Genomic DNA, 112,295 nt, shown 5'->3' on the forward strand with positions numbered 1-112,295 from the left:
TCCCGGTAGACGACCGGGTTGATAGGCCGGAGGTGGAAGCATGGTAACGTGTGGAGCTGACCGGTACTAATAGGCCGAGGACTTGACCACAAAGCAATCGCACACGCGTGGTTGGTGTGTGCTGCGCCCCTGAGAGTTTGGGGCTGCGCTGCGCTGATTGTGTGTGTTTTGCTCGCGTCCACTAGGCAATTCTGAGACAGCAAACCCTGTGTTTGTGTGTTTCGGAGGGTTACGGCGGTTATGGCGGGAAGGAAACACCCGGTTACATTCCGAACCCGGAAGTTAAGCTTCCCAGCGCCGATGGTACTGCACTCGGGAGGGTGTGGGAGAGTAGGTCACCGCCGGACAATTGTTAGGTGAGGGCGGGAAGAGGACCCCTGTTGGAGGGTTCTCTTCCCGCCCTTTCCGTTTTTGTGCGCTGAAGTCTTCTGATCTTGCGTGTTGCGTGAGATGGGTTGCTGCTGGTTCCGGTGCTGCTGGTTCCGGGTGTTGCTGGTTCTGGTGTTGAAGGGGTGCCGGTTCTTTCCGGTGGTCTTCTCTGGTTGTTCTTTCTGGTGGTGGAAGCCCTCTTGTCTTTGTGTGGTTTCCGCTTGCTGTAGGTGTTGATCTGGGGTTCGTCTTCTGCGGGTGTGGAGAGGGCGGGGCCCGCTTGCGGGGCCTCCCTTCTTTCGGCGGTCTGAAGGAGGCGAGCGCTCTTCCCGTCCTTCTTCTTTGTCATGGACCCTTCATGGCCCCTGGGTGCTCGGGGCAGGGGGTGATCCATATGCTGGCGGGCATGACGGCAGATGCGATGCGGGACCTGGCAGCCGAGTTCTGGCGTTGGCGGCTGGCCACTGTGCAGGATTCGTCCGATGACATCACGCGTGTGGAGCGGCCCGCCGGGTGGGTGGCGGACTGGTCGGGGGACGCGGTCGCCGCTCGGCGCGAGCAGGCGGCCGCGTTCGTGGCCGAGTATCGCAAGCTGGACCTGTCGGATGAGCCGGTCGAGGTTCAGGTGGACGGGCGGTTGCTCGGGTCGGCCCTGGCCCGGGTGCACTGGGAGCTCGACCTGTTGCGTTCGTGGCAGCGCAATCCCTGCTTCTACCTCGACCAAGCGCTGGTGCCGATCTACAACCTGCTGCTCGTCCCGCCGCCGATCGACGGGGAGCGGGCCGAGGCGGTCGTCCGGCATCTCGGGCGGGTTCCCGTGGTGCTGGAGCAGGGGCGGCTGAACCTCGACGGGCATGCTGCGGCGCCGTTCGCGCGGTCCGCGCTCACCCTGCTCGCGACGGCGGGCGACCGGCTGCGGGAGGCGATGACGGCGCTCCTGCCGTTCCTTCCGACGGACGATGGTGCGATAGGCAAGCTGGTCGATCCGGCGGCCGATGACGCGATGGGCCGGCTGGTCGATCAGGCGGCCGATGGTGCGATGGGTCGGCTGGTCGATCAGGCGGTCGCCGCGCTGGCCGGGTATCGGGCGTGGCTGGAGGAGGGGTTGCCGTCCTTCGGAGACGAGACGGCGGTCGGCGCCGAGGCGTTCGGCTTCTTCCTACATCGTGTGGCGCTGCTGCCCTATCCGGCGGCGCGGCTGCGGGACATGGGGCGTCAGGAGTGGGACAGGGCGATCGCGTCCGAGACGGTGCTGCGGCACCGCCATAGTGACGTCCCGCCGCCGTCTCTCCCGCCGGACAGGGAGCGGTGGATCGCCAAGGAGCGGGCCGCCGAGCTGGACGTCCGCCGGTTCTATGTCGAGCGGGGCCTGCTCAGCCAGCCTGAGACCCTGCGTCACTACCGGTTCGCGGCCATGCCGCCGTACCTGGCGCCGCTCACCTGGCTCGGTGTGGAGCACTACGCGGGGTCGCCGTCCAGGGTGGACGACGACGCGCTCCGGTACGTCCGCGAACCGCACGCCGACCTGCCGTACTTCCAGCTCGCCGAGGCGTACGACCCGCGTACCGGGATCGCGCACGAGGGGGTGCACGCCCAGCAACTGGCGCTGTCCTGGCGGCACCCGAACCCGCTGCGCCGCCACTACTACGACTCGGCGGCCAACGAGGGAATCGCCTTTTACCACGAGGAGATGGCGCTGCAGTCGGGGCTGTTCGACGACGTCCCGGTCAGTCAGGTGTTCGTCGCCAACGCGATGCGGTTGCGCGCGCTCCGGGTGGAGGTGGACGTGGCGCTGGCCCTGGGCGAGCTCACCCTGGACGAGGCGGCTGACCACCTGGCGCGGGCGGTGCCGATGGACCGGGAGACGGCGTGGGAGGAGGCGGTGTTCTTCTCGGGCAACCCCGGGCAGGGGCTCAGTTACCAGGTCGGGAAGCTGCAGATCCTCGACCTGCTCGCGGCCTGTTCCCGCCAGGACGGCTTCGACCTGATGGGCTTCCATGACCGGCTCTGGCTGGAGGGCAACGTCCCGATCGCGTTGCAGCGCTGGGAGGTGCTCGGCGCCCGCGATCATCTCGACCAGGCGGACCGGCTCGGTGACGCGCTGGAGGCGGACTCCACGGGCGGCGCCGCAGGGTGACCGGCCCGCGCCGGCGCTCGGCCGCGCGCCCTCTCCCGGTTCCTGGGACGCCCCAGCGCTCTTTGGCACCGCCTCAGCGATCCCTGGGGCCATCCCAAGCGGTCCTGGCATCGCCCCGGCGATCCTAGGGCCGTCCCGGCGATTCCTGGGTCCGTCCCAGTGGTCCTGGGGCCGTCCCGACCAGGGACGTGGGTGCCGGGCCTGAGCCCCCCTGCGGCACCCGCCGTCCCTGACGAAGTGACGGAGGTTACTTGGGCAGCACCACGAGGGCGTCGCCGACACCGCGCTCGACGCCGTCCGAGGGGCGGTTGACGAGCTTGTTGTTCACGACCATGGCGCTGGACCCGCCGCCGTCGAGGTTGATGGCCTGGGTGGCGCCGAGCCAGCGCATGAACTGGGCCGCCTCGGTGAAGTTGGCGCCGATGGTGACGCCGGGCTGGCGGCCGTCGATGGTGGCCAGGATGAGGCTGCCGTTCTTGGTGGTGCCCAGCAGGGTGCGGGGGTGGCGGCGGAGGATCATGTTGACCGAGTCCTGGCCGTCGCGCTTGGCGGTGATCGTGACGTGGCCGTTGCGGACGAGCCCGACGCTGCCGGCGATGATGCTCAGGTCGGGGGTGAGCTTGATGCTCTTGTGGGTGCGGAGGTCCTTGAGCTTGGTGTCGACCTGGACCGTCCCGCCCTCCTGGGCGTGCTCGCTGAGCCAGTCGGCAGCGGTGCCCGAGCCGTGCAGGACGCGGGTGCCCGCCGCGATCGCCGCGCCGGGCGCGCGCACGGCGGTGATCTTGCCCTTGGCGTCGAGCACGACGTCCGAGCCGCCGTCGGCAGGGGTCTTGGCGCCGTACTCCTCGGTGTAGAGGACCAGCTCGTCGGTGGCGGCGGCGCGGTTGACGCCGTTGACCACCAGCTTGCCGCCGTCCTGGGAGATCGCGGTGACGGTGGACGTGATCTCGGTGATGTGCGCGGTACGTCCCTTGAGGACGACGGCGGAGCGGCCGGGAACGGCGTCGCTGAGCAGCTTGCCTCCCACCACCGACAGGCCGACCGGCTCGCCGCGCAGGTTCTTGGCGGTGTGGATGTTGAAGAAGCCGCCGTTGACGGCCACGACCGCGTTCCTGTCCTTGGCCATGGCCGAGACGGTCTCGCGCTTGGCGACGCTGGTGCCGAGGGTGGCGGCGTACGAGCCGCGGAACGTCCTCGCGTCGATCATGACGACCTTGGCGTCCCAGGGGCCGCTGGTCTTCAGGCCGTCGTCGCCGAGGTAGTCGACCTTGGACTTGATGCCGGCGTCCTTGAGCTTCTTGACGGTCTCGGCGGCCTTGTCCTTCTCCTTCAGCGACCACGTGCCGACCCGCACCATGTAGACGACCTGCACCGGCGCGTCGGCGACGGCGGGACGCACGAACTCCTGCAACGTCGCCGTCTCTCCGGCGGCCTCGACCTCGGCGACCTTGGCCTCGGCGGTCGAACGCATGCCGTAGTCGCGTCCGCTCGGCATCAGGACGCTGACCGTGTAGCCGTCGGTGGCGCTTCCGGCCTTCACGTCGTACAAGTCGATGCCTTGCGTGACGCTGGTCTGCGTCTTGGTCGGGGCTTCACGCGCGCCGAGCGGGAATCTGCCCGACGGGAAATTCACCGAAAGCTGGTCGGCGCTGGCAGGCACGGCCGTGGCCGTTAGGGCTGCGGCCATGGACAGGCCGACAGCGAGGGTGCGTCGAGACATGACAACTCCAGAGGGCGGTAATGATCCGCTCCATCCTGGCTTGATCTTGTTCTCGGAGGCGGCGAAACACGCCAAAGGGTTGGGGTGGTTACGAGATTGACATCCGCGAAGGGTGAACTGCCTGCGCGAAGAGTCGCCACGGGGTTACGGTTCGAACAACCGCAAGCCGCACAGCATCTGGGTCCTGTGCGGCTTGCGGCTATTATGGGGACATGACACGCATCTGCATGTGGTGGCGGCCGACAGACGGCCGCTGATTCGCATGCACGGGCCGTCCTCAGGGCGGCCCCGGCGCGTGGCCCCCTCAGGACGTCCGCGATCTGAGGGAGGAACCCATGAAACCCATGGTGCTCACCGGAGACCGCCCGACCGGGCCGCTCCACCTGGGCCACTACTTCGGCACCCTGGCCAACCGCGTCCGGCTGCAGGACGTCCATCCGATGTACGTGCTGGTCGCCGACTACCAGGTGATCACCGACCGCGACCTTCCCGGTGAGATCCAGAGCAACATCACCCAGCTGCTCCTCGACTACCTGGCGGTCGGGCTCGACCCGGCGAAGGTGACGATCTTCCAGCACAGCGCGATCCCCGAGCTCAACCAGCTGCTGCTGCCGTTCCTGAGCCTGGTGTCGGTGGCGGAGCTGGGCCGCAACCCCACGGTCAAGGACGAGATCGCGCACAGCTCGCAGCAGGCGGTCAGCGGGCTGATGTTCACCTACCCGGTGCACCAGGCGGCCGACATCCTGTTCTGCAAGGGCACGCTGGTGCCGGTCGGCAAGGACCAGCTCCCGCACGTGGAGGTGACCCGGCTGGTCGCGCGGCGCTTCAACGAGCGCTACGCCGAGGTCTTTCCGCTGCCGGAGGCCATGATGGGCGAGCAGCCCCTGCTCAAGGGGCTCGACGGCGACAAGATGAGCAAGAGCCGCGGCAACGCGATCACGCTGTCGGCCACCGAGGACGAGACGGCCGCCCTGATCCGCAAGGCGCGCACCGACTCCGATCGGCTCATCACGTTCGACCCGGAGAACCGGCCGGAGGTGGCCAACCTGCTGACGCTGGCGGGGCTCTGCCTGAAGCGCTCACCGCAGGATGTCGCCGACGAGATCGGGGACGGCGGCGCCGCCTCGCTCAAGCGGCTGGTGACGGAGGCGGTCAACGAGTTCCTGCGGCCGATCAGGAAGCGCCGGCAGGAGCACACGGCCGACGACGTCCGGATGGTGCTGCGTGAGGGCAACGTGCGGGCCCGTGAGCGGGCGGTCCGCACACTGGACGAGGTGAGGGCGGCGATGGGGTTCTAGCGAGCGGCTATCGGGTGTCGCGGCGGAAGGACTCCAGGGCCAGCAGCGCCACGTGCAGGGACAGGCAGGACTCGACGTCGTCCAGGTCGGTGTCGAGGATGCGCTCCAGGCGGCGGAGCCGGTCGTAGAAGGCGGGGCGGGACAGGTGGGCTTTCTGCGCGGCGACCGCCTTGTTCCGCCCCGCGTCGAGATATATCCGCAGAATGCGGGTTAGGTCGCCGCCCCGTTGCGCGTCGTGCGCGAGCAACGCCCCAAGCTCGCGCTCGGCGAACGTCTGCAGCCTGGCGTCGTCGCGCAGCAGGTGCAGCAGGCCGCGCAGGCGCAGGTCGGGCAGCCGGTAGAAGGCCCGGCCGTCGGGCTGGCGCACCGCGACGTCGGCGACCTGCTCGGCTTCGAGGAAGCTGCGCCGTACGTCCTTGATGGACTCCACCACCGAGCCCGCCGCGAGCACGAACGCCGAGCCCGCCTTCCACAGCATGCGCAGCCGCTCGGCGAGCGCGGCCAGCGCGGGTTCCGCGCCGGTACGCGGCGGGAGCGGCAGCAGGACGCCGACCCGGTCCTGGTCGAGGGCGCCCACCAGGGCGGGCAGCCGGGCGTCGCGGCAGGCGGCGGCGGTCGCCTCGGCCAGCTCGCCGAGCTGCGCCTGCCCGTCGAGGGCCTGGTCGATCGGGTCGGTCGGGCGGATGACGACGCTGATCAGCTTGCGCCCGGTGAGCGGGACGCCCACCGCCCTGGCGCGGGCGGCGGCCTCGTCGGGGTCGGCGTAGGCGTGGGTGAGGATGCCGGTGATGATCGTGCCGTGCGCCTGCCGTTCCAGCGACTCCTGGTGGCGTTCGAGGAGGCGTCCCAGGGCGAGCGTGGTGGCGGCGCGCTCGGCCAGCACCAGGTCGCGCGGCGTCGGCGACACGTCGCAGATCAGGATCAGCCTGCCCCAGTCCTGGCCGCGGGCGCCGACCGTGGTGACCAGCCAGCCCGAGGCCGGGTCGTACGCGGTGCGTTCGGACGGCGCGACCGCCCGCGACCTGGTCTCCCACCCGGCCAGCAGCGCGCCCGTGTCGCGCCCGGCCGACTCGCACGCCAGCACCTGGTGAGCCAGGTTCTCCAGCAACACCGGACGGCTCGACAGCCGGGCCACCTGGGCGAGCACCTCGGCGGGCGAGGCGCCCTCGACGGACAACTCGGTGAACACCTCGTGCAACTGCTCGGAGGCCCGCAGCTCCTCCAGCTGGATGTCGATGATCCGGGCGCGCACCGACTCGGTGATCTGCACGAACGGGGTCTCGCGGGCCAGCACGATCACCGGCAGCCCGTGCTCCTCCGCCGACTTGACCACGGCGCGCGGCAGCTCGCGGACGAACCTGCGGCCGAGCTCGACGATCAGCCCCGAGGCGCCGACGGACGACAGCTCGGCGATGTAGTCGGCCAGCTTCTCCGGGTCCTCCGGCAGGGCCACGCCCGTGGTGAGCACCAGCTCGCCGCCGCGCAGCAGCTGGGCGATGTCGGCGATCTCGCCGACGTGCACCCACCGCACCCTGGAGTCGAGCCGGTCGGCGCCCGCGACCACGCGCGGGTTGCCCCGGCGCACGGTTTCCAGAGCGAGGACGTCGGCGATGGTGGGGAGCACGGGCAGAGCCTATCCAATCAGCCTGTAAGAGTGGCAATCCAAGCATTTACACATTGATGATGGAAAGTACTACCTGAGGCCCTCTTCGCGAAATTCGCGGACCGGAGCCTGCTCCCGGAGCTCCACCCGCCGGATCTTCCCGGAGATCGTCTTCGGCAGCTCGCCGAACTCCAGTCGCCGCACCCGCTTGTACGGCGCCAGCTCCCGCCGGGAGTGCTCGAAGATCGACCGGGCCGTGGTCTCGTCGGGCTCGAACCCGGGGGCGAGCGTCACGAACGCCTTCGGGACGGCCAGTCGCACCGGGTCGTCGGCGGGCACCACGGCCGCCTCGGCCACGGCCTCGTGCTCCAGGAGCACGCTCTCCAGCTCGAACGGCGAGATGCGGTAGTCGCTGGCCTTGAAGACGTCGTCGGTCCTGCCGACATAGGTGATGTAGCCGTCCTCGTCGCGGCTGGCGACGTCGCCGGTGTGGTAGTACCCATCCCTCATCGCTTCACTAGATCCACCGATATATCCGGACATGAGGCCCATGGGGCGGTTGTCCAGCGGCAGGCAGATCTCCCCGTCCTCGCCGGGCTCGCCGGTGACCGGATCGAGCAGGACGACGTCGTACCCGGGCAGCGGCCGTCCCATCGAGCCCGGCCTGACCGGCTGGCCGGGGACGTTGCCGACCTGGGCGGTGGTCTCGGTCTGGCCGTAGCCGTCGCGGATCGTCAGGCCCCACGCCTTGGCGACCTGGTCGATGATCTCCGGGTTGAGCGGCTCGCCCGCGGCGACGGCCGTCCGCAACGGCAGCTTCCACGCCGACAGGTCCTCCTGGATGAGCATCCGCCACACGGTCGGCGGTGCGCAGAACGTGCTGACCCGCTCGTCGCGGAGCACCTCCAGCAGCGCGGTGGCCGAGAAGCGCTGGTAGTCGTGGACCAGCACGGTCGCTCCCGCGTTCCACGGCGCGAACACGTTGCTCCACGCGTGCTTGGCCCAGCCGGGGGAGGACACGTTGAGGTGCACGTCGCCAGGCCGCAGACCGATCCAGTACATCGTCGACAGGTGCCCGATCGGGTAGGAGGCGTGGGTGTGCTCGACCAGCTTGGGCTGGGACGTCGTCCCCGAGGTGAAGTAGAGCAGCAGTGTGTCGCCGGCCCGTGTCGGGCCGTCGGGGGTGAAGCTCGCGCGGGCCTGACCGGAGTCGTGGTACGGCAGCCAGCCGAACGCGTCACCGACCGCGATCCTGGTGTACTCGCCCTCGCCGAACCTGCCCGCGTCGGCGGCGTTCGCGATCACGTGCGCGACCCCGCCCCGCTCGATCCGCTCGGCGATGTCCTTGGCCGTCAGCAGGGTCGTGGCCGGGATCACGACGGCGCCCAGCTTCATCGCCGCGAGCAGCGCCTCCCACAGCTCGGGCTGGTTGCCCAGCATGAGCAGGATCCGGTCGCCGCGCCGGACGCCCTGCTCGTGCAGCCAGTTCGCGACCTGGTTGGAGCGGGCGGACAGCTCGGCGAAGGTGTAGGAGACCCTTCCGACGATCTTCAGCGCGACGGCGTCGGGGGTCTCGGCGGCGAGCACCCCGTCGAACCAGTCGAGCGCCCAGTTGAACTCGGCGGGCTCGGGCCAGCGGAACTCCTCGCGGGCGGTGGCGTAGTCGGCTCGGAGCAGGAAGTCGCGGGCGGCGCGGAAATCACTCATGCCCAGGATCCTGCTACCTCACCAGCCGCGCCTCAAGACCGTCGAGCACCGAGACCAGCCCGAAGTCGAAGCACATCGCGCGTACGGCCTGCGGATCCTGGTACGCGCTCGCCGTGACGCGCTCCCTGAGGTCGGGGTAGTCGGCGACGAGCCGCTCAACGGACTCGCGCAGGGAGGACTCGTCGATCTGGCCCTGGGCGACCGAGTTGTTCCATGCGACCTCCGGGATCGTCATCCCGAACACGTACGCGGTGAGCGTGGCGTTGGCGTAGTCGATCTCGATCCCTTCGAACCCGGCCAGGCTGAAGCTCCGGCGCATCTGGTCGGTGACCCTGAGCGCGTTGGGCCCGAGGGCGGCGAGACGGCCGATGAGGTCGGCGGTCCACGGATGGCGCAGGATCACCTGGCGCATGCTGTAGGCCACGGCGGACGCGGCGTCGCGCCAGCCCACCGTCTCGGGGGCGGGGACGATCATCTCGCCGAAGACCTCGTCGTAGGCCAGTTCCAGCAGCTCATCCTTGTTGGCCACGTACCAGTAGAGGCTGGTGGCGCCCGCGTCGAGCTTGGCGCCGAGCTTGCGCATGCTCAGCCCGCTGAGGCCCTCGGAGTCGAGCAGCTCCAATGCGGCGCTGACGATCTCTTCGCGGCTGCGGCCAGGGCTGGTGGCCTTGCGGGGCTCGCGGAGCCAGACGGAGGAGAACTGCTTGCCGGTCACACCCCCAGGATAAATGCACTCGCACGCTGTACGAGTTTCGTCGTACAGTGTGCGAGTGGAATCGAACACTGTACGAGACCCCCGCCGTTGGTGGATTCTCGTCGTCCTCTGTCTCTCGCTTCTCGTGGTGGCCATCGACAACACGATCCTCAATCTGGCCATCCCGTCCCTGATCCGGAACCTGGGCGCGACGCCGTCCGACATCCAGTGGATCCTGGACGCCTACGTGCTCGTCTTCGCCGGGCTGCTGCTGACGGCGGGCAGCCTGTCCGACAGGTTCGGGCGCAAGCGGTTCCTGATCATCGGCCTGGCGTTCTTCGGCGGCGCGTCGCTGCTGGCCGTGCTGGCGTCCGAGCCATGGCAGGTGATCGGGGCGCGGGCGCTGATGGGCGTCGGCGGGTCGATTCTGATGCCCTCGACCCTGTCCATCCTGATGACCGTCTTCGACGAGGCCGAGCGGCGCAAGGCCATGGCGGTCTGGAGCGCGGTCGCCATGGTCGGCGTGATCGCGGGCCCCACGCTGGGCGGCTTCCTGCTCGACCACTACTGGTGGGGCTCGGTGTTCCTGCTGAACATCCCGATCGCGGCGATCGCGATCCTCGCCGCCGTGGTCCTGATGCCGGAGACCCGCGGTGGGAGCGAACGCAAGATCGACCCGGTCGGCGTGGTCCTGTCGATCGTGGGCCTGACCTCCGCCGTCTACGTCATCATCGAGCGCGAGTGGAACGTTGCCGGCATCGGCGTGGCCGTCGTCGCCCTGGCCGCGTTCGTGATCTGGGAGCGGCGCTCGGAGCATCCGATGCTCCCGCTCGAACTGTTCAGGAACCGCAACTTCAGCGGAGCGTCGTTCTCGATCCTGCTGATGTCGTTCGGCGCGGGCGCCGTGATGCTGATGCTGACGCAGTACCTGCAGTTCGTGCTGGGCTACGGGGCGATGCAGGCCGGCCTCGCGCTGCTGCCGTACGCGGTGGCGGCGGCCGTCTTCAACGGGCTCGGCGCCGCGCTCGGGCAGAAGGTGAGCAACCGCACCCTGGTCGGGGCGGGGCTGCTGGTGATGGCGGGCGGCTTCGTGGTGATGGCGACGACGACCGGATACCTGCCGCTGCTGATCTCCCTCGTCATCATGGGAGTGGGCGGCGGGCTGGCGGGGCCCTCGGCGTACGCCTCGCTGATGGGCGCGATCCCGATGGAGCACGCCGGCGTCGGCTCGGCCATGAACGACACCGTCCAGCAGGTCGGCATGGCGATGAGCATCGCCGTCCTGGGCAGCGTGCTGGCGGGGGTGTTCACCTCGTCCATGCCCGCCGGGGTGCCCGAGGCGGCCACAGGCTCGATCGGCGAGGCGATCAAGCTCGGCTTCGGCGCGCCCGCCCGTGAGGCGTTCACCCAGGCGATGCACGTCGGCTCGTGGCTGGGCGCCGGGTTCTGCGTGGCCGCCGCGCTGCTCGCGGTGCTGGTGCTGCGCCCGGCCGCTCCCGCCGTCGCCCCCGAGCCGGTCGAGGTGTAGTGCACGGGGCTAGCGGACGCGCGGCTCGCGCATGCTCCGCAGGCTGTCGAGCTTGTGCACCCGCTCGTCGTGGCCGATCTGCCTGAGCAGGTCGGCCACCGAGCGGTAGCGGCCGTACTCGGCGGCGTACGTGCCGGGGTCCGGGACGAACTCCAGGTCGGGGTTGTCGGCGACGAACGTCATGTACTCGTGCTCCGCGTGGTCCTCGAACTCGGCGTTGAGCCGGTAGCTCCAGTCGGGCCTGACCAGGAACAGCACCCAGGAGACGTGGTAGTAGAAGAACGCGATCAGCCACGGCGCGGCCCTGTGCAGCAGCCAGTTCTGCTTGAGCCCGTGGCGCTGGACGAGGTCCTGCATGATCAGCAGGTGCCACTGCTCGTTGTCCTGGTCGGCGCGGGCCTCCACGATGCGCTCGAAGACCCTGCGCGCCAGGGCCGACCGCCCGGCGTGGCGGTGCACGGCCCAGTAGCCCATCCGCTCCCACGCCTGGTACGGGACGCGGGCGATGATCTCCAGCATGGCGAACTTGGTGAAGGAGCCCTGCCGCCCGTAGAGCACGTCCACGGGCTTGAACATCATCCTGGACAGCAGGCTGTAGTTCATCCGCGGGGTGTCCAGCGTGTCCTGCTGGGCCCGGCGGAGCTGGTCGCGGTCGAGCTTGGGCGGGCCGCTGGGGGCCTCGGGGCGGTGGATGGTGCTGACGGTCATGTCCGGTCTCCTCAGGTCATCGGTGGCGATGTCCTGATAGTGCGGGACCGGCCCTGTCGCGGTCGTCGGCCGCGAGTGGGCATTCACCGTGCCTCCCGCGGCGTAGCGCCTGCCCGCCCCGTACGCCTCCAGGCGGACGGGGCATCCCCTAGGGGGCGCCGTGAGGCCCGGCTATTATCCTTATGTCACGACATAAGGTCATTCAGGGTTCTCCCGAATGCGGGAGAGTGACATTGTGTAAGGCGAATTTGTCGTATCACGACACCTTGCCGTTAGGAGCACCAGCTCAAAACCGGGATACTCAAGACATGTCGGAGCTTCTCGCGCGCCACCGGGCAGTGATCCCTAACTGGGTGGCACTCAACTACACCGAGCCCATCGAGATCGTCAGCGGTAAGGGCAACCGCGTCGTCGACGCGGACGGCAAGAGCTACCTGGACTTCTTCGCCGGGATCCTCACCAACATGATCGGGTACGACGTGCCCGAGGTGCGCGAGGCCGTCGAGCGCCAGCTCGCGACCGGCGTGGTGCACACCAGCACGGTCTACCTGCTGCGCGGCCAGATCGAGCTGGCCGAGAAGATCGCCAGGCTCTCCGGCATCCCCGACGCCAAAGTCTTCTTCACCAACTCCGGCACCGAGGCGAACGAGACCGCGCTCCTGCTCGCCACCTACGCCCGCCGCTCCGACCAGGTGCTCGCCATGCGGCAGAGCTACCACGGCCGCAGCTTCGGCGCGATCAGCGTCACGTCCAACCGGGCTTGGAAGAACAACTCGCTCTCGCCGCTCAACGTGCACTTCCTGCACGGCGCCGACCGCCACCTGACCCAGTTCCGCGGCCTGTCGGACGCCGACTACATCCAGGCCTGCGTCGACGACCTGCGCCACGTGCTCGCCACGGCCGTCTCCAACGACGTCGCCGCGTTGATCGCCGAGCCGGTCCAGGGCGTCGGCGGCTTCACCATGGCCCCCGACGGCCTGTTCGCCGCCTACAAGGAGGTCCTGGACGAGCAGGGCATCCTGTTCATCTCGGACGAGGTGCAGACCGGCTGGGGCCGCACCGGCAGCGCGTTCTTCGGCATCCAGAACCACGGCGTGACCCCCGACATGATGACCTTCGCCAAGGGCCTGGGCAACGGCTTCGCGGTCGGCGGCGTCGTCGCCAGGGGCGACCTGATGGACGCCCTGCCGGCCGTCGGCCTGGCCACCTTCGGCGGCAACCCCATCTCCATGGCCGCCGCCAACGCCACCCTCGACTACGTCCTCGACCACGACCTCCAGGCGAACGCGGCCAGGACCGGTAAGATCATCATCGACGGTCTGCGCGAGGCGGCCGGCCGCCTGCCGATCGTCAGGGACGTCCGCGGCAAGGGCCTGATGTTCGCCGTCGAGCTGGAGAGCCCTCAGCAGGCGGCCAGGTTCATGGAGGAGAGCAAGAAGGCCGGCCTGCTCGCGGGCAAGGGCGGCCTGTACGGCACGGCCATCCGCATGGCGCCGCCGCTCACGCTGACGGTGGACGAAGCCATCGAGGGCCTGGGCATCATCGTCAACGCACTCGAAGTCATCAACGCAGAGGCAGCGCAGTGAAGTCAGTCAAGCACTGGATCAACGGAGCCCTCGCCGACGGCGACAGCCGCACGGCCGAGCTCTACAACCCGGCGACGGGCGAGGTCAGCGGCCAGGTCGCGATGGCGTCGGTCGCCGACGTCGACGCGGCCGTGGCCTCCGCCGCGGCGGCGTTCCCCGCCTGGCGAGACTCCTCCCTCGTCAAGCGGGCGCAGGTGCTCTTCCGCTTCCGCGAGCTGATGTACGCCCACCGCGACGAGCTGGCCGCGCTGATCTCGTCCGAGCACGGCAAGGTGCACTCCGACGCGCTCGGCGAGGTGGCCCGCGGCCTGGAGGTCGTGGAGTTCGCCTGCGGGATCCCGCACCTGCTCAAGGGCGGCTTCTCCGAAGGCGTCTCGACGCGGGTCGACTCCTACTCGATCAGGCAGCCGCTGGGCGTCGTCGCGGGCATCACCCCGTTCAACTTCCCGGCCATGGTGCCGATGTGGATGTACCCGATCGCCATCGCCTGCGGCAACGCGTTCGTGCTCAAGCCCTCGGAGAAGGACCCGTCCGCGTCGCTGCTCATGGCGCGGCTCTGGCAGGAGGCGGGGCTGCCCGACGGCGTGTTCAACGTCGTGCAGGGCGACAAGGTGGCCGTCGACCGGCTGCTCGAGCACCCCGACGTGCGAGGCGTGTCGTTCGTCGGTTCCACCCCGATCGCGAAGTACGTGTACGAGACCGGCACCGCGCACGGCAAGCGGGTTCAGGCGCTCGGCGGGGCCAAGAACCACATGCTGGTGCTGCCCGACGCCGACCTCGACCTGGTGGCCGACTCGGCCGTCTCGGCGGGGTTCGGCTCGGCGGGCGAGCGGTGCATGGCGATCTCGGTCGTCCTGGCCGTCGACCCGGTGGGCGACGAACTGGTCCAGAAGATCGTCGAGCGGGTCGGCAAGCTGGTGATCGGGCCGGGCGACGACCCCGAGTCCCAGATGGGGCCGCTGGTCACCGGGGTGCACCGCGACAAGGTCGCCTCCTATCTCGACCTCGGCGTCGAGGAGGGCGCCAAGCTGGTCGTCGACGGGCGCGAGACGGCCGTCAAGGGAGGCGGCAAGGCGTCCGAGACGCCGGGCTTCTGGCTCGGGCCGACCGTCCTCGACCACGTGCCCGCCGGTTCCCGGGTGCACACCGAGGAGATCTTCGGCCCGGTCCTGTCGATCATCCGGATCTCCTCGTACGAGGAGGGGCTGAAGCTGATCAACGACGGCGAGTACGGCAACGGCACCGCGATCTTCACCAACGACGGCGGCGCCGCCAGGCGCTTCCAGAACGAGGTCGAGGTCGGCATGATCGGCATCAACGTGCCGATCCCGGTGCCGATGGCGTTCTACAGCTTCGGCGGCTGGAAGTCCTCGTTGTTCGGCGACACGCACGTGCACGGCACCGAGGGCGTCCACTTCTACACTCGCGGCAAGGTCGTCACCTCGCGGTGGCTCGACCCGTCGCACGGCGGGGTGAACCTCGGCTTCCCCACCAACGGCTGATGTCTCCTGGCAGGGAGGGCATGCGTCCCTCCCTGCCGCGTCCCCCGGTAAGCTCACGCACAGAGTGAGGGGGGCATCGTGAACAGCCGCATATCTGCCATGGCGCTCGTCGTGACAGCCGTGACCGCCAGTCTGGGGGCGGCAGGTCCCAGCCCCAAGGCCACCCCCGCGCCTACACCGACCCCCACGCAGAGCGACGGCACGCTGCAGATCCTCACCTACCGCGGCTACGCCGAGTACGGCGGCACCAGCTCCAAGGTCAACTGGGTGGGGGAGTTCGAGAAGGAGACCGGCTGCCGCATCGCGCGTCTCGACACCTTCCAGACCGCCGACGAGATGCGCGCTGCGGTCAACGCGCGCCCCTACGACGTGGTCTCGGCGGGTCCCGTCCTGGCAGCGGAGCTGATGCAGGCCAAGCAGGTGCAGCCGATCGACCCGGCCAAGGTGACCGGCTACGGTGACCTGGCCAAGCGCTTCCGCGACATGTCCACCCAGTCGGGCAAGGTGTACGGGGTGCCGTACCTGTGGGGGTACCACGAGTTCCTCTACGACGCGTCCAGAACCAAGGGCGGCGACCTGAAGGACGTCTTCGACTCCGAACGGGTGGCCCTCGAGGACAGCCCGCTGACGATCGCCGACGCCGCGCTCACCCTCGACGGCGTCACCGACCCGTACGGGCTGACCGCGCCCCAGCTCAGGCACGCGATCGACCTGCTCGGGCAGCACAAGGGCCGCACGTACTGGCAGGACCCGATCGACCTGGTCAAGGGGTTCGCCACCGGGTCGCTCGACTACGCCCAGGCCACTCCGTACTACCGCCAGCTCCTGCGGAAGGCCGGCAAGGAGGTCAAGGCGGTCAGTGCGAAGAAGACCACCGGCTGGGTCGACTCCTGGATGCTCGGCGCGAACGTCCCCAACGCCGACTGCGCCTACCGCTGGCTGAGCTGGATGACCGCGGCCGACACCCAGCGCGACGCCGCCGCCTGGGTCGGGCTGGCGCCCGCGAACCCCAAGGCGTGCAAGGGCAAGGCCACGGAGGTGTGCGACGCGTACGGGGCCGACAAGCCCGGCAAGCTCGACGGGGTCGCCTTCGCCGTACGGCCGCCCGGGAGCTGCCGTCCCGCTGACGGGGAATGCACTGACTATGCCGCCTGGACGAAACGGTGGAGCGGGCTTGTGGAGTGAGCCGGGGGCTCTCCTGATCTGACATGCCGCGGGCGCGCCCGTCCCCCGCTGGGGGACGCCTGCAGAGACGCCCCGGGCCTTCCCCTCCGCCCTGGGCGTCTCGTGGCGTTTTCCTTTCCCTGCCGTGCGTACCTCTCCCTCTGCTTTCGGCGGCAGAAGTTCGACTGAATGACCAGTCAGTCAGTATGTTTCTCCTCATGAGAATCCTTCTAGTCGGAGCGGGCGGCGTCGGATCAGCGGTGGTCCCCATCGCGGCCCGTCGAGATTTCTTCGAACACATCGTGGTGGCCGACTCCCAACAGAGCCGGGCGGCCCGCGCCGTCTCCGCCGTGGACGACCCGCGCTTCACCGCCATCACACTCGACGCCTCCGACCGCGCGCAGGTCGAGGCGGCGCTTCGGGAGCACGAGTGCGACGTTCTGTTCAACGCCGTCGACCCGCGGTTCACGATGCCGCTGTTCGAGGCCGCCCTGGCGGCCGGGGCCCACTACCTCGACATGGCCATGTCGCTGTCGAAGCCGCACCCGCTCGAGCCGTACAGGCGGCCGGGGCTGAAGCTCGGCGACGAGCAGTTCGCCCGCGACGGCGAGTGGCGCGCGGCGGGCAGGCTGGCGCTGGTCGGGATGGGCGTGGAGCCGGGGCTCGCCGACGTGTTCGCCCGCTACGCCGCCGACCACCTGTTCTCCAGCATCGACGAGATCGGCGTCAGGGACGGCTCCAACCTGGTCGTCGACGGCTACGACTTCGCCCCGACGTTCTCGATCTGGACCACGATCGAGGAGTGCCTGAACCCGCCCGTCGTCTGGGAGGACGGCCAGTGGCGCACCACGGAGCCGTTCAGCGAGCCCGAGGTGTTCGACTTCCCCGACGGCATCGGGCCCGTGGAGTGCGTCAACGTGGAGCACGAGGAGGTGCTGCTCGTCCCGCGGTGGATCCCGGCCAGGCGGGTGACGTTCAAGTACGGGCTCGGCGAGGAGTTCATCGGCGTGCTCAGGACCCTGCACAAGCTCGGCCTCGACAGCGCCGACAAGATCAGGGTGGGCGGCGCCGAGGTGGCCCCGCGCGACCTGGTGGCAGCGAGCCTGCCCGACCCCGCCACGCTCGGCGACAGGATGCGCGGCAAGACCTGCGCGGGGACGTGGGTGAAGGGCACGGGCAAGGACGGCGCGCCGCGCGAGGTCTATCTCTACCACGTGGTCGACAACGCCTGGTCGATGCGGGAGTACGGCTCGCAGGCCGTGGTCTGGCAGACCGCCGTCCACCCGGTGGTGGCGCTCGAACTGGTCGCGAACGGCGTCTGGAAGGGCGAGGGTGTGCTGGGGCCCGAGGCGTTCGACGCGGTGCCGTTCCTCGCTCTGCTGGAGGAGTACGGCTCGCCGTGGGCGATGCGTGAGGCCGCCGCCTAACGCGACGGGAACGCGACCACGGTCGCCATCGGAGCGGGAATCAGCGCCTCGGCGCAGTCGTGACAGGCCATGACGGCCGAGTCGTCAGGGAAGCGGCCGACGCGGACCCGCGGCCTGGGCCACTTCTTGTGGCAGACCACACAGGCGTCGCCGTCGCGCTGGGCGCAGCTCAGGCCTTCAGGGTCGAACGTCACCGTGCTCTGTGTCGTTCCTGTCGGACCCCAGTTCATCACGCTCCCCGCGACGATCATCCACCCGTATACCGGAACCGTTATAACCCCGGTGACGCCTGTGATCGTCTAGGCGAGCGTCAAGGCAGGGTGAATATTCGGCCTGGCCACGCGCGGTACCGCAACAAAAACGGGCATCCAGCGACAAGCTGGATGCCCGGTTTCTGATGGTTCTCACACCTCGGAGAGTGCCTTCTCCAGGATTCCCAGGCCCTCCTCGAGGAGGTGCTCGGGGATGACCAGCGGCGGCAGGAAGCGCAGCACGTTCCCGTACGTGCCCGCCGTCAGCACCAGCAGGCCCTCGGCGTGGCAGCGCTTGACGACCTCCTGGACGGCCGCCGGGTTCGGCTCCTTGGTTCCCGGCTTGACCAGCTCGATCGCGATCATCGCGCCGCGTCCGCGCACGTCACCGATGACGCCGAAGCGCTCCTGCATGGCCCTGAGCCGGGGCAGCATGATCTCGCCGATGCGGCGGGCCTTGGCGACCAGGTCCTCCTCGGCGATGGTGTCGAGGACGCCCAGCGCCGCCTCGCAGGCGAGCGGGTTGCCGCCGTAGGTGCCGCCGAGGCCGCCGGCGTGCACCTGGTCGAGGAGGTCGGCGTGGCCGGTGACCGCCGCCAGCGGCAGGCCGCCCGCGATGCCCTTGGCCGTGCAGATGATGTCGGGGACGACGCCCTCGTCCTCACAGGCGAACAGGTCGCCGGTGCGGGCGAAGCCGGTCTGCACCTCGTCGGCGACGAAGACGATGCCGTTCTCGCGGCAGAACGCGGCGATCCGCGGCAGGAAACCCTTGGCGGGCTCGATGAAGCCGCCCTCGCCCGCGATCGGCTCGATCACCACGGCGGCGACGTTCTCCGCGCCGACCTGCTTGTTGATCATGTCGATGGCCTGCGCCGCGGCCTCCTCGGCGCAGTTCTCGGGGCCGGTCGGCCAGCGGAACGGGTAGGCCAGCGGCACCCGGTAGACCTCGGGCGCGAACGGGCCGAAGCCCTGCTTGTACGGCATGTTCTTGGCGGTCAGCGTCATCGTGAGCAGGGTCCGGCCGTGGTAGCCGTGGTCGAACACGACGACCGCCTGCCTGCCGGTGGCGAGCCTGGCCACCTTGACCGCGTTCTCCACGGCCTCGGCGCCCGAGTTCACCAGGAACGTGCGCTTGTCGTGGTCGCCGGGGGTCAGCTCGTTGAGCTTCTCGCAGACCTGCACGTACGACTCGTACGGCGTGACCATGAAACAGGTGTGGGTGAACTCGGCGACCTGCTTCTGGACCCGCTCGACGACCTTGGGGGCGGCGTTGCCGACGTTGGTCACGGCGATGCCGGAGCCGAAGTCGATCAGGGAGTTCCCGTCGGCGTCCTCGACCACGCCGCCTCCGGCGCGTGTCACGAAGACCGGCAGCGTGGTGCCGATGCCCGGGGGGACTGCGGCCTGCTTGCGGGCCAGCAGCTCCTGCGACTTCGGGCCGGGGATGGCGGTGACGAGACGACGCTCCTGCGGAATGCTCATGGCCTCGACGGTACGGGCCGCCGCGAGCTGGGCCGATACGTCGATATGGCACACTGGAGGGGCTCGGACCTGCCGGAATGTACAACTGCCGGAACGGACAAACTCACTCGTATGGCGCCTTCGCTGCAGACCGTGGTGCGACGGATGGGGCTCCGCCCGCTCGCGGGAACGCTCGGCTCGGTCGTCCGCTGGGTGGCGGTGAGCGAGCTGGAGGATCCGACACCCTACCTGGAGGGCGACGAGCTGCTGCTCACGACCGGGATGCGGCTTCACCAGGACTTCCCCGACTACGTCGCCCGGCTGGTGGCGCGGGGCGTGGCGGGGCTCGGCTTCGCCGTCGGGCTCACCCACGAGGACGTCCCGCCCGCCCTGATCGAGGCCGCCCGCGACGCCGGGCTGCCGCTGCTCGAGGTGCCGCGCGAGACGCCGTTCATCGCGATCGGCAAGGCCGTCAGCGAGCTGCTCGCCGCCGAACAGTACGAGGAGATCACCCGCGCCTTCGCCGCCCAGGGCCGCCTCACCCGCGCCGCGCTGCGTCCCGAAGGCACGCACGCGGTCGTCGACCGGCTGGCCAAGGAGATCGGCGGCTGGGCCGCCCTGCTGGACGAGTCGGGGGAGGTGCTGCACGCCACGCGCGGCGCCCGCGCCGAGGCGGCCGTCGAGGCCCTCGCCCGGCTGCGCGGGAGGGCCACCCGCGAGGCGGCGAGCCCCTCCAGCCTGGCGCTCTCCGGGCCCGGTGAGCACATCGTCGTGCAGCCGCTCGGCGGCGGGCCCCGGCCGCGCGGGTTCTTCGCCGCGGGGGCCGGGCACGCCTTCTCCGCCGTCACGCACACCGTGATCAACGCCGCCGGGTCGCTGCTCACGCTCGCCGTGGAGCAGGGCGGGGCGCAGCGCGAGGCCGGGCGGCGCGTCCGCACCGCCGTCCTGCGCCTGCTGCTCGCGGGGGAGGAGGGGCAGGCGCGCGCGGTGCTCGGCCCGCTCGGGGGGCGGCTGCCGGACGAGCCGTTCGTCGTCCTCGCCGCCGCGGGTGACGCGCTCGACCTCCTCGAACCGCACGCCTTCGCGGCACGCCTCGGCGAGCCGCACGGCCCGGATCTCGTGGTCGCGCTGGTCGCCGAGGGGGCGGTCGAGCAGGCGGCCGGGCAGGTCGAGGGGCCCGTCGGGGCGAGCCTGGCCGGGACGTACCACGACCTGCGCGGCGCCGTCGATCAGGCACGGCGGGCGTTCGAGACCGGCCGGAGCGGGCTGACCCGGTTCGGTGAGCTGGCGGGGCAGGGGCTGCTCGCGCTGGTCGAGCCGGCCGCCGCCGAGGCGTTCGCCGGCGCGCTGCTCGCCCCCCTCACCGGCTACGGCTCGCGGGCCGATCTGGTCGAGTCGTTGCGCGCCTACCTCGACAGCAACGGCCACTGGGACGCCGCCGCGCAACGGCTCGGGATCCACCGCCACACGCTGCGCTACCGCATGCGACGCGTCACCGAACTGCTCGGACGCGACCTCGACGACCCGGGAGTCCGGGCCGAGCTGTGGATCGCGCTGACGGCTATTGCTTCGACACGAGGTAGCAGCAGATCGTCGCCGTCGTGACAGCCTCGTAGGTGCGGCCGTCGCGCAGGTGCCCGGCACGCTCCAGGCTGATCGCCCCCTGCGCCGCCGCCCACAGGGCGTCGGCGATCTTGCGGGGCTGGGTCGGGACGAGATACCCGGCGGAGATGCAGTCGGCGATCACCCGGTCGAGGATGTTCAGCGCCGCGCGGGCGAGCGTCCTGGCCCGCTCGCTGGGCTCGAAGCCGGGGATCGCCCGCTCGAACATCAGGCTGTAGTAGCCGGGCTCTGACAGGCACGCCTGCCGGTAGGCGGGGCCGAGGGCCGTCAGGTACTCGAACGGGTCGCGACGCTGCGGCACGTTCTCCAGGAAGCGCCGGAAGCGCTCGAACCCCTCCAGGTAGAGGGCCTCGGCCAGGCCCTCGCGGTTGCCGAACATCGTGTAGATGACGGTGGTGGTGTAGCCCGCCTCGGTGGCGATCCTGCGCATGGTCAGGCTCTCGGGGCCCTCGGAGACCAGCAGGTTCACCGCGACGTCGAGGAGCTTGGACCTGAGCTCGTCGTGAGTGGCCCGTTCGCCCAGCAGATAGGCGCCCTGGAGCCCGAGCGGGGCCGAGGTCACGAGGCCTCCTTCGTGCCCAAGGAATGGTGCTTCCTTGTGACCTCACGTCGTTCGGTCACGGGGCCCACGCCTTTCTGGTCGGGGGCCTGCCGCGCTGCAGACCCGCACACGATGACTTAGCCATGGCGGAGCACGTTCAAACCGCTCCGCATGGTAAACATCCCGAATTAGGTCTACTTCTGTTACATCGTGGGTATACACCAGGGCTTGTACTTATCGGTGAGCCCGCACGGAACTCTTGTGCACTGTGGTGTAAGTCCCCGCCCGTCCGGTTGGCATAACGTCGTGAGTATGGACGTGCGTACCTTCTGGCTCGCAGGCCGCCCCGCCACCGGCGACGCCGAGCTCACCGTGACCAATCCCCACGACGGTCGCGAAGTCGGCCGTTACTCCGTGCCGACCGACGCCCAGGTGGAGGAGGCCGTCGCGGCCGCCGCCGCGGTGGCCAAGGAGGCAGCCGCGCTGCCCGTGCACGTGCGCGCGGAGGCGCTGGCCCATGTCTCGCGCCGGCTGTCGGAGCGGGCCGACGAGATCGCCCAGCTGGTCACCGCCGAGAACGGCAAGCCGATCTTCTGGGCCCGTGGCGAGGTGAACCGCGCCATCTCCACCTTCCGCTTCGCCGCCGAGGAGGCCCGCCGCTGGTCGGGCGACGTGCAGCGGCTCGACACCGAGCCCGCCGCCGCCGGCCGCCTCGCCTACGTCTCCCGCGTGCCGCACGGGCCCGTGCTCGCGATCACGCCGTTCAACTTCCCGCTGAACCTGGTCGCGCACAAGGTCGCGCCGGCGATCGCGGTCGGCGCCCCCGTGGTCGTCAAACCCGCCCCCGCCACGCCGCTCTCCTCGCTCGTGCTCGGCGAGATCCTGGCCGAGACGGACCTGCCCGCCGGGATGTTCTCGGTGCTGCCGGTCGAGAACGAGCGCGCCTCCGCCCTGGTGCACGACCCGCGCCTGCCGGTGGTGTCGTTCACCGGCTCGGCCCCCGTCGGCTACTCGATCGCGGACGAGGTGCCGCGCAAGCACGTGACGCTGGAACTGGGCGGCAACGCGGCGGCGGTCGTCCTGGCCGACGCCGACCTCGACTGGGCGGCCCAGCGCGTCGCCCTGTTCTCCAATTACCAGGCGGGCCAGAGCTGCATCGCCGTGCAGCGGGTGATCGTGGAGCAGCCCGTCTACGACGCGTTCGTCGAGCGGCTGCTCCCGGCCGTCGCGGGCCTCGTCACCGGCGACCCGGCCGACGAGAAGACCCAGGTCGGCCCGCTCGTCTCGGTCGCCGCCGCGGAGCGGGTCGAGCAGTGGGTGACCGAGGCGGTCGCCGCGGGCGCCCGCGTGCTGGCGGGCGGCACCCGCGAGGGCGCCACGGTCGCGCCGACGGTCCTGGCGGACGTGCCGCACGACGCCAAGGTCGCCTGCGAGGAGGTCTTCGGGCCCGTCATGATCCTCCAGCCCGCGGCGTCGATCGACGAGGCGTACGCGATGGTCAACGACTCCAGGTACGGCCTGCAGGCCGGGGTCTTCACCCGCTCCCTGGACTCCGCCTTCCGGGCCAACAGGGAACTGGAGGTGGGCGGCGTGATCATCGGTGACGTGCCGTCCTACCGGGCGGACCAGATGCCGTACGGCGGGGTGAAGGACTCCGGCATCGGCCGCGAGGGCCTCCACTCGGCCATGGAGGACCTGACCTACGAGAAGGTCATGGTCCTGACGGGGCTGTCGCTCTAAGAATCCGGCCCACGGGACCGGCCCTCGGTGCCATGCCGGTAACACGCCTGACGAACCGGCCCCTAGCGGCCGGGAACGTCAGGCGTGTTCCGCTGTGGCGAAGAGGGTCTTGGCGGTGTCGCCGAAGACGGGGCCGTACATGGTGCCCTGGTCGTTGCTGTACTTGAAGCTGCTCAGCGAGACGATCTTGCCCTCGCCCCTGGCCGGGTCGAAACCGGTGAACCACGGGCCGCCGCTCGAACCCGCGGTCATGTCGCAGGCCAGCCCCTGGTCGTGGGTCTGGTTGTACGGGTCCTCGCGCGGGCGCCCGGCGCAGTAGATCAGCCTCTCGCCGTCGTACGGGGGGTCGGCCGGGTAGCCGAAGGCGTAGGTCTGGGTTCCGCGCTTGGCGTCGAAGGCGATCTCCTGGGCGCCGGCCACGTCCTCGACGTGCTTGCTCTGCCAGGTGGTGAGCGCGACCATGCCGACGTCGTGGCTGTCGTCGCCGCTGCGCGACCACTGGCCGGCGACGAACATGCGACGGGCGGCGTACTGCCCGTACGGACGGGTGCCGCCCTCGCGGTAGCCGGGGACGAACGTCCAGTTGTCAGCCCACTCGCCCGTTCCGTCCTTGACGCAGTGCCCCGCGGTGACCACGACGTCCCGGTTGGCGCTCTTGACCGTGCTCGCGGAGCAGACGAAGTCGACCCCGGCGAGCGTGAGGAAGACGCGGCCGGTGGTCCTGGCGACCGCGCCGCTGGTCGGCCAGTTCGCGCCCGAGGTGGAGGCGTGCGGCACGGCGCGCTGGTGGCGCCGGGCGGCCGGCTTCCCCGTCGCGCCCGACAGGCCGGGGGCGCTCGCGAGACCCGCCTTGCCGGCCAGCCCGCTCAGCAGGCCGCCGTCTCTGGTGGCGATGCCGAGCATGCTGATCGGCAGCGCGGACGCCATGCGCGCGGGCGTCCAGTAGTCGAGCACGCGCCGCTGCTCGGCGGAACCGCGGGCGGCCTCGTGCTCGACGACCTCGGGCCGCGCGGCCGTCCGCGCCGCGTGGACGGCGGGCGGACGGGCGGGCTGCTGGTGCTGGGGGTGCTGCTGCTCGGCTGCCGCGCCGACCAGAGCCGGGGTCATCAGGCCGACCACGAGCGGTGCGGCGGCGAGCAGGGGGGCGCTCAGAGGCATGGCCCCGAGTCTGCACTACGAGCTGTGATCTGGTGGCTACTTTTGGTGAATTGCTTTAGAGTGCGTTCGTGCTTTGGGCGGCCTGATAGACGGCTTGGGCTTCCGTCCCGAAATACGGGCCGAACATCACGTTCGGGGCGAAGTTGTATGTGAAGCTGTTGACGGAGTTCTGCGTTCCCAGACCGGTCGACTCGTTGAAATTCTGGAACCACGGACCGCCGCTCGAACCCCCTGTCATGCCGCAGGTCATGCCCTGGTCCCTGGTCATCACGCGGTCGTCGAACACGCGTCCGCTGCAGAAGATCAGCCTCGACCCGTCGAACGGCGCGGCGGCCGGGAAGCCGAACGCGTGCATCTGCTGCCGCCTCGCCTGGTTGAACGCCAGGCCTTGGCCGCCCACCACGTCGACCAGCGTCCGGCCTCCCAGGGGGGCCACCACGGCGGCGGCGACGTCGAAGTTGACGTCCTCGGAGGCGTTCCACTGCTGGGTGGTGAGCAGCCTGGTGGCCACCCAGGTGCCGAAGGGACGGTTGCCCGCGTTGTAGCCCGGTACGAACACCCAGTTGCTGTGGAAGGCGCCGTCGAGCTTGACGCAGTGCCCCGCGGTGATCACGACGCTCCTGTTCGCGCTGGTCACAGCGGAGCCCGAGCAGGACGCGGTGCGTCCCTGGTGGGTGAAGAAGACGCGGCCCGTGGTCCTGGCGACCGCGCCGCCGCCGGGCCACACGGAGCCGGCGGTGGCGGCGGCCTGGGTCAGGATGCCGGCGCCCTGCCTGGTGGCGGGCGGGGCGGCCCACGGCGTGCCCTGGGTGGGCTCGCCGGGCCCGTCGAGGGTCATCCTGATGTTCCTCCTGGGGGACGGGGTGTCCAGCGGTTGCGCGGCCTCCATCCGCTGCGGCGTCCAGTACTGCAGCACGGCCCGTTGCTCGGACGTGGTGTCGGCGGCCGTCCGCTGGGCGGGTCTGGGGGCCGCCTGGGCCTGCCCCGCGCTGAACAGGACGCTGCCCGCGCAGAGCATGACGACGGGGAGCAGAACGAGTCTGCGGTGCATTACGTACCTCCCGAAACCGGATCTGGGCTTGGAAGGTAGCGGCACCAATATCCAGATTTCTCAAGATTTGCACATACGGATATGGCGATATTCCGGCATAAATCGACTTTGCTCTCTGGCGTCACAGAGGTTACGGAATTTCGGGGCCACGCTTGGCGGGGTCCGTGCCCGCCCGCAACCCGCAGCGGGGACAATGGACGGGTGCATGCAGATTCCCTCCGCTCGGTCGTCCTGCTCGGCTCCACCGGCTCCGTCGGCACCCAGGCCCTCGACGTCATCGCCGCCGGCCCCGGGAGGTTCAGGGTCGCCGGGCTCGCCGCGGGAGGCGGCAAGGTCGAGCTGCTGGCCAGGCAGGCGGCCGACTTCGGCGTCCCGTGCGTCGCCGTGGCCGATCCGGCGGCCGTCCCCGCACTGAAGGAGGCGCTGGCGGCGCACGGCGCGAGCCCCGAGATCCTCGCGGGGCCCGAGGGCGTCGCGGAGGTGGCGGGGCGGCCGTGCGACATGGTGCTCAACGGCATCACCGGAGCGCTCGGCCTGACGTCCACGCTGGTCGCGCTGGAGGCGGGCCGCACGCTCGCGCTGGCCAACAAGGAGTCGCTGATCATCGGCGGGCCCCTGGTGAAGCGGCTGGCCAAGCCGGGGCAGATCCTGCCGGTCGACTCCGAGCACTCGGCGGTGCAGCAGTGCCTGTGGGCGTCCGGCCCTGGCGGTTACGACCCCGCGGCGGTCAGGCAGCTGGTCATCACGGCCAGTGGCGGGCCGTTCAGGGGCATGAAGCGCACCGAGATGGCCGACGTCACACCCGAGATGGCGCTGGCGCACCCCACCTGGTCGATGGGGCCGATGATCACGATCAACTCGGCCACGCTGGTCAACAAGGGGCTGGAGGTCATCGAGGCGCACCTGCTGTTCGACCTCGGCTTCGACCGCATCGAGGTCGTGGTGCACCCGCAGTCGATCATCCACTCCATGGTCGAGTACGTCGACGGCTCCACCATCGCCCAGGCCAGCCCGCCCGACATGCGGCTGCCGATCGCCCTGGCCCTCGGCTACCCCGAGCGCGTCGCCGGCGCCGCCCGTCCCATCGACTGGGCCCGCGCGCACACCTGGACCTTCGAACCGCTCGACGACGAGGCGTTCCCCTCGGTGGCGCTGGCCAGGCACGTCGGCTCGGCCGGCGGCACCGCGCCCGCCGTCTACAACGCGGCGAACGAGGCGTGCCTCGACGCCTTCATCCGCGGCGAGCTGCCGTTCCTCGGCATCGTCGACACCGTCGCCAAGGTCGTCGAGGAGCACGACGTCACCCCGGCCGGGTCGGTGGAGGAGGTGCTCGCCGCCGACGCCTGGGCCCGCGCCCGCGCGTCCGAACTCGCCGCCGGGCAGTCTCGCTAGCTACCTAAACTGGTTACCGTCGTCGAAATACAAGGGTTGACATGTCTTCTGTAGCACTCGGCATTCCCGCGGTCCGTCCCAAGCCACTCGCCGAACGCCGGCACTCCCGGCAGATCATGGTCGGCAGCGTGCCGGTGGGCGGCGACGCGCCCGTCTCCGTGCAGTCGATGACCACCACGGTCACGGCTGACGTCAACGCCACCTTGCAGCAGATCGCGGAGCTGACCGCATCCGGGTGCCAGATCGTCCGGGTGGCGGTGCCGTCGCAGGACGACGCCGACGCGCTGCCGATCATCGCCAAGAAGTCGCAGATCCCCGTCATCGCCGACATCCACTTCCAGCCGAAGTACGTCTTCGCGGCCATCGAGGCCGGATGCGCGGCCGTGCGGGTCAACCCCGGCAACATCAAGAAATTCGACGACAAGGTGGGCGAGATCGCCAAGGCCGCCGCCGAGCACGGCGTGCCCATCCGCATCGGGGTGAACGCCGGCTCGCTCGACCCCCGGCTGCTGCAGAAGTACGGCAAGGCCACTCCCGAGGCGCTGGTCGAGTCGGCGCTGTGGGAGTGCTCGCTGTTCGAGGAGCACGGCTTCCGCGACATCAAGATCTCGGTCAAGCACAACGACCCCGTCGTCATGATCAACGCCTACCGCCTGCTGGCGGCTCGCTGCGACTACCCGCTGCACCTGGGCGTGACGGAGGCGGGCCCTGCCTTCCAGGGCACGATCAAGTCGGCGGTCGCGTTCGGCGCGCTGCTGGCCGAGGGCATCGGCGACACGATTCGCGTCTCCCTGTCGGCCCCGCCGGTGGAGGAGGTCAAGGTCGGCACCCAGATCCTGGAGTCGCTCGGGCTCAGGGAGCGCGGCCTGGAGATCGTGTCCTGCCCGTCGTGCGGGCGCGCCCAGGTCGACGTCTACACGCTGGCGGAGCAGGTCCAGGCCGGGCTGGAGGGGCTCAAGGTGCCGCTGCGGGTCGCGGTGATGGGCTGCGTCGTGAACGGCCCGGGCGAGGCCCGCGAGGCCGACCTCGGCGTGGCCTCGGGCAACGGCAAGGGGCAGATCTTCGTCAAGGGCGAGGTCATCAAGACCGTCCCCGAGTCGCAGATCGTCGAGACCCTGATCGAGGAGGCACTGCGGATCGCCGAGGAGATGGGCGTGGACGTCGACCTCGAGGACGACGCCCCCGGCGTCGAGGTCACGGTGAGCTGACCCCGCTCCGGCCCGACGGCAGAGGTCACCTGCCCCCGCACAGGGGGCGGTGACCTTTTGTTATGACGGAGAGCAAACTTATGCTCACGAATCGGTAAGCATTTCGGAATGCATTACGTCACCACTCGATCACCCACGGCAGTATTACCCGAGCTGTGAATTGAGGAGGTCGGGTGAAGCGGGTCGTTGGGATCGTGACCGGCGTGGTGATGCTGGCCGTCGGAGCCGTGCAGGGCGAGGGTGTCGCCGCGGCGAAAAGTGCCACGGGCATCGGCCCGGAGGTCACCTGGCAGCCGTGTCCCACGAAGACGGGCTCCGGCAAGGCGTCAGGGGCCGCGACTCCGCCCGCCCCGGTGAACGTCGAATGCGGGTCCGTACGGGTGCCGCTCGACTACCGGGAGCCGATGGGGCAGTCGATCAAGATCGCGGTCAACCGGATCAAGGCGACGGTGCCGCACGACGGGACCTACCTCGGGCCCCTGCTGGTCAACCCGGGCGGCCCCGGCGCGTCAGGGCAGTCCCTGGCCGAGTACGTGGCCGAGATGCTCCCGGCCAAGCTCGCCGCGAGGTACGACATCATCGGGTTCGACCCGCGCGGGGTCGGCAAGAGCGAGCCGGCCTTGCACTGCGTGGACGCCGACCGCTTCTACGCCGCGCCCCGTTACGACGAGGTGCCGCGGACCCGGCGCGACGAGCGCGTGCTGCTCGACCGAGCCAAGCAGTACGCCGACAAGTGCGGCAACCTGTGGGCGTGGATGCTGCCCCACATGAGCACCGAGAACTCCGCCAGGGACATGGACTCCATCCGGCAGGCCCTCGGCGAGCCGCAGATCAGCTTCTTCGGCTACTCCTACGGCACCTACCTGGGAGCCGTGTACTCGACGCTCTTCCCGGACCGGATCAAGCGTCTGGTGATGGACAGCTCGGTCGATCCCAGCGGGGTCTGGTACAAGGCCAACCTGGCGCAGAACCTCGCCTTCGACCGCAGGCACCGCAACTTCCTCGCGTGGACGGCCAAGAACAACGCCGTCTACAAGCTCGGCGACACCGTCAAGGAGACCTCGTTCGCCTGGTACGCCATGCGCTCCCGGTTGCGCGACCGTCCGGCGGCCGGGGTCGTGGGCCCGAGCGAGCTCGACGACGCCTTCACCGTCGGCGGCTACACCGACGGGGCCTGGCCCGACCTGGCCGCCGCCTGGTCGACCTACGTGCGCAAGGGCGACGGGAAGGCCCTCCTGAACGTCTTCAACAAGTACGGCAAGCCCGACGCCCACGCCGAGAACGGCTACGCCGTCTACCTCGCCGTGCAGTGCCGCGACGCGCGCTGGCCGCGTGACTGGGCCAAGTGGCGCGAGGACATGTCCAGGGTCAACCGCAAGGCACCGTTCATGACCTGGCCGAACGCCTGGTACAACGCACCGTGCCTGTACTGGTCCGTGCCCGGTGGCTCACCGGTGCAGGTGAGCGGGGCGCAGAACCTCCCGCCGATCCTGATGATCCAGTCCAGGGGCGACGCCGCGACGCCGTACCAGGGAGCCCTGGAGATGCGCAAGCGGTTCCCCACCGCGCGCATGGTCGTCGAGGCGGGCGGCAACCACGGCGTGTCGCTGAGCGGCAACCGGTGCGTCGACAAGTATCTGGTCAACTACCTCAACGACGGCAGTGTGCCGGCCAAGGGGGCGAGCTGCGCGGCCAACGACCTGCCGCAGACGGCGACGCGTATGGCCTCGAAACAGACGCAGGATCACGAATGACGTACCGTGCGCCTCAGCAGATGAGCTAATCGGTGGTCGTTCGCGTAGTCTGACCATGTGATGCTGCGTACATCAGCGTCGCGCGTGCTCGACGACAGCGACCGGGACGAAGTGCTCGCCCTGCTCGACACCGATCCGGTCACCAACGTCTTCGTCGCCTCGCGGGTGCGGACCGTGGGTCTGAACCCTGCGAGGCTCGGCGGGCAGATGTGGGGGTTCGGGCCGCGCGGCGGTCTCGTCTCGCTCTGTTACGCCGGTGCGAACATGGTGCCGGTCAACGCCGGTCCTGAAGCCGTGCACGCCTTCGCCGACCGCGCCCGCAAGCAGGGCCGCCGTTGCTCGTCCATCGTCGGGCCCGCCGACGCGGTCTCGCTGCTGTGGGAGTGGCTGGAGCCGCACTGGGGCAGGGCCCGTGCGATCCGCTGGGCGCAGCCGCTGATGTCCACCGCGCAGCAGCCGCCGGTCGCCGCCGACCCGCTGGTGCGGCGGGTCAGGCCGGACGAGTTCGACATCCTGCTGCCGGCCTGCGTCGCGATGTTCACTGAGGAGGTGGGCATCTCGCCCAACCTCGGCGACGGCGGCGCCCTCTACCGCACCAGGGTCGCCGAGCTGATCCGCATCGGCAGGTCCTACGCCCGCATCGACGGCGGGCGCGTGGTGTTCAAGGCGGAGATCGGCGCCGTCACCCCGCAGGCGTGCCAGATCCAGGGCGTCTGGGTGGCCCCCGAACTGCGCGGGCAGGGGCACGCGGTGGCGGGCATGGCCGCGGTCGTGGAGGCCGCGCTCGCCGCGTTCGCGCCCGTGGTCTCGCTCTACGTCAACGACTTCAACCACTCGGCGCGGGCCGTCTACAGGAAGGTGGGCTTCCGCGAGGTCGACACCTTCATGTCCGTGCTGTTCTAGAGCCGTACCAGCTTGGCGAAGAGCCGGGCCAGCTCGCTGTCAGGGTCGGCGGTGAGGCCCGCGTGCACCGGGCCCGTCTGGACGATCGTGCTGCGGGGCGCCGTCAGCCAGCGGAACCTGCCGCCCAGCGACTCCCTGGCCAGCGGGCCCGCCTCCGCGCCGCAGGCCAGCTCGTAGGCGTCCAGCGCCCGGCGGACGCTGTCGATGTCCGCGTCGGGGTCCAGCGCGCGCAGCCGGACCGCGTCCAGCTCGACGCGGGCGCACAGGTAGTCGCGGGGCTGGCAGTACAGCAGGACGCCCGCGTTGATCAGTTCGCCGCGCTCGACCTTCGGCACCACGCGGATCACCGCGTACTCGTAGACGTCCCTGTTCACTGGGCGCCTCCCTTCCCGGGCCCGGAGCCGGTCGCCGGGGTGCGAGCCGGCACGCCGGTGAGCCACTCGCGCGGGCCGTGCGCGCGGCTCAGCAGGTGGTCGACGTAGGCGTCGCGGACAGCCTGCGGCGAGTCGAAGCCCGGCTCGCCGTCGAGCCACACGTCCGGCACCAGGGCGGTCACCGTCTGGAGCAGCTCCGGGGTGATCCGCGCCGCCAGCTCGTCGCCCGCCGCGCGGACGTCCGTGGCGAACGGCGCCAGGACGTGGTCGCCGACGTCGAACGGGCGTTGCGGGTCGGCCGTCTTCCAGTTGTAGTGGAACCAGAGGGACGCGCCGTGGTCGATCAGCCAGACGTCGCGGTGCCAGACCAGGAGGTTGGGGTTGCGCCAGCTCCGGTCGATGTTGTGGATCAGCCCGTCGAACCACACCACCTTGGACGCGAACCCCTCGTCGGGGGCCCAGGTGAGCGGCTCGAAGCCGAGCGCGCCGGGGAGGAAGTCGACGGCGAGGTTCAGGCCGACGCTCGCCTTGAGCAGGTCCTGGACCTCCTCGTCGGGCTCGCGGACGCTGAGCTGGGCGTCGAGTTCGATCAACTTCAGCTCGGGGGTGCGCAGGCCGAGCCGCCTGCCCAGCTCGCCCGCGATGATCTCGGCCACCAGGACGCGGCGGCCCTGCCCGGCCTCGCGGAACTTCACCACGTAGGTGCCCAGGTCGTCGGCCTCTACCACCCCTGGCAGCGACCCGCCCTCTCTCAGCGGCGTCACATACCGCGTCGCCGTAATCTCTCCCAGCACGCCAAGAGCGTATCCGGTCTGTGTTGTGTGAGTGATCTGCGACTGTGTTCGGCGTTTGTCGGCCTTGTTTCTTGTACGGCTTCGCATGGGTTGCCCGGCCCGCCGTCGTTGGTGGGCGTCTGTCCAGCGCTGGTCGTGAGGGCTCACGGGGTTCTCGCCGTTACAACGCGTTCTTGGCCGGAAATCCCTCCTGGCCGTCGTCGGCAATCGCCCTGGGAAGGCCGAGCAGCGGGGGCAGGCTGCTGTGCCTGGCCCCCGCCGCGGGGTCAGGTGCCCCAGCGCCTGACGTTGGACTGCTCGGCGTCCCGGATGATGCCGGTCGCGTCGTGCAGGGCGGGGCCGAAGCGCTGCATCGTGTCGCCCATCGTGGTCACGGCCTCGTTCCAGTTCCGCTTGGCCTCCAGGTAGACGCCCTTCGCGGCGCCGTCCCAGGTTTCCAGGACCTTCAGGTCCGCCTCCAGGTCGGTCAGCTCGCCGACCAGGTTGCCGTAGGCCCGTCCGAGTTCCGCCGCGATCTCCTCCATCTCGTCGAAATTGGCGAGAATGATCTCTCCGCCGCCGGTCATCGCGATCCCTTCCTCACATCGGTCGTGTTAGCGGACGCTGCCTAGCGGACACTGCCGCCGTTGAGCGCAGCCATGAGGTTCTGCGCGACCTCGCGCGCCCCCGTGGTGGCCTCCTCGTACTGGATCCCGGAGCCTCTGAGGTTCTCCGCGATCATGTGCAGCGCGTCGATGACCTTCTTGAACTGCGGGTTCCACTCGTTGAGCACCTGCGCGTAGACCGTGGCGGACTCGCCCTTCCACGACGCGCCGAGCTGCTCGGGGATCTGGACCAGCCTGTTGTGGATCTGTGTGATGTTCTCGTGCGCGGTGAGCGCACGTGCGGCCGCGTCGTGCTGACTTCCCTGCTGATAGGTAGTCGGCTGCGTCACGGTTCACCTCCTGAACAGTTGTTATTCGTAATATGGCCAACATAGGCGCCGACGGGATCCGGAAGTTTCGATTTCGGGTTTCCTGGAAATGTTCGCCGGCAATTCGGAGTGCGTAAGACAGGCCCGTGGCTGTTGTCGGCAGGGCCCCTGTTTCTTGCATTCAGCGAGCACCCTGAGCAGATGTTCGGCGTGGCCGGGGCCGGGTGTTCCATAAATGGAGGCCTGGCATTTGCCTGCCGGGCAGTACGCCCTCGCCTTGGCGTGCCCGGCGGACCCCTGGATTCGCCGGCCCGCCCGCCGCATCTGCAGCGCCGCCGCCTGCACCTCCTTGTTCGGCATCCCCTTGACGGGGCCCGAGCCCTTCTGCGCCATGGGCGAGGTCATCGCGACCGGCGGCCCCTTCGGCTCCTGCCGCAGGGCGTTCCTCGGCAGGCCCGCGAGCGCGGTCCGCGGCTCCGTCATCGCCCGCAGTCTGGTGGTGACGTCGGTGAGGGGTTCGGTGACGTGGCGGCGGAGTGCCGGGGGTGAGGGTGTGGTCGACGCTGTCGCTGTGGGTGGTGACGTTGCCCCGTCCTGCAGCGTCGCGGCGGGGTCCGCCGGCGACGACGCATCGACGGAAACTCGTTGCGCATGTCCGGCAGCTTAATCACCGCCGACCGGATTGAGCCCTCAGTTTGAACTTCCTTGAAGCGTCATGTCTTCGGCGATTGTCGTGCGTAGGCTCTGCCTTATTGATTGGGCATTCTCCGGTGCAGGAGAAAAAATGTCGGACTGGTCATCGCGTCAGGACATCGAGAATGTCGACCGCACCGTCGAGGAGCGGAAGCGGGGACGCGGAGAATCCAAGAGGCGCATGCACGGATGGCCGAGCTGACCGGCGAGGGGAGCAGCGACGACGCCCTCGTCGAGGCGGTCACCGACGCCGAGGGGCAGCTGAAGGAGATCACGGTGAACCCGCGGATCATGAGGCTGGGTAGTGAGGCCGTCGCCCGCGGCGTGATGGAGGCCGTCCAGCGGGCCCAGCAGGACGCCAAGGCGAAGGCGAAGAGCCTCCTCACGCGGGTGCAGCCCCTGGACTCCGCGATCGTGGACGAGCGGATCGCGGAGATCGCCGACGAGCTGGCCCGGCACGAGCGCGGCCTCGCCTGAGCGGCGGCGTCACCCAGGCGCGAGCCGATCGCCCGGACCGGGGAAGGCGTCACATCTTGGCGATGACCTCCTCGGCGAAGCGCTCCATGGTGGCGACCTTGAGTGCCAGGCTGCCCTCGCCGTACCGGGCCTTCTCCTCCGGCGTGGCCAGCCACCACGGGGCGGCCATCGTGCCGGTGACCCCCTTGGCGGCCAGGCGGCGATAGGTGCCGGCGTCCGGCATGGCGGCCAGCGGGGCGATGATCTCGAACTCTCCCGTCCTGCCGTGCTGGTCCAGCAGGTCGCGTAACGTGGCGAGCACCTCGTCCAGCTGCTCCTCCGTGTAGATGCGGTTGCCGATCCAGCCGTCGCCCAGCCGGGCGGCCCGCTTCAGCGCCGCCTCGCTGTCGCCGCCGACGAGCACGGGGATCGGCTTGGCGGGAGTCGGCGCGATGGACAGCTCGGGGAGGCCGTCGAGCGTGACCACGCGCCCCGACCACAGCTCGCGCAGCACCGGGATCATCGCGTTGAGCCGCCGCCCCCGGGTGTGGAAGTCCTGGCCGGTGGCCGTGAACTCCTCCTCGCACCAGCCGACGCCCACGCCGAACGTGACCCGGTCGCCGGAGAGCACCGCCGCCGTGGACACCTGCTTGGCCACGGTGAACAGGTCACGGGCGGGGGCGATGTAGACGTTCGGGGCGAAGCGCAGCGTGCTGGTCACCGAGGACATCGCGCCGATCGTCACCCACACGTCCGGCCAGTGCGTGGCGGCGTCCCAGCGGGGCTTGCCCGACTTCGAGTACGGGTACGGCGTCTGGAAGTCCGCGTAGAAGAGGTGATCGGACAGTGTGAGCGTGTCGAACCCGAACCGTTCGGCGGCCCTGGCGAGCTCCACGAACTGGTCGGTGTCGGCGAACGACGCGCCAAGCCAGAATCTCACTGGAACTCCGGGATGACCTTGGTGGCGAACAGTTCCAGGTTGCGCTTGACCGTGTCGAGCGGCAGGACTCCCTGCTGGCCCTGCATGTAGAGGCCGAACCATTCCAGGTGTGGCATCCGGTCGAGCATGCGCTGGATGCCGCGCTTGACGTCGTCGGGGGTGCCGAACAGGGCCATCTCGACGTCGTTCATCCGCTTGGCGTCGCCCTTCTCGGGGGAGATGGGCTGGTGCTTCTCGTCCTCCTTCTTGCGGAGCACCTCCAGGTAGCCGAAGGGGCCGAAGAAGGCGGCGAAGTCCTTGGGGATGCTCCGGCCGAAGGTGTTGATCGCCTCTTCGGTCGTGTCGGCGATGCCGACGATCTTCAGGATGCCGGTGTGCTCGCCGAGCTTGTAGTCGCGGCCCTGCCTGGCGGACTCCTCCTGGTAGAGCTTGGCCTTGGCGGCGTGGTCGTCGGGGTTGGGGGTGAACATCCAGGGCAGGATGTTCTCCTGCGCGGCCCTGATCACCGAGCGGTCGGAGATCGTGAACGGCTGCCAGAGCTCCGGGTGCGGGTTCTGGTACGGCCGGGGGCAGACGGAGACGGCCTGGATCTTCCCGTCCTCCGACACCTCGCCGGGCGCGCCGAACGTCCGCGTCCAGTCCAGCGCGGGCCAGCCCTCGATGCCGTCGTAGGGGTAGGGCACCTCGTAGTCGAGCACGTCGGACTTGTAGCGGATGGTCTCCTGCGTCCACGCCATCTTCATGATCTTCAGGACCTCGCCGAAGACGTCGAAGTTGCGCGTGTCGGTGGCGGAGCCGTCGGAGCGGGCGGCCGCCGCGTGCCATCGCTGGCCCAGGACGTTCATCCACCGGTTCTGGTAGCCCCTCGCCACGCCGAGCCGCAACCGTCCCTTGGAGAACTGGTCGAGCAGCGCCACGTCCTCGGCGGCCCTGATCGGGTCCCAGGCGGGCAGCACCATGCCGAGCGGCGCGAGCAGGATGCGCTCGGTCCTGGCGGCAAGGTCGGTGAGGAACATCAGCGGGTTGACCGAGAACTCCATCCCCTCGGAGTGGAAGTGGTGCTCGGTCATCATCAGCGCGTCGAACCCGATCTGGTCGGCGTGCACGGCGATCTCCCGGACCTCGTGCAGCAGCCGCTGGTACGACTCCGTGTCACGCCCGATGGGACGCCTGGCCCTGGCGTTCTCCTCGGCGGCGTATCCGGAGCCGGGGATCTGCGGATTCAGGAAAATGGAAAACTTCACCGGGAGACCTCTTTCCGCGGGGCGTTTCTCTGTCCGGCAAGCTACTCTAGAAATGTTAGCCGAGCAATCGCTTGGTTGACATGAGAGGGGGGTCGCATGCGGCTGGGCGTCACGATGTTCACCACGGACCTGAGCATGCCGGTCGCCGACCTGGCCAGAGCCGCCGAGGAACGCGGGTTCGCCTCGCTCTACGTCCCCGAGCACACGCACATCCCGGTCTCGCGCCGCACGCCGCCCCCCGGCGGGCAGGACGTCCTGCCCGAGGAGTACAAGCGCACGCTCGATCCGCTGGTGGCCCTGTCGTTCGCCGCCGCCGCGACCGAGCGGCTGACCGTCGGCACCGGCGTCCTACTCGCCGCCCAGCGCGACCCCATCGTGACCGCCAAGGCCATCGCCACCCTCGACCACCTGTCGGGCGGACGGGTGGTGGTCGGCGTCGGGTTCGGCTGGAACGTCGAGGAGATCGCCAACCACGGCGTCGCCTACCGGACGCGCCGGGACGTCACGCGGCGCAACGTGCTCGCCATGCGGGCGCTGTGGCGCGACGAGGTGGCCGAGTTCGACGGGTTCGAGCCGTCCTGGTCGTGGCCGAAGCCGGTCTCCGGGCCGCCCGTGTACCTCGGCGGCGCGGCAGGCCCGAAGCTGTTCGCGCACATCGCCGAGTACGCGGACGGCTGGATGCCGATCGGCGGCAGGGGCATCAGGGCCGCCCTGCCCGCTCTGGCGGAGGCGTGCGAGAAGGCCGGGCGGCCGATGGCCCGGGTCATCCCGTTCGGGACGCTGCCGACCAGGGAGAAGCTCGACTACTACGCCGGGCTCGGCATCGAGGAGGCGGTGGCCACGCTGCCCAGCGGCCCGCCCGACGCGGTGCTCTCGCTCCTGGACGAGTACGCCCGCCTCCTCTGATCCCTGCCATAATTGCGCCCTATGCCCGAGCTTCGCGCCGACGACCCACGCAGGCTCGGGCCGTACCGGCTGTCGGGTCGGCTCGGCCAGGGTGGGCAGGGCGTCGTCTACCTCGGCCACTCCCACAACGCGACGCCGGTGGCGATCAAGCTGCTGCACACCAGCATGTCCGCCGACCCCGCCGCGCGGCGCAGGTTCCTCGGCGAGGCGGAGGCGGTGCGTCGGGTGGCGCCGTTCTGCACGGCCCAGCTGCTCGACGCGCAACTCGAGGGCGACCGGCCGTACCTGGTCAGCGAGTACGTCGACGGGCCGTCGCTCAGGGAGCACGTGATCGCGAGCGGGCCGCGCACCGGGGGCTCGCTGGATCGCCTGGCGATCGGCACCGCGACCGCTCTCGGGGCCATCCACCGGGCGGGCGTCGTGCACCGCGACTTCAAGCCGGGCAACGTGCTGCTCGGCCTCGACGGGCCGCGCGTGATCGACTTCGGTGTGTCCCAGCTGATGGACACGACGGCCACCACCGGCCGGATCCTCGTCGGCAGCCCCGCCTACCTGTCGCCCGAACGCATCAAGGGCGAACCCGCCGGGCCGCCCGCCGACCTGTACGCCTGGGCGCTGACGGTCGCCTACACCGCCACCGGCAGGCACGCCTTCACGGCCGACACCTCCCAGGAGGTGCTGGCCAGGATCCTGTTCGGCAGGCCGGACCTCGGGCCGCTGCCCGGCCGGCTCCGCGAGATCGTCGACGCCTGCCTCGCGCCCGAGCCCGGCGACCGGCCGGACGCCGAGGAGGTGCTGCGGCTGCTGCTGGGCCAGCAGGCGGGGAGCGACGTGCTGTCCTCAGGCGCCAGGGCGGCCATCACCCGCCCCGACGGCACCGGCGCGGTCAGCGCCCGACCCGACGGCACCGGCGCGGTCACCGCCCGGACCGGCGGCACCGGCGCGGCCGGCACCCAGACGGACAGCATCGGGGCCGCCATCGCCGCGACCGGCCCGGGAGTTGAGACGGGGACGATCACCTCTCCCGGCGCGGACCCCCAGGCCACGAGAGGTGACTCCGCGGGCGTCCGGCCCCGGCGGCGGGTGCGCTGGTGGCAGGTGGTCGTCGCCGTGGCCGGAGTCGCCATGGGCGCGGCCGGGTTCGTCCTCTGGCTCAGGGGCGCGCAGAGCCCCGGCCTGGACGGGACGTGGACCGGATCGGCCGAACACCCCACCGCCGGGCGCGTCTTCCCCGTCGAGATCCACCTCGACCGCGGCGGCACGTCCAGCATGCGATGGGGGTCGGACCTGCACTGCTCGGGTCGGCTCGGCCCCACCAGCAGCGAGCTGGTGTTCACGCTCGGCCAGGTGAGCGGAGACCAGTGCTACCCGGGCACGCTCCGGATGCTCCCGTCGGCCGACTCGAACCAGGTGGTCATCAAGGTGACACGGCAAGGTGACGTGGACGTCACCTATTCGGGCAAGGTCTCACGCTCCTCCTGACCGCGAGTGTCACGGTCAGGTGGCGATTGGCCGCGAAAGCCCCCGCCACCGTTGACCTTTCGGCTTCCCTTGCTTTCAGTGGAAGGTGAAGATGGGGTGGCGGCGAGGGGAGGCGCCCCGTGCCAACGGCGCAGCCGCTCAGAACGGGGGACCCGCAGCGACTCGGAGCGTATGAGTTGCGCGGGCGGCTGGGTGAGGGCGGCCAGGGCGTGGTGTTCCTCGGCACGAGTGGCGAGGAGAGCTACGCGGTCAAACTGCTGCACGGGCCCGTGGGAGACGAACGGGCCGCGTTCCTGCGCGAGGTGGAGCTGGCCAAGCACGTCGCGCGGTTCTGCACGGCCCAGGTGATCGACGCCGGGTTCGACGAGGGCAGGGCGTACATCGTCAGCGAGTACGTCGACGGGCCCTCGTTGGCGCGGGAGGTCGCGCTGACCGGGCCGCGCCGGGCGGGCGCGCTGGAACGGCTGGCGGTCGGCACCGCGACGGCGCTGGCGGCGATCCACCGCGCCGGGATCGTCCACAGGGACTTCAAGCCGCAGAACGTGCTGCTCGGCGCCGACGGGCCGCGCGTGATCGACTTCGGGCTGGCCAGGGCGCTTGACGCGGCGGCGACCGTGAGCGGGCGCGGGGTGGGCACCCCCGCCTACATGGCGCCCGAGCAGATCACCGCGTCGGCGGTGACCGGGGCGGCGGACGTGTTCTCCTGGGGCGCCACGATGTGCTTCGCGGCCAACGCGTCCGCGCCGTTCGGGCAGGACTCGGTCGCGCCCGTGCTGCACCGCATCCTGACGGCGCCGCCCGCTCTGGGACGGCTCGACGGGCAACTGCGTGAGCTGGTGGAGTCGTGCCTGGACAAGGACGCCCGCAACCGGCCCACCAGCAGGGAGCTGCTGCTGGCGCTGCTGGGCGGCTCCGAGGGCGTGCCGGCGGAGGTGCTGCGCTCGCCTCCACCGCACATCCTGCGCGCGGACCCCTTCCCGCCGCCGCTGTCGATCCCGGCGCAGCGCGACCGGTGGTTCGGGAGCGAGTCCGAGGTCCGGCAGGACGAAGAGGGCGGCGCGGCTTCACCGTCCCAGGGGAACGGTCCTGAGGCGCCGTCCCGGTGGGATGGGCGGTTCGGGGCCGGTCCCGCGTCCAGTTCGGCGCCCGTCGCCCGGCCCGAGGCGACCGGCGCGGCCGCCGGCTACCACCTGGCCCTCTCACAGCCCGCCCCGGCGCAGTCGCAGGACCCGCCGTGGCCGCCGGCCCCCGGCGGCGGGGACGACGGAACAGGCGACGGCAGGGGCCGCGCCTGGAGGCGGGCGGGCCTCGCCGCCGGGGCGGCGGTGCTGGTCAGCGCGGCGGTGCTGGTCACCGTGGTGGCGCCGGCGCTCAGGCGGGACGTCGCGCGGCCGCAGGCGGCGGCGACCCCCACGGTGATCGCGACGGACTCGCCGACGCCCCAGGAGAGCACGACGGCCGCGCCCACACCCCGCACGAACACCTCAAGCCCCCCGGAGGAGCCGCCCGGCTCCCAGCACCCCAGAGGCTCGTCCGAGCCGCCGCCCGTGGCGCCCGCCTCGGTGAGCGTGCCCGCGCTCGCGGGGCTGGACCGTTCCGCGGCGATCAAGGCGATCAAGCGGTCCGGGCTGTCGGTGGGCACCGTGACCCAGGTGGACTCGGCGAAGCCGATCGGCCAGGTGCTGGTCAGCGAGCCCGCCCTGGGAGCCGCCGTGCCGAAGGGCTCCAGGGTGTCGTTGCAGGTGTCGGCGGGGCTGGTGGTGCCGGCGGTCACCGGGCAGCAGTCCAAGCCCGCGCAGGCGGCGCTGACCAGCGCCGGGCTGTCGGTGGGCGCGATCACCCGGTCGTGCTCCACGCTGCCGGACGGCCAGGTGATCGCCAGCAGGCCGGAGGCGGGCCGCAGGGTCTCGGGTGGCAGCCCGGTGGCCCTGGTCGTCGCCCGTCAGGGGGCGACGGTGCCGTCCGTCGTCGGCCGGTCGCGGGAGGACGCGAGCGCCGCCCTCCGCGACGCGGGCTTCGCGGTGCGGTCGAAGAGCCAGGTCGTGGACGATCCGGAGCGGGTCGACACCGTCCTGGCGCAGAGTGCCGGCGCGGGCTCCTGCGCCGAGGCGGGCAGCACGGTCGTCCTGACCGTCGGGGTCGCCGGGCAGAGCGACCCCGACCCGACGGAACCCTCGGAGCCGCCGCCCTCGCCGACCCCCACCGCGTCGGGTGAGCGGTAGCCGCCTACTTCAGCGCGCCCGCCGTCAGGCCCGTGACGATGCGGCGCTGGAAGAACAGGACGAGCAGCACCAGCGGGATCGTCACCAGGACGCCCGCCGCCATCTGCGTGCCGAACGGGGTGTCGAACTTGGCGGCGCCGGTGAACTGGGCGATGCGGACGGTCGCCGTCTGCCGCGACTGGTCGTTGACCATGGTGACCGCGATGATGAACTCGTTCCAGGTGGCGATGAAGGCCAGGATCGCGGTGGTGAAGATGCCCGGGGCCGCCAGGGGCAGCATCACGCGGCGGAAGGCGGTGAACGGGGTGCAGCCGTCGATCTGGGCGGCCTGTTCCAGCTCGTAGGGCATCTGGCGGAAGAAGGTGGTCAGGTTCCAGATGGTCAGCGGCAGGGCGAAGGACATCGAGGGGACGATCATCGCCTGGTAGGAGTTGATCCAGCCGATCGCGGTGAACAGCTTCAGCAGCGGGACGATCAGCAGCGCCCCGGGGAACATCGAGACCGCGATCACCAGGGCGAGGATCACGTTCTTGCCCCGGAACTGCAGCCTGGCCAGCGCGTACGCCGCCAGCGTGCCGATCACGAGGGTGACCGCGGTGGTGGTCGCCGCCACGATGAGGCTGTTGCCGAGCGACTGGCCGAAGCCCATGCCCTCGGCGAAGACCGCGTCGTAGCTCTCCAGCGACCACGGCGCAGGAAATGGTGATTTGTCGTAAATGTCGGAGGTGCGGCGGAAGCTCGACACCACCATCCAGTAGAACGGCACCAGGCAGTACAACGCGATGCCGATCATGCCCGCCCTACGCGTCATCGCCGGCCTCCTTCCTCCGCGCCCGCACATCGCTCAGCAGGTCGGCTCCGAGCAGCTTGACGAACACGAACGCGATCAGCGCGATGTAGACGAACAGCGCCGTGCCGTAGGCCGAGGCCGGCCCGTAGTGGACGCGGGTCGCCTCGTCCCAGATCAGCCCCGACAGCGTCTCGACCGACTCCTTGCGCGGCCCGATGAGCACGTACGGCAGGTCGAAGACGCGCAGCGCGTCCATCAGCCTGAACAGGACCGCGACCAGCAGCGCGGGCTTGACCAGCGGCAGCGTGATGCGCCAGAACTGCTGCCTGGGCGTGGCCCCGTCGACCCTGGCGGCCTCGTAGACCTCGCCGGGGATGATCTGCAGGCCCGCCAGCACGAGCAGCCCCACGAACGGCGCCGTCTTCCAGGTGTCGGCGACGACGACGGCCAGCTTGGCCCAGGCGCCGTCGGCGGTCCACAGGATGTCGGTGCCGAGCAGCGCGTTCGCCACCCCGTCGGCCTGGAAGATCCACTTCCACATCAGCCCCGACACGGCGGTCGGCACCGCCCACGGGACGAGGATGCTGGCCCGCAGCAGCGCCCGCCCGCGGAAGGCGCGCTGCATGACCAGCGCCATCGCGACCCCGAGCACGACCTCCAGCGCGACGGTCACCACGGTGAACAGCGTCGTGTTGAAGGCCGCGTTCAGGAACCGGGCGCCCACCACCCCGGCGTAGTTGGCCGCCCCGGCGAACTGCTCGCCCTCCACCACGAAACCGTCGGCGTCGAGGGTCTGCCCGCTGGCGTAGAACGACTCGCGCATGGCCGACACCAGCGGGTAGAAGACCACGAGCGCGAGCACGATCAACGTGGGCGAGAGCATGGCGGCGGCCAGCCACGACTGCCCGCGTGGGGCAGCGCGTCCGTGCCGGGAACGCCGCCGCGCGTCGGCGGGGCGGGTCGCGGTGAGCACCGGTTCTCTCCTCCTCGTACGGGCGAACTGCTGGGCGGCGGGCTACTTGAGCAGCGGGCCGAGCGCGGTCTGCAGCTCGGTCAGGGCCTGGTCGACGGGCTTGGCGCCCGAGACGATCGCGTACGCCGACTCCTGGATCGCGGCGGTGACGTCGCCGTACTTGACCGCCTTGGGACGCGGCTTGGCGGCGAGGATGCCCTCCTTGAGCGCGGGCAGGTACGGGTACTTCTTGATCAGCTCGGGGTCCTCGTAGATCGCGGTCCTCGGCACCGGCATCGAGCTGGTCTCGGCGAACGCCTTGAGCTGCTCGGCGCTGGTCATGAACGCGATGAAGTCCTTGGCGGTCTGCTTGTGCTTGGAGAACGCCGACACGGCCAGGTTGTTGCCGCCCAGCGTGCCCGCGCCGATGCCGGTGAGCCCGGGGATCGGGGCCACGTTCACCTTGCCCGCGACCTTGCTGGAGCCGTCGGTCTTCTGCGCCGCCTCGTAGCCGTAGGCCCAGTTGCGGTAGAAGAGCAGCTTGCCCTCCTGGAAGGCGACCCGGCCCTCTTCCTCCTTGTAGGTGACGGCCTCCTTGGGGATCATCCCGCTCTTGAAGCCGTCGGCCAGGAACTGCCCGGCCTTCTTCGCCGCGTCGCTGGTCAGCTGCGGCTGGCCGGAGGCGTCGAGGAACTCGCCGCCCGCGGAGTTGACCGCCTCGGAGAAGTTGACGGTCAGGCCCTCGTACTTGTCGAACTGGCCGCTGTAGCAGGCCATGCCCTTCTGCTTGGGCAGCACCTGGTCGCAGAGCTTCTTCATCTCGTCCCAGGTCTTCGGGGGCTCCTTGACCAGGTCCGTGCGGTAGTAGAGCAGCCCGGTGCCGGTGAACAGCGGCATCGCGTACAGCTTGTCGCGATATTTCGCTGTTTCGACAGTGGTGGGGAGGAAGCCGGACACGTCCAGCGGGAGCTCGTCCACCCAGCGGTTGGCGGCGAACTCGCTGGTCCACACCGCGTCGATGAGGATGACGTCACCGGCGTCCGACTTGGTCTGGGCGTTCTGGATGAGCTTGCGGCGCTGCTCGTCGGCGCTCTCCGGCAGCAGGACGACGCTGGCCTTCTCGTTCGGGTGCGCGGCGTTCCACGCGTCCACGATCTTCTGGACCGACTCGGCCTCGAACTTGCCGCTGATGAACGTGATCGGGCCGCGTCCGCCGTCGGACTGGGCGGCCGGCCGGCTCGCCGGGGTGGACGAGCCGCACGCCACCAGGCCGGCGCCGAGCGCCACCACTGCCGCTATGTGCCTTGCTCTCATTGGGGGGTTCCTTCCAGGGTGACGGTCTCGCCGTTGAGCCGCGACCTCTCGGCGGCCCAGGCGATCAGGTGGCTGTGCAGGCTCTCGCTCGGTGAGGAGAGGATAGGGGAGCGATCCCTGCTGGTCACGGCGGACAGGAACGCGTCCACGAGCGCCTCGTCGCCGCCACCGTGGCCGCCGGAGGCCGTCGCGTCGCCCGTCGCGCGGGTGTCGACGGTCTCGGACCGCCCGGTGACGAAGTCGTGGACGATGAGCCGCTCGCCGTCGCCGTCGATCGAGCCGCGGGTGCCGAAGACGCGGGTCTGCCGGTGGGCGGCGGGGGTGAAGGCCGTCATCGTGAAAGCGGCGGTCGCGCCGCCTTCGAACTCCATGTTCACGACCTGGTGGTCGACCGCGTCGTTGTCGCAGGCGTAGACGCACCTGCCGTACGGGCCGGTCCTGAGCGCGTCCAGGACGCCCTGCTCGGAGAGGTCGTCGGTGAGCACCGACAGCGGCCAGACGTCCTGGCCGGCCAGCGGCAGGTAGATGCGCTTGGCCGAGTACGGGCAGCCGGCCTCCACCGGGCAGTCGAGGCAGCGGTCGGTCGCGCCCTCCGGCCGGTTCTCGGCGCGGAAGTGCTTGAGCCCGCCGAACGAGGAGACCCTGGTGACCTGCTTGCCGGTGAGGTGCACCAGCCAGTCGAGATCGTGGCAGGACTTGGCGAGCAGCATGAACGTCGACTCGTCGGCCCTGCGCCAGTTGCCACGGACGTAGGAGTGCGCCTGGTGCCACCAGCCGACCGGCTCCAGATGCTGGATGCTGACGATCTCGCCGATCCGTCCCGCGTCGATCAGCGACTTCAGGGCCCGGGTGTACGGGGTGTAACGCAGCACGTGGCAGACCGCGAAGATCGCGCCGGACCGCTCGGCGGCGGCGACGATCTGGCGGCAGTCGTCCTCGGAGACCGCCATCGGCTTCTCCAGCAGGATGTCGTAGCCCAGGTCGGCGAAGCGGACCGCGGGTTCGACGTGCTCCCTGTCCTGGGTCGCGATGATCACGGCGTCCGCCTGCCGGGGGAGCGCGGCCAGTTCCCGCCAGTCGGCGTAGTGCGCCGCTTCGGGGTACCTGGCGCGGCGGCCGGCGGACGGGTCGGCCACCGCCACCACCAGCGCCTGGCCGGACTCGACCGCGTGGCGGGCATAGGAGGTTCCCCGAGAACCCGCGCCCACGACGGCGAGAGTCACCATTACGCCTCCACATATGTAACCAGTTAACGTATGTCGGCCGATGCTAGGATCCAGGCTGGTAACCGTCAATAGGGAAGTTATGAGAAGGGGTCTCATAAGTGACCGAGCTCCGGCCGGGTGACGCTTCGCTGCTGCGCAAGGTGAACACCCAGGTCACGCTCAGAGCCCTGCGACGGGAGGGGCTGGCCACGCTCACACAGCTCGGCCGGATCACCGGGCTGTCCAGGCAGACCGTCGAGGCGGTGCTCGACGAGCTGGGCGAGCGCGGCTGGGTCAGGGAGGCCCCGCCCGACGAGGGCGCGATGGGACGTCCCGCCCGCCGGTACGGCTTCCGCGCCGACGCCGGCTACGTGCTGGGTGTCGACGTGGGCGGCGACAGGATCGTGGTCTCCCTGGCCGACCTCAACGGCGAGGTGCTCGCCTGCGAGCGGACCGGCGTCGCCGACGGCGCCCCGGCCCCCGAACGGCTCGAGGCCGCCCGCAGCGCCTCGCTGGCCTGCGTCGACGGCGCCGGAGTCGCGCGGACCCGGATCTGGGCCGTCGCCGCCGGCACCTCCGGCATCGTGGACCGCTCAGGACGGGTCGCGCTGTCGATGTCGCTGCCCGGCTGGACGGGCGTGGACCTCGCCGGGCTGGCAGGCCGGTGGTTCGGCTGCACGGCGCTGGCCGCCAACGACGCGAACCTGGCCGCGCTCGCCGAACACTGGCGCGGCAGCGCCCAGCACGCGTCCGACGTCGTCTACATCCTCGTCGGGCACCGGCCGGGCGCCGGCATCCTCATCGGCGGGCGGCTGCACGCCGGGCGGTCCGGTGCGGCGGGGGAGATCGGCACGCTGCGCCAGGTCGGCTGGGAGGACGCCGCCATGGAGCTGGTCAAGGAGGGCAGCGCGGCCGAGGTCTTCGCCGCGGCCGACGCCGGCGACCAGGGCGCGCTGCGCCGCGTCGACCAGTACGCGGAGAATCTGGCGATCGGCGCGTCCGCGCTGGTGCTGGCCGTCGACCCCGACCTGTTGGTGATCGGCGGCGGCTACTCGCGGGCCGGCGACGTGCTGTTCGGCCCGCTCCGCCGCCACCTGGCGGACCTCTGCGTGAGCGCGCCCGAACTGGTCACGTCCACGTTCGGGGACGAGAGCGTGGCCCTGGGCGCGGTCCGGCTGGCACTCGACCACGTCGAGCGGGAGGTCCTCGGCCTCTAACGGCCGTGGCTCCGCTCCCGCCGCGGTGGCGGCAGAGAGCGGAGTCGCCCTTTGCTATCGGGGCCGGGAGCGTCTGCCGGCGCGCGCGGCGACCGCGAGATGGTGGGCCAGTTCCGCGTGGCCTTCGGCGGCGAGGCCGACGGTGACACGGATGTGCGGGCTCCGGCCGGGGCTGTCCTCGATCATGAATCCCGTGCCGGCTATCGCGCCGATGCCATGGCTGGCCAGGCTGATCAGGGCGGCCTGCTCATCGTGCACCGGCAGCCACAGGTTGATGCCGTCGCCTGGGCCGAGAGGGATGCCTTCGACGGCCAGGGCCTCGATAACCGCGTCGCGGCGTCTGCGGTATTCCTGTCTGGCGTGCCGTACCTGCGCGACGGAGTTCTCGTCCGTGAGCAGATTCAGCAGCAGGTGCTGCAGCAGGCGGCTGGTCCAGCCCTGGCCCAGCAGGCGCCGTTCGACGACTGGTCCGATCAGTGCCGCGGGTCCGCTCATCGCGGCCAGCCGCAGCTCGGGCCCGTACGCCTTGGAGAAGCTGTGGACGTGGACGGTGCGGTCGGGGAGCCAGGTGCCGAGGCTGACCGGCGCCGCCGCGGCGACGTCGCCGCCCGCGTCGTCCTCGACCACGACTGAGCCGGGGAAGTCGGTGAACACCGAAGCGAGTTCGGCGGCCCGCTGCGGGGTCCATGAAATGCCGGCCGGATTGTGGGCGCGGGGTTGCAGGAAGACCGCGGCGGGCCTGGTCTCGAGGGCGGCGCGCAGCCGGTCGGGCTGTGGCCCCTCGCCGTCCAGGGGAACGCCGATGACCTGCGTGCCCAGCACCTCGAGCAGGTCTATCAGGTGGGGGAAGGCCGGATCCTCCACCACCACGCGGTCGCCGATCCGCAGCAGCGAGGTGGCCAGCAGGTCCATGGCGTCCATCGCGCCGTCGACGACGGTCAGCTGGTCGACCGGGTACGGCCACCGTTCCCGCAGCAGCCCCTCGAGCGCGGGCAGCACCGAATCATCGAGGTACGCGCCCGGAGGCGTGGCGTGCAGCCGGCTCAGCGCGGGGACCAGGTCCGGGAGCAACGCCGGATCCGGCTCGCTCGTGGCCAGATCGAGCCCGAGGTCCGCCACTCGCCCGCCCGCCTGCCAGTAACGGCGCGGGCCGGTGGGACGAGGCTGGGCAACAGTGGTGCCGCGCCGGCCGTCGGCTTGCAGGACGCCGGAGCGGGCGAGCAGTTGCCAGGCGGCGTTGACCGTCGTCGGGGACAGGCCCAGGCCGTCGGCGACCTGCCTGACCGGCGGGAGTTTCGTGCCGGGTGTGAGCACTCCGTCCCTGATTGCCTCGTTGACCGCGCCTGCCAGACCTCGGGCGGTGTGTTCCGCCAGCCGTTCCTTGATCTCCACAATCACTTTTGTAACGTAACAAAAAGTGCTTTGTTTTGGCTAGTGCTGTCACGTAATCTGGCCGCCAGACGGCCAGTGATTTGTCTCTATGTCGTACTAAAACACCCCTTTTCTCACCTTTTGGGCGTGCCTCTGAAACGGAGAACCACATGAATGCTCGTGCGAGGCGGCGGACGCGCACCACGATCGCAGCGGTCGGCACGATCGCCGCGGTGGCGGCCCTTGCCGGCTGCGGTAGCAGCGGAAAAAGCTCCAGCGACATGACGGCGTCGATCACGGCCGACCCGGCGCTGACCGCGAAGGTACCGGCCGCCATCAGGTCGGCAGGCAAGATCGTGGTCGGCACGGACGCGACTTACGCGCCGAGCGAGTTCCTCGACACCGACGGCAAGACGGTGATCGGGTTCGACGTGGAGATCTTCGACGCGGTGGCGGCGAAGCTGGGCCTGAAGACCGAGTGGCAACCGGCGAAGTTCACGGACATCATCCCGGGCCTCAAGTCCACCAAGTACAACGTCGGTGTCTCGTCCTTCGCAGCGACCCAGGAGCGCATGAAGACGCTCAACATGGTCACCTACTTCTCCGCCGGCACTCGATGGGCACAGCGGCCAGGGGGCGCGATCGTCCCAGATGACACCTGTGGCAAGAAGATCGCGGTGCAGGTCGGCACCGTCTCACTGGACGACGCCACCGCCCGATCCAAGAAGTGCACCGCCTCCGGCAAGCCTGCCCTCGCCATCGACCAGTATCAGGCGCAGAGCGATGCGACCGCCGCGGTGGTCTCCGGCAAGGACGACGCGATGATCGCCGATGCGACGGTCACCGCGTACGCCGTCAAGCAGGCCGGCGGCAAGCTCGCCTTCGCCGGCGAAGAGTACGACGCCGCGCTCTACGCGTTCGTGCTGCCCAAGGACCAGACAGAGTTCGCAGGCGCGATCCAGGCCGCCGTGCGAGAGATCATCGCCGACGGCACCTACCGGAAGATCTTGGTGAAGTGGGGCGTCGAGGCCGGCTCGATCACCAAGCCAGCGGTGAACCCCTCCTCCTGAGCAGGAACGATGACACGACAAGCAAACTCCGACCGAGGGCGGCCTGAGCTGATCAAGGCCGTGCCCGTCCGGCACCCCTGGCGATGGGTCGCCGTCGCCGTGTTGATGGTGCTGGCCGCGATGTTCGTCAACGTGCTGGTGACGAACGAGAACTTCCAGTGGCGCTTCGTCTTCGAGGACGTCCTGTTCACCCCGCCGGTCCTGGAGGGCCTGCGCGGCACCGTCCTGCTGACCGTCTCCTCCATGCTGATCGGGGTGACGCTCGGCGTCCTGCTCGCGGTCATGCGCCTGTCCGCCAGCCCGGTCCTGCGGCTGATCTCCTGGGGGTACACCTGGTTCTTTCGGGCGGTCCCCCGGCTGGTCCTGGCGGTGCTCTTCGGCAACCTGGGAATCCTGTGGTCCAGGATCGGACTGGGCCTCCCCTTCGACCGCGAGCTCGGCGCGCTGTTCGGCATCCCCGACTTCCACGCCCAGTTCTGGAGCATCAACGCCACCGACCTGCTCACCGGATTCGTGGCGGGCATGCTCGCGCTGGGGCTCTCAGAGGCGGCCTACATGGCGGAGATCGTCCGGGCCGGCATCGAGGCGGTGGACTCGGGGCAATCAGAGGCCGCCCAGGCACTGGGACTGACCCGCGGCCTGACCCTGCGCCGCATCGTGTTGCCCCAGGCCATGCAGGTGATCGTGCCGCCGACCGGGAACGAGACCATCGCCATGCTCAAGGACACCTCCCTGGTGGCGTTCACACCGGTCAGCATGGAGCTGTTCTTCCAGTTGCAGGCGATCAGCTCACGCACCTATCAGGTGTTCCCCGTACTGGTGGCGGCGTGCCTGTGGTACCTGGTCCTGTCCAGCGCACTCATGGTCGTCCAGCACTTCGTGGAGCGGTACTTCTCCCGCGGCTACGGCACGAGGGCCCGGGCTCGGACCCGATCGCCGCGCCTGTCGTCCGCCCAGCCGGACACGACCGTGAGGAACACCGCATGAACGAGTTGATGGTCCTGGCCGACAACGTCCACAAGAGCTTCGGCCACCTGGAGGTGCTCAAGGGCGTCGACCTCGAGGTGCGCCCCGGCCAGGTGTGTGTGATCATCGGCGCTTCCGGCTGCGGCAAATCCACCCTCCTGCGGTGCGTCAACCACCTCGAAAAGATCAACGGGGGACGCATCCTGGTGGACGGCGAGCTGATCGGCTACCGCGAACGTGGCGGCGTGCTCCACGAAATGCGGGAGAAGGAGGTGGCCGCGCAACGACGCTCGATCGGGATGGTGTTCCAGCGTTTCAACCTGTTCCCGCACATGACGGCGCTCGACAACGTGATGGAGGCGCCGCTGCGGGTGGGCAGCGCGCCCAAGGACGAGGTCCGGCGGGACGCTGAGGCCCTGCTGCGCAGAGTCGGCCTCGGCGACAAGTTCGACACCTATCCCGCGCAGCTCTCCGGCGGTCAGCAGCAGCGGGTGGCCATCGCCAGGGCGCTGGCGATGCGGCCCAAGCTGATGCTCTTCGACGAACCGACCAGCGCGCTGGACCCGGAACTGGTGGGCGAGGTCCTCGACGTCATGAAGGACCTGGCCCGTGACGGAATGACCATGATTGTGGTGACCCACGAGATCGGTTTCGCCCGGGAGGTCGGCGACACGTTGGTCTTCATGGACGGCGGCGTCGTGGTCGAGTCGGGCCCACCCCGCCAGATCATCGCCAACCCCCAGCACGAACGCACCAAGGCCTTCCTCGCGAAAGTGCTGTGACACACGCCTAACTGGAGCATCCCCCTTGCAAACCCCGACCGTCTGGTCTGACCAGCGCATCAGCGCCACCATCTCCGCCTTGGCCGACAGGCTCTGGGAGATCAGCCTCGAACTGCACCGAAACCCGGAGCTGTCTCATCAGGAACACCGGGCGGCAGCGCTGCTCGCGGGCGAGCTCGAATCGTTCGGTTTCTCCGTCGAACGCGACGTGGCGGGGCTGGCCACAGCATTCGTCGGCAGCATCGGAAGCGGCGCCTCGCCGCGCGTGGCACTGCTTCTCGAGTACGACGCGCTACCCGGCCTGGGCCATGCCTGCGGCCACAATCTGATCGCCGCCGCCGGCCTAGGTGCCGCGCTCGCCCTGCAGCCGCTGATCCAGGCCACCAACGGCAGCCTGCTGGTGGTTGGCGCGCCGGCGGAGGAGGACGGTGGCGGGAAGATCGCCGAGGTCGAGGCAGGGGTCTTCGAAGGCGTCGACGCGGCGCTGATGTTCCACCCCGGCGTCCACAACTGGTCCTGGGCCCCGCTGACCGCCATGCTGGAACTGCGGGTCACCTTCCACGGCAAGGCCGCGCACCCCACCGGAAACCCGCAGGACGGCGTCGACGCGCTCAATGCCCTGATCCGGACCTTCAACGAACTGGACGTCCTGCGCCGGAGCCTGCCGAGCGGCTCACACGTACAGGGCATCATCACCCACGGTGGCGAGGTCACGAACATCATTCCCGACTTCGCACAGGGCCGCTTCGCCCTCCGCGCGTTGACGACGTCGGCGCTCGATCGCCTCGTGGACCAGGTCAGGGCCTGCGCCGAGGGGGCGGCCCGGGTGACGTCCGCCTCCGTGGTCATCGAGAACGAAGGCGCGACCTACGCCCACTTCCGCAGCAATCCCGTACTCGCCGGGACCTTCTCCCGGCACCTGGCCCGCCTCGGAATCTCGGCGACCGAACCCCAGCCCGGCGTCTACCTCGGATCATCCGACATCGGCAATGTCAGCACCACGGTGCCGACCATCCACCCGTTCCTCCAGATCCTCCCGCCGGACCACTCCGACCACACGCCGGACTTCGCCGCCGCAGCCGGCGGAGAGTACGGCAAGGCCGCCATGCTGGCCGCGGCCGAGGCGCTGGCGTGCACGGCGTTCGACGTGCTCAGCGACCCAGCCGTGGTGGAGCACGCCTGGACTGCCTTCAACGAACAAGCGGCAGCTGACCGGTCAGGGTAAGGGAGGCAACGCCCGACTTGCCCTGGCGACGCGTGGCCGGCCACCTGTAGCGCCCGGCCGACGCGCACTACGAGGACGACCTCGCTCTGGTGTCCGTCTGGGTCGGGCTGGTGGTGTGGTGTGACGGCGAGTGGTTCTGGTGGCGTGCTGGCTGGGATGACCACCGTGATCAAAAGCGGCCAATGGGTAAGGAGACGTCCATTACGCTTACTTGATCATCGGGCCCCGCCGTGGGCCGTCTCCAACGACAAGGTGCTGAAAAGTGGTCACGCGCGAAGAGATGGTCGCGGCATTCGGTGACGAAGGCCTGCTGCTGATGGACGTCGAGCGGTTCCGTGAGAAGGGGCTCTCGGAAGCGGACGCGCGGATCCTGGGCGAGGTCGGCCTGCCGGTACGCGCGGACCTGGCGTTCGACGCCGTCGTCACCGGTGAGCCGCGGCCGGGTTCGCTCGTGGTGTTCCGCACGGGCAGCGGGAACGTCGACGTCCTCATGCTCGGCGGGACGTCCGGAGACTCGGGCATGCGCTACTTCCTCGACCTCCGCGGCGGCGTCGTCGGCCTGCTCTCGCTCGACGGCGAGCCGCAGGCGGAGCAGGTCAACAGCTCCCTGGAGACGTTCGTCGACTTCCTCTACCGGCTCAGGCTGCGCCAGCAGGCGTTGAACGGCGAGTCCGCGGAGTTCGGGCAGCGCTACACGCAGGAGCTGTGGCTGTCGTTGAAGGAGCTCGATCCGGTCGCCTTCAGCGACGCCGAAGCCTGGTGGTCGATGGTGATGGACACCCTGATGGACCGGGACCTCATCGCCGAGACCCGCGCGTTCCTCCAGCAGCGCCGCGCGGAGGTCGCCGACACCCTGTCCACGGCGGCCGACGAGGGCCGCTCGCAGCGCGAGGGCTTCGACCGGGCTCTCAGCCGGCTGGAGAATGAAGGCTGGCAGATCGTCGACGCCGGGCGTTTCGCGTCCGACACCGAGTCTGGCGGCCTGCTGAGCCCGCCCGCCGACCTCGACGACCACTTCACGGCGGAGGGCGCGCTCGTCAAGGACGTCGCCATCGCGTGGAGGGGCGGGCTTCCCTCGGGCGTCCAGTCGGCGTTCGCTCGGGAGGGCCTCGTGCTCTCCGTTCCCGGGCAGTCGGACCGGAGCGACGTTGACGCGCTGCTGGAGATGGACGCCGAGGAGCTGAGCAAGCAGGCGGACGCCGCGATGGACGCGCTGTTCGCCGCGGTCCACGGGCTCGACAAGCCGGAGGAAGGGGTCGTCACCTGCCTGGCCACCGACGGGTCCTCCGACCTGTGCCGGATCGTGCGGGCGTTCGGCCGGCTCGCCGCGCACGGCTACATCGCCGAGCCCGACCTCTGGCCGGTCTCCTCTGGAGCCTGGCAACAGGTCTACGACGCGACCGAGGCCGGGCAGTCGCCCAAGGCCGTCTTCTGGACCACCCAGGCGCACACGTCCTGCTTCGACGCGCGCGGCGACCTGGTCGGCGAACTCGCGCTGCAGTGGGCCGGAGACCGGGACCTGATCGCGAAGGTGCTGGCCGAGACCGGGCTCGAGGTGCGGACTCCCGCGGACGACGGCACCACCTTCCTTCTCCGCCCGGCCTCGTAGGGCGACGGAGCCGCTAGATCGACAGGGCGATCCTGGTCAGAGAGGCGCGGACGACGTCCTCCGGCTGGTCCATGCTGCGCACGACGCCCCACTGGAGCGCCCCCAGCACGGCCCAGCCGCGCAGGCGGGCCTCGTTGCTCGGGTCGGGGCCGACGAGTTTGGCGAAGATCTCGTCGCTGAACGTTCGGATGGCCTCGCCCGTCGAGCCGGGCGGCGGGTCGTCGGCGCGGTTGATGTCCTCCATGAACAGGCGGATCACGGTGCGGTGCCGCACGGTGAAGGCGACCAGCGCCTCGACGAACGGCGGCCCGCTCAGGTCGGCGCCGAGCAGGGCGAGCATGTCGTCGGCGGCGGGCGCGATCAGCTCGGCGGCCAGCCGGTCCTTCGGGTGGAAGTGGTAGGCGACGGCGGTCTTGGTCAGGCCGACGGCCGCGGCGATGTCGGCCAGCGAGGTGGCCGCGTAGCCGCGCTCGGCGAACAGTTTCTTGGCTGCCGCCAGGATCCGGCTGCGGGTGTCGTTCCCGTCCTCGACTGTGGCCATCATCTCATTTCCGCGCGAGCTACAGCTTTCCCGATATTTCCCGTCTTATCGTAGGCCCTGTACGACCGTACAGGACGGCCGTCGAGGAGGGGGCACGGATGGCGGGCTTTCTGGGACGGCTGGGCGGCTGGTGTGCGCGGCACGGACGGATCGTGCTGGCGTTATGGGTGATCGCGGCAGTCGGGCTGATGGGCGGCAGCCTCGTGCTGGGCCGTCCGGTGAGCAACGACGTGAGCATCCCCGGCACCGACGCCCAGCGCGCGCACGACCTGATGCGGGACGGGTTCGGGCCCGGCTACGCCGCGGGCGGCACGGTGCAACTGGTTGTCTACTCCGACAAGGGCCCGCTCCTCGACAAGCGCGCGAAGCAGGCCGTGGACCAGGCCGTCGAGCGCATCCGCACGGTCCCCCACGTGGCGAAGGTCGACACGCCGTTCCGCAAGGGAGGAATCGCCTCGAACCTGCGCATCGGCGTCATCACCGTACGCATGCAGGGCCACGACAGCAGCAAGCTCGCCGAGACCACGCAGGCCCTGTCCAGGGCGGCCGACCCGGCGCGGGCCGCCGGCCTGGAGGTCGTGGCCGCCGACAGCTCGACCCCGGCCGACAAGGAGATCAAGACCGGGCCGAGCGAGATCATCGGCGTCGCCTGCGCGCTGCTGGTGCTGGTGTTCGCGTTCGGCACGCTCGCCGCCGCCCTGGTGCCGATCTTCACCGCGCTCGTCAGCGTCGCCGCGGGGCTGGGCGTGATCGGCCTGCTCGGGCATGTCGTGGACGTGCCCAAGCAGGCGGGCATCATGGCCACGATGATCGGGCTCGGCGTGGGCATCGACTACGCGCTGTTCCTGCTGTCCAGGCATCGCAAGCTGCTGTCCGAAGGGGTGCCCGTCCAGGAGTCCGTCCGGCGGACCGTGGCCAGTTCGGGCGGCGCGGTGGTGTTCGCCGGCGGCACCGTGATCATCGCGCTCAGCGCGCTCATGCTGGGCGGCTTCCCGCTGCTGCGCACGCTCGGCTGGATCACCGGCATCTCCGTGGTCTGCGCGGTGCTCACCTCGATCACGCTCGTCCCCGCCCTGCTCGGGCTGCTCGGACATCGCGTCAACGCGCTGCGGGTGCCGTTCCTCGGCAGGAACCGCGACTCGTCCGGGTGGGCCGGGCTCGGCGCGTGGGTCGCGCGCAGGCCCTGGCAGGTGCTGGTGGCCAGCGTGGTGGTGCTGGTCGCGCTCGCCGCGCCCGCCGTCGCCCTGAAGCTCGGGCCGCTCGACGACGGGTACGGCACGCAGGGCTCGCCGGCCCGCCGTGCCTACGAGTTGATGGCCGTCGGGTTCGGCCCCGGCAGCAACGGGCCGATGAGCGTGGTCGCCGAGCTGCCCCAGCCGGTCGCCGCCGCCAACGATCCGGTCGTGGACCAGCTCACCCGGGAGATCACCGCCGTGGGCGGGGTCGCGCACGTCGCCCCCGCCACGCTGAACACGTCCGGACGCGCCGTGCTGATCCAGGTGATCCCCTCCTACGCGCCCAGCGACACACGGGCGGCCGACGTGGTGCGCGACATCCGCGCCATCTCCCTGCCCGGGATGAAGGTGCACGTCGGCGGCAAGGTGGCGGCCCTGACCGACGCGGGCAACCGCATCTCCGACCGCACCCCGCTCGTCATCGGCGTGGTCGTGCTGCTCAGTGCCCTGCTCCTGCTGCTCGCCTTCCGCGCGCCCATCGTCGCGTTCAAGGCCGCGCTGATGAACCTCGTCTCGCTGGGCGCCGCGTTCGGCGCGCTCGCGCTGGTCTTCTCCATCGGGCTCGGCAGCGCGCTGGTCGGCATGGACGCGCCGGCGAGCTCGTCCTCCCTGGAAACCCTGTTCTTCACCGTGCCGATCGAGAGCTACGTCCCGTTGATGCTCTTCGCGGTGCTTTTCGGGCTGTCCATGGACTACGAGGTCTTCCTGCTGACGGCGGTTCGGCAGGCCTACCTCGGACACCGCGACAACGGACGCGCGGTCGCCGAGGGGCTGGGCTCGACCGGGCGGGTGATCACCTCGGCGGCGCTCATCATGGTGGCGGTGTTCGTGGCGTTCATCGCCTACCCGGACCCGATGGTGAAGACGTTCGGGGTGGGCCTGGCGGTCGCCATCGCCGTGGACGCCACCATCATCCGGGGGTTCCTGGTTCCGGCCACCATGGTGCTGCTCGGCCGGTTGAACTGGTGGTGCCCGCGCTGGCTCGACCGGCTGCTGCCGAACCTGTCGGTCGAGGGGCACGACGAGGAGGACGCCGCCACCCCGTCACCCGTCCGCGGCGGGGCTTTCACCCGGGTCTGACCGGGACGACCCCGCCCCGCGTGCGCGGGGCGGGGTCACCTGGCTGTCCGGGTCACGCCGGGGGCGTGCAGCTGTGGAAGCCGGTGGTGTATCCGTGCCGGAAGCCCTTACCGTAGGCGCCTCCGCCGGACATCGTGATGTTGTACGGCTTCTTGAGCTTGCAGTCCGACCGGCCTTCCATGTAGCCGGAGTTGTAGCCCCTGCGGTACTGCGCCTTCGCCGCCCGCTTCTTCGGAGGCTTGGCGATGCTCATGTCAGGGTCGGGGACCACCGCGCTCGCGCTGGTCACGGTCGTCTTCGCGGGGCTCGGGGCGGCCGAAGCAGGCGAGGCCGCGCCGAACGCGAGAGCGCTGAGAAGTGCCGGACAGGCCAGCATCACGACTCGCTTGGTGCGCATTCCTGTCTCCTTCATCTCCTTGCCGGGCTGCCCGCGGCGATCGCCATCGGGGTGGTGCTCCGGCATTCACCGTCAGCATGGCCAGCCCCCTGTCACCGCCGCGTGACGATGGCGTGACGGCGCTCGCCCTCACGGGCGACGCGCCGAGCGCAGCCCGGCGACGAGCTCGCACAGCCGGGCCGTCGGACGCAGGCCCATCTCGGCGTTCAGGCCCAGCTCGTAGAGCTGGAACTGCCTGAGCGCCTCGGCCTGGTTGCCCTCGGCGAGGTGCGCCTCGATGAGCGCCGCGCACGCGCTCTCCCGCAGCGGCTCCGCGTGCACGGCCAGGCTGGCGGCGGCGACGGCCTCGGCGTGCCGCCCGGCCTGGACGAACAGGGCCGACAGCGCCTCCAGGGCGTGCAACCGCAGCTGGTGCCACTGCTCGGCCTCGCCGAGCACCCACTCGTCGTACCAGCCGGGCAGCAGGCCGTGGGACAGCACCGTGATGGCCTGCGTGCTGAGGTCCGCGCCCTCGGTGGGCACCGCGGGATCGAGGATGCGCTGGGCCAGCGCCCTGGCCTCGTGGAAGTCCACGTCCGTGTCGGGCGACAGCCGGATCTCGGTCGTGCCGACGTGCAGCATCCGGCGTCCGACGCCGTCGAGGCGGGCGAGCGCGGAGCGCAGGCTGGCGTACGCGCGCCGCTCCGGCGCGTCGGGCCAGAGGGTGGCCGCCATCAGGTTCCGCGAGACGGCCTGGCAGCCGAGGGCCAGGAACGCGAGCAGGCGCTCGGAGCCGTTCGAGACGGTGATCTGGTCGTCGCCGGACAGGAGCCGGAATCCGCCCAGGAGTGTGAGGCGGAGAGGGTGCTGGCTGCTCTTCACCATCCTCAGTCCCTTCACAGTGCGGGATAAGAATCGCTCGGTCGCAGCCCTTCCATCGCCCACCACGATACCTATCCTGTTTGGCCTGAATTATGGCGGTTTGCGGTGTAACGGGCTTCTCTGGCGCGGGTCGGCGGTGCGGAAATCCCCGCCGCGAGCAGGGCTGGGCAAACTCCGGCTCGCGTGACGGAGATGTAGATCTTCGCGCCGGTCGGCACAGCCACGCCAGAATGGCCGGGTGAACCGTGAAGCTGTCGCAGTCGCCGTCCTGGTCGCCGAAGAGCACGGGATCCGCGTTCGGGAGCCGGTGATCCTCAAGGACTCGTACAACCTGCGCGTCCACCTGCGTCCCGCGCCGGTCGTCGCGCGGGTGCCGACGGTCACCGCGGGCCGCGCGCTGGCCGAGCTGCACGAGGCGCTGCGCGGGTTCCCCGGCGAGCTGCCCCGTCTCGGGCCGGTGCTCGACGAGCCCGCGCACCTGCTCCGCCTGCTCGCCGGGTCGCTCGAACCGTCCGAGCTGGGGCTGCTCCGCGACGAGCACGCGCGGCTCGCGTCGCTACTGGGCGAGGAGCCGGCGCAGGCGGTCCACGGTGACGCGCATCCGGGGAACCTGCTCGCCACGCCCGGCGGGCTGCTGTGGAACGACTTCGAGGAGACCATGACCGCGCCCGCCGGCTGGGACCTGGCCTGCCTGCTGCGCACCGGCAGGCTCGACGGCCGGGAGGCGGTGCGCGCGTACGGGGCGGACCCGGACGACCCGCGCCTCCTGCTGTACGCGGAGGCGCGAGCCCTACAGGGCACGGTGTGGCAGCTCGCCAAGGCGGTGCGATTCCCCGACTTCGCTCCTACGGCTCGCGATGCCCTCGCGTCGTGGCGGCGGTCAGCGGCCGGCCCGAGCGGCGCCACCCGGTGAGCCCGCCCTCCAGGGGACGAGCCCGCAGGCCGCGCTCCCGCAGGAGGCGGACCGCCTTGGGGGAGACCACGCAGTACGGGCCGCCGCAGTAGGCGACGATCTCGGCGTCCTCGGGCAGGTCGGCCAGGCGGTGCCGCAGCTCCGACAGCGGCACCGAGACCGCCCCCGGGACGTGCCCCTCGGCGTACGCGGCCGCCGACCGCACGTCGACGATCACGGTGTCGGGGTCGTCGAGGCGGGCGGCCAGCTCGTCCGCGGTCACGCCCGCCACGGAGTCCAGGTGCTCCGACACCGCGTCGCGCAGGTCGGCCAGCCGTTCGTGCGCGAACTCCTGGAACCGGCCGAGGAAACGCGAGACCTGCTCGCCGGCTACCCGGTAGTACACCCTGGTGCCGTCCCTGCGGCTGGTGACCAGGTGCGCCGCGTGGAGCTGCTGCAGCTGGGCCGAGGTGTTCTTGAGCGCCACGCCCGCCGCCTCGGCCAGCTCCTCGACCGTGCGCTCCCGCTCGTCGAGGACGTCGAGCAGGCGCAGCCGCACCGGGTTCGACAGGGCCTTGCCGATACGGGCGAGCTGCCGGTAGATCGGCTCTTCCGGGAATCCGGCCATCACACCATGTACTGGTCGTGCCGGAGGTACAGCTCTGTCCACTCGTCCGGGGTGAGCTGGCGGCCCGTGTTCGCGATGTCGGCCAGCTCCTCGAAGTAGGCCTCCCTCGGCGCGCCGGGGGTGAAGAGGATCAGCATGGACGCGGGCTCGCCCGACTCGTTGCGGAACGCGTGCACGCCGCCCTCCGGCACGAACAGGAAGTCGCCCGGCTTGCCGGTGACCCACTTGTCACCGTTGTAGAGCTGGATCGCGCCGTCGAGGACGTAGAAGGACTCGGTGATCGTCCGGTGGAAGTGCGGGCTCGGGCCTGACGGGCGCGGGCCCATCTCCCACCGGTACAGCCCGAACGCGCCGTTCGTGGAGCTTCCGGTGCCCAGGTAGTGCACCTCGGTGCCCTTGTAGAGGCGCTCTTCGGTCCCCTTGGCCATCCTCAGGTCAGGTGGCGTGTCGCCGGGCCGGACCACCCCGCTGACCTCACCGGACTCACCCAGATAGCGCTTCTCGGGATACGACACGAAAGCCTCCTCTATTCTTCTAACGTTCTTTAGAATAGCAGGATGGCTGGGTGGTTCCGTAGAGAGCAGGCAGGTCGACCAGCAACACCTGCGGGTCCTCCTGCGCGACGGCCTTGAGCTCGTCGTCGAAACCGTTCCCGCTGTAGCAGGTCAGGACGGTGTCGCCGGTGTCGTACCCCTTCGCCTCCAGCAGGTCCTTCGCCTGGCGTAGCCGGTCGAGATGGCGCAGGCCCATGACCTTGCCCCATTTCGCCTCACCCAGGGAGCGCACGGCTCGCGGTTCGTTGGCGAAAGCCGGAGACAGCACGGCGACGTCGACCTGGATCCTGCGCTCCTTCCTGCCGCGCCCTCCCGGCTCGGTGACCGTCCCCGAGGCCACTTCTCCCACGGCGCCGAAGAGCTCCTCACCGTGCCTGGACGCGAACTCGCGGCAGAGCGTCTCGAAATGCGGCCCCATGATCGCGGATGAGAAACGCTCGCGTGCGCGATCCCACACCTGCTCCGCATGGCCCGTCGTAAGGGCCGCCCACTCGGGACGCATGATCGCCTGGTAGAAGGCGATGATCGGCTCGGAGATCCGGTAACACGTGGACGTGCTCTGGAAGGCGTCGCGCTCCTTGGTCACCAGCCCGCAGTCCTCCAGCACGTGCAGCGGGTGCGCGATGTCGGAGGACTTGTAGCCGATGTGCCCGGCGATACGGCCCCATGTGTGATGACCTGTGGCGATCGCCGAGAGGACCGAGTGGTAGAGAGCGGGGTCTCGAATATCGGCCTCCTCTGCGAGCAGATATCTTCCCTCGCGGAAAAGGGGCCGCTCGCGGTTCAGCACGGTGCGGACCACCCATGAGTCGAAGTCCTCGAGCGATCGTGGTACGTCGGAGGCCACGAACTCGTCCCGGTACGCCGGGGTGCCGCCCACGATGCTGTGAACCAGGGCCGCGAGGCGCGGATCGGCGATGCCCCAGAACTCCGCGGCCTCGCGGAAGGTCAGCGGCTGGACGACGAGTTCCAGCCGAGCCCTGCCCCGCAGCGGAGCCTGGCCGGAGAGCACCTTGCCCATCACTGACAGGGCCGAGCCGCAGATCAGCACTCTGGCGTTGCTTGTTCCGCGGTGGGTCCTGCCTCGCAGGTCGATCTCCTGCTTGAGGATGGACGGCAGGGCCGGATTCGCCTTCATCAGGTACGGGAACTCGTCGATCACCAACGGCGTCGGTCGCTCTCCTGGAAGCGAGAACATGAAGGTCAACGCGTCGCGCCAGTCGGCGAACGGCAGGCCGACAGGGGAGCCCGTGTGCCGCCCGAGCGCCATCCCGAAGAGTCGGAGGAGCTCGATGTCGGTGCCTTCGGTGGCTTCGAAGTAGAAGCCGCCCAGTTCTTCTGCCAAGGCTCGCAGCAGGTACGTCTTGCCTTGACGGCGTCGACCGCTCACCACTCCGAAGGCCACCTCCGGCTGGGTGCCTGTGGCGAACTCGGTCAGGCTCGCCCACTCCTGCGTGCGATGGGAGATGTAAGCGGGTTTGACCACCATGTGCGACTCCGTGATTACTGAAGTACAGTTCACTTGACTGTACTTCAGTGGATGTCTGTCGTGGTCGAGTCTCAGAAGACGATCACTGTTCGGGCGACGGTGCCCTGGCGGACGTGGGTCACCGCCTCGTTGATCTGGTCCAGCGGGAGGCGCTCCGTGATGAGGGCGTCGAGGTCCAGGCGGCCGCGCAGGTACTGGTCGGCGAGCATCGGGAGGTCGCGGTGCGGGGCCGCGTCGCCGCCCTGGGTGCCCATGAGGCGGCGGGAGGAGAACAGGAGGGCGCTGTCCAGTTCCACGGGGTGGCCCGCGGGCGGGCTGCCCACCATGACGGTCGTGCCCCCGGGCTGGGTGGACGCGAAGCACTGGGCGAGGACTCCGGGGGCGCCCGTCGCGTCGAAGGCGTACTCGACGCCGCCGTTGACCACGTCCGACACCTCTCGCGGCAGGTCGGCGGGGACGATCGTGTGGGTGGCGCCGAAGCGCTCGGCCAGCTTGAGCTTCTGCTCCGCCACGTCGGCGGCGATGATCGTCGTCGCCCCCGCCAGCACCGCGCCCTGGATGACGTTGAGCCCGACGCCGCCGCAGCCCGCCACCAGGACGCTGGAGCCGGGCGCGACCTTGGCGACGTTCAGGACGGCGCCGACTCCCGTGATCACGCCGCAGGCCAGGAGGCAGGCGGCGGCGAAGTCGGCGTGCCGGGCGAGCTTCACGCACATGGGCTCGGTGACCACGGCGTACTCGGCGAAGGAGCCGATGCCGATGAACCTGCGGGTCTCCTCGCCGTCCAGGCGCACACGGGGGCGTCCGCCCATGATGGCGGTCAGCCTGGCGGGGCCGGAGCAGAGGTGGAAGAGCCCGGCGCCGCACTTGCGGCACCTGCCGCAGGGGCCGTTCATCGAGATGATCACGTGGTCGCCCGGTTTGACGGTGGTCACCCCCTCGCCGACGCTCTCGACGATCCCGGCGCTCTCGTGTCCCAGGATGAAGGGGAGGGCGTTGACGACGGGGCTCTTGCCGTCGATGGCCTTCAGGTCGGAGCCGCACACGCCGGACGCCTTGATCTGGACCCGCACCTCGCCCGGCCCCGGTTCGTCGATCTCGACCTCGCGGACCCGCATCGGCTGGTTGAAATCGGTGAGGACGGCTGCGCGCATCAGCATGCGCTCACGCTAGCCCGGCGGTCAGGATTCGAGCAAGCGGTTGCTCGGTAGATTGACGCCTTCGGCCCGCTCATCGTTCCGTCACAGACTATGGCTTGGGGTGGAGTCGGCCACCACCTCGCGGACGACCGACGGCCCGCCGGGGTTGGTCCCCTGGAAGCCCGCTGTGGCCGGGGGGTCGGGCGCGAGCCAGGGACATTGACACCCTCGACCGGCGAATCTACTCTGACGCAAAACCAAGCGAGCGCTAGGCCAAAAAGCGGCGCCCGTCGTACGGCAGGTGGGGTGAGGCGATGTCGCGGCGAAACCTCGGGACGGTGCTGGCGGCGGGGAAGTCCCGGGGGAGACGGGCGGCGGTGGCGCTGGCGGTGGTGGTGGTCGCCGGGTGCGCCGCCCAGCAGGGCGGCGGGACGGCGGGCGGCGCGGTCCCGGGCGTGACCGACACCGCCGTGCGGGTCGGCGGAGTGCTGACCAAGACCTCCGCCAGCGGCTACTCCACCAAGGACGCCGAGACGGGAGCCAGGGCCAGGTTCGAGCGGGCCAACGCCGAAGGCGGCGTCAACGGCCGGAAGATCGAGTTCGTCGGCGCCGAGGACGACGGCCAGGACGCCGCCAAGGGCGACGCCGCGGCCAAGAAGCTCGTCCAGAAGGACCAGGTGTTCGCGCTGGTCCCGGTGCACGCGCCGAACTTCGGCGGGGCCGCCTTCCTGGAGCAGCAGGGCGTGCCGTGGTTCGGCTGGGCGACGGGCCCGCAGTGGTGCGGCACGAAGACCGGGTTCGGCTATAACGGCTGCCTGGCCCCCAAGCAGGGGGCGGGCTCGCAGACCTGGTGGGGCAGGCAGATGGCGGACCTGCTCGGCGGCTCCCAGGGCAAGACGGTGTACGTCCAGACGACCGACTCCAGTGGCAGCAAGTACGGCGGGACGACGATCTCGCAGTCGTTCACCGCCGCCGGCTTCACGCTGGTGGGCCTGAACTCCGGGCTGCCCGCCGCCGCGCCCCCGCCCGACTGGCTGCCGTACGTCAACAAGATCATGACCTCGGCCGGGGGCAAGGCCCCTGACGTGGTGGTCTCGGTGATCGCCGGCACCAAGTTCAACGTGGGCCTGTACTCCGCGCTCAAGCGGGCCGGATACCAGGGCACGCTCACGGACGCCACCAGCTACGACGCGGCCATCCTCAAGGACCAGGCCGGCGCCCAGGCGATGGAGGGCGTGATCGCCGCGCCGATGTTCGAGCCGTTCGAGTCGACGGCTCCGGAGATCGCCCAGCTCAAGGCGGACGTCGAGAAGGTCGCCCCCGGCACGGTGCTGACCCAGCACCTGGCGATCGGCTACTGGTCGGCCGACATCTTCCTCGACATGCTGAAGAAGACCGGCAAGGACCTGACCAGGGAGAAGTTCCTGGCCACCGGCAACGGTGACTACTCCTACGACAACGCCGGGTTCGGCAGGATCCGGTACCCCAAGGACCACAGCGAGCCGAACGGCTGCGGCGCCCTGGTCAAGCTGGAGGGCGGCGCCTTCCAGGTGGCCAAGAGCATGAAGTGCTTCGACAACGTGCCGCTCAAATGATCCTCGGCTACGTCCTCAGCGGGCTGGTCACCGGTGCGATCTTCGCGGTCATGGGCTCGGGCCTGACCCTGTCGTACGCGGCGACCGGCGTGTTCAACTTCGCCCACGGCGCCGTCGGCTTCCTGACCGCGCTGCTGTTCTACCAGCTCAACGTGGCCGTGGGGCTGCCCGCCTGGCTGTCGGCGCTGCTGGCCGTCGCGCTCTTCGCGCCCGCGCTCGGCTACGTCCTGCACCTGGCGATGTTCAGGGGGCTCACGCAGGCGGGCGAGACCGCGCAGATCGTCGCCACGATCGGCCTGACGATCGCGCTGCCCGCGCTCGGCCTGCTGGCGGTGGACCTGCTCGGGCTCCCGGCCGCGGACGCCACCGCGCTCCCACGCGGGGTCGGCCCGCACCCGGCGCTCGGCTTCGACCTGCTCGGCGCCCACCTGGACACCGACCAGCTGATCACGTTCTGCTTCGCGGCGGTGGTCGCCGCCGGTCTGTGGGCATTCGTCCGGCACACCCCGTACGGCCTGCGCATGCGGGCCGCGGTGGACCGCCGCGACCTGGCCAGGCTGCGCGGCGTGGACGTGGACGCCACCTCGGCCCTGGCCTGGATGCTCGGCTCGGGCCTGGCCGGGCTCGCCGGCGTGCTGGCCGTGCCGGTGCTGGGCCTGGACGCCACCGCGTACACCGTGCTGCTGTTCGCCTCGGCGACGGCGTCGGTGTTCGGGCGGCTGCGCTCGATCCCGTGGACGTTCGCCGCCGGGCTCGCTCTCGGCGTGGTGCAGAACCTGGTCGCCGGGTACACGGACTTCCTGCAGGAGATCACCGGGCTGCGCACCGCGGTTCCGGTGATCCTGCTGTTCGCCGGGCTGGTGCTGCTGAACCGGTCGCGCGACCGGGTGGCGGGCAGCGCGTCGGAGGACGCGCCGCCGCCCGATCACCTGTCGGGTCTGCCGCCGTGGCGCAGACGGCTGCCGTGGGCGATCGGGCTGGCGGGGCTGGCCGTCTTCACGTTCGCCGCGCCCGCGTACTACGTCGGGATCGCCGCGCAGGGCCTGGTGCTCGCGTTGATCTTCTGCTCGTTCGTCGTGGTGACCGGGATCGGCGGGATGGTCAACCTGGCGCAGGCCGCGTTCGCCTCGATGGCCGCGCTCACCTGCGGCTGGGCGTTCGCGTCCGGGTTGCCGTTCTTCCTGGCGATCGTGCTCGGAGTGCTCGCCGCCGGGGCGGTGGGCATGCTGGTGGCGCTGCCCGCGCTGCGGCTGGGCGGGCGGGTGCTCACGCTGGCGACGCTCGCTCTGGCGCTCCTCGCCGACCAGGTGCTCTTCCAGGTGGACGCGTTCAGCAACGGCACGATCGGGTGGCCGCTGCCCGCGCTCGGCTTCGGGATCGCGGACACGTCCGACCCTCGGGTGCGGGTGGTGCTGGTGCTGGCCCTCATCGGGCTTGTCGCCCTTCTGGTGAAAAATCTCGAAAAATCGGCGTCTGGACGGGCGATTCTGGCGGTCCGCTCCGCGCCCGCGGCCGCCACCACGTCCGGCCTCTCCGCGCCCCGCGCCAAGATCATGCTCTTCGCCCTGGCCTCCTGCGTAGCCGGGCTCGGCGGCGTCCTGTTCGCCATCTCCAAGGGCTCGATCACCGCGACCGACTTGCCCGCCTTCTCGGGCTTCGTCTGGCTGGCGATCGTGGTGCTCCAGGGCGTGCGCAGGATCGGCGGGGCGGTGCTGGGCGGCCTGGTCGCGGTGGCCGTCCCCGAACTCCTGGCGACCTGGGACCTCTCCGCGCACGTCGGCGCCGTCCTGTTCGGCCTGGGCGGCATGATCCTCGCCAGGCACCCTGACGGCGTCCTCACCCAGCTGGCCGAGGCCCGCCACCGCCGCAGGCCCGCCCCTCCAGCCGAGATTGTGCCCGCACCGGAGGCCCCGCCCCGCGAGGGGACGCCGCCGCTGTTCCGGCTGGAGGGCGTGGCGGCGGGCTACGCCGACTGCGCGGTCCTGCGCGGCGTCGAGCTGGACGTCCGTCCCGGCGAGGTGGTCGCGCTGCTCGGCGCGAACGGCGCGGGCAAGTCCACCGCCTGCGCCGTCGCCGCCGGGGACCTGCCCGTCACGGCGGGCCGCGTCCTGCTCGACGGCGTGGACGTCACCGCCTGGCCCGCCCACCGCAGGGCGCGCGCCGGAGTGCTGCTGGCCCCCGAAGGCAGGGGCGTCTTCCCCGGCCTGACCGTCGAGGAGAACCTGCGGACCTGGCTGGACGACCCCGCCCCCGCCTACGACCGGATGCCGCAGCTCGCCGCCCGCCGCACCGTGCTCGCGGGCGCGCTGTCCGGCGGCGAGCAGCAACTGCTCACGCTGGCCCCGGCGCTCGTCAGGCCGCCCAGGGTGCTGATCGCCGACGAGCCGTCGCTGGGCCTGGCGCCGCTCATGGTCCAGCAGGTCTTCGAGGTCTTCGCCGAGCTGCGCGAGCGCGGCGTGGCGCTGCTGCTGGTGGAGGAGAAGGCCACGGAGGCGCTGGCCCTCGCCGACCGGGTCGCGTTCATGCGGCTCGGACGGGTGATCTGGACGGGCCCCCGCGACGAGGTCGACGGCGACCGCCTGACAGCCGCCTACCTGGGGGTGACGTGATGCTCGCGGTCCAGGGCGTGTCGGTGGCGTTCGGCGGGGTCAGAGCGCTGGACGAGGTGTCGTTCGAGGTGCCGGAAGGCCAGGTCTGCGGGGTGATCGGGCCGAACGGGGCAGGCAAGACGACCCTGTTCGACGTGCTGTCGGGGCTGCGCAGGCCGAGCGCCGGGCGGGTGCGGGTGGCGGGCGAGGACCTGACGTCCGTGTCGCCGGTGAAGCGGGCCAGGGCCGGACTGCGCCGCACCTTCCAGCGGACGCAGGTGTTCGGGCGGCTCAGCGTGGCCGACAACGTCCTGGCCGCGCTCGACTGGCACGGCGGTGGCGGCGGGCTGCTCGCGGACCTCGCGGGCTGGCCGGTCAGACGCAGGCTGGAACGCGAGCGCCGGGAGCGGGCCGAGGAGGTGCTGGAGCTGTGCGGGCTCGCGGGCGTGCGCGACGCCTACGCCGCCGCGCTGCCCGTCGGCCAGCGACGGCTGGTCGAGCTGGCCCGCGCCCTCGCCGACCGCCCGGTCCTGCTGCTGCTCGACGAGCCCACCTCCGGCCTGGACGCCGACCAGACCGCCCGGCTGCGCCAGGTCGTCGCCGCCCTGGACACCACGGTCCTGCTGGTCGAGCACGACATGGGCTTCGTCATGGACACCTGCGACCGGCTCGTCGTCCTGGACCTCGGAAAGGTGATCGCGACCGGAACCCCTGCCGAGATCCGCGACGATCCGGTGGTGCGCGCCGCCTACCTCGGCTGAGAGTGACGCTCGGTGAACGACAGGATGCGCCGCCACGCGTCCTGGCACGCCTCCGCCCACTGGGAGGCGGAACGGTCGAAGAAGGAGTGCGGGGCGCCCTCGTAGACGTGCGTCTCGTGCTCGGTCCCCGCCCGGTCCAGCCTGGACGTGAACGCGTCGAACTCCTCCGGCGTGGAGACCGTGTCGGCGCCGCCAAGCAGCATCAGCACCGGCGCGCCGGGCCTGTCGGGCAGGTCCTTGAGGAAGCGGAGGGCGCCGTAGAAGCCGATGCCGCCCGCCAGGCCGTTGCCCTCGGCGGCCTGCCGCCACGACTGGGCGCCGCCGAAGCAGAAACCGACCGTGAAGACCGGGCCGGTCAGCGCCTTCGTCGCCGCCAGCGCGTCCGCGCGGACCTGGTCGTTGGTCAGCTGCGACAGGTGCTTCCCGTAGTCGAAGGAGTCGCCGCGGTCGCCCAGCCCGGCCGTCCTGCCGAAGTAGTCGATGGCGATGGCCCGGAACCCGGCCTCGGCGAAGCGGACCGCCAGGTCGCGGTAGAACGGGTGCAGGCCGCGGACGTCCGGCAGGATCACCACGCTGCGGCCGTTCGGCGAGGCGGGCTCGGCCTGGTAGGCGAGGAAGCGGTTGCCGTCGGCCGCGGTCAGCTCGATCTGCCCGTGCGACGCGGCCTCGCCCTCGATCGGCGGGGCGGGCGGCCTGCTGTCAGTGGAGTGGCACATGCTTCACAGCTTGCCCGGGGCGTCGGGGCTTGATCCAGGTACGGACAGGACCACCCTGGCAAAGACTCTCAAAGGCGTCTCACGTCAGGGCGGCTTGCAGGGGGAGGCGGTACGGCGGGGCGGGCTTTGCCGGGGCGGTCAGTGCAGCGGGCCTCTGCGGGGGCGGTCAGTATGGGGGTGCGGCGCGGAGGGTTTCCAGCAGGTGGGCGTGCACCCGGGCCACGGCCGCCCTTGCCAGGCCGCCCGAGCGGGCCGCGAGGTAGCCGGTGTTGATCGGCGGCAGTTCCGGCTCGGCCAGTGCGACGAGGGTGCCCGCGTCGAGGTCCCGTCCGCACAGGTAGGCGGGCAGGACGGAGACGCCCATCCCGGCGCGGACCGCGTTCAGCACCCCTCGCAGGTCGGGGATGACGACCTGGGCCGACATCGACGGACGCCTGCCGTACACGGTCCGCCAGTAGCGGCGGACGATGGGCAGGTCCTCCGCGTACGCGATCATGGGCGCGCCCGCCGGCCCCGATGCGGCCACCCCAGGGGCGGCGACCAGCACGAACTCCTCGTCGAACACCGGCTCGGCCTGCACGCCGCGGACGCGCGGCCTGATCGTGGAGACCACCAGGTCGAGCCGCCCGGCGGCGAGGTCGGCGAGCAGGTCGTCGGACAGGCCGAAGGTGGTGCGCAGCCGCAGCCCGTCGCGGACCAGCGGCGCGAGCAGCGGCAGGACCACCTCGCAGAGGAACTCGGCGGGCCCGCCGAGGTGCACGGACTGCTCCGACGGCAGCTCCGACTCCACCACCGCGTCCAGCGCGTCCAGCGAGGACGACACCCGGCGGGCCAGCTCGTCGGCGGCGGCCGTGGGCGCGACGCCGCGCGGCAGCCGGTCGAACAGCGGCCGGTCGAGCGCCGCCTCCAGCGCCTTGACCTGGGCGGTCACCGCGGGCTGCGACAGGCCGAGCGTCTGCGCGGCGGCCGTGATCGAGCCGGTTCTGTGGACCGCGAGGAAGGTCCTGAGCAGGTCGAGCGAGATGGGCATATCAGCATTCTGATGCCTTAGGCGATATTTCGTTATTTGTGGCTGATGGCAGGGCGCGGCGATGCTCTACGACATGACCAAGCGCATCTTGATCGCCCTGACCAGCCACGACGACCTCGGCGGGGTCCGCAGGACCGGGTACTACGTGCCCGAGGCGGCCCACCCGTGGGAGATCTTCCTCCAGGCCGGGTTCGACGTGGACGTGGCCAGCGTGCAGGGCGGCGCCCCGCCCCAGGACGGCTTCGACCCGGACGACCCCACCCAGACCGCCTTCCTCGCCGCCCTGGAGCTGAGCGGCACCCTCCGGCTGGCGGACGTGGACGCCGCCACGTACGACGCGGTGCTCTACGCCGGAGGGCACGGCACCATGTGGGACTTCCCTGACGATCCGGACGTCCGACGCCTCGGCCGTGAGATCTACGAGCGCGGCGGCGTGGTGGCGGCGGTCTGCCACGGGCCGTCCGCGCTGGTGAACCTGACCCTGTCCGACGGGTCGCACCTGGTGGCGGGCAAGCGGGTGGCGGCCTTCACCAACGCCGAGGAGAAGGCGGCGGGGCTGACGGAGGTGGTGCCGTTCCTGCTGGCCGACGCCCTCACCGAGCGCGGCGCCCGGCACGAGCCTGCGGGCGACTTCCAGGCGCAGGTGGTCGTGGACGGCCGCCTGGCCACCGGCCAGAACCCCGCCAGCGCAGCCCCACTGGCCAAGCGGGTGCTCGAACTCCTCGAACAGCCCACCTCCGAGGGCTGACTCCGGTCCCCAGGGTGGGTTTCTGACGGAGGCCGTCTCCGGAGCCCGGCCCCTCTGAGGGACGTCGTCCCGGGTGGCGGGCTCGGCCCCTCTGAGGGACCCGGTGGCGGGCTCGGACCCTCTGAGGGCCGCCGATCCCGGGGCGGGTTCGGGGCGTCGAGGAGTACGCCGGACCCGTCCTGGAAAAAGGCAGGGCATGGCGCTTCATCCCAACCTCGACCCGGAACTGAGCGCCGGGCTCGAACGGATGCCTCCGCTCACGTTCGACACGTCCGCCCTGGGGCCTGAGGGCATCGAAGCGCGCCGGACGCAGATCAACGCGTTGTACGCGGCGATGCCGCCCGTGCGCACCGACGTCTCCATCGAGGACCGCCGGGTGCCGGGTCCCCGGGGCGAGCCCGACGTCCGGGTCCGGATCTACCGACCGCCCGGTGCGTCCGAGGAGGCGCCGGGGCTCTACTGGGTCCACGGCGGCGGCATGGTCGTCGGCGCCCCCGAGTTCGACGACGCGCTCGTCAGCGGCTACGCCGAGCAGCTCGGCGCCGTGGCGGTCTCGGTCGACTACCGGCTCGCGCCCGAGCACCCCGACCCCGCCCCCGTCGAGGACTGCTACGCCGGGCTCGTCTGGACCGCCGGGAACGCCGCCGAGCTGGGCATCGACCCCGGCAGGCTGGCCATCGGCGGCATGAGCGCCGGAGGCGGGCTCGCCGCCGGCACCGCGCTCCTCGCTCGCGACAGAGGCGGCCCCGCCCTCGCCTTCCAGCTGCTCGTCTGCCCGATGCTCGACGACCGCAACATCACGCCGTCCAGCCACGAGTTCGCCGAGGCGGTGACCTGGAACAGGGCGGCCAACCTGTTCGGCTGGACCGCCCTGCTCGGCGACCGGATCAGCGGCGGCGACGTCTCGCCGTACGCGGCCCCCGCCAGGGCGGCCGACCTGTCGGGCCTGCCTCCCGCCTTCGTGGACGTGGGCGAACTCGAGGTGTTCAGGGACGAGTGCGTCGACTACGCCCAGCGGCTGGTCCAGGCCGGCGTGTCCACCGAGTTCCACCTGTACCCGGGCGCCTTCCACGGCTTCGACATCCTGATGCCTGACGCCGAGCTGAGCCGCCGGGCCGGAGCCGCCAGGATCGCCGCCCTCAAACGAGCCTTCCGCCGCTGACACCACCACACCCGTGCCACGGACGGCCCCACCGCGAACGGCCCCAGCCATGGACGCCCCAGCCACGGGCCCGCCTCCACGGGCAGCCCCGTCGTGGGCGAGCCCGCCAAGAGCGGCGCAGCCAGGGGCGGCACCGCCAAGGCTCGCCGTGACACGGGCGGCCGTGCCATCGGTGGCGGGCGAGTGGCTGCGCCGAGCGGGGCCGTGTGACGGTCGTGGGCGGGGCTGCCGCGCGGTCCTGTGCGATCCGGTGGTCGTCTGGTCAGGCTACCAAGCGTGCGCTAGGTTGGTTTTGTGGATCTCGACTTCACCAGGGCCGAGCAGGACTTCCGCGCCGAGGTCCGCGACTGGCTGGCCGCCCACAGCCCCGGCACGTTGCCGTCCATGGACACCCGTGAGGGGTTCGAGGCGCACCGCGCATGGGAGGAACTGCTCGCCGGCGCGCGGCTCTCCGCCGTCTCGTGGCCGCCCGAGTACGGCGGACGAGGCGCCTCGCTGACCGAATGGCTGATCTTCGAGGAGGAGTACTGGGCCGCCGGAGCGCCGGGACGGGTCACCCAGAACGGCATCTTCCTGCTGGCCCCGACGCTGATGAGGTTCGGCACCGAGGAGCAGCGGCGGCGCTGGCTGCCCGGGATGGCCCAGGCCCGCGAGGTGTGGGCGCAGGCGTGGTCCGAGCCCGAGGCCGGTAGCGATCTGGCCGCGCTCACGTCCCGCGCCGAACGGGTGGACGGCGGGTGGTTGCTGCACGGCCAGAAGACCTGGAGCTCGCGGGCCGCCTACGCCTCCCACGGCTTCGGCCTGTTCAGGACGTCCGGCACCCGGCACAAGGGGCTGACGTACTTCCTGTTCCCCCTGGACGAGGTGGCCGTGCGGCCGATCGCCCAGCTCGACGGCCTGCCCGGCTTCGCCGAGCTGTTCTTCGACGGCGTGTTCGTCCCGGACTCGATGGTGCTCGGCGAGGTCGGGGAGGGGTGGCGGGTCGCCATGGCCACCACCTCGTCGGAACGCGGCCTCACCCTGCGCAGCCCCGGACGCTTCCTCGCCACCGCCGACCGGCTCGTCCACCTGGCCAGGGACGCCGCCCCCGTCCTCGCCGACCCCGTCCTCGCCGACAGGGCCGCGCGGTGCTGGATCGACGCCGAGGCGTACCGGCTGCACACCTTCGCCACCGCCCGCCGGATCGAGGCGGGGGAGGAGATCGGCTCGGCGGCCAGCATGGGCAAGGTCTTCTGGTCCGAGCTGGACGTGCGCATGCACACCCTGGCCATGGACCTGCTCGGCGACCGCGCAGCCGAGACGCCCTGGTTCGACGGGTTCCTGTTCTCCCTCGCCGGGCCGATCTACGCGGGAACCAATGAGATCCAGCGGAACATCATCGCCGAACGCGTCCTGGGGTTGCCTCGATGAACTTCGCCTTCACCGATGACCAGCTCGCCCTCGCCTCCACCGTGCGGGACGTCCTGCGCGCCCACTGCCCGCCCTCGGCGCTCCGCACCGAGCGGCTGCCCGCCTGGGACCGGCTGGCCGAGGTGGGGTTCTTCGCGATGCTCGTCCCGCCCGAGAACGACGGGCTGGGGCTGCGGCTGATCGACGCGCTGCCCGCGCTGGAGGAGACCGGGCGGGCCTGCCTGCCCGGGCCCGTCGTGGAGACCGCCGTGGCCGCGCCGTACCTGCTGGAGGGGGCGCCCAAGCTGGCGTCGGGGGCGGTCCGCGTCGCCGTACTGCCTCCCGGGCAGACGTACGCGCCGGACGCCGACCTGGCCGACCTGCTGGTGGTGGCCCGCGGGAACCGGCTGCACCTGCTGCCAAGGGAGGCGGTGCGGCTCACGCCCCGTCTCGGCGCCGACCCGTGTAGGAGACTCTTCGAGGTCTCCTTCAGCGACGCCATGGAACCGGCCGTCCCGGCATCACACGGCGCCACAGCGGCGGACGTCCCAGTGTTGCGCAGGGCCACCGTCGCGACCGCCGCCCAGCTCATCGGGGTCGCTCGGGAGCTGCTCGCCGTCTCCGTGGCGCACGCCCGCACCCGGACGCAGTTCGGCGCGCCGATCGGCTCCTTCCAGGCCGTCAAGCACCAGCTCGCGAACGTGGCCGTGGCCATCGAGTTCGCCGCCCCGCTCGTCCACCGCGCCGCTCTCTCCCTGGACGCCGCCGACGCCCTCTCGGCGGAACCCACACAGGCCGCGGAGGCGGTGGACGGTCGGGATCGGGACGTCAGCGCCGCCAAGGCCGCCTCGGGAGACGCGGCCGTGCTCGCGGCCCGGACGGCGCTGCAGGTCCACGGGGCGATCGGCTATACGGACGAGCTCGACCTGCGTTTCTGGCTGGCCAGAGCCTGGTCCCTCTCCGACGCCTACGGAAGCACCGCCGCGCACCGCGCCCGCCTGCGCGCCGCCATCCTCGACGGCCCGCCGCGGCGGTATCCATGAAGTTCGGCGTGCCCCTCGGGCTGCTCCACCCGGCCGCGTGGAAGGACGTCGCGGTGGCGGCCGACGAGCTGGGGTTCGAGTCGGTCTGGGTGCCCGAGCATCTCGTCTTCGCCACCGACCTGTCGCTCGCCACCTACCCGGGCACGTCGAAGCCGGGCATCAAGCCGACGACGCCGCTGTTCGACGCGCCCGCCTACCTGTGCTGGCTGGCCGGGCTCACCACCAGGGTCCGGCTCGGCACCGCGGTGCACCTGCTCGCCCTGCGGCACCCGTTCGTCTCGGCCCGCGCCTTCGCCACCCTCGACGTGGTTTCGTCCGGGCGGGCGGTGTGCGGGGTGGGCGCGGGCTGGTACCGCGGCGAGTGGGACGCTGCCGAACTGGACTTCGACGGCCGCGGAGCCCGGCTGGACGAGGCCATCGAGGTGGTCAGGCGGCTGTGGAGCGAACCGGTGGTGGCCCATTCCGGGCGGTTCTACTCCTTCCCGGAGGTCGCCTTCGAGCCGAAGCCCGTCCAGCATCGCCTGCCGATCCTGGCGGGAGGCGAGTCGCCGGCGGCTCTGCGGCGGGCGGCCCGGCTGTGCGACGGCTGGATCAGCATGCCCCACACCCTGGAGTCGGTCGCGCCCCAGCTCGCCCGCCTGGCGGCGCTGCGGGGCTCACGTCGGCTGCGGGTGACCGTGCACGCGTACGCGCTGGCGTCGCCGGAGGAGGTGCCGCTCTGGGAGGCGCTCGGGGTGGACCGGCTGATCGTCCGCCCTTGGGCCCGGGGCCGCGACGCCGTCGCCGGTCTGACGTCCTTCGCCGCGGACTACGGCCTCACCACGCGATGACCAGCCCGCCGGACCGACTCCCCACGGTCTCCCCACGGTGGCTGATTCGTACAAGACGCCTGGTCACGCGTCCCGGCAGGATGGACGCGTGAACATCGACCTTTCCACGGCGGCCGACTTCATGGCCACGCACGCGCGTGTCCTGGACCGTCGCCGTTTCGAGTTGCTGATGGACCGGACCGATCCTGCGGCGACCCTGGCCGCCCTGGACGGATACCGCAACCCCGACGGCGGCTACGGCTGGGGCCTGGAGCCTGATCTCCGCTCGCCGGAGAGCCAGCCCGGGGCCGCGCTGCACGCGTTCGAGGTGTTCGAGGACATCGCCCCGGCCACCGCCCCGCAGGCCGCCGCGCTGTGCGACTGGCTGGAGTCGGTGACGCTGCCCGACGGGGGCGTGCCGTTCGCGCTGCCCCTGACCGTCACCGCGGGCACCGCCCCCTGGTGGCAGGGCGCCGACTCCACGGTGTCGGCGTTGCAGATCACCTCGGTCACCGCGGCCGCCGCCCACCGGGTCGCGGCCCACGACCCGGCCGTCGCCGCTCATCCCTGGCTGGAGCGGGCCACCCGCTACTGCCTGGACGTGATCGAGGCGATCGACCGGGCGCCCCACGCGTACGTGCTGGCCTTCGCAGTGCGTTTCCTGGACGCCGTGCACGACACCCACCCGGAGGCTGCCGGCCTCCTCCGCCGTCTCGGCGAGTACGTCCCCGCCGACGGCCGCGTACAGGTCGAGGGCGGCACCGAGGACGAGACGCTGCACCCGCTCGACTTCGCCCCCGACCCCGGCCGCCCGGCGCGGGACCTGTTCACCCCGGAGGTGATCTCCGCCGACCTCGACCGCCTGGCCGCCCTCCAGCAGGCGGACGGCGGCTGGACCGTCGACTACGCCACGATCTCGCCCGCCGGCTCCCTGGACTGGCGCGGCCACACCACCGTGCGCGCGATAGACATCCTCCGCCGGAACGCCAGGATCCCGGCGGCGTAGTACCCACCGCCACGGAGATCGACCGGCCGAGTCGCCAGGCCGACTCCCGCCAAGCGAACGACTGGGGGTTGTCGGATCCTGGACCGACTACGAGGGCGTCCCTGACCCGCGGTCGGGTGCGCCGCGGGGCGTGACCACGTGAGAGGGACGGCAGCCGGGTCGGCCGTGGTCGTCAGGGTTCGGGCCGAGTGTGCCGGAGGGGGTTCGGGTGTCTTGTCGGCCCGTCGATCCGGCCGAGGTTGCGTGACCATCGGGGAGCGTTCTTGTACACGATGTCGAACGCGACGACCTCGCCCCAACCTCCGTTGGCGAGAATCTCGATCAGCCAGGTCCAGGCGAACATGATGTCGATCGTCAGGATCGACTTTGTGACCGTGGCGGGTGACTGCTCATCCAGGTGAGCTTCGACGAGGTAGACGTTCGCTGCGTCCTTCGGGACCTTGGTCGTCAAGCCGTTGATCACGACGTTGACTTTCCGGGTCTCCGGGCGCTGGGGGGTTGAAGCGTCCATGTCTGGACGCTATGAACGATCGTTCCCGGGGGTCCACGATGTTGCTCGATGTTCCTCGTGGACCCCGAGAAACCTGCCGGTCCGTCACTCCTTTCCGATCCACTTCCGCCGCGCCGACGCGAACAGCTCCTGTGCCTCGGCCCCGTAGACGGCCGACTCGGACAGCGTCTGGAACGCCTTCTCGTACAGCACGACGTCCCCGGGTGCCTTGACGCGGACCTGCCCGGGAACCGTGTCCACCCGGACCTGTTCGGTGTCGTAGATCCAGAAGTTCTCCGGCGGCCAGATCCCCGTCTCAGCCCGCCAGACGACCACGCCCAGGCTGACGTTCGCCCGGCGGGACACCTCCGTGAGCCTGTCCATCTGGCCGGCCATGTCGCCGGGTGCGCAGAACGGTGTGTGGAGTGCCTGCTCCCCGATCAGGAACGCGAACCGGCGCGTCCCGGCCGTGATCACCTCTTGCTGTTTCATGCGTGCTTGGACGGCCCTGTCGACGTCGTCCGGGATGCCCCTGAAGTTGACGATCAGCGACAGGTGGCCGCGTGCGTACGCCTCGGTCTGGATCAGTCCGGGGATCGCGCTGTGCTGGAAGACCCGGAACTGGTTGGTCCGCTCGTATAAGGGGAGGAACGAGCGCTGCACGTGGCCGATGCCGGTCTCTTCGAGGCGACGCCATTCGGTGTAGAAGGTGTTGATGTTCCGGACGTTGGCGATGAGATCGACGATGTGGGATTCCGCGTCGCAGATCCGGCACCATTCGCGGACGTCGACTTCTGTGGGGAGTTGCTTGTTGTTCTCCAGTTTGGAGACCTTGGAGAAATGCCATCCGGCCTGTTGTGCCAGGTCGCGGCCGGTGAGTCCGGCCATGTTGCGGATCTCTCTGAGTCGGGCCGCGAGAATGCCCTGCGCTTCGTCCAAGCGTTGCTGGAGGGTGGCCATGGTGGGGTGACCTTCGTGTTAGACGTACGGTCAGCTTTTTGGCCACCATAACGCCGTAGTTGCGATTTGTCCCTTGATGTTGCGTGGTTCTTATACGGACTTAAGGGCGATTCTGATGGTTTTTCGGGCTCCTATGTGAAATGTCGGGCGCAAGCTTGTTGGTCGCCTGGCGCGGTTTGTGCGGGCGCGCCGCCGGGCGATCGGGCACCACCAAAGCCGCCGCACGAGAGCGGCTGAGCCCGACCCGGCGTGCTGCGTCCGGGGCGTTCGGGCGCGCTGCGCCTGCCCGCGTGCGGATCGTCCGATTCCGGTCGCGGGCGTCGGCTGGGAGGTGTCAGGCGCGGTGGCGGCCTCGGCGGGAGCCTGGCGTTCGTTGCCTCGGGCGGGTGGGGGCGGGTGGGGTGTCACCTCTGTCGAGCCCCGCGCCCGCGGCCACCAGTGTGCCGTCGCGGTCGTCGGCGGCGGTCGTGTAGGTGCGTCGGCTGAAGAGGTCGGCGACGCCGATGGGATCGTCCCCGCCGGGGCGCGTCAGACGCGGTTCCCGGCGAGGCAGCGGCTGGAGGGACGCTGCCGGGATGGGGGAGGTGAGCAGCGGGGCGTCCGAGGTGAGGGTGCGGCGGCTTCTCGGGGTGGTGTCCTGCGCGGGCCCGGGTGAGGCGGACGCCTGCCCGCGGTGACGGCGGCCGCGTGGCGCGGTGTCGTGGGTGAATGCGTCGGGGTGGTTCGTGTCGCCGGATGCCGGGCGGTGGCGGCGGCCACGCAGGGGCGCCTCCGGGTGTCCGTGCGGCGCTTCGGAACGGCCGTACGGTGTGTCCTGCCGGTCTGGCCGGTTGTAGGGCGTCTCGGGGCGTCCGTGCAGCGTTTCCGAGCGGCTGTAGGGCCTGTCCGGGTGGCCGATGGACATCTCCGAGCGGCTGTAGGGCGTTTCCGGGTGGGCGTTCGGCGTCTCCGCGCGGCCGTACAGGGCGTCCGCGCGTCCGCGCAGGAGGGGGCGGGACGTCGCGTCGGCCGGGTGGTCCCGGCGGCGGCGCCTGCCGTGGTACGCGCCGGTGGAAGGCTCGACGCGGATGTCCCGGCGCGGCTGCGGGACGTGTTCGTGGCGGGGGGACGGTCTCGCGGGCCGGGCGAAGGCGTCGAACGGGCTCGTCGCCTCGGGGATGGCGATCGCCTCCACGGCGGCCAGAAGCTGCCGCACGTCGGGGATGGCGCTCCCCGCCAGGAGCCGCCTGATGTCGGGGGCGGCACTTCCGGCCAGGGATCGCCTGGTGTCGGGACGGGCGGTCGCCGTCGTGACGCTGATGTCGGGGGTGGCGGTCGCCGTCGTGAGGCTGAGGGTGGGGGTGGCGAGCGCGGGCGTGAGCTGTTCGGCGGCGGGGCTGGTGATCGCGGCCGTCCGGGACGTCGCGGCGGGGGCGGAGCGAGGCTTGCGGCGAGCGCGGGTGGCGGGCTTCGGGGCGGGGGAGGCCGCCGCTGCCGCCGGACGGAGCCGGAGCTGCCTGGTCTTCGCCACGGCCAGGACGGCGAGCGCCGCTACCAGGGCCGAGCCGATCAGGGCCGGAGAGCCGAGGGACGCTGCCGGGGCCGGGGCGGAGGCGGTGGTCACCTGGGGGAGAGGCTCGGCGGTGATCGCCTGGGTGTCCGCGGTGGCCGGCTTGGCGTGTTTGCCCTTCTTGGCGGGCGTCGCCTTCGTGGTGGCCCCGCTGGTGGGCCCGGTGGTGGGTGCGACGGTGGGCGTGGAGCCGGTCGTCGGCTTGGCGACGGCGGGCGCGGGTGCCTGCTGCGCGTTGTTCGCGTGCTTGGGCCGGACGGCGAGGGGAGCGCCCTGTTCGACGTGCGGGATCAAGGAGCTGAGGCTGTCCTGGGCGCCGTCGCCGGTGCTCGCCTTGGCGGACGTGGCCGCCGCCTCGTCCAACCGCTTCTGGGCGGCCTCCTCGTCGAGGCGGGCCTTGATCCGGTCGGGGTAGCCGTAGCCGACGACCTTGCTGGTGTCGCGCTCCTTGCGCTTGGCGACGCCGCCGTCGATGTTGCCCTCGATCGTGAAGATCTTGTTGCCCTGGACCTTGGTCACGACGCCGACGTGGTCGATCTTGTCGATGTCGTTGGAGCCGCTCCAGTCGTAGAAGACGAAGGCACCGGGTTTGGGGGTGTGGCCCCACGCGCCCTGGGCCTTGAACCACTTGGCGTGGCTGACCGTCCAGGCGAACTGGCCGATCCAGTCCTCGTAGCCGAGCTTGTGCGCGGCCCACGAGAGGTACATGTCACACCAAGGGGCCGAGCTGTAGTCGGCGTCGAACTCGACGTTGCTGCCGTACCAGTGGCCGAACTTGGTGTACGCACCGGCCTTCTCGGAGTAGCCGAGCTCGCTCTCGAGGAGGTCGATGAACTTCTGCATCTCTGGCGTCATGGACGTGTTGAGGAACCCTTCCGGGCAAGATCGGATTTATCCACGCATGTAGGGGTACCGAGGGCACTCTGGGGCAGGTGTGACAACTCCGAAGGCCTGTAGTCTTCCGCGACGAACGGCGGCTACCGTGACAAAAGGGCAGGTCAAACCCAGCGTCAAGTAAGCCCCCCGTGTGTCGCGTAGTGCAAAGACCTGGCCAAGAGCTTGCCAGAAATGTCCATACTAGGATGCTTAAAGGTAAAAAGATCTACCCGTGTCGTGGTTTAAGCGCCGTGTCCACGATGGGTGAGGCCCGTCCTACAGTCCGTGAGCCTGTGCGTCGAGTCAGGCCGTGAGAACGCTACGGACGGGCTTCCAGAAGACGGACGATCTCGGCGTGGCCGGTGCCGAGATGCCGCTCAGAACGGAGATCGCCGTCGCTGTCGCGCACCTCGGCCACGACCCGCACGTCGCCCCCTTCGGACCTCTCGCGGCGGACGGTGATCCGCGCCCCCTGAGGGGCGTACTCGGTGGCCTGCGCGAGCACCTCGGCCTCGATGTCGCGGCCCGCATACTCCCTGGCGAGGTCGACGGGGCGCCGGCCATGGTCGTCGGCCGCCGCGGGGTCCGCTCCGTGCTCGAGGAGTGTCCTGACCACGGCCGTGGCGCCGTGCTCGGCGGCGCGCGACAGGGCGGTGCGGCCGAAGGAGTCACGGACGTCGGGGTCGGCGCCTCGGTCGAGCAGCGCTTTCACGACGGCCAGGTGCTCGCACGCGGCCGCCCAGTGCAGAGCGGCCATGGCGGTCCTCGTGACGTCCTCTCGCCGGTCGGGGTCGGCGCCGGCGTCGAGCAGGGCGAGCGCCACCTCGAGGTGCCCCCACGACGCGGCGGCGCACAGGGGCAGCCCCTCGCTGTCGCCCTCGCTCTCCCTGTCGGGATCGGCGCCGGCCGCCAGCACCATGCGCACGATGCCCGCGTCCCCATGTACGGCGGCCCGGTAGAGGGCGGTGCTGCCGTACTCGTCGGGCTCGTCCGGGGACACGCCGCCGTCCAGCAGTCGCCTGACTGCCGCGGCGTCCCCGAGCGCGGCCGCGGACACGAGCTCACTTCCCGTCATACGGCCCAGTTTGTACGGCAGAGGGCCGGATGGCCCACCGGTTTTCGCCGAGCAGGCCGCTCAGCCGTGGCGAGGTTCAGTAGCCGGCGCCGGTCAGGAGGCCGCCGTCCACGGTGAACTCGCTGCCCGTGCAGTAGCTGGAACGGTCGGAGGCGAGGAAGGCCACCACGTGCGAGACCTCCACCGGCTTGGCGAAGCGCTTGATGACCATGGACTTGACGAACGCCTCGGCGTCCACCTCGGCCATCAGCTCCGGGTTCAGGGCCATCGAGGTGTTGATCGCGCCGGGGTGCACGGAGTTGACGCGGATCTTGGACGGCGCCAGCTCGCGGGCCGCCGACTTGGTGATGCCACGGATGGCGAACTTCGAGGCGGCGTACGCGGACAGGCCCTCGGCCCCGATGAAGCCCTCGATGGAGGAGATGTTGACGATCGAGCCGCGACCGGCCGCCCGCATGGGGGCGATCGCGGCCTTGATGCCGAGCCAGGCGCCCTTCAGGTTCACGTTGATCACCTGGTCGAACTCGTGGGGAGACATCTCCTCAATACGCCGAAATTTCAGGATCCCGGCGTTGTTGACCAGGACGTCGAGTTTGCCGTGTGTTTCGGTGGCCGTCCTGACGGCGCGGTCCCAGTCGTCCTGGCTGGTCACGTCGTGGTGGACGTAGGTCGCCCCCGTCTCGTCCGCCAGCGCCTTGCCCTCCTCGTCCAGGACGTCCCCGAACACCACTCTGGCGCCCTCCTGGAGGAACAGCCGCACGTGCGCCTCGCCCATCCCCCGGGCCCCGCCCGTGACCAGCGCGACCTTGCCGTCAAGCAGCCCCATCGATGCCTCCGTGGTATCGCTGACCGGCGGCGACCGCCACCGCGGCCGCCTCCATGCTCCGGTAGACCGGGACGCCCGAGGTCGAGACGATCGCCCGGACCTCGTCCTCGACGCCCGGCGGCGCGCACTCGCCGTTCCTGGTGACCAGCGTGATCCTGGTGCCCGGCAGCCCGTCCTGCGCCGCGGCCAGCCGCCGCGCGTACTCCAGCAGCGGTTCCGCGGACGTCCCGTAGGTGAAGAAGCTCTGCACGTTGACGTGCGCCACCACGTCCGGGTAGGGCCAGTGGCCGACGATCGCCGCGATCGCCCGCTCCACCAGGTCGGCCCGCCCTCGCGGCCCCACGGGCACCTCCAGGGGGTTGGCCAGCGAGCTGCCCGCGCCCAGCCCGAGGCCGCGCAGCGCGTCGAGCGCCTCGCCGGGCAGCGGGTCCAGGCGCAGCCCCGCGCGGTCGAACGCGTCGGCGGCCAGCACACTCGCGCCGCCGCTCGGCCCGATCACCAGGACGCCCGTCCCGGCGACGGTCGGCCGCCGCCCGTGGGCCTGGAAGAAGCCGAGCACGCCGATCAGGTCGTCCTGGCCGGTCACCAGGGTTGCACCGGTCTGGTCGGCCAGCGCCTGCCAGACCCGCGCGTCGCTCACCATCCCGCCGGTGTGGGAGGCGGCCGCCCGCCTGCCCTGCCCGCTGCGCCCGCCGACCAGCAGCACCACGGGCAGGGACGTGGCCGAGAGCGCCTCGAACAGCGCCCGCCCGTCGCGCGGATCCTCCAGGTACAGCCCGACGACTCGGGTCTCGGCGTCCTCCGACAGCCAGCCGAGCAGCTCGGCGGGTGTGACGTCGGCCGCGTTCCCCACGGTCGCGACCCGGCTGAACGTCAGCCCCCGCCGCTCGCCGACCTTGATGACCTCTCCGGCCAGCCCGCCGCTCTGGGAGACCAGCGCCACGGTCCCCGCCGCGCCCACGCCGCCGCCGACGAACGTCTGCCGCCCTCGGGGGCAGTACACGCCCATGCAGTTGGGGCCGAGCAACCGGGTCCCCGCCTCGCGGGCCGCCGCGAGGAGCCGCCGTTCCAGCTCGGGACGTCCCGACTCGGCGAACCCGCCGCTCATCACCTGCGTGAACGGCACCCCGGCGGCCTGCCGCACGACCTCGGCGCACCGCTCCGCGGGGACCGCGACGAGCGCGTAGTCGACGTCGGCCTCGGCCAGGGTCGGCACCGCGGGCACGCCGCCGACCTCGTCCGCCTCGGGATGCACCGCCACGACGGGCATACCGGCGGCCCGGTAGAACTCCAGGAACATGTTCCCGAAGTTCGGCCTGCTCGTGGACGCCCCGACGACGGCCACGGCCTTCGGCTCGAACAGCGCCCCGAAGTCCGTCCGGCGGGCGGGGGCGGGCCCGGGCGTGTCGCCGGGGAGGTACCGGGCGTCCACCGCGACGACCCCGGAACCGGTGGCGATGACCGGGTTCATCTCGAACTCGCCCAGGTCCAGCCGCTCCCAGAGCCCGCCGGGGCCGCCGACCGTCATGAGCAGCTTGACGAGCGCGTCCACGTCCACGGCGGGGCCGCCCCGGTGGCCGTGCAGGAGAGGAGCCCCGCGCAGCGACTCCAGCATCCGGCGCGCGCCCGTCTCCGAGATCGGGCACAGGCGCAGGGCCGTGTCACGCAGCGCCTCCGTCCACACCCCGCCGAGCCCGGCGAGCAGCACCGGCCCGAACCCGGGATCACGCACCAGGCCGACGATCAGCTCCACGCCGGGTGCCGCCTGCTCCTCCACCAGGAACCCGTCGGCCGCGACGCCCCGGGCCTCCAGCGCGGCGCGCATCTCGGCGACCGCCGCGGGGACGTCCGCCCGGGTCAGGCCGAGCCGCACCGCCCCGACGTCGGACTTGTGCACCAGACCCGGCCCGAACGCCTTGAGCACCAGAGGCTCCGCCAGGTCGGCCGGCGGGGCGACGTCCGGGACGCGCAGCACGACCCCGCGCGGCACCGGCACCCCCGCCTCCCGCAGGAGCGCCTTCGCCTCGTGCTCGGTCACGGCCTTCACGGCGCCAACAGGTGGCCGTGCAGCTCGCGGATCTCGCGTCTCAGCAGCTTGCCCGGCCCGCCGGAGGCGTCGGCGGAGTGGGGGAGCGCGTCGGTCACGACGATGCGGTCGGGCCGCTGGTGCGGCGGCAGCCTGTCGGCCAGGGCCAGCGCCAGCTTGGACGGGTCGAGCGGGTGCCCGGAACGCGCCACCACCGCCAGCAGGACGCGCTGCTCGGCCGCCTCCTGACCCTCCTCGTGCGCCGGGACGCCGACCGCCCCCGCCTCCGCCACGCCGTCCACCGCCAGGGCCGCCTCCTCGATGGTCACCGGCTGCGTCCAGACGCCCGACCTGAGGATCGCGTCCTCCCGGCGGCCCAGCACCCGCAGGACGCCGTCGGGGGAGAGCGTCCCCAGGTCGCCGCCCACGTACCAGTCGCCGCGCAGCACCTCGGCCGTCTTGTCGGGCAGGCCGTCGTAGCCGGTCATGCGGTGCGGGCCCGCCAGGTTGATCTCGCCGACCTCGTCGACGACCCGGCGTCCCGACGGGTCCGTGACGCGGACCGCGTTGCCCGTGCGCGCCCTGCCGGACGAGCCGAGCGGGGTGGAGCCGTCGTCCACCCGGCCCATGCAGGTGTAGGGGGCCTCGGTCTGGCCGTAGTAGGAGTACACGCCCGCTTCCGGCAGACGGGCCTTGATCCGGTCGAGCATGGCGGACGTCAGCGGCTCGCCGCCGAGCATGATGACCCGGATCGACGACAGGTCCACCCCTTCGTGCTCGGACGAGCCCAGCAGCGCCGCGTAGAACGACGGGATCTGCGACACGTGCGTGACCCGCTCCCTGGGCACCACCCGCAGGAAGTTGGCCGGGCCCCAGTCCTGCTCCAGCACCAGCCGCATGCCCCCGTACAGGGCCGGACCGACGATCGCGGGGAAGCCGATGCCCCAGATGATCGCGCCGGTGCCGAACACCGGGTCGGGGCCGCGCGGCACGTCCAGCCAGATGCGGGCGGTCGCCAGCGACGAGGCGTGCGTGTGGACGACCGCCTTGGGCAGTCCGGTCGTCCCGGACGTGTAGTAGAGGGCCAGTGGATCGTCGTGGAAGCCCCGCAGCGGCGGCTCCTCCTCGGACGCCTCCGAGGCCAGCGCGTCGAGGTCGACGGAGTCCGCGCCGGGGCCGCCGACCTTGATCCAGGTGGTGACGCCCGGCAGCGACGGCCTGATCGAGGCCACCGCCTGCTCCACCGTCGAGTCGTAGACGAACGCCGTGCAGCCCGACTGCTCGACGACCCCGCGCAGGGTCTCCACCGGCCAGTACGGGTTCAGCGCCGCGGTGACCGCGCCCACCTTCGCCTGCGCCAGGTACACCTGCGCCACGTGCAGCGTCTCGTTGAGCAGCGCCGCCACCCGCGTGCCCGGCGTGACGCCCGCCGCGAGCAGCGCGTGCGCGCGGCGGTTGACGGCCCGGTTCAGCTCGTCGTAGGTGAAGCTCCGCTCGCCGCAGTACGTCAGCGCCACCCGGTCGGGGCTGCGCATCGCGCCGGCGGTCAGGATCGCGTGGCCGTAGTTGCCGTAGGGCATCGGAGCGCCTCCGAATCAGCGGGGTGAATAGAGCACGAAGACGTTTCCTGACGGGTCGCGCAGCACGGCTCGCGTTTCGTGCGGCCCGTCCTCGGGCGCCCGCACCACCTCGGCGCCCCGCGCAGACAGCTCGCCCACGGCTCGCGCCACGTCCTCCACCTTGTACGAGACCGCGACGGCGGCGGTGACGTGCTCGGCGGGGCCGGCCAGCGCCACCGTGACGCCGCCGCCGTCCAGGGCGGCGAACCTGTCGCCGTCGCGGAACTTCACCGGCAGGCCGTAGAACGCGATCGCCTGGTCCAGGTCGGCGACCGGGATCAGCACGTTGCCGAGTCTCATGCGGGCCTCCAGTGCGGTAGGTCGTCCACGAACGTCACCCGCACCGGCAGGCCGATGCGTACCTCTTCCGGGGGGCACCCCACGACGTGCCCGAACGCCCGCGCCCCCTCCGGCAGGTCCACCCAGGCGGCCACGTACGGCTCGCGTCCCCGGTACTCGGGGACGAACGAGCGGTGCACCACGGTGAACGTGTGCACCACCCCCTCGCCGGACACGGGCTCGAAGATCGGCTCGCCGCCGCACCACGGGCACTCGGCCGCGGGCAGGTGGACCCGCCGGTCGCAGGACGCGCAGCGCTGGATGACCAGCTCGCCGCGCCTGCAGGCGGCCCAGTAGGCAGAGGTGTCACCGCTCATCGTTAGCCAAGCTAGCGCACGCTTGGTTAGCCGACAAGAGCGCTACTCGTCGGGCGCCGCGCCTTCCGGAGACGGGCTTCCAGGCGCCGGCGCGCGGGCCGCCGTGGCCGAGGGGCCGACCGCCGCCGGCGTCCCGGCGTCGCCGGGCTCCGATGCCGTCGCATGGGGCTCCGAGAGGGGCGTCGACGGGTGCTTCGCGGTGGTAGGGGCGGACGTGCTTCCCGTGGGGAGATCGGTGGGCGACGGTGTCGGGCAGGAGGGGCCCGCAACCTCGACCTCGCTCACCTGGGGGCCGTTGGCCGCCGCCGGCTCCGTCAGGACGACGAGGCCGAAGTGGGCGCGCCTGCCGCACGGCACGGCGCCGAGGTCGCGCAGGACGGTGTCGGTGTAGGCGGTGTTCCCGGCCAGCGTGCGGGCCTCGTGGGCGACCGTCCTGGCGGGTCCGTCGTCGTCGCGGCGGGTGAAGGAGACCTGCAGCCGCACCGGGCCGGGGCCGTCGGCGGCGACCCGCACCGCGCCCGCCGAGCCGCTCCACTGCACGATGCTCGCCGACTGGACCGCCGGACTGGGGGCCGCGCGGGCGCTCAGCGGACCGGTGGGAACCGGCGCGGACGTCCTCGGCACGGGTGGCGGCGTCGTGGGATCGGCTCTCGTGGGACCGGTCGGGCGCGCGCTCGTGCGGGCGCTCGTGCGCGGGCTCGTGGGCGTGCGGGTTGCGGCGTCCGGCGTGGTGGGGGCCGGCGTGGTGGGGGTCGGCTCGGTGGTCTCGGGAGGCGGCATCAGGACGGTGCCGGGGCCGGGCGGCAGGCGTCCGCCGGACGCGAGTAGGGCGATCATGACGGTCGCCACGGTCGCGCCCGCGATCCACAGGTGCGGCGGCAGCCTCGGCACCCTGACCCGGTCGCGCGCCCTGGCGGGGGCGTCGGCCGTGGCGTCCGGCTTGGCCAGCGGGAAGCGCAGGGCGAGCAGCGTCGCCAGTTCCCCCAGGTGGCGGCGTCCGCGCTGCTCCCAGTCGGGGCCGTACCCCGCGACCGCGTCCTCCTCCAGCTCGGCCGCGAACTGCCTGGCCGAGGCGTACCTGGCCGCCGGGTCCTTGGCCAGCCCGCGCTTGAGCAGGTCGCGCAGCGCGTCGGGGACGACCTCCAGCGGCACCGGCTCCATCAGGTGCTGGTCGCGCAGGGCCAGGGCGCCGTCCGCCCGGTACGGCGGCCGTCCCTTGACGGCCTCGAACAGCACGCAGGCCGCCGCGTACAGGTCGGCGGGCGGGCCAGATGTCCGTTGTGTCCATAGTTCTGGGGACATGTACGGCGGGCTTCCTGCGGGCACTCCCGGCTCCTCCGCGTGCACCACCACGCCGAAGTCGGCCAGCTTGCTCGCTCCGTCGGCCTGCACCAGGACGTTCTCCGGCTTGACGTCGCGGTGCGGCACCCCCTTGTCGTGGGCGGCGGCCAGGGCGAGCAGCGTCGCCTTCAGCACGGTCAGCGCTGCTTCGGGGCTGGTCCTGCCGTGCTCGGCGAGCAGGGTGCGCAGCGACACGCCGTCGACCAGCTCCGTCACCACGGCCGCCCTGGTGGGGGTCTCGACGTACTCGTAGAGCTTGACCACGTGAGGGTCGTCGAGCTCGACGAGGGTGTGGGTGTCGGCCCGGAAGCGGTCCATGAACTCGGCGTCCCTGCGGAGGGTGGCGTTCAGGTACTTGATCGCCACGTAGGCGCCGGTGGTCTCGTAGGTGGCGAGGAAGACGCGGCCGGTGCGGCCGGCGCCGAGCTGGCGTACTTCGCGGTAACCAGGGACCAAGTCCAACCCCCATCGCGCGGCCGTCTTCCGTTCGACGGTCTCACCCGGGGTTCCGGTTGTCACTAGTCCCGAAATTTCCCCACCACGAAACTGGCCGCGTGGCCGCCAGGCGGGTTGGCGTGCGGTCGTCGTGATCGCGGCGGCTCGGGGTGATATGCTCGCATTCACCAAGCAAGCGCTCGGCTAAATGGAGGTGCCCGGTGGGGCGTGCGGCCGTGCTGGTCATGGAGATGCAGCGGGGCGTGATCGGCGACCTCACGAAATTTCCGGACCTGGTGGACGCCTGTGCTCGGCACGACGTGGTCGCCCACACCGCCGCGCTCCTCCAGGCGGCCCGTGCGGCGGGCCTCCCGGTGATCCACTGCACCGCCGCCTTCCGCGCCGACCGCGCAGGCTCGTACACCGACAACTGCCCGTTCATCACCGCCCTGCTGAGAGACCCCGCGCACATGCTGGAAGGCACGCCCGCCGTCGACGTCCTGCCCGAACTCTGGGACGGCTCCGACCTGGAGAGCAGACGCCACCACGGCTTCTCCCCCTTCACCGGCACCCCGCTCGACATGACCCTGCGTTCGCTCGGGGTCTCCACGGTGGTGGCGGTCGGCGTGTCGCTCAACCTCGGCATCCCCGGGCTCGCCCTGGAGGCGGTCAACCTGGGCTACCGGGTCACGGTGGTGACGGACGCGGTCGCGGGGATCCCGGAGGACTACGCGCAGGCGGTCCTGAAACACACCCTCAGCCTCCTGGCCACCCGCACCACCACCGCGCAACTGATCGACGAGTGGAAGGCAGGCCACTGACGGGAATCCGCCGGGCCGCCCGGCGTGCGCCGAGGAGGGGATGAGTGCTGGACGGAGCGGTGCCGCAGGAGCAGGGCCGGCGGCGCGCTGCCTTGGCGCGGTGCCGATGGAACAGAGCTGGGCTGATGGAACAGGGCCGATAACGCGCTGCCTTGGCGCGGTGCTGGTGGACGCGCAGTGGAGAGGTGCTGATGGAAGGGCGCGAGGCGAGGTCAGCGTGGGGGAGGGCCGGGCGTTGATGGAGGGGTTGCGGCTCGACGGGCGGGTGGCCGTGGTGACCGGGGCAGCGGGTGCGATCGGCACGGCCATCGCCACGGACCTCGTCGCACTCGGCGCCCGGGTGATCATCGCCGACGTGGACCTGGCAGGCGCAGAGAAGACAGCCGCCGCCTTGACCGGAACAGGTCCGACCGGTGGGGAGGAAGGGGCTGCTCCGGCCGGCGGGGTGGGCGGGACCGGTTCGGCTGGTGGGCTCGCGCCTGGCTCAGGGGTGACGGGGAGCATCGGTGAGGTGGGCGTGGCGGTGGCGATGGGGGTGGATCTGACGTCGCCGGGCTCGATAGCGGAGTTCTGCGCGGCCGTCGGGCGAGCCGACATCTGCGTCCACAACGCGGGGGTCTCCGTCGTCGAGCCGTTCGTCGACAGCGATCCGGCCAGCTGGGACCTCATGTGGCAGGTCAACCTGCGGGGACCGATGCTGATGACCAAGCTGCTCCTGCCCGGCATGCTGGAGCGGGGCTGGGGGCGGCTGGTGTTCATCTCCTCCGACGGGGCACGGGCGGGGTCGGGCGGGGAGGGCGCGTACGCCGCCACCAAGGCGGGGCTGTTCGGGCTGGCCAAGACGCTGGCCCGCGAGGCGGCGAGGGGGAACGTCACCGCGAACGTGGTCTGCCCGGGGCCCACCGACACGCCGATGCTGCGCCGCGTCTCCGCCGCAGAACCGGGGCTGGTGGAGAAGATCGTCCGGGGCGTCCCGCTGCGCCGCCTCGGGACGCCCGCCGACGTGGCGGGCCTGGTCGCCTACCTCTGCACGGACCGCGCCGCCTACCTCACCGGCCAGACCCTGTCGGTGAGCGGCGGCGTGACAATGCACTGAACGCCATGCCGGACACCGCCCAACCGGCCGCCACTCCGCTGGACGCCGCTCTGCCGGACGTCGCCACCTCGCACCACGCTGCCCCGCCAGCCGACAACGTCCCACACGACGCCGGTCCGCACGGCAACGTCCCACACGGCGCCGGTCCGCACGGCGCCGGCTCGACGCGTGGCGTGCCGGATGGTGGGCGGATGTCAGAGGGACTGGTAGACGGCCTCCGTCAGGTGGAAGGCGCGCATGCTGCCGGATGCCGCGTCGGCCATCCTGTTCATCACGTACGCGATGGCCAGGCCGCGTTCGGTGTCGCCGAGGCCGAGGAAGCCGCCCATGCCGGTGTGGCCGAACGCGCTGTCGGAGGGCACGAGGAACGTCATCGAGGGCCGCATGTACCCGAGGCCGAACGAGCTGTCGAGATACAGCACCCGGTCAGGCCCGCTGACCCGGGCGCGGACGGCGTCGCGGAGCGTCTCCGGCCGCAGGATGTCCCCGGCGATCAGCGACTGGTAGAAGCCCGCCAGCCCGCGTGCCGTGGTGACGACGCCCGCTGCGGGCCAGCCCGCTCGCAGGATGGCGGGGTGGTTCGCGCCGCCCTTGAACAGCTGCATGCTCGGGTTGCCGAGTGCGCGGTTCATCAGGCTGTCGGGGTCGAGCGCGGCCCGCGCAATCTGCGCGATCGGATCGGCCCCGCCCTCCCGTCCGGCGCTCGCCGCGCCACTCGGAGCGCTCCCGTCGCCTGCTGCCTCCGCCTCATCGGGGGTCCCGTTCTGGACGGGACGGTCGCCGGCGGTCAGGCGGGCGGTGCGGGCGATCACCTCGTCCGGGGCGCCCAGCCACAGGTCCAGGCCGAGGGGGCCGGCGATCTCGGCCGCCACCAGGTCGCCCACCGACTTGCCGGTGACCCGCCGCACGACCTCTCCCACCAGGAACCCGTACGTCAGCGCGTGGTACCCGTGCACCGTCCCGGGCTCCCACAGCGGCGTCTGCCCGGCCAGCCGGGACGCGATCGCCGCCAGGTCCCCGAACTCCTCCACCGGCACGGGCGACTCCACCACCGGCAGCCCCGCCTGGTGGGTGAGCAGGTGCTCGACGGTGACCCCCGCCTTGCCGCCGGACGCGAACTCCGGCCACACCTCCGTCACCGGGCCCGTGACGTCCACGAGCCCGCGCTCGGCGAGCTGGAGCAGCACGGTGGCGGTGATCGCCTTGGTGCACGAGTACGCGAACGCCGGGGTGTCCTCCTGCCAGCGCCGCCCGGTGTGCCGGTCGGCGACGCCGTCCCAGAGGTCCACGACCAGCTCGCCGTCGAGGTACACCGCGAACGCGGCGCCCAGCTCCTCGCCGTCGGCGAAATGACGCTCGAACACCTCGCGCACGCGCGCGAACCGTGGATCGCAGTGCATGGGACCTCCGCTCGAGAAAGGAAGCGCTTACTTGGTTGCCGAGCCTAACAACTGGGGCCGCTTCGGCCCAGACGACCAGCGCGGGACGCTGAACCTGCTCACGCCCGAGGTGGTGCTCGGCGCGCTCGCGTCCGCGACCTCGGGGCGGGTGCTCAGCCTGGCGATGCCGATCAGGGGCGCCACCTCCTCACCGGCCCCGACGACGGTTCCGCACCTGCGGGGACGTCCGCTGCCGCAGCACTTCATGTCCGTGGACGGCGGCGACTACGCGGCGGGAGCGCGGCCGGTGGGCGCGGGGCTGCGGGTGGCCGACGACGCGCTGATCGTCACCCACCACGGCACGACCACGCACATGGACGCGCTCTGCCACATGTGGTCGGGCGACGAGCTGTACAACGGCCACCCGGCGGCCCGCGTCCGGTCCTACGGCGCGACGCGGTGCGGCATCGAGCAGGTGGGCGGGGTCGTCGCCAGGGGAGTCCTCTTCGACGTGCCCCGCCATCTGGGCCTCGACCACCTCCCGGCCGGCCACCGCATCTCCCCGGACGAGCTGGCCGGCCCCGCCCTGCGTCCTGGCGACGTCGCCGTGATCCGCACCGGCTGGCCCGCCGTCTGGCAGCGCTCGCGGGAGGAGTACTGGTCGGGCCAGCCCGGCCTGTCGGCCGACGCGGGCCGCTGGCTGGCCGAGCGCGACGTCTGCGCCGTGGCCGCCGACAACGCGGCGATCGGCGGGCTGAACGCCGGGCAGCTCGCCGACGAGGCGCTGGAGGACGACCTGCACCTCATCCTCCTGCACCGCCACGGCATCCACCTGATCGAGATGCTCTGGCTGGAGGAGTTGAGCGCGTCGGGACGCGACGAGTTCGTCTTCGTCGCCGCCCCGCTCCTGATCGAGGGCGGCACGGGCAGCCCGATCAACCCCCTGGCGATCCTCTGACCGCACGATCGGGCTCCTCCGCCCGGCGGGCGAGCCGGGTTACCAGGCGACCGGCAGGCTGCGGACGCCGAAGACCACGGCGTCGTCCTTCGTCGGCACCTCGTCCGCCGGCACGGCCAGCCGCAGGGTCGGGAACCGCTCGAACAGGGCGCGGTAGCCGATCCGCATCTCGATCCTGGCGAGCTGCTGCCCCAGGCACTGGTGGACGCCGTGCCCGAACGCCAGGTGCCTGCGCGCCCCCGGCCGGTCGAGCCTGAGCGCGGCGGGGTCGTCGAACACCTCCTTGTCCCTGTTCGCGGCGGGCAACGACATCGACACCGTCTCCCCGGCCCTGACCAGCTCGCCCGCGATCTCGACGTCCTCCAGGGCGGCCCGGGTGGGTGCGCCCAGGTGCAGGATCGACAGCCAGCGCAGCAGTTCCTCGACCGCGTTGTCCACGTCGGCGTCCAGCAGCGCCCGCTGTTCGGGGTGCTGGAGCAGCGCGAAGACGCCGAGCCCCAGCATGTTCGCGGTGGTCTCGTGGCCCGCCACGAGCAGAAGGAAGGCGACGTTGGTCAGCTCCTCGTCGGTGAGCTCGCCGGTCAGGCCGCTGATCAGGTCGTCGCCGGGGTCGGCGCGCTTGCGCCGCACCAGCTCGCCCAGGTAGCGGGTGAGCTCGGCGACGGACCGCCGGGAGTCGGTGCCCAGCTGGACCAGGTCCGCCGTCTGCTCCTGGAAGAAGCCGTGGTCGGTGTACGGGACGCCGAGCAGCTCGCAGATCACAAGAGACGGGACGGGCAGCGCGTACGCCTGGACCAGGTCCACCGGAGGCCCCTGCGCGGCCATCGCGTCGAGCCGGTCGGCGGTGATGCGCTCGATGCGCGGTTCGAGCTGCCGCATCCTGCGCACGGTGAACTGGCCTGTCAGCAGGCGGCGGTAGCGGCTGTGCTCGGGCGGGTCCATGCCGGCGAACAGGCCGGGCGGGGCGGGGCGCCTGTCCTGGCCGGCGGGGACGGGGGAGTGCTTCAGGTTCGGCCTCGTGCTGAACCGTGGGTCGGCGAGGACGGTCCTGACGGCGTCGTGGCTGGTGGCGAGCCAGCCGTGATGGCCGTCCGAGAAGACGAGCCGGCCCATCGGGGGCAGGTCGGCGAGCTCGGGCGGCGGGTCGAAGGGGCATCCGGGCGTGCGCTTCACGGGCAGGTCCATGATTTTGACAGTAGACTCTCATTTGTGAGCTGTCTACCAAAAGCCGATGATCTCCCATAAGTGGACGGAGGGCGCGCGACCCCCGAGAATCGGACCCATGAGTGACCGGCCCGTGCAGGGACTGCGTGAGCGGAAGAAGGCCAAGACCAGAGCGCTGATCCAGAAGGAGGCGGTGCGGCTGTTCCGCGAGCAGGGCTACACGGCCACCACGGTCGAGCAGATCGCCGAGGCCGCCGAGGTGGCGCCGAGCACGGTGTTCCGTTACTTCCCGTCCAAAGAGGATCTGGTGCTGGTCGAGGCGTATCCGACCTTCCTGGACGCGCTGAGGGAGGTGCCGCGGGAGGTGGGCCCGATCGCGGCCGTCCGGGCGGCGATGGCGGCCATGGTCGAGGGGCGCTCGCCCGAGGAGGTCGCCGAGGGGGTGGAGCGGGAGAAGCTCATGCTGAGCGTCCCCGAGTTGTGGGCGGCCAGCCTGGAGAACGTCGGGCGGACCCTGCGCACGCTGCAGGAGATCCTGGCCGAGCGGGCCGGACGCGACGTGGACGACCCGGAGGTGCGCAACGTCACCGGCGCGATCACCGGCGTGACAGTGGCGCTCTGGCTCGCATGGTCCAAGGACCCCGGCATGGACGGCCCCGCCGAGTTGGACCGGGCCCTGGCTCACCTGGAGTCGGGCCTGCCCCTGTAGCGCCGCGCGCGACGGCGTCCCCGTGCGCGGCGTCCCGACGCGCGCCGGGACGCCGGGCGAGGGTGAGGTGGGGTCAGGCGCCGGGGTAGTTCCCGCCGCCGTGGGCCTCGTCGAGGGCGTCGTAGTCGGGGGTGAAGCCGCGCTTGGGGATCGCGTCCACGAAGTCGACGTGCCTGGGCTTCTTGTACGACGCGAGCAGCCCCCTCACGTGCTCGACCAGCTCCTCGGACGTCGCCGAGGCGCCGGCCCTGAGCGCCACGACCGCCTTGACCGCCTGGTGCCAGGTGGCGTCGGGGACTCCGATGACGGCCGCGTCGGCGACGGCGGGGTGGCTCTTGAGCGCCCGCTCCACCTCCGCCGGGTAGATGTTCTCCACCCCCGACTTGATCATGCGGAGCACGGGGCCGATGAAGGTGATCGTGCCGTCGGGCTCCCGGCGTCCGAGGTCGCCGGTGTGATGCCAGCCGTACCGCGACTTAGCAGCATTTAAGTCAGGACGGGCGAAATATCCGGAAAATAGGCTCTTGCCGCGCGCGCAGATCTCCCCCACCTCGCCCGGCGGCAGCTCGACCCCGTCCGGACCGAGAATTCGCACCTGCACCAGCGGCGACGGCCGGCCCGCGAACCCCGCCGCGCCCGGAGCGAGCCCGAGGAAGGTGAGCATCCCGCCCACCTCGGTCTGCCCGTACCCGCCCATCTTCGATCGGCACCACGGCGAGTCGTCCACCGTGATCATCTCGTCCCACTCGGCGGAGTGCGAGACGAACCTGAGCGACGACAGGTCGTACTTGCGCCCGGCGTTGGCCGCGACCACCGCGTCGATCATCTGCCCGAACAGGAACGCCTGCGTCACCCGTTCGGCGTCGATGAGCCGGCACACCTCCTCGGCGTCGAACGCGGGCGTGAACACGTTGGTGCCGCCGATCTGGAGCGTGGCCAGGCAGAACATCATGGTGCCGACGTGGAAGAGCGGCCCGTTGTTGAGGAAGGTGAACCCCGGCTCCATCTGGCGGACCACGAGCAGCGCCGCGCTGTGCGCGACGAGCGCCGCGCTGCTGAGCAGGGCCGCGCGGGGACGTCCGTCGAAGGCGGCGGTGTACAGGGCGAGCACCGGCTCGCGGTCGTCGACCTGCGGGAACTCCCGCTCGGACGCCTCCGCCAGCATCGCCTCGTACGAGGCGCCCGCCTGCACCCAGGCCCTGTTCGATCCGGGGCGGCCCTCCGCGTGCAGGGCCGAGACGGCGTCCGACGGCTCCCAGACGACCACGCGGGGCCCCAGATCGTCCAGGACGAAGCGCAGCTCGTCGGCCGACTGCCGCCAGTTGGCCGGGCAGCAGACGGCCCCCAGCCGGGAGCAGGCCAGCAGTAGTTCCAGCACCGTGTGCGCGTTCTGGCCGAGCCAGAGGACCCGCTCCCCGGCTGTCACGCCGCGCGCCGCCAGCGCGTCGGCGAGGCGGGTGACGCGGGCGTCGAGCTCGGGGTAGGTGAGCCGCAGATCGCCGTCCACCACGGCCGTCACCTGCGGACGGCTGCGGGCGTGCTCGGCGACGACGTCGGACAGGGACAGGCTGTGGATCATCACCCCTCCTGGGCGCGGAAGGCGGGCATGACCTCGGCGGCGAAGAAGCGCATGACCTTCTTCATCTCGTCCAGCGGCATCGGGCGGGTGCTGCCGAAGTCGCACAGCAGGTTGCCGAACCCGGCGTCACGCAGCAGCGTGACCTGCTCGATCACGCGGGCCGGGTCCCCGATGACCTCCAGTTGCTCCCAGCGGAAGTCGGGGGTGACCGAGCCGCCCTTGAGGTAGCGGTCCTGGTAGTACTCGAACCCCTGGGCGGCCTTGCCGGTCTTCGGGTCGATGGGGGCGCTCTTGGCGTTGAAGATGCGCGAGCGGTCGAAGGCCGCCTCGAACCTGGCCTGGTCCTCGCGCGCCTGCTCCACGGTCGGCGCGACGTAGACGCTGCGGGCCACCACCAGCTCGGCCCCGGCAGGGTGGCCGGCGCGGGCGGCCGTCTCCCGCCAGTTCGCGGCGGCGTCGACGACCTTGCGGAACGGGGCGGCGGGGTCGGCCAGGATCGGCAGGCCGCGCTCGGCGTACATGGTGACGGTCTCGGGGGAGACGGCGGCGACGTGGATCGGGGGGTGCGGGGCCTGGAGCGGGCGGGGGGCGAGCGCGACCTCGGTGCCGGTCCGGTAGAACTTGCCCTCGTGCTGGAAGGTGTCGCGGGTCCACAGGCCCAGGATCACCTCCAGCGCCTCGTTGAACCGGTCGCGGGCCTCGGCCAGGTCGATGCCGAAGCCTTCGAACTCGAAGCTCTGGTAGCCGCGTCCGATGCCCAGGTCGAGGCGGCCGCCGGAGAGCACGTCCACCTGCGCGGCCTCCTCGGCCACGTGGATCGGGTTGTGCAGCGGCAGCACCACGATCCCGGTGCCCAGGCGCAGGCGCGAGGTGCGCGCGGCGGCGTGGGCGAGCACGGTGAACAGGTTCGGCGCCACGCCGTAGTCGCGGAAGTGGTGCTCGGCCAGCCGTACCCCGTCGAACCCCAGCTCCTCGGCCAGCTCGATCAGTTCAAGGTGGTAGTCGTAGACGTCCTTGAAGCTCTGACCGTCGAACCGGTGGAAGAGGTGGAAGGTGGAGAACTTCATGCGGCAGCCCCTCGGAAGTGAACCAAGCGCTCGCTTGGGAGCGTACCAGCTCCTGCCGCCGTTGTCCTAGGAGAGCGCGGCGATCAGTCCGATCGTCAGCGCCGTGCGTGCCGGGATGTGGTCCACCAGCACGTGCTCGTGCCGCGCGTGCGCGCCGTCGCCGACCGCGCCCAGGCCGTCGAGCACCGGACGTCCGAGCGCCGAGACGAAGTTGCCGTCGCTCGTGCCGCCGACCGCCACCTCCTTCAGCGGCCACCCCAGCTCGGCCGCGACCGCCCGCGCCTGCTCGAAGAGCCGCTGCGACGGCGGGTTGGGCGTCATGGGCGGCCGGTTCCAGTCGCCCGTGAGCGAGACCTGCACGCGCGGGTCGGAGGCGCGCAGGTCGGCGAAGACGTCGTCGATGCGTCCCATCTCCGCCACGTCGGTCACCCGCACGTCGATCCCGCTGGTGGCGTGCCCGGCGGCCACGTTGCGCCCGGTGCCGCCGCTGATCAGCCCGACGTTGACGGTGGTGCCGCGCTCGCGGGCCCCCGCCCCGGCGACCTTGGTGACCAGCTCGGCCAGTGCGTGGATGGCGCTCGCCCCCTTGTCGGGGTCGAGCCCCGCGTGCGCCTCGACGCCGGTCACGCTCAGCTCGAACAGGCCGACCCCCTTGCGCGCCGTCTTCACCGCGCCGCCCGCCGACGCCTCGAACACCAGACTGGCCAGCGCGCCCTCGCTGGCCGCCTCGATGTACGGACGCGAGAACGGGCTGCCGATCTCCTCGTCGCCGTTGAACAGGTACCGGACGGACGGGTGCGGCAGGCCGAGCGCGCGCAGCCCGCGCAGCGCCCAGATCGACTGCACCAGCCCGGCCTTCATGTCGAACACACCGGGGCCGCTGACCCGGCCGTCGGCCACGGTGAACGGCCACCCGGCCAGGGTCCCGGCGGGCCAGACCGTGTCGTAGTGGCTGAGCAGCAGCACCGTGCCCGGCAGTGTCCCGGGGTAGGTCAGCTCCAGCACGTCACCGCGCTCGCCGCCGTCGTGCAGGACCTCCTGGGACGGCACGCCCAGCCGCTCGACCGCCAGCGCGCGCACCCCGTCGAGCCCCTTGCGCAGCCCGGGCCTGTCGTAGCTGTGGGTCTCCAGCTCGACCAGGTCCTTCAGGTCGTCGAGCATGGCGGGCAGGGCCTGCCGGGTCCAGTCGGTGATCGACACGTCAATCCTCTCTAACGGACGGGGGCTCCGGGGCCCAGCGGGACGCCGAGCCACCAGAAGACGAAGAACAGCAGCGTCCACACCACGAGCAGCGACAGCGACAGCGGCACCGTCATCGAGGCCAGCGTCCCGATCCCGGCCGAGCGGCGGTAGCGCTGCAGGAAGCCGAGCGCCATCACGAAGTACGGGCTCATCGGCGTGATCGCGTTGGTGCAGGAGTCGGCGATGCGGTAGAGCGCCTGGGTGTACTCCGGCGGGATGTTCAGCAGCATCAGCATCGGCACGAACACCGGCCCCACCAGCGCCCACTGCGCCGAGCCGCTGGTCACCACCAGGTTGATCACGGTGACCACGAGCAGGATGCCGAGGAACACCACGGGCCCGGTCACCCCGGCCGACTTCAGCAGGTCGGCGCCGTCGATCGCGATGATCTCGCCGATGCCGGTCCACTTGAAGTACGCGAGGAACTGGGAGATGGCGAAGAACAGCACCAGGATCGGCGCCATCTCGCGGAACCCGTGGGCCATGAACGCGGGGACGTCCCGGCCGCCGGTGATGCTGCCCGCCGCCCTGCCGTAGGCCCAGCCGGCGGCCAGGAAGGCCAGCCCGAGGAAGACGGCGATCGAGGTGAGCAGCGGCGACTGCACGATGCTGCCGCCCTCGCCGCGCAGCGGCGAGCCGCTGGGCAGCACGGCCAGCACCAGCGCGGCCACGAACACCACGAGCGCGACCAGCGCGGCGCGCAGCCCGCGCCGCTCCTGCGGGCTCAGCGCCAGCTCGCCCAGGCCGTCCTCGTCGGCCTCGGCGTCGACGGGGAGCGAGTCGACCCGGCGCGCCAGCACCTTCTCGGCGACCACGGTGATCACCAGGGCCAGCACCACGGAGGAGGCGAGCGAGAAGAAGTAGTTGGCCAGCGGGGTGACGACGTACTGCGGGTCGATGGTGTGCGCGGCGGCGGTGGTCAGCCCCGACAGCACCGCGTCGACCGGCGTGACCAGCGGGCTCGCGTCGTAGCCCGCCGAGATGGAGACGAACGCCACCACGATGCCGATGATCGGGCTGCGCCCCACGGTGCGGAACGCCAGCGCGCCCAGTGGGATCAGCACCACGTACGCGGCGTCGGACGCGACGTGCGCCACCATGCCGGTGAAGGCCAGCGCGAACGTCACCCACCTGGGGGAGACCCTGGCGACGCCCGCGCGCAGCACGGCGGCCAGCAGCCCCGACCGCTCGGCGACGGCGACGCCCAGCATGACCACCAGGATCGTGCCGAGCGGTGGGAACGACGTGTAGTTCTTGATCACGTCGTTGACCATCATCTGGACGCCGTCGGCCGACAGCAGGTTCTTGGCGGCCACGCTCTTGCCCGTCGCCGGGTTCACCGCCGACACTCCGGCGGCCGACAGCCCCCAGCTCACCAACGCCAGCACCGCGCTCAGGATGACGAACAGCCAGAACGGGTGAGGCAGCCGGTTGCCGAGACGTTCGATGCCGCCCAGGACGCGTAGCAGCCCGTTCAGCGACCTCGATCCTGATACGGCCTCTGCGGACGTGCTCACCGGTAAGACCCCTTTCCGTTTTGTGGTCAACCATTACAGAGGCACGTGACGGAATTTGGCAAGTAAAATCTCACGGCTGACGGAATCATTCGTATCGTGCGGAGGTATTGCGCGATACAGTCTGATCGTGCTGGATGATGTCGATCTGGACCTGGTCGCGGCGCTGCAGGTCGCGCCACGCGCCTCCGCCGCCGCCCTCGCCGACGTGCTCGGCCTGTCCGCCAGCACGGTGGGCCGGCGGCTGCTCCGGCTGGAGGAGCAGCGGATCCTGCGGGTGATCGGCCAGCTCGACTGGTCCGCGCGCGCGGAGGGCAATCCCCGGCACGTCTGGGTCACCACCGCGCCCGGCGCGTCCGGGCAGGTGGCGACGGCGCTGGCCGAGCTACCGGAGGCGCAGCTCGTCGCCGAGACCACTGGCAGGGCCGACGTCTACTGCGCCGTCCACCCGGCCGACCGCGAGCAGGCGCACGAACTGCTGTCGGCGCGGCTGCCCTCGGTGCCCGGGGTCGTCTCCACCCACTCCGAGCTGGTGCTGCGCGCGCTGACCAAGGCCGACTCCTGGCGGCTGCACCGGCTGGGCGACGACCAGGTCAAGGCGCTCGAAGCGACCGCCGAACCAGAGCGCGGCCAGCCCGCCGCGCCCCCCGCCGGGCGCGAGCGGGCCGTTGCGTCCCCCGCAGGCCGCGAGCGCGGTGCGTCGCGCGCCGCGCCTACCGCGCCTGCCGTGCTCGGTGAGGAGGAGCACGGGGCGCTCCGGCTGCTGCGCGGCAACGGCAGGATCACCGCGGCGCAGGCGGCCCGCGCGCTCGGGATCAGCCAGTCGACCGCCTACCGGCTGATCCAGTCGCTGCTACGGCGCGGCGTGGTGCGCCCGCGCGTGGAGGTCGAGCCCGCGCTGCTCGGGTACTCGCTGGAGGCGATCATCGCGCTGAGAACCGCCCCGGGGGCGATCCAGCCCGTCGCCGAGGAGCTGGCCGGGCACCCGTCGGCGCGGTACGTGTCCATCGTGGCGGGCACCACGTCGGTCATCCACCAGGGCGTCTTCCGGCACGAGGACGACCTGGGCGACTTCCTCACCAGGGACCTCGCCCACCTGCCCGGCATCACCGCCCTCGACGTGTCGGTGGTGCTGCGCATGCTGCGCCGCTACTGGATCCGCCGCGAGGACGGCCACCTCCTCGGCTGACGGCCTCAGGCCACAGGTGAGGGGGCCGCCCCGGACTCGCTGCGCGACTCACGCTCCGCCGTGGACTCGCGCAGCGGGAGCCGCACCTCGAACCACGTCTCGCCGGGCACCGAACGCACCTTGAGCTCGCCGCCGTGCCGCCCGGCCACGATCCGGTAGGAGATGTCGAGCCCGAGCCCGGTGCCCTTGCCGACCGACTTCGTGGTGAAGAACGGCTCGAAGATCCGCTCCTTGATCGCGTCAGGCACTCCGGGGCCGGTGTCGCCGACCTCGATGATCGCCTCGTCCTCGTCGTGCGCCGTGCGGATGGTGAGCGTGCCCTCCTCGCCCATGGCGTCGAGCGCGTTGTGGATGAGGTTCGTCCACACCTGGTTCAGCTCGCCGCCGTAGGCGGGGATCGGCGGCAGCGTCCGGTCGTAGTCGGTGACGACGCTGATGCCGGGCGGGATCTTGCCGCGGAAGATGGCCAGCGTGCTGTCGAGCAAGTCGTGCACGTCGCAGATCTGGAACGGCGCGCGGTCCATCTGCGAGTACTGCTTGGCCGAGCGGATCAGCGAGGTGATCCGCTCGGTGGCCTCGGTGACCTCGCCGAGCATCTGGGAGATCTCGATCGCCTCCGACAGCCAGCGCAGCGCGGCGGGCGTGTGCTCCTCGCCCACCTTCTGTCGTACCTTCTCCAGGTGTACGCCGCCGAACCCGGCGTTGACCAGCGCGGGAGCGAGGTCCCAGGCGTCGTCGACGCCCAGCTCCTCCAGCGCCTCGCCCAGTTCGTCCTCGGCGTCGGAGATCTGCAGCGGCGTGCGCGGCGGCAGCGTGCCCACCGCCTCCATGCACGCCTCCTGCGTCTCGATCAGCGCGCGCAGCCGCTCGGGCGGTATGCCGTCCTCGGCGAGCTGGGCCAGCCCCCTTCTGGACGCCCTGATCAGGGTGCGCAGCTCGCTCACCGCGCGCACGGCCGCCGCGGCCGGGTTGTTCAGCTCGTGGGTGAGCCCGGCCGTGATCGTGCCGAGCGCTGTCAGCCGCTGCCGCCTGTCGATGGCCTCCCGCTGCATCCGCCCGCCCGACATCATCCCGTCGAGCAGGTGCATCGCCATCGGGAACCACTCGGCGACGATGTGCGCGAACTTCTTGGCGGGCAGCAGGAAGATCCGCGACGGCGCGGTGGCGCGCAGCGTGCTCTGGTAGTTCAGCGGCGCGCGATCGCCCAGGTAGGCGGAGGTGGCTCCGCCGTACACGCCGGGCTGGGAGGTGCGCGGCATGGCGATGGTTCCGGCGCTGACGGTCTCGGAGAGCATCTGCACCTCGCCCTCGATCAGCACCGCGAAGCAGTCGGCGGGATCGCCCTGCCGGACGATGTCCTCGTTCTGCTCGTAGGAGCGGACCTGGCCGCTCATGGCCAGCTTGGTGAGCTGCTCGTCCGTCAGGCGTTCGAACAGGAAGAGCTTGCGCAGTTCGTCGATGTCGACTGTCATTGCTTCTCCAGGTAACGGTGCACCAGCGCGACCGCCATCGCGCCCTCTCCGACGGCGGAGGCCACCCGCTTGATCGAGTCGGCCCGCACATCGCCCGCGGCCAGCACTCCCGGCACGTTGGTCTCCAGGAAGTACGGCTCGCGCCTGAGTGTCCAGTTGCGCGGCCGCTTACCGCCGTGCACCAGGTCGGGCCCTGTCAGCACGAAGCCCTTCTCGTCGCGCTCGACCGTCTCGCCCAGCCACGAGGTGTACGGCTCCGCGCCGATGAAGACGAACACCCACTGGGCGTCGACCGTGCGCTCCTCGCCCTTGGTCGAGAGCGTGAGCCCTTCCAGGTGCGTGTCGCCGTGCCCGCCGGTGACCTGGGTCTGGACGTGCACCTCGATGGTGGGGATCGCCTGGATCTGCTCGATGAGGTAGTGCGACATGGACTTCTCCAAACCGTCACCCCTCACCAACAAATGGACCTTGCTCGCAAATCCCGACAGGTAGACGGCCGCCTGCCCGGCCGAGTTGGCGGCGCCCACCACGTACACCTCGCTGCCCTCGCAGGACGGCGCCTCGGTCAGGGCCGCGCCGTAGAAGACGCCCCTGCCGACGAAGTCGTCGAGGCCGGGCGCGTCCAGGCGGCGGTAGGTGACGCCGGTCGCCAGGATCACCGCGTGGGCCGCGATCTCGCCGCCCTCCTTGAACCCGACCACCCGCGCCTGCCCGCGCGCCTCCAGGCGGGTGACCCTGCGCGCGGTCAGCAGCTCGGCGCCGAACTTCAGCGCCTGCCTGCGTGCCCGGTCGGCGAGCTGCCCGCCGGAGACGCCGTCGGGGAAGCCCAGGTAGTTCTCGATCCTGGAGCTCTGGCCCGCTTGACCGCCCGAGGCGTGCGCCTCGACCAGCACCGTCTTCAGCCCCTCGGACGCGCCGTACACGGCCGCGCCCAGCCCGGCCGGGCCGCCGCCGACCACGATCAGGTCGTAGAAGTCGGTGGCGGGAGTCGTCGACAGGCCCACCGCCTTGGCCAGCGTGGCCTGGTCGGGCGACTCCAGCGTGACCCCGTCGGCCGTGACGACCAGCGGCAGGTGGCAGTTCTCCCCGGCCGCCGCGACGAGCTGGGCGCCTTCCGGGTCCTCCGACAGCATCCACTGGTACGGCACGTGGTTGCGGGCCAGGAAGTCGCGCACCTGGTAGGACGGGGCCGACCACCGGTCACCCACCACCCGCAACTCCGCCACTTCCACCCTGTCGGTGCGCTGCCACGCGTCGAGCTGGCCGTCGATCACCGGGTAGAACTTCTCCTCCGGCGGGTCCCACGGCTTGAGCAGGTAGTGGTCGAGGTCGACCACGTTGATCGCCTGGATCGCGGCGTCGGTGTCGGCGTAGGCCGTCAGCAGCACCCGGCGCGCGTACGGGTACATGTCCATGGCGGCTTCCAGGAACTGCACCCCGTTCATCTGCGGCATCCGGTAGTCGGCGAGGATCGCCGCCACCTCGTCGCCGCGCAACCGCATTTCCTTGACCGCCTCGATGCCCTGGTCGGCGGCCTCGGCGCGGACGATCCTGTACTGCTGGCCGTAGCGGCGTCTCAGGTCACGGGCGACTGCCCGCGACACGCCCGGATCGTCGTCGACCGTCACGATGACCGGCTTGTCCATGCCCCTACCTTCTCCAGTGGTCCCTAAAGGAAGGATGTCACGCGTTTCTCCATGCGTGAGCCTGCCCTCTTATCATGTCCCGATGGGCACCCGTGATCGCATCCTCGACGCCGCCGAGCAGGCGATTCACGAGTACGGCATGGCCGGTGCCACCACGAAGCGGATCGCACGGCTGGCCGGCTGCTCGGAGGCGCTGCTCTACAAGCACTTCGACGGCAAGGAGGCGCTGCTCCTGGCCGTCCTGCTGGAGCGGCTGCCCGCGCTCGGCCCCGCGCTGGAGACCCTGCGCAAGGGCGTCGGCCAGGGCGACGTGACGGCCAACGTCACCGAGTTCGCGCTGGCCGCCGTCGACTTCTACACGCGGGCCGCGCTGATCGCCTCCGGTCTGCTCGGCGACCCGTCGCTCCTGGCGGGGTTCCGGGCGATGCTCGCCGAGCAGGGCACCGGCCCGCACCTGCCGATCGCGGCCGTCGCGGGCGTCCTCGCCGAGGAGCAGCGGCTCGGCAGGATCGACCCCGGCATCGACGCCGACGCGGCCGCCGCGCTGCTGATGGGCGCCTGCTTCCACCGGGCGAACCTGTCGTACCTGGTCGACCTGGCGGGCGAGCCGGGGCCGTGGGCGGCCTCGATCGTGCGGACTCTCCTCAGGCGATGACCCGGCTCTCGCCGCCGTCGACCAGCATCGAGATCCCGTTCACGAACGAGGCACGCTCGCTGGCCAGGAACGCCACCACGTCGCCCACCTCCTCCGGACGTCCGATCCGCCCCACCGGCACGGCCTTGCCGCGTGCGGCGACGTCGCCTCCCAGCTCGCGCAGCCGCTCGGTGTCGATCGGGCCGGGCAGCACGTTGTTGACCAGCACCCCGTCGCCGCCGACCTCCCTGGCCAGGGTGCGGACGATCCCGGCCACGGCCGAGCGGGTCGCGTTCGACAGGGCAAGCCCGTCGATCACCTCGCGGACCGACCTGCTGGTGATGGTGACGATGCGGCCCCAGCCGCGCTCGCGCATGTCGGGCAGCACCGCGTGCACCAGGCGGACCGTGCCGAGCAGGTTGCGCTGGACGGCGACGTCCCAGTCGGCCAGGCTGACGTCGACGAAGCGCCCGGCGGGCGGCCCGCCCGCGTTGGCCACCAGGATGTCGATCGGCCCGAGCACCTCGCGCGTCTCGGCGACCACCCGGAAGGCGGCCTCCTGGTCCTCCACGTCCGCCAGCACCGCGTGCACCACGCCGCCGAACTCCTGCAGCTCCACCACCGCGTCGGCCAGCCGTTCCGGGTTCCGCGCGCTGACGCAGACGTCGCAACCCTCGCGTGCCAGGCTTTTCGCGGCGGCCAGCCCGATGCCCGCGCTGCCGCCGGTGACGAGGGCGACCCTGCCCTTGATGCCGAGATCCATACGGGGACTATAGGTCGTAGGGCCGGCAGCTGAGCAGGTCGCAGGGCTTGGTGAGCGTGCTGAACCTGATGGCCTTGGCCCGTCCGTTCGTCAGACCGCTTGCACGCGGGTGAGCTTCTCCGGGTTGAGCACTCCGTACATCGCCTGGATCCGGCCGTCGCGGATGTCGAGGACGATCAACTGCCTGTTGTCGCCGATGTCCGTCAGCAGCGCGGGGCCGCCGTTCGCCTCGACCAGGCGCATGCCGTGGAACTCGTACCGGGACATCAGCCCGGTGAGGAAGGCCGCCACCTTGGCACGGCCCAGGATCGGGCGCAGCGCCGCGCGGACCTTGCCGCCGCCGTCGTTCCAGGCCACCACGTCCTCGTGCAGCAGGTCGGTGAGCGCGGCCAGGTCGCCGCCGCTCGCCGCGTCCATGAACTTCAGCAGCAGCCTGGCGTGCTCCTCGTCACTGGGACGGAACCGCTCCCGGCCCCCCGCGAGCCGCGTCGAGGCGCGGTGATGCATCTGCCGGGCGTTGGCGACGGACGAGCCGACGATCCCGGCGATCTCGTCGTACGGCAGCTCGAACGCCTCGCGCAGCACGAACACCGCCCGCTCCGGCGGCGACAGGCGCTCCATCAGGTGCAGGGTCGCGTACGAGACGGTGTCGCGCAGCTCGGCGGTGTCGAGCGGGCCCGCCTCCGCGGTGCTCACCGGCTCCGGCAGCCACGGCCCCGTGTACGCCTCGCGCTTGACCCGCGCCGAGCGGAGCTGGTCGAGCGCCAGCCGCGACACCACGGTGATCAGGAAGGCGCGCGGCTCCCTGATCTCCGCCTGGTCCGTGCCCTCCCAGCGCAGCCAGGCCTCCTGTACGACGTCCTCTGCGTCCCACATGCTGCCGAGCAGGCGGTATGCCAGCCCGAGCAGCAGCGGACGGTACTCCTCGAAATCCACAGGCGGCATCATGCCGTCTCCTCGAGCATCGCCGCGCGGCGGGGGCGCCAGTTGAGGCAGAGCCTGGCCCGGCTGTTGTCGGCGCCGCGGAGCCTGGTTAGGTACGCCACGCCGAAGCTCCCCACGGCGAGCCGGGCGAGCCAGGCCGGAACCCGCTTGGGCTCCGGGGCGCCCAGCTTGGCCGCGTAGGCGGGCAGCCAGTCGCGGAACCTGATCGGGGTGTCGTCGACCACGTTGAGCGCGCCGGTGACGTCCCTGTCGAGGGCGGCGACGATCGCGGTCGCGGCGTCGTGGGAGTCGGTGAACGACAGCACCGAGCCGCCGTCGCCGACGATCGGCATCTTGCCCGCCCTGACGGCCTGCGTGGTCGAGCCGTCGTCGGCGTAGACCGAGCCCGGCCCCGTGAGATGGCCGAACCGCAGCACCAGGCCGCCCGCCTCGGCCGTCTGGCGCTCAAGGTCCGTCAGCGCCCGGACGACCGGCGCGTACTGCGCCGGCGGGTCCCGCCAGAGCGGGGCGTCCTCGTCGGCCAGGCCCTCGGCGGGGTCGTAGGCGTAGGCGAGGCCCTGGGCGATGAACCTGGCGCCGGGGGCCGCGTCGATCAGATTGCGGGTGCCCTCCGTCCGCAGGCGGTTGGTGAGGGCGAAGTCCGACGACAGCTTCCTCGGGTTGATCGTCTTGGGGATCGCGGTCAGCAGGTGCACCACCGCGTCGGGGGCGACCTCACAGACCGCCCTGATGGTGGCGTCGCGGTCGAGCGCGTCGGCCACCACGCCCGGCACCCGCGGGTCGGGCGTCCTCGACAGCCCGACGACCTCGTGCCCCACAGCGGTCAGCAGCGGGACGAGACGGCGTCCGATCACGCCCGTGGCGCCGGCGACGAGAACTCGCATGATCACTCACTCCTCTGTGGGGCCTTGGCTGGGAAGAGGACGGGCGAGGGACGTCCGATGTGACAGCTGACGGGTAGAAATGTGGTGATAACCGTGATGTGGTTGAGCCGTGGCGAGAAATCTGATCCTTTCGGGAGGGCCGTTCCACGACTTCGACGCCACCTCAGCCGCGCTCGCGGACGTGCTGGCCGAGGTGGGCATCGAGTCGGACATCACCGAGGACATCGCCGGGGCGCTCAGCGAGCCGTCGGAGGTCCAGCTGATCACCGTCAACGCGCTGCGGTGGCAGATGGACCTGGACCGCTTCGACGGCCTCCGCGCGCAATGGCGCTTCGCGTTACCCGCGCAGGCCCGCACCACCCTGCTCGACCACCTGGACCGGGGCGGCGGCCTGCTGTGCATGCACGCGGCCTCGATCTGCTTCGACGACTGGCAGGGCTGGCCCCGGGTCCTCGGCGGCTGCTGGACCTGGCCCACCTCGCACCATCCGCCCCTGGGCTGGACGGGAGTCCGCGTGCACGGCGACCACCCGATCGTGGCGGGCCTGCGGGACTTCGACCTGGTGGACGAGGTCTACAGCGACCTGGACGTCCTGCCGGACGTGGAACCGCTCGCGTCGTCGAACGGTCAGCCCCTGGTGTGGGCGCGCCCGGTGCGGAGGGGCAGGGTCGTGTACGACGCGCTGGGCCACGACACGAGGTCCTACGACAACGAGATCCACCGGACCTTGCTGCGACGGGCGGCCCTGTGGCTGCTCAAGCGCCCGGTCACCGTCACCGACTGACAGGGGCGGCGCCGGACCCGGCCAGCGGGACCTCCGCGAGGGTGCCGTCGGGAGCGAGTTCGAGCGCCGCCACGGCGTCGGCGCCCTTGAGGACCTGCGACAGGCAGATCACCTGCGTGGCGCCGACCCGTTCCCTGAACGGCGCGTGCATGTGGCCGCAGACGTGGACCTGGGGCGCGAGCAGGTCCGTCAGCGCGCGGATGTCGTCCCGGCCGACGGGGATCCTGCCGTGGTGCAGGTAGGAGAGCCCGGACGGCCACTCGTGCGTGATGAGCAGGTCGATGCGCTTGCCCTGCGCCTGGTCGAGCAGGCGCTCGACGTGCGGCCTGGTGAAGTAGCCGTACTCCTTGAGCCGCTCCGGCGTGATCGGGGGCGGCTCCTGGGGGTCGCTGAAGTGCCGCGAGTAGATGCCCGACAGGAAGGCGACCTGGAGCCCGGCGACCTGGGTCACCCCGGAACGGCCGAGGAAGTGGAACCCGGGCGCCCACTCGCCGGGCCCCTGCGCGTCGAGCGCGGGCCAGGGCTCGTGGTTGCCGCCGATGAAGTGAACGGGAGCGCTCATCGTGCGGTGGCCCGCCGCGTACCCCGGGAAGTCGCCGACCTTGCGGTGCTTGGCGGGCCCGCCGACCCCGAGGCTGTCGGCCACCGTCCTGTTCGGCTCGGCGTCGCCGACGCTGAAGATGGCGTCGACGGGGCCGACGTGCCGCCGGACGAGGGCGTCGGCCTTGGCGAAGGCGGCGTGGATGTCGCCGACGAGCGCGAATCTCATACGCCGATCATGACGAGGACCGGCTGCGACGGACAACCGAATTTGTCAACCGCCGCGGGCGGTCGCTCCTGCTCGCCCTGAAGGCGGTCAGCCGCCGTACGGGCGGGTGATGATCTCCAGGTTGTGCCCGTTCGGGTCCGACCAGTACAGTCCGCGCCCGCCGTCGTTGGTGTTGATCTCACCCGCGGCGCCGTGGTGGGGGTCGGCCCAGAAGGGCAGGCCGCGCTCCTTGATCCTTCCCCAGATCTGGTCGAACTCCTCCTCGGTGACCAGGAAGGCGTAGTGCTGGGCGTGCACCGGACCGTCGGCCTGCAAGACGTCCAGGGAGACGCCGTTGCCCAGCTCGACGACCCGGAACGGGCCGTAGACCGGCGCGGGTTCCAGCCCGAGGAGGTCCGCCAGGAAGGCGGCGGTGCCGTCGCGGTCGGTGGCCTCGAGGATGGTGTGGTTCAGTTGTGCGGTCACGGCTCGGCTCCTGTCTGCGATCGCGGTGAGCCCGGCGACAGGATGCGTGCTGACTCCGACTCCTGGGCCAGGCGGCGCAGCGCGTCGAACGCTCTGCCGTACAGGACCGTACCCAGCACCAGTGCTTCCACAGCCGTGTCGCGCGGCCCGTCGTACGGGATGGTGTGCATGTCGACCTCCGAGACCAGCCGGTACGCCGCCTCGGCGTACGGCGACAGGTCGGTCGACAGGCCGAGCTGGCGCATCCTGACGAGAGTCTGGGCCAGCTCGTCCCTGGCGGGCGCCTGCTGGTCGACGCTCCAGCCGAGGCCGGTGAGGAGGTCGTCGACCTGGGCGCGGGCGGAGTCCCATTCGGGGCCGGGCTCGGGCTGGACGGCGGGCGCGAGCGCGTAGTGGGCGGTGCCCAGCATGTAGTGGACGGGCATCGACTCGTCCTCCACAGCCTTGATGATCTTCTTGATGGACGCGACGGGCAGCCTGCCCACCTCCAGCAGGGCCCTGATGAGGCGGAGTCTGCGCAGGTGGGAGTCGCCGTACTCGGCCCGCGTGGCCGCCACCTGTTCCCCTTGGTGGAGCAGGCCCTCGCGGAGGTAGTACTTGATCGTTGGGATCGCCACACCGGACTCGGCGCTCAGCTCGGAGATGCGCATCGATAGATAATAGCGCTATCCAGCACGGGCGAGATGGCGGGCGGCGCTGACGAGTTCGTGCACGTCGGACTGGCGGTTCCAGAGGAAGACCACCTCGATCGGCGGCACGTCCTCGGCGATCGGCAGGAACGCCAGCCCCTCGGGGACGCAGACGCCCTCCCTGACCGACAGGGTGTACCCGGCGCCCGCCTCGACCATGGTGATCGCCAGGTCGTGGGTCGCCGCTCCGGGCCCGAGCCGGGGATGCAGCCCGTGCCGGACGAAGCCTTCGAGGTAGCGGCGGGCGCCCGCCACGGCGTCCGACTCCGGCATGACGAGCGGCTCCGACGCCAGGTCCGCGAGGCTCACCGTCCCGCCCGCGGCCAGCGCGTGGGCGCCGGGCAGGAGGGCGCGGACGGGAGAGCGGTGGACGAGCATGCGGGCGACGCCCCGGGCGAGCGAGCCGGGGGCGTACCCGAGTCCGGCCTGCAAGGTTCCGTCCATGATGGAGATGATCTGCTCCGCCGTGCTCATCGGGGCGACGCGCAGGCGCGACCCCTGGAGCTGTGACAGCAGGCGGGCCGCCACGTCGCCGAGCCCGTCCGCGACGCCCAGCCTGGCGGTCTGGCCCTTGCCGCGAGCGGCGGAGACGGCCCGCTCGAAGGCGTCGACGGCCACGGTCGCCTGGGCCAGGAACGCCTCGCCCGCCTCGGTGAGGCGGACCCCGCTGGAGGAACGGGTGAACAGCTCGACGCCGATCTCCTTCTCCAGGGATCTGAGCTGCTCCGACAGCGTGGGCTGGGCGATGCGGAGCACGGTGGAGGCGCGGCGCAGGCTGCCCGCGTGGGCGATCGCGATCGCGTACCGGACGTGGCGGAGATCCATCGCTCACCTCGGGATGATGGGGGATGGGCTATCGGATGATCGCATCTGACCGCCGTGGAACGGGATATCCGCCGCGAACCGGTTTGGTTGCCATCGAGTGACGATCTTCGAGTTCCGCCCCACCTTGTCAAGCAAGCGCTTGTCCGTTTCAGGGTGTCCGGTTACCGTGACAGGCGAGCGCCGTGGCCGCCCGCCGGACGGGGCGCGGATGCCCGGGGAGGGAGGCGGGATGCAGCCGTTCGCCGGGCGTGCGGCGGTGGCCGGGATCGGGATGACCGCGCTGACCCGCGAGTCCGGCAGGAGCGAGCTGGACCTGGCCGTCGAGGCGTGCCGGGCGGCCTGCGCCGACGCGGGCATCGCCCCCACGGAGGCCGACGCCGTGCTCAGCTACCACCTGAACGACTCCGCCCCCGTCACCCAGGTCGCCAGGGCGCTGGGGATCGAGCGGCTCGGCTGGCACAACGACATCGCCGGGGGAGGCACGCAGGCGGCGTCCATCCTGGGCGACGCAGCAATGCTGATACACGCCGGTTTGGCGCGAAATATCGTTATCTATAGGGCGCTCAACGGCCGCTCCGGCAAGCGCATGACGGCCGTCTCCACCGGCGCCCAGGAGCGGTTCACCTACGGTCTGGCGGGACCGATCCCGCTGTTCGCCCTCGCGGCCACCCGCTACCTGCACGAGACGTCCCTGACCGAGGAGCACCTGCACGCCGTCGTCGCCCAGTCGCGCGACAACGCCGCGACCAACCCCAGGGCCCTGCGCCGGGAACCGCTCGCGTTCGACGAGTATCTGGCCAAGCCGTACGTCTGCACGCCGCTGCGCACCGCCGACTGCTGCCAGGAGACCGACGGCGCCTGCGCGCTCGTCGTCAGCGGCGTGCTCGGCGGCCCGCGCGTCCACGCGGTCGTGCGCGGCGGCGGGCCCGGCTGCTCGGCGATGGACCGCTCGCCCGACGTCACCGCGATCTTCTCCGCGTACGTGGCGCCCATGCTGTGGGAGGCGTCGGGCATGCGGCCGTCCGATGTGGACGTGGCGCTGCCGTACGACGCCTACTCCTGGCTCGTGCCGCGCCAGCTGGAGGACTTCGGCCTGGTGGGGCGGGCGGACCTCGGCGCGTACCTGCTGGAACGGCGGCACGCCTGGGTGAACCCGCACGGCGGCCTGCTGTCGGAGGGCTACGTGCACGGGTTGAACAACGTCGCCCAGGCGGTCCGCGAGCTGCGGGACGGCCGCGAGGTGGCGCTCGTGACCGGGTTCGGCGGCAGCTTCGGGAGCGCGGCGCTGCTCGTGGCGTGAAATGCTCGGGGGTCGGCCGACATGAAGAGGGTGTCCGTTATCCCCCGAAAGAGGAGGTCGACCATGGGAACCGCCCGTGGATGACGACCGGACGACCCGGTTCGAGGCCGTCTATATACAGACATATGAGCGGATCCTCGGATATGCCGTCCGGCGCTGCGAGTCGCCCGAGGACGCGGCCGACGTGGTGGCCGAGACGTTCGCCATCGCCTGGCGCCGCGTCGACACCCTCCCGCGCGGCGACGAGGCCCGGCTCTGGCTGTACGGCGTGGCCAGGAACGTCCTGGCCAACCACCGCCGCGGCCTCGACAGGCACCGCGCGAGGAACATGCCGCTCGACACCGACCTCGCCGACCTCTACCTGCGTCCCCCCGAGGACGGCGGCCACGATGTGAGCGCGATCGCCGCGGCCTTCCGCGAGCTGTGCGAGGACGACCGGGAGCTGCTGACGCTCGTCGCCTGGGAGGGGCTCGACCACGGCCAGGTCGCCAAGGTCCTGGACTGCTCGCGCAACGCCGTCCGCATCCGCCTCCACCGCGCCCGCAAGCGCTTCGCCAAGGCGCTCGACGGCGCCGGGGGCACCGGGGGTACCGCCAATCGCTTCGCTGTGGAGTCCGTATGAACGAGCTGAACCATCTCGCCAGGGTCAGCGACCGCGAACTGGCCGGGCGGGCGTCCGGCGCGGGGGCGCGGGCGCTGCTTGAGGCCATCGTCACCGAGGAGATCACCGCCGGCGATCCCGTACCGCGACCGAGGGCGCCGCGCCGGACACGGCGGTTCGTCGTGGGGCTCGTCGCGACCGCCGCGCTGGCGGCCGCGGCCGTCGTCGGCCCCAGCCTGCTGACGGACGGCGAGGGCACCGCCACCTCCTACGCCAACTCCGCCATCGACATCGAGCTGCGCGGCGACACCTGGGTGGCCAGGGTGAAGGACCCGTACGCCGACCATGCCCTGTACGCCGAGGCCTTCAAGGCGGTGGGCCTGGACGTGGGGCTGAATCTCGTTCCCGTCTCCCCGCCCAGAGTCGGCCAGGTCGTCCGGATGGGCTTCGAGGGAACCGTGGACAACGGCAAGGGCATCGGCGGCGGCTCGGAGCCGGACGGGTGCACGCTGGGCCAGGCCGGATGCTCCCTCGCCGTCACCGTGGATCGCGGATTCATCGGCAAGGGCGTCATCAGCCTGGGCAGGGCGGCGAAGCCCGGCGAGAAGTACCAGGACGCCGGGCCGGCCAGCCGCAAGGGCGGGATGCTCGCCGGGTACCGCGCGGACGGGCGCACCGTGGGGGAGGTCCTGGCAGAGGTCCGCAGGCGGGGTCTGAAGGCGGTCTTCCAGGTCATCGAGCCCGGCCCGGGCGGCAGCGGCTACGGCGTCGACCCGAAGCGGCAGCCGGCCCAGGTGGGGGACGACTGGATCGTCTGGGAGGCCGAGGCGGAGGAGGCGGGCGTCGTCCGCCTGCTGGTGACCAAGGAGCGCCTGCCCAAGAACCCCGTCTACGGCGGCCACAAGCCCGACGACATGGACTGACCGCCTCTTCAGCGGCCGACGAAGCGTGGGTGGAGCTTTTCGGCCTCTCGCGGGTCGAGGAGCGTTCGGGCGGCCAGCCAGGCCGCCGCGCCCGCCCCGTCCTGGGCGGTCGTCACGGTGACGTCGCCGAGCAGCTCGCGCACGGCCTGCCGCACCGGCCCCTCGCTGGTCAGGACGCTGCCCGCGAGCACCACCGGGCCCGCGACGCGGACCCGCCTGACGGTGGCCACCAGGTGCCCCGCCGCCCGCTGGACGATGTCCAGCGCCAGCGGGTCGCCCTCCGAGGCGGCCCTGCTGACCAGCGCCGACAG

101 protein-coding genes and 2 rRNA genes (1 of these 103 running past the window's edge) are annotated in these 112,295 nt (G+C 71.2%); 47 read left to right on the forward strand and 56 right to left on the reverse strand.

The genetic code is table 11. The features are described 5' to 3' along the window. From ABT294_RS11265 to ABT294_RS11280, 4 genes are all read left to right on the forward strand, one after another. A 23S ribosomal RNA gene (locus ABT294_RS11265) occupies positions 1-90 on the forward strand; the annotation flags it as partial. A gap of 140 nt (positions 91-230) precedes the next feature. Further along, a 5S ribosomal RNA gene (gene rrf, locus ABT294_RS11270) occupies positions 231-347 on the forward strand. 108 nt (positions 348-455) lie between these two features. Further along, entirely contained in the window at positions 456-599 is a 144-nt protein-coding gene (locus tag ABT294_RS11275; RefSeq protein WP_350805173.1) for a hypothetical protein, read from the forward strand. Between the two features lie 176 nt (positions 600-775). Next, positions 776-2,506 (forward strand): DUF885 family protein, encoded by a 1,731-nt coding sequence (locus ABT294_RS11280; protein ID WP_350805174.1) that lies wholly within the window; start codon positions 776-778, stop codon positions 2,504-2,506. A 247-nt stretch (positions 2,507-2,753) separates the two neighbouring features. Here ABT294_RS11280 and ABT294_RS11285 read toward each other — a convergent pair whose 3' ends face one another. Next, entirely contained in the window at positions 2,754-4,226 is a 1,473-nt protein-coding gene (locus ABT294_RS11285; RefSeq protein ID WP_350805175.1) for a phosphodiester glycosidase family protein, read from the reverse strand. Positions 4,227-4,561: 335 nt separating this feature from the next. On the opposite strand from ABT294_RS11285, the gene trpS reads away from it, so the two are divergent. Further along, the gene (trpS, locus tag ABT294_RS11290; RefSeq protein WP_350805176.1) at positions 4,562-5,524 is read left to right on the forward strand and encodes a tryptophan--tRNA ligase; all 963 of its coding nucleotides are present in this window, start codon (positions 4,562-4,564) and stop codon (positions 5,522-5,524) included. 7 nt (positions 5,525-5,531) lie between these two features. Here trpS and ABT294_RS11295 read toward each other — a convergent pair whose 3' ends face one another. From ABT294_RS11295 to ABT294_RS11305, 3 genes are all read right to left on the reverse strand, one after another. Next, positions 5,532-7,148, reverse strand: coding sequence for a PucR family transcriptional regulator (locus ABT294_RS11295; protein ID WP_350805177.1), 1,617 nt, complete (start codon positions 7,146-7,148; stop codon positions 5,532-5,534). A gap of 69 nt (positions 7,149-7,217) precedes the next feature. Then, the gene (locus tag ABT294_RS11300; RefSeq protein WP_350805178.1) at positions 7,218-8,834 is read right to left on the reverse strand and encodes an AMP-binding protein; all 1,617 of its coding nucleotides are present in this window, start codon (positions 8,832-8,834) and stop codon (positions 7,218-7,220) included. A gap of 13 nt (positions 8,835-8,847) precedes the next feature. Further along, complete coding sequence (locus ABT294_RS11305; protein ID WP_350805179.1) at positions 8,848-9,549, reverse strand: TetR/AcrR family transcriptional regulator; 702 nt, start codon at positions 9,547-9,549, stop codon at positions 8,848-8,850. A 55-nt stretch (positions 9,550-9,604) separates the two neighbouring features. On the opposite strand from ABT294_RS11305, the gene ABT294_RS11310 reads away from it, so the two are divergent. Next, a complete protein-coding gene (locus ABT294_RS11310) occupies positions 9,605-11,056 on the forward strand; it encodes an MFS transporter (protein ID WP_350805180.1) in 1,452 nt (483 codons plus the stop codon). Between the two features lie 9 nt (positions 11,057-11,065). Here the strand turns inward: ABT294_RS11310 and ABT294_RS11315 are convergent, their stop codons facing one another. Continuing rightward, the gene (locus ABT294_RS11315; protein ID WP_350805181.1) at positions 11,066-11,764 is read right to left on the reverse strand and encodes an alternative oxidase; all 699 of its coding nucleotides are present in this window, start codon (positions 11,762-11,764) and stop codon (positions 11,066-11,068) included. A 308-nt stretch (positions 11,765-12,072) separates the two neighbouring features. Here ABT294_RS11315 and ABT294_RS11320 point away from each other — a divergent pair, with 308 nt between their 5' ends. The 4 genes from ABT294_RS11320 (at position 12,073) to ABT294_RS11335 (ending at position 17,443) form a co-directional block, all read left to right on the forward strand. Beyond that, positions 12,073-13,350 (forward strand): aspartate aminotransferase family protein, encoded by a 1,278-nt coding sequence (locus tag ABT294_RS11320; RefSeq protein WP_350805182.1) that lies wholly within the window; start codon positions 12,073-12,075, stop codon positions 13,348-13,350. Next, a complete protein-coding gene (locus ABT294_RS11325) occupies positions 13,347-14,852 on the forward strand; it encodes a CoA-acylating methylmalonate-semialdehyde dehydrogenase (protein ID WP_350805184.1) in 1,506 nt (501 codons plus the stop codon). Before ABT294_RS11320 ends, ABT294_RS11325 begins: the two co-directional genes overlap by 4 nt. A 78-nt stretch (positions 14,853-14,930) precedes the next feature. Continuing rightward, positions 14,931-16,037, forward strand: coding sequence for an extracellular solute-binding protein (locus ABT294_RS11330; RefSeq protein WP_350805185.1), 1,107 nt, complete (start codon positions 14,931-14,933; stop codon positions 16,035-16,037). 197 nt (positions 16,038-16,234) lie between these two features. After that, positions 16,235-17,443: a saccharopine dehydrogenase family protein gene (locus ABT294_RS11335; RefSeq protein WP_350805186.1), complete on the forward strand. Its 1,209-nt coding sequence runs from the start codon at positions 16,235-16,237 to the stop codon at positions 17,441-17,443. Here ABT294_RS11335 and ABT294_RS11340 read toward each other — a convergent pair. After that, entirely contained in the window at positions 17,440-17,673 is a 234-nt protein-coding gene (locus ABT294_RS11340) for a hypothetical protein (protein ID WP_350805187.1), read from the reverse strand. The genes ABT294_RS11335 and ABT294_RS11340 overlap by 4 nt on opposite strands. 174 nt (positions 17,674-17,847) lie before the next feature. Then, on the reverse strand, positions 17,848-19,176 hold the full coding sequence (gene gabT / locus ABT294_RS11345; RefSeq protein WP_350805189.1) for a 4-aminobutyrate--2-oxoglutarate transaminase: 1,329 nt from the start codon (positions 19,174-19,176) through the stop codon (positions 17,848-17,850). Positions 19,177-19,287: 111 nt separating this feature from the next. Here gabT and ABT294_RS11350 point away from each other — a divergent pair, with 111 nt between their 5' ends. Next, a complete protein-coding gene (locus ABT294_RS11350; RefSeq protein ID WP_350805191.1) occupies positions 19,288-20,760 on the forward strand; it encodes a PucR family transcriptional regulator in 1,473 nt (490 codons plus the stop codon). Here the strand turns inward: ABT294_RS11350 and ABT294_RS11355 are convergent. Beyond that, entirely contained in the window at positions 20,717-21,340 is a 624-nt protein-coding gene (locus tag ABT294_RS11355) for a TetR/AcrR family transcriptional regulator (protein ID WP_350805193.1), read from the reverse strand. The genes ABT294_RS11350 and ABT294_RS11355 overlap by 44 nt on opposite strands. 291 nt (positions 21,341-21,631) lie before the next feature. Between ABT294_RS11355 and ABT294_RS11360 the strand changes: the two genes are divergently transcribed. Next, positions 21,632-23,059, forward strand: coding sequence for an aldehyde dehydrogenase family protein (locus ABT294_RS11360; RefSeq protein ID WP_350805195.1), 1,428 nt, complete (start codon positions 21,632-21,634; stop codon positions 23,057-23,059). 78 nt (positions 23,060-23,137) lie between these two features. Here the strand turns inward: ABT294_RS11360 and ABT294_RS11365 are convergent, their stop codons facing one another. Both ABT294_RS11365 and ABT294_RS11370 read right to left on the reverse strand, forming a co-directional pair. After that, entirely contained in the window at positions 23,138-24,217 is a 1,080-nt protein-coding gene (locus tag ABT294_RS11365) for a trypsin-like serine peptidase (protein WP_350805196.1), read from the reverse strand. A 55-nt stretch (positions 24,218-24,272) separates the two neighbouring features. Further along, on the reverse strand, positions 24,273-25,268 hold the full coding sequence (locus tag ABT294_RS11370) for a trypsin-like serine peptidase (protein ID WP_350805197.1): 996 nt from the start codon (positions 25,266-25,268) through the stop codon (positions 24,273-24,275). A 201-nt stretch (positions 25,269-25,469) separates the two neighbouring features. Here ABT294_RS11370 and dxr point away from each other — a divergent pair, with 201 nt between their 5' ends. The 4 genes from dxr to ABT294_RS11390 all read left to right on the forward strand — a co-directional run bounded on the left by dxr (position 25,470) and on the right by ABT294_RS11390 (position 30,525). After that, positions 25,470-26,660 (forward strand): 1-deoxy-D-xylulose-5-phosphate reductoisomerase, encoded by a 1,191-nt coding sequence (gene dxr, locus ABT294_RS11375; protein ID WP_350805198.1) that lies wholly within the window; start codon positions 25,470-25,472, stop codon positions 26,658-26,660. Between the two features lie 41 nt (positions 26,661-26,701). Next, the gene (gene ispG / locus ABT294_RS11380) at positions 26,702-27,868 is read left to right on the forward strand and encodes a flavodoxin-dependent (E)-4-hydroxy-3-methylbut-2-enyl-diphosphate synthase (RefSeq protein ID WP_350805199.1); all 1,167 of its coding nucleotides are present in this window, start codon (positions 26,702-26,704) and stop codon (positions 27,866-27,868) included. Positions 27,869-28,041: 173 nt separating this feature from the next. Next, positions 28,042-29,622 carry an alpha/beta hydrolase gene (locus ABT294_RS11385; RefSeq protein ID WP_350805200.1) on the forward strand — a complete coding sequence of 527 codons (1,581 nt, stop codon included), beginning with the start codon at positions 28,042-28,044 and terminating at the stop codon, positions 29,620-29,622. 60 nt (positions 29,623-29,682) lie between these two features. Beyond that, positions 29,683-30,525, forward strand: coding sequence for a GNAT family N-acetyltransferase (locus tag ABT294_RS11390; RefSeq protein WP_350805201.1), 843 nt, complete (start codon positions 29,683-29,685; stop codon positions 30,523-30,525). Here the strand turns inward: ABT294_RS11390 and ABT294_RS11395 are convergent. The 4 genes from ABT294_RS11395 to ABT294_RS11410 form a co-directional block, all read right to left on the reverse strand. Beyond that, complete coding sequence (locus ABT294_RS11395) at positions 30,522-30,899, reverse strand: DUF3037 domain-containing protein (protein ID WP_350805203.1); 378 nt, start codon at positions 30,897-30,899, stop codon at positions 30,522-30,524. The two genes, ABT294_RS11390 and ABT294_RS11395, sit on opposite strands and share 4 nt — an antisense overlap. Then, positions 30,896-31,693 carry a HipA family kinase gene (locus ABT294_RS11400; RefSeq protein WP_350805204.1) on the reverse strand — a complete coding sequence of 266 codons (798 nt, stop codon included), beginning with the start codon at positions 31,691-31,693 and terminating at the stop codon, positions 30,896-30,898. Before ABT294_RS11400 ends, ABT294_RS11395 begins: the two co-directional genes overlap by 4 nt. Before the next feature lie 266 nt (positions 31,694-31,959). Beyond that, positions 31,960-32,259: a WXG100 family type VII secretion target gene (locus ABT294_RS11405; protein ID WP_350805205.1), complete on the reverse strand. Its 300-nt coding sequence runs from the start codon at positions 32,257-32,259 to the stop codon at positions 31,960-31,962. A 41-nt stretch (positions 32,260-32,300) separates the two neighbouring features. Then, on the reverse strand, positions 32,301-32,627 hold the full coding sequence (locus ABT294_RS11410) for a WXG100 family type VII secretion target (RefSeq protein ID WP_350805206.1): 327 nt from the start codon (positions 32,625-32,627) through the stop codon (positions 32,301-32,303). A 735-nt stretch (positions 32,628-33,362) separates the two neighbouring features. Here ABT294_RS11410 and ABT294_RS11415 point away from each other — a divergent pair. Then, positions 33,363-33,776, forward strand: coding sequence for a YbaB/EbfC family nucleoid-associated protein (locus ABT294_RS11415; protein WP_350805207.1), 414 nt, complete (start codon positions 33,363-33,365; stop codon positions 33,774-33,776). A gap of 49 nt (positions 33,777-33,825) precedes the next feature. Here the strand turns inward: ABT294_RS11415 and ABT294_RS11420 are convergent, their stop codons facing one another. Further along, positions 33,826-34,695, reverse strand: a complete 870-nt coding sequence (locus ABT294_RS11420) for a TIGR03619 family F420-dependent LLM class oxidoreductase (RefSeq protein WP_350805208.1) — start codon at positions 34,693-34,695, stop codon at positions 33,826-33,828. After that, positions 34,692-35,939, reverse strand: coding sequence for an LLM class flavin-dependent oxidoreductase (locus tag ABT294_RS11425; protein ID WP_350805209.1), 1,248 nt, complete (start codon positions 35,937-35,939; stop codon positions 34,692-34,694). Before ABT294_RS11425 ends, ABT294_RS11420 begins: the two co-directional genes overlap by 4 nt. A gap of 96 nt (positions 35,940-36,035) precedes the next feature. Between ABT294_RS11425 and ABT294_RS11430 the strand changes: the two genes are divergently transcribed. The 3 genes from ABT294_RS11430 to ABT294_RS11440 all read left to right on the forward strand — a co-directional run bounded on the left by ABT294_RS11430 (position 36,036) and on the right by ABT294_RS11440 (position 40,549). Further along, on the forward strand, positions 36,036-36,845 hold the full coding sequence (locus tag ABT294_RS11430; protein WP_350805210.1) for a TIGR03619 family F420-dependent LLM class oxidoreductase: 810 nt from the start codon (positions 36,036-36,038) through the stop codon (positions 36,843-36,845). Between the two features lie 21 nt (positions 36,846-36,866). Further along, positions 36,867-38,327: a serine/threonine-protein kinase gene (locus tag ABT294_RS11435; RefSeq protein ID WP_350805211.1), complete on the forward strand. Its 1,461-nt coding sequence runs from the start codon at positions 36,867-36,869 to the stop codon at positions 38,325-38,327. A 119-nt stretch (positions 38,328-38,446) separates the two neighbouring features. After that, a complete protein-coding gene (locus ABT294_RS11440) occupies positions 38,447-40,549 on the forward strand; it encodes a serine/threonine-protein kinase (protein ID WP_350805212.1) in 2,103 nt (700 codons plus the stop codon). Between the two features lie 4 nt (positions 40,550-40,553). On the opposite strand, the gene ABT294_RS11445 is transcribed toward ABT294_RS11440, so the two are convergent. From ABT294_RS11445 to ABT294_RS11460, 4 genes are read right to left on the reverse strand one after another with little or no spacing between them, the layout of a single operon-like run. Then, positions 40,554-41,360, reverse strand: a complete 807-nt coding sequence (locus ABT294_RS11445; protein WP_350805213.1) for a carbohydrate ABC transporter permease — start codon at positions 41,358-41,360, stop codon at positions 40,554-40,556. After that, a complete protein-coding gene (locus tag ABT294_RS11450; protein WP_350805215.1) occupies positions 41,350-42,312 on the reverse strand; it encodes a carbohydrate ABC transporter permease in 963 nt (320 codons plus the stop codon). Before ABT294_RS11450 ends, ABT294_RS11445 begins: the two co-directional genes overlap by 11 nt. Positions 42,313-42,354: 42 nt before the next feature. Continuing rightward, complete coding sequence (locus ABT294_RS11455) at positions 42,355-43,605, reverse strand: ABC transporter substrate-binding protein (protein WP_350805216.1); 1,251 nt, start codon at positions 43,603-43,605, stop codon at positions 42,355-42,357. Beyond that, positions 43,602-44,831, reverse strand: a complete 1,230-nt coding sequence (locus ABT294_RS11460; RefSeq protein WP_350805217.1) for a Gfo/Idh/MocA family protein — start codon at positions 44,829-44,831, stop codon at positions 43,602-43,604. The genes ABT294_RS11455 and ABT294_RS11460 overlap by 4 nt, the downstream gene beginning before the upstream one ends. Before the next feature lie 98 nt (positions 44,832-44,929). On the opposite strand from ABT294_RS11460, the gene ABT294_RS11465 reads away from it, so the two are divergent. Continuing rightward, positions 44,930-46,027 (forward strand): ROK family transcriptional regulator, encoded by a 1,098-nt coding sequence (locus ABT294_RS11465; protein WP_350805218.1) that lies wholly within the window; start codon positions 44,930-44,932, stop codon positions 46,025-46,027. Positions 46,028-46,081: 54 nt separating this feature from the next. Here the strand turns inward: ABT294_RS11465 and ABT294_RS11470 are convergent, their stop codons facing one another. Further along, positions 46,082-47,425 carry an aminotransferase class I/II-fold pyridoxal phosphate-dependent enzyme gene (locus tag ABT294_RS11470; protein WP_350805220.1) on the reverse strand — a complete coding sequence of 448 codons (1,344 nt, stop codon included), beginning with the start codon at positions 47,423-47,425 and terminating at the stop codon, positions 46,082-46,084. 143 nt (positions 47,426-47,568) lie between these two features. Here ABT294_RS11470 and ABT294_RS11475 point away from each other — a divergent pair, with 143 nt between their 5' ends. The 5 genes from ABT294_RS11475 (at position 47,569) to ABT294_RS11495 (ending at position 53,050) form a co-directional block, all read left to right on the forward strand. Further along, positions 47,569-48,468, forward strand: a complete 900-nt coding sequence (locus ABT294_RS11475; protein WP_350805221.1) for an ABC transporter substrate-binding protein — start codon at positions 47,569-47,571, stop codon at positions 48,466-48,468. Positions 48,469-48,477: 9 nt separating this feature from the next. Next, positions 48,478-49,455, forward strand: a complete 978-nt coding sequence (locus tag ABT294_RS11480) for an amino acid ABC transporter permease (RefSeq protein WP_350805223.1) — start codon at positions 48,478-48,480, stop codon at positions 49,453-49,455. Further along, positions 49,452-50,216, forward strand: a complete 765-nt coding sequence (locus ABT294_RS11485; protein WP_350805225.1) for an amino acid ABC transporter ATP-binding protein — start codon at positions 49,452-49,454, stop codon at positions 50,214-50,216. Before ABT294_RS11480 ends, ABT294_RS11485 begins: the two co-directional genes overlap by 4 nt. A gap of 79 nt (positions 50,217-50,295) precedes the next feature. Next, positions 50,296-51,441, forward strand: a complete 1,146-nt coding sequence (locus ABT294_RS11490) for an amidohydrolase (RefSeq protein WP_350805226.1) — start codon at positions 50,296-50,298, stop codon at positions 51,439-51,441. Positions 51,442-51,703: 262 nt separating this feature from the next. Then, entirely contained in the window at positions 51,704-53,050 is a 1,347-nt protein-coding gene (locus ABT294_RS11495; protein ID WP_350805227.1) for an SUKH-4 family immunity protein, read from the forward strand. A gap of 13 nt (positions 53,051-53,063) precedes the next feature. Here the strand turns inward: ABT294_RS11495 and ABT294_RS11500 are convergent, their stop codons facing one another. Next, positions 53,064-53,594 (reverse strand): TetR/AcrR family transcriptional regulator, encoded by a 531-nt coding sequence (locus ABT294_RS11500; RefSeq protein ID WP_350805228.1) that lies wholly within the window; start codon positions 53,592-53,594, stop codon positions 53,064-53,066. Between the two features lie 95 nt (positions 53,595-53,689). On the opposite strand from ABT294_RS11500, the gene ABT294_RS11505 reads away from it, so the two are divergent. Continuing rightward, complete coding sequence (locus tag ABT294_RS11505) at positions 53,690-55,906, forward strand: MMPL family transporter (protein WP_350805229.1); 2,217 nt, start codon at positions 53,690-53,692, stop codon at positions 55,904-55,906. 52 nt (positions 55,907-55,958) lie between these two features. Here the strand turns inward: ABT294_RS11505 and ABT294_RS11510 are convergent, their stop codons facing one another. Continuing rightward, a complete protein-coding gene (locus ABT294_RS11510) occupies positions 55,959-56,303 on the reverse strand; it encodes a hypothetical protein (RefSeq protein ID WP_350805230.1) in 345 nt (114 codons plus the stop codon). A gap of 129 nt (positions 56,304-56,432) precedes the next feature. Then, positions 56,433-57,167: an AfsR/SARP family transcriptional regulator gene (locus ABT294_RS11515; protein WP_350805231.1), complete on the reverse strand. Its 735-nt coding sequence runs from the start codon at positions 57,165-57,167 to the stop codon at positions 56,433-56,435. 235 nt (positions 57,168-57,402) lie between these two features. Between ABT294_RS11515 and ABT294_RS11520 the strand changes: the two genes are divergently transcribed. Continuing rightward, complete coding sequence (locus ABT294_RS11520; protein WP_350805233.1) at positions 57,403-58,077, forward strand: phosphotransferase family protein; 675 nt, start codon at positions 57,403-57,405, stop codon at positions 58,075-58,077. Here ABT294_RS11520 and ABT294_RS11525 read toward each other — a convergent pair. The 4 genes from ABT294_RS11525 to ABT294_RS11540 all read right to left on the reverse strand — a co-directional run bounded on the left by ABT294_RS11525 (position 58,010) and on the right by ABT294_RS11540 (position 61,887). Next, positions 58,010-58,684 (reverse strand): ArsR/SmtB family transcription factor, encoded by a 675-nt coding sequence (locus ABT294_RS11525; RefSeq protein WP_350805235.1) that lies wholly within the window; start codon positions 58,682-58,684, stop codon positions 58,010-58,012. The two genes, ABT294_RS11520 and ABT294_RS11525, sit on opposite strands and share 68 nt — an antisense overlap. Next, positions 58,684-59,199 carry a cupin domain-containing protein gene (locus ABT294_RS11530; RefSeq protein ID WP_350805236.1) on the reverse strand — a complete coding sequence of 172 codons (516 nt, stop codon included), beginning with the start codon at positions 59,197-59,199 and terminating at the stop codon, positions 58,684-58,686. Before ABT294_RS11530 ends, ABT294_RS11525 begins: the two co-directional genes overlap by 1 nt. 19 nt (positions 59,200-59,218) lie before the next feature. After that, entirely contained in the window at positions 59,219-60,727 is a 1,509-nt protein-coding gene (locus ABT294_RS11535; RefSeq protein WP_350805237.1) for an AAA family ATPase, read from the reverse strand. A 71-nt stretch (positions 60,728-60,798) separates the two neighbouring features. Continuing rightward, on the reverse strand, positions 60,799-61,887 hold the full coding sequence (locus tag ABT294_RS11540) for an alcohol dehydrogenase catalytic domain-containing protein (RefSeq protein WP_350805239.1): 1,089 nt from the start codon (positions 61,885-61,887) through the stop codon (positions 60,799-60,801). 293 nt (positions 61,888-62,180) lie between these two features. Between ABT294_RS11540 and ABT294_RS11545 the strand changes: the two genes are divergently transcribed. The 3 genes from ABT294_RS11545 to ABT294_RS11555 are packed head-to-tail and all read left to right on the forward strand — an operon-like array spanning position 62,181 to position 66,810. Next, complete coding sequence (locus tag ABT294_RS11545) at positions 62,181-63,461, forward strand: ABC transporter substrate-binding protein (RefSeq protein WP_350805241.1); 1,281 nt, start codon at positions 62,181-62,183, stop codon at positions 63,459-63,461. Then, the gene (locus tag ABT294_RS11550) at positions 63,458-66,070 is read left to right on the forward strand and encodes an ABC transporter permease subunit (protein WP_350805243.1); all 2,613 of its coding nucleotides are present in this window, start codon (positions 63,458-63,460) and stop codon (positions 66,068-66,070) included. The genes ABT294_RS11545 and ABT294_RS11550 overlap by 4 nt, the downstream gene beginning before the upstream one ends. Beyond that, positions 66,070-66,810, forward strand: coding sequence for an ABC transporter ATP-binding protein (locus ABT294_RS11555; RefSeq protein ID WP_350805244.1), 741 nt, complete (start codon positions 66,070-66,072; stop codon positions 66,808-66,810). The genes ABT294_RS11550 and ABT294_RS11555 overlap by 1 nt, the downstream gene beginning before the upstream one ends. Here ABT294_RS11555 and ABT294_RS11560 read toward each other — a convergent pair. Together ABT294_RS11560 and ABT294_RS11565 are read right to left on the reverse strand one after the other, a co-directional pair. Then, the gene (locus tag ABT294_RS11560; RefSeq protein WP_350805246.1) at positions 66,798-67,526 is read right to left on the reverse strand and encodes a dienelactone hydrolase family protein; all 729 of its coding nucleotides are present in this window, start codon (positions 67,524-67,526) and stop codon (positions 66,798-66,800) included. The genes ABT294_RS11555 and ABT294_RS11560 overlap by 13 nt on opposite strands. 166 nt (positions 67,527-67,692) lie before the next feature. Further along, entirely contained in the window at positions 67,693-68,556 is an 864-nt protein-coding gene (locus ABT294_RS11565; RefSeq protein ID WP_350805247.1) for a LysR family transcriptional regulator, read from the reverse strand. Between the two features lie 73 nt (positions 68,557-68,629). Here ABT294_RS11565 and ABT294_RS11570 point away from each other — a divergent pair, with 73 nt between their 5' ends. The 6 genes from ABT294_RS11570 to ABT294_RS11595 all read left to right on the forward strand — a co-directional run bounded on the left by ABT294_RS11570 (position 68,630) and on the right by ABT294_RS11595 (position 74,713). After that, a complete protein-coding gene (locus ABT294_RS11570) occupies positions 68,630-69,304 on the forward strand; it encodes a type 1 glutamine amidotransferase domain-containing protein (RefSeq protein ID WP_350805248.1) in 675 nt (224 codons plus the stop codon). A gap of 196 nt (positions 69,305-69,500) precedes the next feature. Next, positions 69,501-70,466: an alpha/beta hydrolase gene (locus ABT294_RS11575; RefSeq protein ID WP_350805250.1), complete on the forward strand. Its 966-nt coding sequence runs from the start codon at positions 69,501-69,503 to the stop codon at positions 70,464-70,466. Positions 70,467-70,760: 294 nt separating this feature from the next. Beyond that, entirely contained in the window at positions 70,761-71,876 is a 1,116-nt protein-coding gene (locus tag ABT294_RS11580) for an acyl-CoA dehydrogenase family protein (RefSeq protein ID WP_350805251.1), read from the forward strand. After that, a complete protein-coding gene (locus tag ABT294_RS11585) occupies positions 71,873-72,898 on the forward strand; it encodes an acyl-CoA dehydrogenase family protein (protein WP_350805253.1) in 1,026 nt (341 codons plus the stop codon). The genes ABT294_RS11580 and ABT294_RS11585 overlap by 4 nt, the downstream gene beginning before the upstream one ends. After that, entirely contained in the window at positions 72,895-73,728 is an 834-nt protein-coding gene (locus tag ABT294_RS11590; protein WP_350805256.1) for a TIGR03619 family F420-dependent LLM class oxidoreductase, read from the forward strand. The genes ABT294_RS11585 and ABT294_RS11590 overlap by 4 nt, the downstream gene beginning before the upstream one ends. An 88-nt stretch (positions 73,729-73,816) precedes the next feature. Further along, positions 73,817-74,713, forward strand: a complete 897-nt coding sequence (locus ABT294_RS11595) for a hypothetical protein (RefSeq protein ID WP_350805257.1) — start codon at positions 73,817-73,819, stop codon at positions 74,711-74,713. A 172-nt stretch (positions 74,714-74,885) separates the two neighbouring features. Here ABT294_RS11595 and ABT294_RS11600 read toward each other — a convergent pair whose 3' ends face one another. The 10 genes from ABT294_RS11600 to ABT294_RS11645 form a co-directional block, all read right to left on the reverse strand. Next, positions 74,886-75,224: a hypothetical protein gene (locus tag ABT294_RS11600; RefSeq protein WP_350805259.1), complete on the reverse strand. Its 339-nt coding sequence runs from the start codon at positions 75,222-75,224 to the stop codon at positions 74,886-74,888. Positions 75,225-75,308: 84 nt separating this feature from the next. Further along, complete coding sequence (locus ABT294_RS11605; protein ID WP_350805260.1) at positions 75,309-76,163, reverse strand: helix-turn-helix domain-containing protein; 855 nt, start codon at positions 76,161-76,163, stop codon at positions 75,309-75,311. A 334-nt stretch (positions 76,164-76,497) separates the two neighbouring features. Next, positions 76,498-78,555, reverse strand: a complete 2,058-nt coding sequence (locus ABT294_RS11610; protein WP_350805261.1) for a CHAP domain-containing protein — start codon at positions 78,553-78,555, stop codon at positions 76,498-76,500. A gap of 352 nt (positions 78,556-78,907) precedes the next feature. Next, a complete protein-coding gene (locus ABT294_RS11615; protein ID WP_350805263.1) occupies positions 78,908-79,663 on the reverse strand; it encodes an ankyrin repeat domain-containing protein in 756 nt (251 codons plus the stop codon). A 76-nt stretch (positions 79,664-79,739) separates the two neighbouring features. Beyond that, a complete protein-coding gene (locus ABT294_RS11620; protein ID WP_350805264.1) occupies positions 79,740-80,489 on the reverse strand; it encodes a glucose 1-dehydrogenase in 750 nt (249 codons plus the stop codon). Beyond that, entirely contained in the window at positions 80,476-82,536 is a 2,061-nt protein-coding gene (locus ABT294_RS11625) for an acetate--CoA ligase family protein (protein WP_502912014.1), read from the reverse strand. The genes ABT294_RS11620 and ABT294_RS11625 overlap by 14 nt, the downstream gene beginning before the upstream one ends. After that, a complete protein-coding gene (locus tag ABT294_RS11630) occupies positions 82,533-84,095 on the reverse strand; it encodes a class I adenylate-forming enzyme family protein (RefSeq protein WP_350805266.1) in 1,563 nt (520 codons plus the stop codon). The genes ABT294_RS11625 and ABT294_RS11630 overlap by 4 nt, the downstream gene beginning before the upstream one ends. Positions 84,096-84,110: 15 nt before the next feature. Next, entirely contained in the window at positions 84,111-84,434 is a 324-nt protein-coding gene (locus tag ABT294_RS11635; RefSeq protein WP_350805267.1) for a VOC family protein, read from the reverse strand. Next, positions 84,431-84,790, reverse strand: coding sequence for a Zn-ribbon domain-containing OB-fold protein (locus ABT294_RS11640; RefSeq protein WP_350805268.1), 360 nt, complete (start codon positions 84,788-84,790; stop codon positions 84,431-84,433). The genes ABT294_RS11635 and ABT294_RS11640 overlap by 4 nt, the downstream gene beginning before the upstream one ends. A gap of 42 nt (positions 84,791-84,832) precedes the next feature. Then, positions 84,833-86,587, reverse strand: a complete 1,755-nt coding sequence (locus ABT294_RS11645) for a serine/threonine protein kinase (RefSeq protein ID WP_350805270.1) — start codon at positions 86,585-86,587, stop codon at positions 84,833-84,835. A 200-nt stretch (positions 86,588-86,787) separates the two neighbouring features. Between ABT294_RS11645 and ABT294_RS11650 the strand changes: the two genes are divergently transcribed. Both ABT294_RS11650 and ABT294_RS11655 read left to right on the forward strand, forming a co-directional pair. Continuing rightward, positions 86,788-87,387: an isochorismatase family protein gene (locus ABT294_RS11650; protein WP_350805271.1), complete on the forward strand. Its 600-nt coding sequence runs from the start codon at positions 86,788-86,790 to the stop codon at positions 87,385-87,387. A 238-nt stretch (positions 87,388-87,625) separates the two neighbouring features. Then, positions 87,626-88,483, forward strand: a complete 858-nt coding sequence (locus ABT294_RS11655; protein WP_350805691.1) for an SDR family NAD(P)-dependent oxidoreductase — start codon at positions 87,626-87,628, stop codon at positions 88,481-88,483. 194 nt (positions 88,484-88,677) lie between these two features. Here the strand turns inward: ABT294_RS11655 and ABT294_RS11660 are convergent, their stop codons facing one another. Continuing rightward, the gene (locus ABT294_RS11660; protein WP_350805272.1) at positions 88,678-89,883 is read right to left on the reverse strand and encodes a serine hydrolase domain-containing protein; all 1,206 of its coding nucleotides are present in this window, start codon (positions 89,881-89,883) and stop codon (positions 88,678-88,680) included. Positions 89,884-89,914: 31 nt separating this feature from the next. Between ABT294_RS11660 and ABT294_RS11665 the strand changes: the two genes are divergently transcribed. Then, positions 89,915-90,820 carry a cyclase family protein gene (locus ABT294_RS11665; RefSeq protein WP_350805273.1) on the forward strand — a complete coding sequence of 302 codons (906 nt, stop codon included), beginning with the start codon at positions 89,915-89,917 and terminating at the stop codon, positions 90,818-90,820. Positions 90,821-90,859: 39 nt separating this feature from the next. On the opposite strand, the gene ABT294_RS11670 is transcribed toward ABT294_RS11665, so the two are convergent. Continuing rightward, entirely contained in the window at positions 90,860-92,005 is a 1,146-nt protein-coding gene (locus ABT294_RS11670) for a cytochrome P450 (protein ID WP_350805275.1), read from the reverse strand. Between the two features lie 97 nt (positions 92,006-92,102). Between ABT294_RS11670 and ABT294_RS11675 the strand changes: the two genes are divergently transcribed. After that, complete coding sequence (locus ABT294_RS11675) at positions 92,103-92,693, forward strand: TetR/AcrR family transcriptional regulator (protein ID WP_350805277.1); 591 nt, start codon at positions 92,103-92,105, stop codon at positions 92,691-92,693. A gap of 73 nt (positions 92,694-92,766) precedes the next feature. On the opposite strand, the gene ABT294_RS11680 is transcribed toward ABT294_RS11675, so the two are convergent. The 4 genes from ABT294_RS11680 to ABT294_RS11695 all read right to left on the reverse strand — a co-directional run bounded on the left by ABT294_RS11680 (position 92,767) and on the right by ABT294_RS11695 (position 98,098). Next, positions 92,767-94,272: an AMP-binding protein gene (locus ABT294_RS11680; protein WP_350805278.1), complete on the reverse strand. Its 1,506-nt coding sequence runs from the start codon at positions 94,270-94,272 to the stop codon at positions 92,767-92,769. Next, positions 94,272-95,339, reverse strand: coding sequence for an LLM class flavin-dependent oxidoreductase (locus ABT294_RS11685; protein WP_350805279.1), 1,068 nt, complete (start codon positions 95,337-95,339; stop codon positions 94,272-94,274). Before ABT294_RS11685 ends, ABT294_RS11680 begins: the two co-directional genes overlap by 1 nt. A gap of 66 nt (positions 95,340-95,405) precedes the next feature. After that, complete coding sequence (locus ABT294_RS11690; RefSeq protein ID WP_502912027.1) at positions 95,406-96,500, reverse strand: M20 family metallopeptidase; 1,095 nt, start codon at positions 96,498-96,500, stop codon at positions 95,406-95,408. 50 nt (positions 96,501-96,550) lie between these two features. Next, positions 96,551-98,098: an AbgT family transporter gene (locus ABT294_RS11695; protein WP_350805282.1), complete on the reverse strand. Its 1,548-nt coding sequence runs from the start codon at positions 98,096-98,098 to the stop codon at positions 96,551-96,553. A 127-nt stretch (positions 98,099-98,225) separates the two neighbouring features. Between ABT294_RS11695 and ABT294_RS11700 the strand changes: the two genes are divergently transcribed. Next, complete coding sequence (locus tag ABT294_RS11700) at positions 98,226-99,284, forward strand: Lrp/AsnC family transcriptional regulator (RefSeq protein ID WP_350805284.1); 1,059 nt, start codon at positions 98,226-98,228, stop codon at positions 99,282-99,284. Between the two features lie 5 nt (positions 99,285-99,289). Here the strand turns inward: ABT294_RS11700 and ABT294_RS11705 are convergent, their stop codons facing one another. After that, positions 99,290-100,756 (reverse strand): ATP-binding protein, encoded by a 1,467-nt coding sequence (locus tag ABT294_RS11705; protein ID WP_350805285.1) that lies wholly within the window; start codon positions 100,754-100,756, stop codon positions 99,290-99,292. After that, entirely contained in the window at positions 100,753-102,402 is a 1,650-nt protein-coding gene (locus tag ABT294_RS11710; RefSeq protein WP_350805287.1) for an NAD(P)/FAD-dependent oxidoreductase, read from the reverse strand. Before ABT294_RS11710 ends, ABT294_RS11705 begins: the two co-directional genes overlap by 4 nt. Before the next feature lie 82 nt (positions 102,403-102,484). Between ABT294_RS11710 and ABT294_RS11715 the strand changes: the two genes are divergently transcribed. Then, positions 102,485-103,057, forward strand: coding sequence for a TetR/AcrR family transcriptional regulator (locus ABT294_RS11715; RefSeq protein WP_350805288.1), 573 nt, complete (start codon positions 102,485-102,487; stop codon positions 103,055-103,057). Here ABT294_RS11715 and ABT294_RS11720 read toward each other — a convergent pair. The 3 genes from ABT294_RS11720 to ABT294_RS11730 form a co-directional block, all read right to left on the reverse strand. Further along, positions 103,047-103,799 carry an SDR family oxidoreductase gene (locus tag ABT294_RS11720; RefSeq protein WP_350805291.1) on the reverse strand — a complete coding sequence of 251 codons (753 nt, stop codon included), beginning with the start codon at positions 103,797-103,799 and terminating at the stop codon, positions 103,047-103,049. The genes ABT294_RS11715 and ABT294_RS11720 overlap by 11 nt on opposite strands. Before the next feature lie 90 nt (positions 103,800-103,889). Next, positions 103,890-104,747: an RNA polymerase sigma-70 factor gene (locus ABT294_RS11725; protein ID WP_350805292.1), complete on the reverse strand. Its 858-nt coding sequence runs from the start codon at positions 104,745-104,747 to the stop codon at positions 103,890-103,892. Next, positions 104,744-105,628, reverse strand: a complete 885-nt coding sequence (locus tag ABT294_RS11730) for an NAD-dependent epimerase/dehydratase family protein (RefSeq protein WP_350805293.1) — start codon at positions 105,626-105,628, stop codon at positions 104,744-104,746. The genes ABT294_RS11725 and ABT294_RS11730 overlap by 4 nt, the downstream gene beginning before the upstream one ends. Before the next feature lie 109 nt (positions 105,629-105,737). Between ABT294_RS11730 and ABT294_RS11735 the strand changes: the two genes are divergently transcribed. After that, entirely contained in the window at positions 105,738-106,412 is a 675-nt protein-coding gene (locus tag ABT294_RS11735; protein ID WP_350805294.1) for a ThuA domain-containing protein, read from the forward strand. Here the strand turns inward: ABT294_RS11735 and ABT294_RS11740 are convergent. From ABT294_RS11740 to ABT294_RS11755, 4 genes are all read right to left on the reverse strand, one after another. Beyond that, a complete protein-coding gene (locus ABT294_RS11740) occupies positions 106,402-107,181 on the reverse strand; it encodes a metallophosphoesterase (RefSeq protein ID WP_350805295.1) in 780 nt (259 codons plus the stop codon). The genes ABT294_RS11735 and ABT294_RS11740 overlap by 11 nt on opposite strands. An 87-nt stretch (positions 107,182-107,268) precedes the next feature. Further along, complete coding sequence (locus ABT294_RS11745; protein WP_350805296.1) at positions 107,269-107,646, reverse strand: VOC family protein; 378 nt, start codon at positions 107,644-107,646, stop codon at positions 107,269-107,271. Continuing rightward, the gene (locus tag ABT294_RS11750) at positions 107,643-108,296 is read right to left on the reverse strand and encodes a MerR family transcriptional regulator (protein ID WP_350805298.1); all 654 of its coding nucleotides are present in this window, start codon (positions 108,294-108,296) and stop codon (positions 107,643-107,645) included. Before ABT294_RS11750 ends, ABT294_RS11745 begins: the two co-directional genes overlap by 4 nt. A gap of 15 nt (positions 108,297-108,311) precedes the next feature. Continuing rightward, entirely contained in the window at positions 108,312-109,160 is an 849-nt protein-coding gene (locus ABT294_RS11755) for a LysR family transcriptional regulator (RefSeq protein WP_350805300.1), read from the reverse strand. A 229-nt stretch (positions 109,161-109,389) separates the two neighbouring features. Here ABT294_RS11755 and ABT294_RS11760 point away from each other — a divergent pair, with 229 nt between their 5' ends. From ABT294_RS11760 to ABT294_RS11770, 3 genes are all read left to right on the forward strand, one after another. Next, positions 109,390-110,460: a thiolase C-terminal domain-containing protein gene (locus ABT294_RS11760; protein ID WP_350805301.1), complete on the forward strand. Its 1,071-nt coding sequence runs from the start codon at positions 109,390-109,392 to the stop codon at positions 110,458-110,460. A gap of 76 nt (positions 110,461-110,536) precedes the next feature. After that, a complete protein-coding gene (locus ABT294_RS11765; protein ID WP_350805303.1) occupies positions 110,537-111,082 on the forward strand; it encodes an RNA polymerase sigma factor in 546 nt (181 codons plus the stop codon). Beyond that, a complete protein-coding gene (locus ABT294_RS11770) occupies positions 111,079-111,984 on the forward strand; it encodes a hypothetical protein (RefSeq protein ID WP_350805304.1) in 906 nt (301 codons plus the stop codon). Before ABT294_RS11765 ends, ABT294_RS11770 begins: the two co-directional genes overlap by 4 nt. A gap of 8 nt (positions 111,985-111,992) precedes the next feature. On the opposite strand, the gene ABT294_RS11775 is transcribed toward ABT294_RS11770, so the two are convergent. Continuing rightward, positions 111,993-112,295, reverse strand: partial view of an N-acetylglucosamine kinase gene (locus tag ABT294_RS11775; RefSeq protein ID WP_350805305.1) — the end only. Its footprint extends 684 nt past the window's final position; only the last 303 of its 987 coding nucleotides appear in the window; its start codon lies beyond the right edge, outside the window; the stop codon is at positions 111,993-111,995.

Source organism: Nonomuraea sp. NPDC000554 (assembly GCF_040300065.1).
GTDB lineage: Bacteria > Actinomycetota > Actinomycetes > Streptosporangiales > Streptosporangiaceae > Nonomuraea.

What these genes read in the sequence shown, in the direction of transcription:
- ABT294_RS11280 (WP_350805174.1), top strand. Translation starts at nt 776, where the DNA reads ATGACGGCAGATGCGATGCGGGACCTGGCAGCCGAGTTCTGGCGTTGG.
- ABT294_RS11285 (WP_350805175.1), bottom strand. Translation starts at nt 4,226, where the DNA reads ATGTCTCGACGCACCCTCGCTGTCGGCCTGTCCATGGCCGCAGCCCTA.
- trpS (WP_350805176.1), top strand. Translation starts at nt 4,562, where the DNA reads ATGAAACCCATGGTGCTCACCGGAGACCGCCCGACCGGGCCGCTCCAC.
- ABT294_RS11300 (WP_350805178.1), bottom strand. Translation starts at nt 8,834, where the DNA reads ATGAGTGATTTCCGCGCCGCCCGCGACTTCCTGCTCCGAGCCGACTAC.
- ABT294_RS11315 (WP_350805181.1), bottom strand. Translation starts at nt 11,764, where the DNA reads ATGACCGTCAGCACCATCCACCGCCCCGAGGCCCCCAGCGGCCCGCCC.
- ABT294_RS11320 (WP_350805182.1), top strand. Translation starts at nt 12,073, where the DNA reads ATGTCGGAGCTTCTCGCGCGCCACCGGGCAGTGATCCCTAACTGGGTG.
- ABT294_RS11335 (WP_350805186.1), top strand. Translation starts at nt 16,235, where the DNA reads ATGAGAATCCTTCTAGTCGGAGCGGGCGGCGTCGGATCAGCGGTGGTC.
- ABT294_RS11340 (WP_350805187.1), bottom strand. Translation starts at nt 17,673, where the DNA reads ATGAACTGGGGTCCGACAGGAACGACACAGAGCACGGTGACGTTCGAC.
- gabT (WP_350805189.1), bottom strand. Translation starts at nt 19,176, where the DNA reads ATGAGCATTCCGCAGGAGCGTCGTCTCGTCACCGCCATCCCCGGCCCG.
- ABT294_RS11350 (WP_350805191.1), top strand. Translation starts at nt 19,288, where the DNA reads ATGGCGCCTTCGCTGCAGACCGTGGTGCGACGGATGGGGCTCCGCCCG.
- ABT294_RS11360 (WP_350805195.1), top strand. Translation starts at nt 21,632, where the DNA reads ATGGACGTGCGTACCTTCTGGCTCGCAGGCCGCCCCGCCACCGGCGAC.
- ABT294_RS11365 (WP_350805196.1), bottom strand. Translation starts at nt 24,217, where the DNA reads ATGCCTCTGAGCGCCCCCCTGCTCGCCGCCGCACCGCTCGTGGTCGGC.
- ABT294_RS11370 (WP_350805197.1), bottom strand. Translation starts at nt 25,268, where the DNA reads ATGCACCGCAGACTCGTTCTGCTCCCCGTCGTCATGCTCTGCGCGGGC.
- ispG (WP_350805199.1), top strand. Translation starts at nt 26,702, where the DNA reads ATGTCTTCTGTAGCACTCGGCATTCCCGCGGTCCGTCCCAAGCCACTC.
- ABT294_RS11390 (WP_350805201.1), top strand. Translation starts at nt 29,683, where the DNA reads ATGCTGCGTACATCAGCGTCGCGCGTGCTCGACGACAGCGACCGGGAC.
- ABT294_RS11405 (WP_350805205.1), bottom strand. Translation starts at nt 32,259, where the DNA reads ATGACCGGCGGCGGAGAGATCATTCTCGCCAATTTCGACGAGATGGAG.
- ABT294_RS11430 (WP_350805210.1), top strand. Translation starts at nt 36,036, where the DNA reads ATGCGGCTGGGCGTCACGATGTTCACCACGGACCTGAGCATGCCGGTC.
- ABT294_RS11435 (WP_350805211.1), top strand. Translation starts at nt 36,867, where the DNA reads ATGCCCGAGCTTCGCGCCGACGACCCACGCAGGCTCGGGCCGTACCGG.
- ABT294_RS11445 (WP_350805213.1), bottom strand. Translation starts at nt 41,360, where the DNA reads ATGACGCGTAGGGCGGGCATGATCGGCATCGCGTTGTACTGCCTGGTG.
- ABT294_RS11455 (WP_350805216.1), bottom strand. Translation starts at nt 43,605, where the DNA reads ATGAGAGCAAGGCACATAGCGGCAGTGGTGGCGCTCGGCGCCGGCCTG.
- ABT294_RS11460 (WP_350805217.1), bottom strand. Translation starts at nt 44,831, where the DNA reads ATGGTGACTCTCGCCGTCGTGGGCGCGGGTTCTCGGGGAACCTCCTAT.
- ABT294_RS11475 (WP_350805221.1), top strand. Translation starts at nt 47,569, where the DNA reads ATGAATGCTCGTGCGAGGCGGCGGACGCGCACCACGATCGCAGCGGTC.
- ABT294_RS11480 (WP_350805223.1), top strand. Translation starts at nt 48,478, where the DNA reads ATGACACGACAAGCAAACTCCGACCGAGGGCGGCCTGAGCTGATCAAG.
- ABT294_RS11485 (WP_350805225.1), top strand. Translation starts at nt 49,452, where the DNA reads ATGAACGAGTTGATGGTCCTGGCCGACAACGTCCACAAGAGCTTCGGC.
- ABT294_RS11500 (WP_350805228.1), bottom strand. Translation starts at nt 53,594, where the DNA reads ATGATGGCCACAGTCGAGGACGGGAACGACACCCGCAGCCGGATCCTG.
- ABT294_RS11505 (WP_350805229.1), top strand. Translation starts at nt 53,690, where the DNA reads ATGGCGGGCTTTCTGGGACGGCTGGGCGGCTGGTGTGCGCGGCACGGA.
- ABT294_RS11510 (WP_350805230.1), bottom strand. Translation starts at nt 56,303, where the DNA reads ATGCGCACCAAGCGAGTCGTGATGCTGGCCTGTCCGGCACTTCTCAGC.
- ABT294_RS11515 (WP_350805231.1), bottom strand. Translation starts at nt 57,167, where the DNA reads ATGGTGAAGAGCAGCCAGCACCCTCTCCGCCTCACACTCCTGGGCGGA.
- ABT294_RS11525 (WP_350805235.1), bottom strand. Translation starts at nt 58,684, where the DNA reads ATGGCCGGATTCCCGGAAGAGCCGATCTACCGGCAGCTCGCCCGTATC.
- ABT294_RS11535 (WP_350805237.1), bottom strand. Translation starts at nt 60,727, where the DNA reads ATGGTGGTCAAACCCGCTTACATCTCCCATCGCACGCAGGAGTGGGCG.
- ABT294_RS11540 (WP_350805239.1), bottom strand. Translation starts at nt 61,887, where the DNA reads ATGCTGATGCGCGCAGCCGTCCTCACCGATTTCAACCAGCCGATGCGG.
- ABT294_RS11545 (WP_350805241.1), top strand. Translation starts at nt 62,181, where the DNA reads ATGTCGCGGCGAAACCTCGGGACGGTGCTGGCGGCGGGGAAGTCCCGG.
- ABT294_RS11550 (WP_350805243.1), top strand. Translation starts at nt 63,458, where the DNA reads ATGATCCTCGGCTACGTCCTCAGCGGGCTGGTCACCGGTGCGATCTTC.
- ABT294_RS11555 (WP_350805244.1), top strand. Translation starts at nt 66,070, where the DNA reads ATGCTCGCGGTCCAGGGCGTGTCGGTGGCGTTCGGCGGGGTCAGAGCG.
- ABT294_RS11560 (WP_350805246.1), bottom strand. Translation starts at nt 67,526, where the DNA reads ATGTGCCACTCCACTGACAGCAGGCCGCCCGCCCCGCCGATCGAGGGC.
- ABT294_RS11565 (WP_350805247.1), bottom strand. Translation starts at nt 68,556, where the DNA reads ATGCCCATCTCGCTCGACCTGCTCAGGACCTTCCTCGCGGTCCACAGA.
- ABT294_RS11570 (WP_350805248.1), top strand. Translation starts at nt 68,630, where the DNA reads ATGACCAAGCGCATCTTGATCGCCCTGACCAGCCACGACGACCTCGGC.
- ABT294_RS11575 (WP_350805250.1), top strand. Translation starts at nt 69,501, where the DNA reads ATGGCGCTTCATCCCAACCTCGACCCGGAACTGAGCGCCGGGCTCGAA.
- ABT294_RS11585 (WP_350805253.1), top strand. Translation starts at nt 71,873, where the DNA reads ATGAACTTCGCCTTCACCGATGACCAGCTCGCCCTCGCCTCCACCGTG.
- ABT294_RS11590 (WP_350805256.1), top strand. Translation starts at nt 72,895, where the DNA reads ATGAAGTTCGGCGTGCCCCTCGGGCTGCTCCACCCGGCCGCGTGGAAG.
- ABT294_RS11600 (WP_350805259.1), bottom strand. Translation starts at nt 75,224, where the DNA reads ATGGACGCTTCAACCCCCCAGCGCCCGGAGACCCGGAAAGTCAACGTC.
- ABT294_RS11605 (WP_350805260.1), bottom strand. Translation starts at nt 76,163, where the DNA reads ATGGCCACCCTCCAGCAACGCTTGGACGAAGCGCAGGGCATTCTCGCG.
- ABT294_RS11610 (WP_350805261.1), bottom strand. Translation starts at nt 78,555, where the DNA reads ATGCAGAAGTTCATCGACCTCCTCGAGAGCGAGCTCGGCTACTCCGAG.
- ABT294_RS11615 (WP_350805263.1), bottom strand. Translation starts at nt 79,663, where the DNA reads ATGACGGGAAGTGAGCTCGTGTCCGCGGCCGCGCTCGGGGACGCCGCG.
- ABT294_RS11620 (WP_350805264.1), bottom strand. Translation starts at nt 80,489, where the DNA reads ATGGGGCTGCTTGACGGCAAGGTCGCGCTGGTCACGGGCGGGGCCCGG.
- ABT294_RS11630 (WP_350805266.1), bottom strand. Translation starts at nt 84,095, where the DNA reads ATGCCCTACGGCAACTACGGCCACGCGATCCTGACCGCCGGCGCGATG.
- ABT294_RS11635 (WP_350805267.1), bottom strand. Translation starts at nt 84,434, where the DNA reads ATGAGACTCGGCAACGTGCTGATCCCGGTCGCCGACCTGGACCAGGCG.
- ABT294_RS11640 (WP_350805268.1), bottom strand. Translation starts at nt 84,790, where the DNA reads ATGAGCGGTGACACCTCTGCCTACTGGGCCGCCTGCAGGCGCGGCGAG.
- ABT294_RS11655 (WP_350805691.1), top strand. Translation starts at nt 87,626, where the DNA reads ATGGAGGGGTTGCGGCTCGACGGGCGGGTGGCCGTGGTGACCGGGGCA.
- ABT294_RS11660 (WP_350805272.1), bottom strand. Translation starts at nt 89,883, where the DNA reads ATGCACTGCGATCCACGGTTCGCGCGCGTGCGCGAGGTGTTCGAGCGT.
- ABT294_RS11670 (WP_350805275.1), bottom strand. Translation starts at nt 92,005, where the DNA reads ATGGACCTGCCCGTGAAGCGCACGCCCGGATGCCCCTTCGACCCGCCG.
- ABT294_RS11675 (WP_350805277.1), top strand. Translation starts at nt 92,103, where the DNA reads ATGAGTGACCGGCCCGTGCAGGGACTGCGTGAGCGGAAGAAGGCCAAG.
- ABT294_RS11680 (WP_350805278.1), bottom strand. Translation starts at nt 94,272, where the DNA reads ATGATCCACAGCCTGTCCCTGTCCGACGTCGTCGCCGAGCACGCCCGC.
- ABT294_RS11685 (WP_350805279.1), bottom strand. Translation starts at nt 95,339, where the DNA reads ATGAAGTTCTCCACCTTCCACCTCTTCCACCGGTTCGACGGTCAGAGC.
- ABT294_RS11690 (WP_502912027.1), bottom strand. Translation starts at nt 96,500, where the DNA reads ATGCTCGACGACCTGAAGGACCTGGTCGAGCTGGAGACCCACAGCTAC.
- ABT294_RS11705 (WP_350805285.1), bottom strand. Translation starts at nt 100,756, where the DNA reads ATGACAGTCGACATCGACGAACTGCGCAAGCTCTTCCTGTTCGAACGC.
- ABT294_RS11710 (WP_350805287.1), bottom strand. Translation starts at nt 102,402, where the DNA reads ATGGACAAGCCGGTCATCGTGACGGTCGACGACGATCCGGGCGTGTCG.
- ABT294_RS11715 (WP_350805288.1), top strand. Translation starts at nt 102,485, where the DNA reads ATGGGCACCCGTGATCGCATCCTCGACGCCGCCGAGCAGGCGATTCAC.
- ABT294_RS11720 (WP_350805291.1), bottom strand. Translation starts at nt 103,799, where the DNA reads ATGGATCTCGGCATCAAGGGCAGGGTCGCCCTCGTCACCGGCGGCAGC.
- ABT294_RS11725 (WP_350805292.1), bottom strand. Translation starts at nt 104,747, where the DNA reads ATGATGCCGCCTGTGGATTTCGAGGAGTACCGTCCGCTGCTGCTCGGG.
- ABT294_RS11730 (WP_350805293.1), bottom strand. Translation starts at nt 105,628, where the DNA reads ATGCGAGTTCTCGTCGCCGGCGCCACGGGCGTGATCGGACGCCGTCTC.
- ABT294_RS11740 (WP_350805295.1), bottom strand. Translation starts at nt 107,181, where the DNA reads ATGAGATTCGCGCTCGTCGGCGACATCCACGCCGCCTTCGCCAAGGCC.
- ABT294_RS11750 (WP_350805298.1), bottom strand. Translation starts at nt 108,296, where the DNA reads ATGCGCATCTCCGAGCTGAGCGCCGAGTCCGGTGTGGCGATCCCAACG.
- ABT294_RS11755 (WP_350805300.1), bottom strand. Translation starts at nt 109,160, where the DNA reads ATGGATCTCCGCCACGTCCGGTACGCGATCGCGATCGCCCACGCGGGC.
- ABT294_RS11760 (WP_350805301.1), top strand. Translation starts at nt 109,390, where the DNA reads ATGCAGCCGTTCGCCGGGCGTGCGGCGGTGGCCGGGATCGGGATGACC.
- ABT294_RS11770 (WP_350805304.1), top strand. Translation starts at nt 111,079, where the DNA reads ATGAACGAGCTGAACCATCTCGCCAGGGTCAGCGACCGCGAACTGGCC.